88 protein-coding genes, 1 tRNA gene and 2 pseudogenes are annotated in these 98,478 nt (G+C 73.5%); 35 read left to right on the top strand and 56 right to left on the bottom strand.

Features of this window, described 5'->3' with window-relative positions:
* From EAH89_RS22325 to recF, 3 genes and pseudogenes are all read right to left on the bottom strand, one after another.
* A pseudogene (locus EAH89_RS22325) lies at nucleotides 1-462 on the bottom strand (transposase); the annotation flags it as partial.
* A gap of 61 nt (nucleotides 463-523) precedes the next feature.
* On the bottom strand, nucleotides 524-2,980 hold the full coding sequence (gene gyrB / locus EAH89_RS22320) for a DNA topoisomerase (ATP-hydrolyzing) subunit B (RefSeq protein ID WP_140885912.1): 2,457 nt from the start codon (nucleotides 2,978-2,980) through the stop codon (nucleotides 524-526).
* 186 nt (nucleotides 2,981-3,166) lie between these two features.
* Nucleotides 3,167-4,318 carry a DNA replication/repair protein RecF gene (recF, locus tag EAH89_RS22315; RefSeq protein ID WP_140885911.1) on the bottom strand — a complete coding sequence of 384 codons (1,152 nt, stop codon included), beginning with the start codon at nucleotides 4,316-4,318 and terminating at the stop codon, nucleotides 3,167-3,169.
* A 287-nt stretch (nucleotides 4,319-4,605) separates the two neighbouring features.
* Between recF and EAH89_RS22310 the strand changes: the two genes are divergently transcribed.
* Nucleotides 4,606-5,400, top strand: a complete 795-nt coding sequence (locus EAH89_RS22310) for a hypothetical protein (RefSeq protein ID WP_140885910.1) — start codon at nucleotides 4,606-4,608, stop codon at nucleotides 5,398-5,400.
* Here EAH89_RS22310 and dnaN read toward each other — a convergent pair.
* The 8 genes from dnaN to EAH89_RS22270 form a co-directional block, all read right to left on the bottom strand.
* On the bottom strand, nucleotides 5,397-6,524 hold the full coding sequence (gene dnaN, locus EAH89_RS22305) for a DNA polymerase III subunit beta (RefSeq protein WP_140885909.1): 1,128 nt from the start codon (nucleotides 6,522-6,524) through the stop codon (nucleotides 5,397-5,399). The genes EAH89_RS22310 and dnaN overlap by 4 nt on opposite strands.
* A gap of 106 nt (nucleotides 6,525-6,630) precedes the next feature.
* Nucleotides 6,631-8,100 carry a chromosomal replication initiator protein DnaA gene (gene dnaA, locus EAH89_RS22300; RefSeq protein ID WP_140885908.1) on the bottom strand — a complete coding sequence of 490 codons (1,470 nt, stop codon included), beginning with the start codon at nucleotides 8,098-8,100 and terminating at the stop codon, nucleotides 6,631-6,633.
* A 235-nt stretch (nucleotides 8,101-8,335) separates the two neighbouring features.
* The gene (gene rpsT, locus EAH89_RS22295) at nucleotides 8,336-8,608 is read right to left on the bottom strand and encodes a 30S ribosomal protein S20 (RefSeq protein ID WP_140885922.1); all 273 of its coding nucleotides are present in this window, start codon (nucleotides 8,606-8,608) and stop codon (nucleotides 8,336-8,338) included.
* A 130-nt stretch (nucleotides 8,609-8,738) separates the two neighbouring features.
* On the bottom strand, nucleotides 8,739-9,518 hold the full coding sequence (locus EAH89_RS22290) for an enoyl-CoA hydratase (protein WP_140885907.1): 780 nt from the start codon (nucleotides 9,516-9,518) through the stop codon (nucleotides 8,739-8,741).
* A 99-nt stretch (nucleotides 9,519-9,617) separates the two neighbouring features.
* Complete coding sequence (locus tag EAH89_RS22285) at nucleotides 9,618-10,478, bottom strand: DMT family transporter (RefSeq protein WP_140885906.1); 861 nt, start codon at nucleotides 10,476-10,478, stop codon at nucleotides 9,618-9,620.
* A 90-nt stretch (nucleotides 10,479-10,568) separates the two neighbouring features.
* Entirely contained in the window at nucleotides 10,569-11,549 is a 981-nt protein-coding gene (locus EAH89_RS22280; protein WP_140885905.1) for a Bug family tripartite tricarboxylate transporter substrate binding protein, read from the bottom strand.
* A 72-nt stretch (nucleotides 11,550-11,621) separates the two neighbouring features.
* Entirely contained in the window at nucleotides 11,622-12,302 is a 681-nt protein-coding gene (locus EAH89_RS22275; RefSeq protein WP_140885904.1) for an SIMPL domain-containing protein, read from the bottom strand.
* A 48-nt stretch (nucleotides 12,303-12,350) separates the two neighbouring features.
* Nucleotides 12,351-14,141, bottom strand: coding sequence for a thiamine pyrophosphate-requiring protein (locus EAH89_RS22270; RefSeq protein ID WP_140885903.1), 1,791 nt, complete (start codon nucleotides 14,139-14,141; stop codon nucleotides 12,351-12,353).
* A gap of 209 nt (nucleotides 14,142-14,350) precedes the next feature.
* Here EAH89_RS22270 and EAH89_RS22265 point away from each other — a divergent pair, with 209 nt between their 5' ends.
* On the top strand, nucleotides 14,351-15,253 hold the full coding sequence (locus EAH89_RS22265) for an EamA family transporter (RefSeq protein ID WP_140885902.1): 903 nt from the start codon (nucleotides 14,351-14,353) through the stop codon (nucleotides 15,251-15,253).
* Between the two features lie 226 nt (nucleotides 15,254-15,479).
* Entirely contained in the window at nucleotides 15,480-16,208 is a 729-nt protein-coding gene (locus EAH89_RS22260; RefSeq protein ID WP_140885901.1) for an alpha/beta hydrolase, read from the top strand.
* Between the two features lie 6 nt (nucleotides 16,209-16,214).
* Here EAH89_RS22260 and EAH89_RS22255 read toward each other — a convergent pair whose 3' ends face one another.
* Both EAH89_RS22255 and EAH89_RS22250 read right to left on the bottom strand, forming a co-directional pair.
* A complete protein-coding gene (locus EAH89_RS22255; RefSeq protein ID WP_140885900.1) occupies nucleotides 16,215-17,198 on the bottom strand; it encodes a Bug family tripartite tricarboxylate transporter substrate binding protein in 984 nt (327 codons plus the stop codon).
* Nucleotides 17,198-18,166, bottom strand: coding sequence for a Bug family tripartite tricarboxylate transporter substrate binding protein (locus EAH89_RS22250; RefSeq protein WP_161993714.1), 969 nt, complete (start codon nucleotides 18,164-18,166; stop codon nucleotides 17,198-17,200). The genes EAH89_RS22255 and EAH89_RS22250 overlap by 1 nt, the downstream gene beginning before the upstream one ends.
* A gap of 92 nt (nucleotides 18,167-18,258) precedes the next feature.
* Between EAH89_RS22250 and EAH89_RS22245 the strand changes: the two genes are divergently transcribed.
* The 3 genes from EAH89_RS22245 to EAH89_RS22235 all read left to right on the top strand — a co-directional run bounded on the left by EAH89_RS22245 (nucleotide 18,259) and on the right by EAH89_RS22235 (nucleotide 21,017).
* Nucleotides 18,259-19,818, top strand: a complete 1,560-nt coding sequence (locus EAH89_RS22245; RefSeq protein WP_140885898.1) for a sulfatase-like hydrolase/transferase — start codon at nucleotides 18,259-18,261, stop codon at nucleotides 19,816-19,818.
* A gap of 47 nt (nucleotides 19,819-19,865) precedes the next feature.
* The gene (gene moaB / locus EAH89_RS22240; RefSeq protein WP_140885897.1) at nucleotides 19,866-20,405 is read left to right on the top strand and encodes a molybdenum cofactor biosynthesis protein B; all 540 of its coding nucleotides are present in this window, start codon (nucleotides 19,866-19,868) and stop codon (nucleotides 20,403-20,405) included.
* 66 nt (nucleotides 20,406-20,471) lie between these two features.
* Nucleotides 20,472-21,017 carry a cupin domain-containing protein gene (locus EAH89_RS22235; RefSeq protein WP_140885896.1) on the top strand — a complete coding sequence of 182 codons (546 nt, stop codon included), beginning with the start codon at nucleotides 20,472-20,474 and terminating at the stop codon, nucleotides 21,015-21,017.
* Between the two features lie 36 nt (nucleotides 21,018-21,053).
* On the opposite strand, the gene EAH89_RS22230 is transcribed toward EAH89_RS22235, so the two are convergent.
* Together EAH89_RS22230 and EAH89_RS22225 are read right to left on the bottom strand one after the other, a co-directional pair.
* Entirely contained in the window at nucleotides 21,054-22,028 is a 975-nt protein-coding gene (locus tag EAH89_RS22230; protein WP_140885895.1) for a threonine ammonia-lyase, read from the bottom strand.
* Entirely contained in the window at nucleotides 22,025-23,170 is a 1,146-nt protein-coding gene (locus tag EAH89_RS22225; RefSeq protein WP_241667149.1) for an NAD(P)/FAD-dependent oxidoreductase, read from the bottom strand. Before EAH89_RS22225 ends, EAH89_RS22230 begins: the two co-directional genes overlap by 4 nt.
* A 162-nt stretch (nucleotides 23,171-23,332) precedes the next feature.
* Between EAH89_RS22225 and EAH89_RS22220 the strand changes: the two genes are divergently transcribed.
* From EAH89_RS22220 to EAH89_RS22210, 3 genes are read left to right on the top strand one after another with little or no spacing between them, the layout of a single operon-like run.
* Nucleotides 23,333-24,397 carry a methionine ABC transporter ATP-binding protein gene (locus tag EAH89_RS22220; RefSeq protein WP_140885894.1) on the top strand — a complete coding sequence of 355 codons (1,065 nt, stop codon included), beginning with the start codon at nucleotides 23,333-23,335 and terminating at the stop codon, nucleotides 24,395-24,397.
* Nucleotides 24,394-25,059 (top strand): methionine ABC transporter permease, encoded by a 666-nt coding sequence (locus EAH89_RS22215; protein WP_140885893.1) that lies wholly within the window; start codon nucleotides 24,394-24,396, stop codon nucleotides 25,057-25,059. Before EAH89_RS22220 ends, EAH89_RS22215 begins: the two co-directional genes overlap by 4 nt.
* An 18-nt stretch (nucleotides 25,060-25,077) precedes the next feature.
* Nucleotides 25,078-25,896, top strand: coding sequence for a MetQ/NlpA family ABC transporter substrate-binding protein (locus tag EAH89_RS22210; RefSeq protein WP_140885892.1), 819 nt, complete (start codon nucleotides 25,078-25,080; stop codon nucleotides 25,894-25,896).
* A 62-nt stretch (nucleotides 25,897-25,958) separates the two neighbouring features.
* Here the strand turns inward: EAH89_RS22210 and EAH89_RS31475 are convergent, their stop codons facing one another.
* The gene (locus tag EAH89_RS31475) at nucleotides 25,959-27,425 is read right to left on the bottom strand and encodes a transglycosylase SLT domain-containing protein (RefSeq protein WP_161993713.1); all 1,467 of its coding nucleotides are present in this window, start codon (nucleotides 27,423-27,425) and stop codon (nucleotides 25,959-25,961) included.
* A gap of 322 nt (nucleotides 27,426-27,747) precedes the next feature.
* On the opposite strand from EAH89_RS31475, the gene EAH89_RS22200 reads away from it, so the two are divergent.
* From EAH89_RS22200 to EAH89_RS22190, 3 genes are all read left to right on the top strand, one after another.
* Complete coding sequence (locus tag EAH89_RS22200) at nucleotides 27,748-28,437, top strand: glycine zipper 2TM domain-containing protein (RefSeq protein WP_241667148.1); 690 nt, start codon at nucleotides 27,748-27,750, stop codon at nucleotides 28,435-28,437.
* 83 nt (nucleotides 28,438-28,520) lie between these two features.
* Nucleotides 28,521-29,366 (top strand): ABC transporter permease, encoded by an 846-nt coding sequence (locus EAH89_RS22195; RefSeq protein WP_140885891.1) that lies wholly within the window; start codon nucleotides 28,521-28,523, stop codon nucleotides 29,364-29,366.
* Between the two features lie 4 nt (nucleotides 29,367-29,370).
* Nucleotides 29,371-30,114 (top strand): ABC transporter ATP-binding protein, encoded by a 744-nt coding sequence (locus tag EAH89_RS22190; RefSeq protein ID WP_140885890.1) that lies wholly within the window; start codon nucleotides 29,371-29,373, stop codon nucleotides 30,112-30,114.
* A 36-nt stretch (nucleotides 30,115-30,150) separates the two neighbouring features.
* Here EAH89_RS22190 and EAH89_RS22185 read toward each other — a convergent pair whose 3' ends face one another.
* Nucleotides 30,151-30,774, bottom strand: a complete 624-nt coding sequence (locus tag EAH89_RS22185) for an acetyltransferase (RefSeq protein ID WP_206667648.1) — start codon at nucleotides 30,772-30,774, stop codon at nucleotides 30,151-30,153.
* A 246-nt stretch (nucleotides 30,775-31,020) separates the two neighbouring features.
* Between EAH89_RS22185 and EAH89_RS22180 the strand changes: the two genes are divergently transcribed.
* Nucleotides 31,021-32,436 carry a glycosyltransferase family 4 protein gene (locus EAH89_RS22180; protein WP_140885888.1) on the top strand — a complete coding sequence of 472 codons (1,416 nt, stop codon included), beginning with the start codon at nucleotides 31,021-31,023 and terminating at the stop codon, nucleotides 32,434-32,436.
* 16 nt (nucleotides 32,437-32,452) lie between these two features.
* Here EAH89_RS22180 and EAH89_RS22175 read toward each other — a convergent pair whose 3' ends face one another.
* From EAH89_RS22175 to EAH89_RS22155, 5 genes and pseudogenes are all read right to left on the bottom strand, one after another.
* Entirely contained in the window at nucleotides 32,453-33,439 is a 987-nt protein-coding gene (locus tag EAH89_RS22175) for a GDP-mannose 4,6-dehydratase (RefSeq protein ID WP_140885920.1), read from the bottom strand.
* Between the two features lie 8 nt (nucleotides 33,440-33,447).
* Complete coding sequence (locus EAH89_RS22170) at nucleotides 33,448-33,825, bottom strand: GDP-mannose 4,6-dehydratase (RefSeq protein ID WP_456306522.1); 378 nt, start codon at nucleotides 33,823-33,825, stop codon at nucleotides 33,448-33,450.
* A gap of 52 nt (nucleotides 33,826-33,877) precedes the next feature.
* Nucleotides 33,878-34,546 (bottom strand): annotated as a pseudogene (locus EAH89_RS22165) (GDP-mannose 4,6-dehydratase); the annotation flags it as partial.
* 76 nt (nucleotides 34,547-34,622) lie between these two features.
* Nucleotides 34,623-35,810 (bottom strand): glycosyltransferase, encoded by a 1,188-nt coding sequence (locus tag EAH89_RS22160; RefSeq protein WP_140885887.1) that lies wholly within the window; start codon nucleotides 35,808-35,810, stop codon nucleotides 34,623-34,625.
* Nucleotides 35,807-36,904 carry a glycosyltransferase family 4 protein gene (locus EAH89_RS22155; RefSeq protein ID WP_140885886.1) on the bottom strand — a complete coding sequence of 366 codons (1,098 nt, stop codon included), beginning with the start codon at nucleotides 36,902-36,904 and terminating at the stop codon, nucleotides 35,807-35,809. The genes EAH89_RS22160 and EAH89_RS22155 overlap by 4 nt, the downstream gene beginning before the upstream one ends.
* A gap of 161 nt (nucleotides 36,905-37,065) precedes the next feature.
* Here EAH89_RS22155 and EAH89_RS22150 point away from each other — a divergent pair, with 161 nt between their 5' ends.
* Both EAH89_RS22150 and EAH89_RS22145 read left to right on the top strand, forming a co-directional pair.
* Nucleotides 37,066-38,475 carry a leucyl aminopeptidase family protein gene (locus EAH89_RS22150; protein WP_140885919.1) on the top strand — a complete coding sequence of 470 codons (1,410 nt, stop codon included), beginning with the start codon at nucleotides 37,066-37,068 and terminating at the stop codon, nucleotides 38,473-38,475.
* A gap of 51 nt (nucleotides 38,476-38,526) precedes the next feature.
* A complete protein-coding gene (locus EAH89_RS22145) occupies nucleotides 38,527-38,940 on the top strand; it encodes a MarR family transcriptional regulator (RefSeq protein WP_140885885.1) in 414 nt (137 codons plus the stop codon).
* Nucleotides 38,941-38,962: 22 nt separating this feature from the next.
* Here the strand turns inward: EAH89_RS22145 and EAH89_RS22140 are convergent, their stop codons facing one another.
* Genes EAH89_RS22140 through EAH89_RS22110 form a run of 7 tightly spaced genes read right to left on the bottom strand, consistent with a single transcriptional unit; the run spans nucleotide 38,963 to nucleotide 46,341 of the window.
* Nucleotides 38,963-39,379: a hypothetical protein gene (locus EAH89_RS22140; RefSeq protein ID WP_140885884.1), complete on the bottom strand. Its 417-nt coding sequence runs from the start codon at nucleotides 39,377-39,379 to the stop codon at nucleotides 38,963-38,965.
* The gene (locus EAH89_RS22135) at nucleotides 39,376-40,983 is read right to left on the bottom strand and encodes an ABC transporter ATP-binding protein (protein ID WP_206667647.1); all 1,608 of its coding nucleotides are present in this window, start codon (nucleotides 40,981-40,983) and stop codon (nucleotides 39,376-39,378) included. Before EAH89_RS22135 ends, EAH89_RS22140 begins: the two co-directional genes overlap by 4 nt.
* On the bottom strand, nucleotides 40,980-42,017 hold the full coding sequence (locus tag EAH89_RS22130) for an ABC transporter permease (protein WP_140885883.1): 1,038 nt from the start codon (nucleotides 42,015-42,017) through the stop codon (nucleotides 40,980-40,982). The genes EAH89_RS22135 and EAH89_RS22130 overlap by 4 nt, the downstream gene beginning before the upstream one ends.
* Nucleotides 42,014-43,123 (bottom strand): microcin C ABC transporter permease YejB, encoded by a 1,110-nt coding sequence (locus tag EAH89_RS22125; RefSeq protein ID WP_140885882.1) that lies wholly within the window; start codon nucleotides 43,121-43,123, stop codon nucleotides 42,014-42,016. The genes EAH89_RS22130 and EAH89_RS22125 overlap by 4 nt, the downstream gene beginning before the upstream one ends.
* A 3-nt stretch (nucleotides 43,124-43,126) precedes the next feature.
* Nucleotides 43,127-44,968: an extracellular solute-binding protein gene (locus EAH89_RS22120; RefSeq protein WP_140885881.1), complete on the bottom strand. Its 1,842-nt coding sequence runs from the start codon at nucleotides 44,966-44,968 to the stop codon at nucleotides 43,127-43,129.
* Between the two features lie 43 nt (nucleotides 44,969-45,011).
* Nucleotides 45,012-45,797, bottom strand: coding sequence for an inositol monophosphatase family protein (locus EAH89_RS22115; protein WP_140885880.1), 786 nt, complete (start codon nucleotides 45,795-45,797; stop codon nucleotides 45,012-45,014).
* 13 nt (nucleotides 45,798-45,810) lie between these two features.
* Nucleotides 45,811-46,341, bottom strand: a complete 531-nt coding sequence (locus tag EAH89_RS22110; RefSeq protein ID WP_140885879.1) for a c-type cytochrome — start codon at nucleotides 46,339-46,341, stop codon at nucleotides 45,811-45,813.
* A gap of 189 nt (nucleotides 46,342-46,530) precedes the next feature.
* On the opposite strand from EAH89_RS22110, the gene EAH89_RS22105 reads away from it, so the two are divergent.
* The 5 genes from EAH89_RS22105 to EAH89_RS22085 all read left to right on the top strand — a co-directional run bounded on the left by EAH89_RS22105 (nucleotide 46,531) and on the right by EAH89_RS22085 (nucleotide 50,914).
* Nucleotides 46,531-47,295: a 3-deoxy-manno-octulosonate cytidylyltransferase gene (locus EAH89_RS22105; RefSeq protein ID WP_140885878.1), complete on the top strand. Its 765-nt coding sequence runs from the start codon at nucleotides 46,531-46,533 to the stop codon at nucleotides 47,293-47,295.
* A 36-nt stretch (nucleotides 47,296-47,331) separates the two neighbouring features.
* Nucleotides 47,332-48,198, top strand: coding sequence for a prephenate dehydratase (locus EAH89_RS22100; protein ID WP_140885877.1), 867 nt, complete (start codon nucleotides 47,332-47,334; stop codon nucleotides 48,196-48,198).
* Nucleotides 48,199-48,295: 97 nt separating this feature from the next.
* Nucleotides 48,296-49,399 (top strand): TRAP transporter substrate-binding protein, encoded by a 1,104-nt coding sequence (locus EAH89_RS22095; RefSeq protein ID WP_140885876.1) that lies wholly within the window; start codon nucleotides 48,296-48,298, stop codon nucleotides 49,397-49,399.
* Between the two features lie 82 nt (nucleotides 49,400-49,481).
* Nucleotides 49,482-50,303, top strand: a complete 822-nt coding sequence (locus tag EAH89_RS22090; protein WP_140885875.1) for an undecaprenyl-diphosphate phosphatase — start codon at nucleotides 49,482-49,484, stop codon at nucleotides 50,301-50,303.
* Nucleotides 50,304-50,410: 107 nt separating this feature from the next.
* Nucleotides 50,411-50,914 carry a hypothetical protein gene (locus EAH89_RS22085; RefSeq protein ID WP_140885874.1) on the top strand — a complete coding sequence of 168 codons (504 nt, stop codon included), beginning with the start codon at nucleotides 50,411-50,413 and terminating at the stop codon, nucleotides 50,912-50,914.
* Between the two features lie 13 nt (nucleotides 50,915-50,927).
* On the opposite strand, the gene EAH89_RS22080 is transcribed toward EAH89_RS22085, so the two are convergent.
* Together EAH89_RS22080 and EAH89_RS22075 are read right to left on the bottom strand one after the other, a co-directional pair.
* Nucleotides 50,928-51,575 (bottom strand): CoA transferase subunit B, encoded by a 648-nt coding sequence (locus tag EAH89_RS22080; RefSeq protein ID WP_140885873.1) that lies wholly within the window; start codon nucleotides 51,573-51,575, stop codon nucleotides 50,928-50,930.
* 13 nt (nucleotides 51,576-51,588) lie between these two features.
* Nucleotides 51,589-52,344, bottom strand: a complete 756-nt coding sequence (locus tag EAH89_RS22075; protein ID WP_140885872.1) for a CoA transferase subunit A — start codon at nucleotides 52,342-52,344, stop codon at nucleotides 51,589-51,591.
* A 135-nt stretch (nucleotides 52,345-52,479) separates the two neighbouring features.
* On the opposite strand from EAH89_RS22075, the gene EAH89_RS22070 reads away from it, so the two are divergent.
* Nucleotides 52,480-52,555, top strand: a tRNA-Ala gene (locus EAH89_RS22070).
* 306 nt (nucleotides 52,556-52,861) lie between these two features.
* Here the strand turns inward: EAH89_RS22070 and EAH89_RS22065 are convergent.
* From EAH89_RS22065 to EAH89_RS22040, 6 genes are all read right to left on the bottom strand, one after another.
* Entirely contained in the window at nucleotides 52,862-53,227 is a 366-nt protein-coding gene (locus tag EAH89_RS22065) for a hypothetical protein (protein ID WP_140885871.1), read from the bottom strand.
* A gap of 28 nt (nucleotides 53,228-53,255) precedes the next feature.
* Entirely contained in the window at nucleotides 53,256-55,151 is a 1,896-nt protein-coding gene (locus tag EAH89_RS22060) for a potassium transporter Kup (RefSeq protein ID WP_408906314.1), read from the bottom strand.
* A 101-nt stretch (nucleotides 55,152-55,252) separates the two neighbouring features.
* On the bottom strand, nucleotides 55,253-56,044 hold the full coding sequence (locus EAH89_RS22055; protein WP_140885870.1) for an amino acid ABC transporter ATP-binding protein: 792 nt from the start codon (nucleotides 56,042-56,044) through the stop codon (nucleotides 55,253-55,255).
* A gap of 31 nt (nucleotides 56,045-56,075) precedes the next feature.
* Nucleotides 56,076-57,218 (bottom strand): amino acid ABC transporter permease, encoded by a 1,143-nt coding sequence (locus tag EAH89_RS22050; RefSeq protein ID WP_140885869.1) that lies wholly within the window; start codon nucleotides 57,216-57,218, stop codon nucleotides 56,076-56,078.
* Between the two features lie 13 nt (nucleotides 57,219-57,231).
* Complete coding sequence (locus tag EAH89_RS22045; RefSeq protein WP_140885868.1) at nucleotides 57,232-58,434, bottom strand: amino acid ABC transporter permease; 1,203 nt, start codon at nucleotides 58,432-58,434, stop codon at nucleotides 57,232-57,234.
* A gap of 80 nt (nucleotides 58,435-58,514) precedes the next feature.
* Nucleotides 58,515-59,576: an amino acid ABC transporter substrate-binding protein gene (locus EAH89_RS22040; RefSeq protein ID WP_241667146.1), complete on the bottom strand. Its 1,062-nt coding sequence runs from the start codon at nucleotides 59,574-59,576 to the stop codon at nucleotides 58,515-58,517.
* A 244-nt stretch (nucleotides 59,577-59,820) separates the two neighbouring features.
* Between EAH89_RS22040 and lhpI the strand changes: the two genes are divergently transcribed.
* Nucleotides 59,821-60,756 carry a bifunctional Delta(1)-pyrroline-2-carboxylate/Delta(1)-piperideine-2-carboxylate reductase gene (gene lhpI, locus EAH89_RS22035; protein ID WP_140885866.1) on the top strand — a complete coding sequence of 312 codons (936 nt, stop codon included), beginning with the start codon at nucleotides 59,821-59,823 and terminating at the stop codon, nucleotides 60,754-60,756.
* A 4-nt stretch (nucleotides 60,757-60,760) separates the two neighbouring features.
* On the opposite strand, the gene EAH89_RS22030 is transcribed toward lhpI, so the two are convergent.
* Complete coding sequence (locus EAH89_RS22030; protein ID WP_140885865.1) at nucleotides 60,761-61,330, bottom strand: hypothetical protein; 570 nt, start codon at nucleotides 61,328-61,330, stop codon at nucleotides 60,761-60,763.
* 34 nt (nucleotides 61,331-61,364) lie between these two features.
* A complete protein-coding gene (locus EAH89_RS22025) occupies nucleotides 61,365-63,236 on the bottom strand; it encodes a transglycosylase domain-containing protein (RefSeq protein ID WP_162861330.1) in 1,872 nt (623 codons plus the stop codon).
* Nucleotides 63,237-63,317: 81 nt separating this feature from the next.
* Here EAH89_RS22025 and EAH89_RS22020 point away from each other — a divergent pair, with 81 nt between their 5' ends.
* The gene (locus EAH89_RS22020; protein ID WP_140885864.1) at nucleotides 63,318-64,121 is read left to right on the top strand and encodes a DUF4189 domain-containing protein; all 804 of its coding nucleotides are present in this window, start codon (nucleotides 63,318-63,320) and stop codon (nucleotides 64,119-64,121) included.
* Between the two features lie 88 nt (nucleotides 64,122-64,209).
* A complete protein-coding gene (locus EAH89_RS22015; RefSeq protein ID WP_140885863.1) occupies nucleotides 64,210-65,808 on the top strand; it encodes a zinc-binding metallopeptidase family protein in 1,599 nt (532 codons plus the stop codon).
* Nucleotides 65,809-65,826: 18 nt separating this feature from the next.
* Here the strand turns inward: EAH89_RS22015 and EAH89_RS22010 are convergent, their stop codons facing one another.
* The 6 genes from EAH89_RS22010 to EAH89_RS21985 are packed head-to-tail and all read right to left on the bottom strand — an operon-like array spanning nucleotide 65,827 to nucleotide 73,031.
* Complete coding sequence (locus tag EAH89_RS22010) at nucleotides 65,827-67,437, bottom strand: ABC transporter substrate-binding protein (protein WP_140885862.1); 1,611 nt, start codon at nucleotides 67,435-67,437, stop codon at nucleotides 65,827-65,829.
* Nucleotides 67,438-67,493: 56 nt separating this feature from the next.
* Nucleotides 67,494-68,399, bottom strand: coding sequence for an ABC transporter permease (locus EAH89_RS22005; protein ID WP_140885861.1), 906 nt, complete (start codon nucleotides 68,397-68,399; stop codon nucleotides 67,494-67,496).
* Nucleotides 68,396-69,349 (bottom strand): ABC transporter permease, encoded by a 954-nt coding sequence (locus EAH89_RS22000; RefSeq protein ID WP_140885860.1) that lies wholly within the window; start codon nucleotides 69,347-69,349, stop codon nucleotides 68,396-68,398. Before EAH89_RS22000 ends, EAH89_RS22005 begins: the two co-directional genes overlap by 4 nt.
* A gap of 13 nt (nucleotides 69,350-69,362) precedes the next feature.
* On the bottom strand, nucleotides 69,363-70,337 hold the full coding sequence (locus EAH89_RS21995) for an ABC transporter ATP-binding protein (protein WP_140885859.1): 975 nt from the start codon (nucleotides 70,335-70,337) through the stop codon (nucleotides 69,363-69,365).
* Nucleotides 70,334-71,398 (bottom strand): ABC transporter ATP-binding protein, encoded by a 1,065-nt coding sequence (locus tag EAH89_RS21990; protein ID WP_206667646.1) that lies wholly within the window; start codon nucleotides 71,396-71,398, stop codon nucleotides 70,334-70,336. Before EAH89_RS21990 ends, EAH89_RS21995 begins: the two co-directional genes overlap by 4 nt.
* Before the next feature lie 10 nt (nucleotides 71,399-71,408).
* Nucleotides 71,409-73,031: an ABC transporter substrate-binding protein gene (locus tag EAH89_RS21985; RefSeq protein ID WP_140885858.1), complete on the bottom strand. Its 1,623-nt coding sequence runs from the start codon at nucleotides 73,029-73,031 to the stop codon at nucleotides 71,409-71,411.
* Nucleotides 73,032-73,192: 161 nt separating this feature from the next.
* Here EAH89_RS21985 and EAH89_RS21980 point away from each other — a divergent pair, with 161 nt between their 5' ends.
* The 4 genes from EAH89_RS21980 to EAH89_RS21965 all read left to right on the top strand — a co-directional run bounded on the left by EAH89_RS21980 (nucleotide 73,193) and on the right by EAH89_RS21965 (nucleotide 80,314).
* Nucleotides 73,193-74,854 carry an ABC transporter substrate-binding protein gene (locus EAH89_RS21980; RefSeq protein WP_140885857.1) on the top strand — a complete coding sequence of 554 codons (1,662 nt, stop codon included), beginning with the start codon at nucleotides 73,193-73,195 and terminating at the stop codon, nucleotides 74,852-74,854.
* 157 nt (nucleotides 74,855-75,011) lie between these two features.
* A complete protein-coding gene (glgC, locus tag EAH89_RS21975) occupies nucleotides 75,012-76,280 on the top strand; it encodes a glucose-1-phosphate adenylyltransferase (protein ID WP_140885856.1) in 1,269 nt (422 codons plus the stop codon).
* A 5-nt stretch (nucleotides 76,281-76,285) separates the two neighbouring features.
* On the top strand, nucleotides 76,286-77,737 hold the full coding sequence (glgA, locus tag EAH89_RS21970; RefSeq protein WP_206667649.1) for a glycogen synthase GlgA: 1,452 nt from the start codon (nucleotides 76,286-76,288) through the stop codon (nucleotides 77,735-77,737).
* A gap of 96 nt (nucleotides 77,738-77,833) precedes the next feature.
* Nucleotides 77,834-80,314, top strand: a complete 2,481-nt coding sequence (locus EAH89_RS21965; protein WP_140885854.1) for a glycogen/starch/alpha-glucan phosphorylase — start codon at nucleotides 77,834-77,836, stop codon at nucleotides 80,312-80,314.
* Nucleotides 80,315-80,366: 52 nt separating this feature from the next.
* Here EAH89_RS21965 and EAH89_RS21960 read toward each other — a convergent pair whose 3' ends face one another.
* Nucleotides 80,367-80,615: a hypothetical protein gene (locus tag EAH89_RS21960; protein WP_140885853.1), complete on the bottom strand. Its 249-nt coding sequence runs from the start codon at nucleotides 80,613-80,615 to the stop codon at nucleotides 80,367-80,369.
* A gap of 214 nt (nucleotides 80,616-80,829) precedes the next feature.
* Here EAH89_RS21960 and EAH89_RS21955 point away from each other — a divergent pair, with 214 nt between their 5' ends.
* The 3 genes from EAH89_RS21955 to EAH89_RS21945 all read left to right on the top strand — a co-directional run bounded on the left by EAH89_RS21955 (nucleotide 80,830) and on the right by EAH89_RS21945 (nucleotide 83,664).
* Nucleotides 80,830-82,161, top strand: coding sequence for an LLM class flavin-dependent oxidoreductase (locus tag EAH89_RS21955; RefSeq protein WP_206667645.1), 1,332 nt, complete (start codon nucleotides 80,830-80,832; stop codon nucleotides 82,159-82,161).
* A gap of 70 nt (nucleotides 82,162-82,231) precedes the next feature.
* Complete coding sequence (locus tag EAH89_RS21950) at nucleotides 82,232-83,233, top strand: LLM class flavin-dependent oxidoreductase (RefSeq protein ID WP_140885914.1); 1,002 nt, start codon at nucleotides 82,232-82,234, stop codon at nucleotides 83,231-83,233.
* A 95-nt stretch (nucleotides 83,234-83,328) separates the two neighbouring features.
* Nucleotides 83,329-83,664, top strand: a complete 336-nt coding sequence (locus tag EAH89_RS21945; RefSeq protein ID WP_140885851.1) for an FKBP-type peptidyl-prolyl cis-trans isomerase — start codon at nucleotides 83,329-83,331, stop codon at nucleotides 83,662-83,664.
* 61 nt (nucleotides 83,665-83,725) lie between these two features.
* On the opposite strand, the gene EAH89_RS21940 is transcribed toward EAH89_RS21945, so the two are convergent.
* Together EAH89_RS21940 and EAH89_RS21935 are read right to left on the bottom strand one after the other, a co-directional pair.
* A complete protein-coding gene (locus tag EAH89_RS21940) occupies nucleotides 83,726-84,283 on the bottom strand; it encodes a biliverdin-producing heme oxygenase (protein ID WP_140885850.1) in 558 nt (185 codons plus the stop codon).
* Nucleotides 84,283-86,976 carry a response regulator gene (locus EAH89_RS21935; protein ID WP_161993712.1) on the bottom strand — a complete coding sequence of 898 codons (2,694 nt, stop codon included), beginning with the start codon at nucleotides 86,974-86,976 and terminating at the stop codon, nucleotides 84,283-84,285. The genes EAH89_RS21940 and EAH89_RS21935 overlap by 1 nt, the downstream gene beginning before the upstream one ends.
* Nucleotides 86,977-87,299: 323 nt before the next feature.
* On the opposite strand from EAH89_RS21935, the gene mdoH reads away from it, so the two are divergent.
* Together mdoH and EAH89_RS21925 are read left to right on the top strand one after the other, a co-directional pair.
* A complete protein-coding gene (gene mdoH / locus EAH89_RS21930) occupies nucleotides 87,300-89,042 on the top strand; it encodes a glucans biosynthesis glucosyltransferase MdoH (RefSeq protein ID WP_241667145.1) in 1,743 nt (580 codons plus the stop codon).
* A gap of 27 nt (nucleotides 89,043-89,069) precedes the next feature.
* Nucleotides 89,070-90,038, top strand: coding sequence for a LysR family transcriptional regulator (locus EAH89_RS21925; protein WP_140885847.1), 969 nt, complete (start codon nucleotides 89,070-89,072; stop codon nucleotides 90,036-90,038).
* Nucleotides 90,039-90,054: 16 nt separating this feature from the next.
* On the opposite strand, the gene EAH89_RS21920 is transcribed toward EAH89_RS21925, so the two are convergent.
* Nucleotides 90,055-91,287 (bottom strand): YeeE/YedE family protein, encoded by a 1,233-nt coding sequence (locus tag EAH89_RS21920; protein ID WP_140885846.1) that lies wholly within the window; start codon nucleotides 91,285-91,287, stop codon nucleotides 90,055-90,057.
* Between the two features lie 217 nt (nucleotides 91,288-91,504).
* Between EAH89_RS21920 and EAH89_RS21915 the strand changes: the two genes are divergently transcribed.
* Nucleotides 91,505-92,017, top strand: coding sequence for a hypothetical protein (locus EAH89_RS21915; RefSeq protein ID WP_140885845.1), 513 nt, complete (start codon nucleotides 91,505-91,507; stop codon nucleotides 92,015-92,017).
* Here EAH89_RS21915 and EAH89_RS21910 read toward each other — a convergent pair.
* Together EAH89_RS21910 and htpX are read right to left on the bottom strand one after the other, a co-directional pair.
* A complete protein-coding gene (locus EAH89_RS21910) occupies nucleotides 92,014-92,733 on the bottom strand; it encodes a haloacid dehalogenase type II (protein ID WP_140885844.1) in 720 nt (239 codons plus the stop codon). The genes EAH89_RS21915 and EAH89_RS21910 overlap by 4 nt on opposite strands.
* 27 nt (nucleotides 92,734-92,760) lie before the next feature.
* A complete protein-coding gene (htpX, locus tag EAH89_RS21905; protein WP_206667644.1) occupies nucleotides 92,761-93,738 on the bottom strand; it encodes a zinc metalloprotease HtpX in 978 nt (325 codons plus the stop codon).
* 42 nt (nucleotides 93,739-93,780) lie between these two features.
* Here htpX and EAH89_RS21900 point away from each other — a divergent pair, with 42 nt between their 5' ends.
* Nucleotides 93,781-93,936: a DUF1674 domain-containing protein gene (locus tag EAH89_RS21900; RefSeq protein ID WP_140885843.1), complete on the top strand. Its 156-nt coding sequence runs from the start codon at nucleotides 93,781-93,783 to the stop codon at nucleotides 93,934-93,936.
* Nucleotides 93,937-93,964: 28 nt separating this feature from the next.
* Here EAH89_RS21900 and EAH89_RS21895 read toward each other — a convergent pair whose 3' ends face one another.
* From EAH89_RS21895 to EAH89_RS21875, 5 genes are all read right to left on the bottom strand, one after another.
* Nucleotides 93,965-95,074 carry a glycosyltransferase family 4 protein gene (locus EAH89_RS21895; protein ID WP_140885842.1) on the bottom strand — a complete coding sequence of 370 codons (1,110 nt, stop codon included), beginning with the start codon at nucleotides 95,072-95,074 and terminating at the stop codon, nucleotides 93,965-93,967.
* 8 nt (nucleotides 95,075-95,082) lie between these two features.
* The gene (locus EAH89_RS21890; RefSeq protein ID WP_140885841.1) at nucleotides 95,083-96,330 is read right to left on the bottom strand and encodes an RsmB/NOP family class I SAM-dependent RNA methyltransferase; all 1,248 of its coding nucleotides are present in this window, start codon (nucleotides 96,328-96,330) and stop codon (nucleotides 95,083-95,085) included.
* Between the two features lie 85 nt (nucleotides 96,331-96,415).
* On the bottom strand, nucleotides 96,416-97,315 hold the full coding sequence (locus tag EAH89_RS21885; RefSeq protein ID WP_161993711.1) for a DMT family transporter: 900 nt from the start codon (nucleotides 97,313-97,315) through the stop codon (nucleotides 96,416-96,418).
* A gap of 277 nt (nucleotides 97,316-97,592) precedes the next feature.
* Nucleotides 97,593-98,081 carry a hypothetical protein gene (locus EAH89_RS21880; RefSeq protein WP_140885839.1) on the bottom strand — a complete coding sequence of 163 codons (489 nt, stop codon included), beginning with the start codon at nucleotides 98,079-98,081 and terminating at the stop codon, nucleotides 97,593-97,595.
* Nucleotides 98,082-98,200: 119 nt separating this feature from the next.
* Nucleotides 98,201-98,478 (bottom strand): transposase (locus EAH89_RS21875; protein ID WP_194152356.1); only part of this gene is annotated, 278 nt, incomplete at its 5' end.

Below are 98,478 nucleotides of genomic sequence, written 5' to 3'. Positions count from 1 at the left end.
AAGGCGACAGCGCGGCCTGCGCTGTCCGCGATGACGCAGACCTTGGTGCCGAAGCCGCCACGAGAACGGCCAAGCGCCTCACGCTCGTCCCGCTCCGCCGCTGTCGCGGCTTTTTGGCCGCCCCTGCTGCCTTCTGGTGTGCCCGGATCGATGTACCGTCGAGGAAGGTCATACCGAGCCCGACGCCACGTTCCTGCGCCATGCTCAGCAGGCGCTCCCACACGCCCAGGCGCGACCAGCGTATGAAGGTCTGTGCAGCCAGCCCGTGGCGTTCGGAGCAGTGCTCCGAACCCACCAGRGCCCCTCCTCCACCGGCAGGGCCCGCCACTTCGCGCCGTTGTCGTGTCGCCAGAGGATCGCGCCGATGGTCCTGCGCAGGTGCTGCGGCGGCACCTTGGCGTGCGGGCGGCAGGCCTCGACCAAGGGCTCCAGCACTGCCCACTGCTGGTCCGTCAGCGCCATCGCACCCTCCGCAAAGCCGGAGAACGCCCACTCACGCCAGCAGTCCAGGCGCTAACAGGACCTAGACATCCAAGTTCGCCACCTTCAGCGCATTCCCCACGATGAAGTCGCGCCGGGGCTCCACGACATCGCCCATGAGCGTCGAGAAGACACGCCCGGCATCATCCGCGTCCTCCACCGCCACCTGCAGCAGCGTGCGCGCCTCCGGGTCCAGCGTGGTCTTCCAGAGCTGGTCGGGGTTCATCTCGCCGAGCCCCTTGAAGCGCTGCACCGCCAGCCCCTTGCGACCCTGCCCGAGGATGCGGTCCAACGCCGCCATCGGCCCGCGCGCCTCGTGCCGCTGCGCCTCGAAGTGCAGCACCACCGGCGCGTCGAAATCGGCGGCCAGACGGTCGCGCCGCTCCTCCAGCCAGCGCCCCTCGGCCGAGCGCAGGGCGACGAGGTCGAGGTGGTGGCTCTCGGTCACGCCGCGCACCTGGCGGAAGACCCGCAGCCCCTCCTCGTCGAGCGTCGCCTTCCAGCTCCGTTCGCTCGGAACCGCCATCTCGTTCAGCCGCGCGACGAGCCGCTGGCCAGCGTCCGGGTGCGGCTCGGTGCCGAGGGCACCCGCGACCGCCGCCTGCTCCACGATCTCCGCGGGCACGCTGCTCGACAGGCGCCGGATGCGCCGGGAGGCCGCGCGCATGACGTCAACCGCCGCCCGCAGCTCCTCGCCGCCGATATCGCGGCCGTCCGCGTAGGCGAGGCGCGCGCCGTGCAGCGCCTTCTCGAGCAGGTACTCCTCGAGCGCGCGGTCGTCCTTGAGGTAGCGCTCCTCGTTGCCCCGCTTGGCGCGGTAGAGCGGCGGCTGCGCGATGTAGAGGTAGCCGCGCTCGATCAGCTCCGGCATCTGGCGGAAGAAGAAGGTCAGCAGCAGCGTGCGGATATGCGATCCGTCCACGTCCGCGTCCGTCATGATGACGATGCGGTGGTAGCGAAGCTTGTCGGGGTCGAAGAACGGCATGTTCGGCCGGTCCGGGTCGCGCGCGCCGATGCCGGCGCCGAGCGCCGTGATCAGCGTGCCGACCTCGGCCGAGGACAGCATCTTGTCCATTCGCGCCCGCTCGACGTTCAGGATCTTGCCCTTCAGCGGCAGGATCGCCTGGTTCGCGCGGTTGCGGCCCTGCTTGGCGGAGCCGCCGGCGCTGTCACCCTCGACGAGGAACAGCTCCGACTTCGCGGGGTCCTTCTCCTGGCAGTCCGCCAGCTTGCCGGGCAGGGTCGAGATGTCGAGCGGGTTCTTCCGCCCCACCTTCTCCCGCGCCATCTGCGCCGCCCGGCGCGCGACCGCCGAGAGCACGACCTGCTCCAGCACCAGCTTCGCTTCCTTGGGGTGCGTCTCGAACCAGTGGCTCAGCGCATCGGCCACCGCCACCTGCACCACCGGCTGCACCTCGGAGGAGACGAGCTTGTCCTTCGTCTGCGAGGAGAACTTCGGGTCTGGCACCTTCACAGACAGCACGCAGGTCAGGCCTTCGCGCATGTCCTCGCCGGAGAGCTCCACCTTCTCCTTCTTGGCCATCTCGGCCGCGTACTTCGTCACCACGCGCGTCATCGCCTGGCGGAAGCCCGCTTGGTGCGTGCCACCGTCGCGCTGGGGGATGTTGTTGGTGAAGCACAGCGTCCGCTCGCGGGGCGAGCGGTTCCACCACATCGCCATCTCCACGCGGATGCCATCGGTCTCCTTGCTGGCGAAGGAGACGGGCGGCTTGAAGAGCGGGTCCTCCGCCGCGTCCATCCACTCCACGAAGGCGACGAGCCCGCCCTCGAAGAAGAAGTCCACCTCCTGCACGGGCGTGTGGCGCTCGTCGCGCAGGTGGATGCGCAGGCCGGAGTTGAGGAAGGCCAGCTCGCGAAGGCGCTTCTCCAGGATAGCGAACTCGAACTCGGTCTTGGTGAAGGTCTCGGCCGAGGGCTTGAAGGTCACCTGCGTGCCCGTGGGGTGGTCGCTCGGCCCCACCACGACCAGCGGCTGCACGGTCTCGCCGTACTCGAAGCGGATGAAGTGCTCCTGGCCGTTCCGCCAGATGCGGACCTCCATCCACTCGGACAGGGCGTTCACCACCGCCGCGCCCACGCCGTGCAGGCCGCCCGAGACCTTGTAGGAGTTCTGGTTGAACTTGCCGCCCGCGTGCAGCCGCGTCAGCACCACCTCGGCAGCGGAGACCCCCTCCTCGGCGTGGATGTCGGTCGGGATGCCGCGCCCGTCGTCCGTCACCGTCACGCTGCCGTCGCCGTTCAGCACGGCGGTGCAGGTGGTGGCGTAGCCGGCCTGGGCCTCGTCCACGGCGTTGTCGATGATCTCGAAGGCCATGTGGTGCAGGCCCGAGCCGTCGTCGGTGTCGCCGATATACATGCCCGGGCGCTTGCGGACGGCCTCCAGGCCGCGCAGCACGGTGATGGAGGCGCTGTCATAGGCCCCATCGGCGCCGGCGGCGGCGACCTCGGCCTTATGGGCGGCGCGGGTGGACTCGGTCATGCGGGCTGGGAACCTCTCCGACCGCAGCGATCGGTGCGCGGCCATGCGGAATCGTGTTCCGTGTATATAAGGATTACGCGCGCGAGACGCCATGGGGGGCTCCCGGCAAACGGCGCCCTCCCCCCTCCCGGCGCGCCGGCGCCGCGCGCTCGCCCCGGGGCCGCCCCACGGCGGCGCCGGACCGGCTCAGGCCGCCTCCGGCACGACCCCCTCCGGCCCAATGGCGAAGCCCTCCGCCACCCCCTTCAGCGACGCGAAGACGCCGGGCTCCGTCCCCGTCAGGAAGCTCTGCGCCGGCAGGGCCGCGAGCGCCGCGAAAAGCGCCTCCCGCCGCACCGCGTCGAGATGGGCGGCGATCTCGTCCAGCAGCAGCAGCGGCGCGAAGCCGCGGGTGGCCGCGATGAGCGCGGAATGGGCCAGGACCGTCGAGATCAGCAGCGCCTTCTGCTCCCCGGTGGAGCAAAGCTCGGCCGGAACCCCCTTGGGCAGGTGCGACAGCCGCAGGTCGCAGCGGTGCGGCCCGCCCAGCGCCATGCCCGCCGCCGCGTCGCGCCCCCGCCGGGCCGCCAGGGCCGCGCGCAGCCCGTCCTCCACCTCCAGCGCGGATTGGCTCTCAAGCGCCGCCGCCGTGTCGCACTCGAGCGCGCAGAGGGCCGCCGGGAAGGCGCCCGCCAGCCCCTCGGCCAGGGCGCCGTTCAGCCGCGCCACCAGGGACCGCCGGGCCGCCGTCAGGGCCACGCCGTGGCGGGCCATGGCGTCCTCCAGCCCGTCCAGCCAGCGCGCCTCCACGCGGCCGCCGTCGCGTCCCTCGGCCAGGAGGCGGTTGCGCTGGGTCATGGCGTTCTCGTAGGCCGAGACCTCCCGCGCGTGGTTCGGGTCCAGCGCCCAGACGAGGCGGTCGAGGAAGCGGCGCCGGCCGGAGGCGGCCTCCTGGAACAGCCGGTCCATCTGCGGCGTCAGCCACACCGCCGCCACCAGGCGCCCGAGCTCCGCCTGGGACCGCACGGGGGCGCCATCGAGCCGGAAGGCCCGCTTGTCGGGCGCGCCGTCGTGCACCGTGCCGGTGCCGAGGTCGAAGGTGCCCTCCGGCCCCTCGAAGCGCCCCGAGACGGCCCAGGGAAGCGCCTCCTCGCCGACATGGCGGCCCAGGTCGGCGATCCGCGCCCCGCGCAGCCCGCGCCCGGGACCGAGCAGGCTGATCGCCTCCAGCAGGTTCGTCTTGCCCGAGCCGTTCTCCCCGGCGATCACCACGATCCCGGCCGAGAACCGCATCGTGGCCCGCGCGTGGTTGCGGAAGTCCTGCAGCTGCAGGCGGGTGAGGCGAAGCGACGGGTTCACGCGGCGGGACGGTCTTCCATCACCGGGCGCAGGCCACCGCGCCGGGCGCGCCCCTGGCGCGCGACGACGCCTGGCAGGCCGGACGACCCGCGGAGGGGCCGCTTCGCCGGGGATGTCACCGGTGCATGTCCATGGGGCAAACCTCCGAAGGGAGCGGGCGTCACGCCGGCGCCACTCTGGCACTTCCCGGATCGCCCCCCCAAATGCGCCGGGCAGGGGCGGCCGTCACCGTGCCATCCCGATTCACGCGGCCGTGGATCGAACCCTTCCGGCGAGCGTTGACGGTCATGGCTTTCAGCACGAAGGAAACAGAGCTTCTCGGTCACCTCACGCGGCGGCTGGGTTCGGACCACCAGGCCGAGGCGGAAGCGGCGCGGGACCGGCTGGTCCAGTTGCTGGGCAAGCACGGGCTGAACTTCAACGACTACGCCGAGTGGCTGCAGAGCGGCGCCCTGGCCGGCGGCCACGCCGACCCGTCGGACCCGGAGCGCGAGAACGCGGAGCTGCGCAACGAGGTCGCCCGGCTGCGCGAGGAGGCTGCCTTCCTGCGGGCGGAGATGCGGCTGATGCAGGGCACGACCGGGCGCCAACTCGCCCCGATCGGCCTGGGGGGCGGGGCGGGGCGGCCGCATCGCCACGCGGTCGCGGCGCGCCGCTCCGGCACGGCCCGGACGGCCTTCTTCGCGGTCATGGCCGGCATCCCGATCGGCTGGCTCGCGGCGAGCCTCCCGGCCACCCGCCCGCCGGGAGGAGACGGGGGCACGTCCCGCCTCGCGGCCTCCCGCCCGGCCCGGCCCGCGCGCGCCGAGGCCGCCTCCGCAGAGCTGCCCGCCCCGCCGGACGGCGCCGGCTGGAAGCCGCCCAATGGAAGCCGCCCGGCCGTAGTGCTTGAGGACGGGGTGGTCCTGACCTCCCCCTTCCCCTCGCGGGCGACGGAGCAGGGCATCTCCCGCGGCAGCCGCGTGGCCATCCTCCGCCAGCTCGTGGCCAACGGGCGGCAATGGGCGGAGGTCACGAGCCCCGCCGCCAGCGGCTACATCCCGATCGACTTGCTGGAGGTCCTCGACCAGCCCGGCGGCTAGACCCGCATCGGCATCAGGACGTAGAGCGCCTCGGGCTTGGCCGCATCCTGCACGATGGTGGGCGCCGAGCCGTCGGCGAAGCGGAACTCCACCTGACCGTCCACCTGGTCGGTGATGTCCTTGAGGTAGCGCGCCTGGAAGCCAATCTCGAGCGGCGCGGCGTCGTAGGTGACGGTGTCCCCGTCCAGCTCCTCCTGCGCCTGGCCCTGCTCGGGCGACGCGGCGGTGAGGAGGAGGTGGTTCTTCTCGAGCGACAGCTTCACGGGGCGCGAGCGCTCGCTGCTGATGGCGGCCACGCGGTCCACCGCGGCCGCGAAGGCGGCCTTGTCCACGGAGAGCACGCGGTCGTTCCCCTTCGGGATCACCCGCTCGTAGTCCGGGAAGGTGCCGTCGATGAGCTTGCTCGTCAGCGTCACCGTGCCGAGCTTCACCTGGAGCTTCGTGTCGGAGAGCCGGAACTCGATCTCCTCCATCGTCTCCTCGGCCAGCTTGCGCAGCTCGTTGACGGTCTTGCGGGGCACGATCACCCCGGGCATCCCCGCCGCCCCCTCGGGCAGCGGCTCCTCGACGCGGGCCAGGCGGTGCCCGTCGGTGGCCACGGCCCGCAGCACCTTCACGCCCTCCACCTCGGTCGCGTGCAGGTAGATGCCGTTGAGGTAGTAGCGCGTCTCCTCGGTCGAGATCGCGAACTTCGTGCGGTCGATCAGGTCACGGAGCATGCCGGCGGTCACGCTGAAGCGGTGCGGCAGCTTGCCCTCGGTCATGGAGGGGAAGTCCTCCACCGGCAGCACCATCAGCCCCGTGTTGTAGCGCCCGGCGCGGAGCGCGAGCGGCGCGTCGCCGCCGCGGTGGTCCAGCTCGACCTTCTGCCCCTCGGGCAGCTTGCGGACGATCTCCAGCAGGGTCGCGGCCGGGGCGGTGCAGCGGCCCTCGCGCGCCACCTCGACGCCGGCCACCTCCTCGACGATGGCGATCTCCATGTCCGTCGCGGTGAGACGCAGCCCGTCCTTGCCGGCATCGAGAAGCACGTTCGCCAGGATCGGGATGGTGTTGCGCCGCTCCACCACGCCCTGCACATGGGCAAGGGCTTTCAGGAGCACAGCCCGGTCCACCGTGAACTTCATCGCCGCCACCCCCGCAACGCCATTGGGGGCGGAGAGCCCCCGAGTGAGCCCTCTATCATCACGAAAACGCGGCGTGAAGCCTCGCCCCCGCCGAGTCGGGGGCGGCTCAGGTCTCCAGCATGCGCCGGAGCAGCTCCACGTCCTCGGCGAAGCCAGCATCGCCCTGCATCAGCTCCGCGACGCGGGAGACGGCGTGCATGACCGTCGTGTGGTCCCGGTTCCCGAAGCGCCGCCCGATCTCGGGCAGGGAGCGGGAGGTGAGCTGCTTGGACAGGTACATCGCCACCTGCCGGGGCCGCGCCACGTTCCGCGCGCGCCGGGCGGAGGACATGTCGGTCAGGCGGATGTTGTAGTGCTCGGCCACCCGCTTCTGGATCTCCTCGATCGTCACCCGGCGGTCATGGGCGCGGAGGATGTCGTGCAGCACCTCCTGGCAGGATTCCAGCGTCACCGGCCGGCCGAAGAGGTTCGCGTGCGCGATCAGCCGGTTCAGCGCCCCCTCGAGCTCGCGCACGTTGGAGGTGATCTTGTGCGCCAGGAACTCCAGCACGCGGGCGGGCACGTCCACCTGCGCGGTGTTCGCCTTGCTCTCCAGGATCGAGATGCGGAGCTCGTAGGTCGTGGCGTGGATGTCCGCCACCATGCCGCAGCCCAGCCGCGTCCGCAGCCGGTCCTCCAGCCCCGCGAGGTCCGAGGGCGGCTTGTCGGAGGAGACGACGATCTGCTTGCCCTGGTCCACCAGCGCGTTGAAGGTGTGGAAGAACTCCTCCTGCGTGTTGTCCTTGCCGATCAGGAACTGCAGGTCGTCGATCATCAGCACGTCGACGGAGCGGAGGCTCTCCTTGAACTCCATCGTGGACTGGCTGCGCAGCGCCGCGATGAAGCGGTACATGAACTTCTCGGCGCTCATGTAGGCGACGGACCGCCCCGCGATGCCCTCCTGCGGCGCCCGGATCGCCCAGGCAATCGCGTGCATCAGGTGCGTCTTGCCCAGGCCCACGCCGCCGTAGAGGAAGAGCGGGTTGAACCCGGGTGAGTTCGGCTTCTCCGCCACGCGGCGCGCGCAGGCATGGGCGAACTCGTTCGGCTTGCCGACGATGAAGCTGTCGAAGGTGAAGCGCGGGTCGAGCGGCGCGGCCCAGTCCCCGCGGGCCTCCGCCTTCTGCGACTCGGCGCGCGTCGCCTCCCCGGCCGGGCGCGTGGCCGGCAGGGGCTCGGCGAGTTCCGCGCCCTCCGGCGCCGCGGCGGCCTCGCGCGGGGCCGCCGGCGAGGCGACGCGGATGTCCACGCGGCGCACGCCGAGCCCCTCGGCCTGCCACAGCGCGCGCAGGCGGTCGCCGTACTGGCCGCGCAGCCAGTCGCGCAGGAAGCGCGTGGGGACCTGGACGATCGCCTCCTCGCCCTCCACGCCGGCCAGCGTCAGCTGGCGCAGCCAGGTGCGGTACTCGGCCTCGCCGACCTCCTCGCGCAGGCGGCCGCGGATCCGCGCCCAGGCCGCATCCAGGCGCACGTCGTCCACCCGCTCCTGCTCGGCGGAACCGGCGGAGGGCGTGGCGTTGGCGTGCTGATCCGGCATGCGATCCACCCGTAGCCCCCTCTTGCATCCCCGCGGCGACGCGTGGACGGACGCTGCATCTCAGAACGGTAACCTGACGCCCCGAGGGTCGTAAACGCCATACACGTTCACGCCAAAGACGCGCGGGGTTAGCGCAAAGAAAAACGCCACGGCGCACAAGCACCGTGGCGCGTTCGCCCCACGACTTTACTCGGGAATACTGCTCGCAAGAACGCCCAAGGGCGTTCTTACCAGATCAGGCGGCGGCGGCGATCGCCTTGATGCGCGCCGACAGCCGCGACAGCTTGCGCGCCACGGTGTTGTCGTGCGTCACGCCCTTATCGGCGGCACGCTGCAGCTCGGGCTGCGCGAGGCGGAACGCCTCCTGGGCCTTCGCCTTGTCGCCGCCCGTGATCGCCTCCTCGACGGCCCGCAGGAAGGTGCGGACGCGCGAGCGGCGGGCGCGGTTGCGCTCAACGCGCTTCTCGTTCTGCCGGATGCGCTTGCGCGCGGATGCGGTGTTCGCCATGGGCCTTGAGAATACCAGTCGAAATGTTAACGGGGCGCGGCCCGTCATGGACGGCCGCAGGAAGGGGGGCGTTCTATCCACAGCCCCCCGTTGAGTCAAGGAAAGAGGTCCGGCGCCCGGATCACCCCCTTCAGGCGTTGCGGAAGGCGGGCTTTCGCTTCTCGGCGAAGGCCGACATCCCCTCCTTCTGGTCCTCCGTCGCAAACAGGCTGTGGAACAGCCGCCGCTCCAGCCGCACGCCTTCCTTCAGCGAAAGCTCGTGCGCCGCGTTCACCGCCTCCTTCGCCATGGCGACGGACGGCTGCGAGAAGGCGGCGATCGCCTCGCCCATCTTCAGCGCCTCCTCCACGAGGCTCTCGGCCGGCACCACGCGGGTGACCAGGTTGGACCGCTCCGCCTCGGCCGCGTCCATCATCCGGCCGGTGAGGATCATGTCCATCGCCTTGGACTTGCCCACGGCCCGGATCAGCCGCTGCGACCCGCCCGCGCCGGGGATGATGCCCAGGCGGATCTCGGGCTGGCCGAACTTCGCGGTCTCGGCCGCGATGATGATGTCGCACATCATGGCTAGCTCGCAGCCGCCGCCCAGCGCGAAGCCCGCCACCGCCGCGATCACCGGCTTCTTGATGGTGAGCACCGTCTCCCACTTGTTGCCGATGAAGTCCTCGAAATGCACCGCGGGGTAGGTGCGGTCCTTCATCTCCTTGATGTCGGCGCCGGCGGCGAAGGCCTTCTCGCTGCCCGTCAGCACGATCGCGCCCACCGCCGCCTCGGTGTCGAAGGCGCGCAGCGCCTGGCCGAGCTCCGTCATCAGCTGGTCGCAGAGGGCGTTCAGCGCCGCCGGCCGGTCGAGCGTGATCAGCCCCACCTTGCCGCGCGTCTCCACCTTGATCATCCCGTAGCCGGCCATCGTGCCCTCCCTTGAGGCGCGCAGGCTGTGGCGCGGCGGCGAAGCGGTCAACGGGGCGCCCCCAGGGATCGACGGTCCGGCCGGAAGACGGCCGCCCCCTCAGGCCCGCCGCTCCGGCCAGGCCACCACCACGCCCCCCGTCGCGATCACCGCCGCCCCCAGCAGGGTCCAGCCATCCGGCGGGTCCCCGAAGAACAGCGCGGAGGAGAGCGTGGCCCAGAGGAGCTGCGTGTAGGTCATCGGCGCAAGGATGCTCGCCGGCGCCCGGGAATAGGCCTGGATGAGGAGGTAGTGCCCGCTGGCCCCGAAGACCCCCGCCAGCGCCATCAGGAGCCAGCCGGCGGCGTCCGGCGCCTGCCAGGCGAAGGGCTGCGCCAGCGCCGCCAGGCCCCCCGCGGCGATCCCGGTGTGCAGGATGATGGTGTGGGGCGAATCCACCACCGAGAGCTTCCGCGTGAGGATCTGGTAGACCGCGAAGGAGGCGGCGGTGCCCAGCGGCAGGAACAGCGCCCAGTGCGGCGTCTCCCCCGTCAGGAAGGGCGGCCTGAGCGCCACCATCACGCCCAGCAGCCCGACCCCGATGCCGACCCAGCGCCGCCGCCCCACCGTCTCCCCCAGCACGAGGGCGGCCAGGGCGGCGGTGAAGATGGGGGAGGCGAAGGTGACGGCCGAGGCGTCCGCCAGCGGGATGTGGAACAGCGCCACGACGAAGAGCCCGTTGGCCACCAGCAGGCAGAGGCTCCGCACCGCCTCCAGCCCCGGGGCGCGGCTGCGCCAGGGCAGACGCCCGGTCGCCGCCCGCAGCGCCAGGGCCACCACCAGCGTGTGGAAGGCGAAGCGCATGAAGACGATCTGCGGGATCGGGTAATGGGCCGTCAGCACCTTCGTGAGGGTGTCCAGCACCACGAAGAGGGCGATGGCCGCGAACTGGAAGAGGAGCCCGGCGGAGATCGGTGACATCGGGCGCCACCATGGCACGGGCCACGCGCCCCGTCCCCGCGCGGCCGGGAAGGGGTGCCCTGCGCCCAGTGGGGGGCGGGGCGAGGGTTGTCAGTCCGCCGTCACGTTCGCCGCCCGCGCCACCGGCCCCCAGACCGCGTCCTGCGCGCGGATCGTCTCCGCCAGCTCCGCCCGGGTGGAGCCCACGGGCTCGGCCGCGAGGTCGCGCAGACGGGCGGCCACCGCGGGGTCGCGCGCGATCGCGACCATCGCCGCCTCCAGCCGCGCGGCCTGCGCCTCGGACAGGCCGCGCGGGCCGACGAGGGCGAGCCAGGTCTCCGCCACGAAGCCTGGCACGCTCTCGGCCACCACGGGAACCTCCGGCGCCAGCGCCGAGCGCGCGGGGGAGGCGATCGCGACCGCCCGCGCCCGCCCGTCCCGCGCCGGCGGCAGCCCGGTCACGACGGTGTCGGTGTAGAGGGCGATGGTGCCGGTCAGCAGGTCCGGCAGGGCGGGTCCCGTCCCACGGTAGTGCACGAGGGTGCAGTCCCGCCCGATCTCGCGCATCAGCAGCACGACCGCCAAGTGCTGGGTGGTGCCCGCCCCCGGCGTGCCGCAGGGCAGCGGCCCCTTCTCCAGCGCCGCGCGCAGCGAGGCGATGTCCGTGATGCCCGCCCGCGGCGCCGCCAGGAACACGACGGGGATCGCGGCGAAGCGGCTGATGGGGGTGAAGTCCGCCAGCGGGTCGAAAGGCATCGTGCGGTAGATGTGGCGGTTGATCACCAGCGGCCCGGCGGGCACGGCCCCGAGCACGCTGCCGTCCGGCGCCGCCTTGGCCACGGCGTCCGCCGCGATGTTGCCCCCCGCCCCCGCGCGGTTCTCCACCACCACCGTGCGCCCGAGGCGGGCGGAGAGCCCCTCCCCCATGACGCGCGTCAGCAGGTCGATCCCGCCGCCGGGCGGAAAGCCGACGATCAGGCGGATCGGCGGCTGGGACCCGGACGGCCCGCCCGCCAAGGACTGCGCCCGGAGCGGCGCCGCCGCGAGCAGCGCGAGGGCCGTCGCGCCGAGAATCGCAAGGGGACGGGGCATCGCGCGCTCTCCGGGCAGGTCGGGCCGGACGGTCCCGCCCGCCGCCGGCCCCGTCAACCCGGGCCTCCCGCCCTAGTTCGGCGCCAGCACCACCGCGGCCTGGGCCGAGGCGCTCACCACGATGTCCTCCGCCTGCGCGACCGGGGCGGGCGCGGCGCGGGCCATGGTCGCCAGGGCGGGGCGGGGCATGGCGAGGTCGGTGGCCTCGAGGTTGACCTCCGCGATCCGCTCCACCCGCATGCCCAGATCCGCCGCCACGGCGTCGGCGCGCCGGCGCAGCGCGTCCAAGGCCAGGCCGGACGCCTCCTGGCGCGCGGCGCGGAGGGCGTCGCGCGAGAGCCCGTGGGCGATGCCGCCCAACGCCAGGCCGCGCGACTGGAGCGCGCCCACGAGTTCCAGCAGGGCCGCCGGGCTCGCCGCCCGCAGGTTCAGCGCCTGGCTCGCGACCCAGCGCGCCGGGTCCTCCTGCCGCCAGGTCCCGTAGGCCCCGGTGGAAGCGGTCACGCCCGGCGCGGCCCGCGCCGCCTCCAGCGCCGCCGCCATGGCGCGGTTCACCGCCGCCTGGGCCGCCGCCGGCGTGGCCTCCCGCGCCTCGGCGCGGAGCGTCGCGCTCACCTCGTCCGGCGCTCGGGTGACCTGCGCCGATTCCGAGAGCCGGAGCAGCGTGCCCGGCCCCGGAAAGACCGGCGGCGCCTGCGCCCGGGCTGCCGCGGCGGGCAGCGCCAGGAGGAGGAGCAGGAGGCTTCGTCTCATCCCTCCAGCCTGCCCTCCGCCCGTGGCGAAGATGCGGCAGCCCGCGCGTCAGCCCTTCCGGTTCGGCAGCACCGCGCTCATCACCTGCCGCGCGGTGTCGAGGATCACCTGGCCCTTGTCGGGGTCGTGCAGCAGCGCCGAGGCGAAATGGGTGGCCTGCGCCACCTGCGTGTGCGGCGGCAGCGGCGCGACGTTCGGGTCCGTCCGGATCTCCAGCACCACCGGGCGGTCGGCGGCGAGCGCCTCGTCCAGCGCCTCGCCCACCCGCGCCGGGTCGTCGACGAAGATCCCGCGCAGCCCCGCCAGCTCGGCGAAGCGGTGGTAGGGGAAGTCCGGCAGCCGCTGCGTGTCCTCGAACTTCGGCATGCCCTCCATCACCCGCTGCTCCCAGGTCACCTCGTTCAGGTCCTGGTTGTTCAGCACGAGGCAGACCCAGGTCGGGTTGGACCAGTGCCGCCAGTGCTGGGCGACGGTGATCAGCTCCGCCATGTTGTTCATCTGCATGGCGCCGTCGCCGACCATGGCGATCACGGGGCGGTCGGGATGCGCCATCTTCGCCGCGAAGGCGTAGGGCACCGCCGCCCCCATGCTGGCGAAGCTGCCCGAGAGCGAGCCCCGCATCCCCCGCCGCATCATCAGGTTCCGCGCGTACCAGTTCACGGCCGACCCGGAATCGCTCGTCAGGATCACCCGGTCCGGCAGCCGCGAGGACAACTCCTGGAACGGCAGCTGCGGGTTCACCGGGTTCGCCGCGGCCCGCGCCCGGCTCTCGATCAGGTCGCGCCACTTCCGGTTGCCCTCCGCGATCCCCTCCCGCCAGGCGGTGTCCTCCTTCTGGTCGAGCAGCGGCAGCAGGGCGCGCAGCGTCTCGGCCGCGTCCCCCGTGAGCGGCACCTCCATCGGGTAGCGCAGGCTGAGCATGGCGGGCTGGAGGTCGACCTGCACGCCCCTCGCCTGCCCCTCCTTGGGCAGGAACTCCGACCACGGGAAGCTCGATCCCACCATCAGCAGCGTGTCGCAGTCCTGCATCAGGTCCCAGCTCGGCCGGGTGCCGAGCAGCCCGATGGTGCCGGTCACCCAGGGCAGGTCGTCCGGCAGCACGTCCTTGCCGAGCAGCGCCTTCGCCGCCCCCGCGCCCAGCCGGTCCGCCACCGCCTCCAGCTCCGGCGCCGCCTCCCGCGCCCCGGCGCCGACGAGGATCGCGACGCGCTCGCCCTCGTTCAGCACCGCCGCCGCCCGCCGCAGGTCCTCGTCGCGCGGGATGACCCGCGGCGGCGTCCAGCCCACGCCCGAATGGTTCGTGCCATGGGCGTGCGGCGGGTCCTCGTAGGCCTCCTCCGAGAGGTCGTTGGGGATGATCAGCGCCGTCACGCGCCGCTCGCCCATGGCCGTGCGCATGGCGCGGTCCACCAGGTGGCGCATCTGCGCGGGCACCGTGGCCTGCTGCACGTAGGCGCCGGCCACGTCCTTGAAGGCGCTCAGCAGGTCCGCCTCCTGCTGGTAGTGGCCGCCGATCGCCGTGCGCACCGTGTGCCCGGCGATGGCCAACATCGGCATGTGGTCGGCGGCCGCGTCGTACATCCCGGTGATGAGGTGCGTGGCGCCGGGCCCGCTGGTCGCGAGGCAGACGCCCACCTCGCCCGTGAACTTGGAATGCGCGCTGGCCATGAAGGCCGCCATCTCCTCGTGCCGCACCTGCACGAACTGGATCTTGTCGGTGCCGAAGCGCTGCAGCCCGCCGAGCAGCCCGTTCACGCCGTCGCCGGGATAGCCGAAGACCCGGCGCACGCCCCAGGCGTGCAGGCGTTCCCAGAAGAAGTCGCTGACCTTCTTCGCCATGAAGTCCCCGCTGTCGATCGAAGCTGGTGCGTGGCCGTCCGGGAGGGGCGCCGCGTGACGCCCCCCTGGCCGGGGGCTCCCGGGGAACGCCCCCCTTCCGGCGCGGGTTGCGCGATTGACGGGAGGGGGAGGGGGGAGGACCCTGGCACCCCTCCCCGCATTGCGCCGCCCCGGCCGCGGTCCCCCTCCCCGCCCGCCCGGACGCGCCCATGCCCCTCTGGCTCGCCGCCACCCTCTCCGCCGCGCTCTTCCAGTGCTGGCGCACGGCTCTCCAGCAGAAGCTCCGCGGCGCCCTCTCGCTCAACGCCGCGGCGGTCGTGCGCTACCTCTACGGCGTGCCGCCCGGCCTTGTTCTGGTCGGCGCCTGGTGGTGGGCCACGGACGGCACGATCCCTCATTTCGGCCCGCGCGCCCTTCTTCTCTGCGCGCTCGGCGGGCTGCTGCAGATCTTCGGCACGGTCTTCCTCATCGCCTCCTTCGCGCCCCGCGGCTTCGCCGTCGGCACGGCCTACTCCAAGACCGAGGCGCTCCAGGGCGCGGTCTTCGCGATCATCCTTCTCGGCGAGCACCTCTCGGCCCTGAGCTGGGCCGGCATCGCGCTCGGGGTCTGCGCGGTGCTCTGGCTCTCCCTCGCGGGACAGGTCTCCAGCCTCCGCCAGGCGCTGCGGGCCACCGCCCAGCCCGCGGCCCTCTGCGGCGTCGCCGCCGGAAGCTGCTTCGGGCTGACGGGAATCGCCATCCGGGCCGCAAACCAGGACCTCGCCGCGGCCGACACGGTGCTCGGCGCGCTCTGCACCGTCGTCGTCACCAACGTCATGCAGACCGTGATGCAGGGCGGCTGGCTGCTGGCGCGGGAACCCGCCTCGGTCGCGGCCGTGTTCCGCAACTGGCGCAACGCGGCGCCGGTCGGGCTGCTCTCCTCCCTCGGCTCCGTCTGCTGGTTCACCGGCTTCGCCCTCGCCCCCGTGGCGCTGGTGCGCTCGGTCGGGCAGGTGGAGATCGTCTTCACCCTCGCCTTCGGCCGCTGGTACCTGAAGGAGCCGCTGAAGCCGCGCGACGCCGTGGGCGCGCTGCTGATCGTCCTCAGCGTCGTGCTCGTGGTCCTCGGGTGAGAAGCCGGCGGGTCACCGGGCCCGCCGCGCCCATCACGATTCCGCGGTGCGCCGGCCCAACCCCGCGACCCCCATCCCCCGTGCCGGACCGGGCGAAAGAGCAACGGAGTCCGGCCCCGCTGGGCTTGCCGCGCCCGGCGCGAGGGGGCCGGCGGCGCCGCGCGGGCGGGGCTGGGCCGTCCAGGGGGCGTCGCGTCGCGGACGCCGCTGTGGCAGGGCTGCGCGCATGACCCTGCGCTTCGACCCGCCCGCCGGCACGCCCCACCTCCCGCGCCTGATCCTTCTCCACGGCGCCGCCTGCGGTCCCTGGATCTGGGGCGAGGGCTTCGCGCAGCGCCTCGCCGCCGCGGGGCACCCCTGCGTCGCCGTGACCCTGCACGCCGCCACCCTGTCGGAGCGCGTGGCCGCCGTCCGGGCCGTGCTCGAGGAGGGACCCGCGCTCCTGGTCGGCCACTCCCTCGGCGCGCTGATCGCCCAGCGCCTGTTGGACGACGCCCGCGTCCGCGGCGCCGCGCTCCTCGCCCCGGTGCCGCCGGAGGGCCTCTGGTGGTCGAACGCCCATCTCGCCGCCTCCGACCCGGCCCTCTGGGGCGAGGTCGCGCGGCTGACCGGCTCGGGTGAGCCCTCCTTGGCCCTCGCGCGCGGCCTCTTCGGCCCCGGCATGGACCAGGCCACCGCGATGATCCACGCGGGACGCCTGCGCGACGAATCGCCGGCCGCCCTCATGGAGGCGCAGATGCCCCAGCCCGTCACGCCCGGCTGGGTCCACGGCCGCCCCGTGCTCGTCCTCGGCGCCGAGCACGACCGGCTGATCCCGCGCGACGCCATGGAGCGCTGCGCCGGCTGGCACGGCGTCGCGGCCCGCATCCTGCCGGGCACCGGCCACCTGCTGATGCTGGACGCGGGGTGGGAGGCCGCGGCCGACCGGATCTCCGCCTGGGCGCCGACGGGCTGAGGCCGCTCAGCCCGCCCGCATCCCCGTCGCCCGGACCACCTCGCCCCAGCGGGGGCGCGCGCGGGCGATCCAGGCCGCCGCCTCCGCCGGCCCGCCGGTGAGCGACGACAGGTTCCAGCCGGCGAAGCGGGCGCGCACCGCCTCGTCGTCGAGCAGGCCGGTCGCCAGGGCCGCGATCCGGGCCGCCATCCCCGCCGGCAGGCCGCGTGGCGCCAGGAGGAGGTTGGCGAACTCCATGTCGAGCCCCGGAAAGCCGAGCTCCCCCAGCGCGGGCACGCCGGGCAGCGTGTCCAGCCGCCCGGCGCTCGAGACCGCCAGGGCCCGGACCCGCCCGTCCCGCACGAAGTCGGGCGCCCCCGAGATGGCGAGAAAGCCGACGGGCACGTTCCCGGCCACAAGGTCCGTGAGGGCGGGCCCGGAGCCGCGATAGGGCACATGGACCAGCGCCGAGGCCGGCAGGCCGGCCGCGAGGCGGAAGCCCTCCATGGCAAGATGGCCGGGCGTGCCGATCCCGCCGGAGGCATAGGGCAGCCCCCGCGCCCGCGCCGCCTCGACGAAGCCCGCGAGCGAGGAAATGCCGGCCGAGGGATGCGCCAGCAGCACCTGCGCGAAGCTCCCGAGGATCGCCAGCGGCTCCAGCGCCCCGGGGTCGTAGCCGAGGTCGGGGTAGAGGTGCGGGTTCACCGTGAGGGTCGTGTCGATCGTCAGCAGCAGCGTGCGCCCGTCCGGCCGGCCGCGCGCGGCCTGCGCCCCCGCGAGGTTGCCGCCGGCCCCCGCGCGGTTGTCCACCAGCACCGTGCCGCCCGGCCCCGGATCCGCCCCGGCCCGCGCCATCCGCTCCGCCAGCAGCCGCGCGATCCCGTCCGAGGCCGCGCCGGGCGGGAAGGGAACGACGATCCGGTGGGGGTCCGGCGCCTGCGCCAGCGCCCCGCGCGGAAGGAGGGCTCCCGCGGCGAGCGCGAGGGCGCCCCGCCTTCCGGAATGGCCCATCAACCGACCCTCATCCCGGTGTCCCGCGCGATCCGTCCCCAGCGCTCCCCGGCGGCGGCGATCCAGGCCGCCGCCTCCGCCGGCCCGCCCGCCTCCGGGTCCACCCCCCAGCCCTCCAGCCGCTCCCGCGCCGCCGGCTGGGCCATCACGGCCGCGACCAGCCCGGCCCAGTCGCGCCGGACCTCGGCGGGCAGCCCGCGCGGGGCGACGAGCACGAAGGCGAAGCGCACGTCGAAGCCCGGCTGGCCGAGCTCCGCGACCGTGGGCGCCTCCGGCAGCATCGCCATCCGCCGCGTGCCCGAAACGGCGAGGCCCCGCAGCCGCCCGTCCCGCACGAAGTCCGCGCCGCCGCCCACCGCCAGGAAGCCGACCCCGACCTGCCCGGCGATGAGGGCCGTCAGCGCCTCCGCGTTGCCGCGGAAGGGGACGTGCTCGAAGGCGGCGGGCGGCAGGCCGAGCGAGGCCCGGAGCGCCTCCATCGCGAGATGCCCGGGCGAGCCGTTACCGCCGGAGGCGTAGAGCAGCGGCCGCGCCCGCGCCGCGGCGGCCAGCCCCGCGAGGTCCGTGATGCCCGAGGCCGGGTTCACCAGCAGCGCCAGCGGGAAGGTCCCCGCGATCGCCACCGGCCCGAGGTCACGGGCGAAGTCGAAGCCGGGATTCGCGTAGAGGTGCGGGTTGAGGCTGAAGGTGGTGTCGATCGCCAGCAGCAGCGTCCGCCCGTCCGCCGGCGCCCGGGCGACCTGCGCGGCCGCGATGTTGCCGTTCGCGCCCGGCCGGTTGTCCACCACCGCCGTCCCGCGCAGCCGCTCCACCGTGCCGCGGGACGCCCCGTCGGCGAGCAGGCGCGCCACCCCGTCCAGCGCGGCGCCCGGAGGGAAGGCCGCGACGATCCGCATCGCCTCGCCCTGGGCCAGCGCGGGAAGGGCGCCCAGCGCCATCAGCCCCGCCGCGCGCCGCGTGATGATCATCGTCCGCACCGTTTCCCCGCCCGACCGGCCTACCGCCGGTTTCCGCATGGCCCTAGCCTGGGATGGGGAAACAGCCGGAAGCAAGGGCCAGGATGACGGTTCGAAACGTGCTCTTCGTCATGGCGGACCAGTTCCGCTGGGACCACCTGTCCTGCGCCGGCCACCCCCACCTGCCCACGCCCAACCTCGACGCCCTGGCCGCGCGCGGGGTGCGCTTCGCCCAGGCCTACGTGCAGTCCGGCATCTGCGGGCCGTCGCGCATGTCCTACTACACGGGCCGCTACGTCTCCTCGCACGGCGCCACCCACAACCGCGTGCCGCTCTCGGTCGGCGAGGTCACGCTCGGCTGGCACCTGCGCGAGGCCGGGCGGAAGCTCGCCCTCGCCGGCAAGACCCATGTCCTGCCCGACGCGCGCGGCCAGAAGCGGTTGGAGGTGGACGGGGCGAGCGACCTCAAGGCCCTGCTCGACGAGGGCTGGTTCACCCTCGTGGACCGGCACGACGGCCACCACGGCGAGCCCGACTCCGCCTACGCCGACTGGCTGCGGAGCAAGGGCTACGACAGCCCCGACCCCTGGACCGACTACGTCATCGCCGTCGACGGCCCCGACGGCCCGCTCTCCGGCTGGAAGATGCGCAACGCCCGCTACCCCGCCCGCGTGGCCGAGGAGCACAGCGAGACCGCCTACACCACCGACACCGGCATCCGCTTCATGGAGGAGCGGGGCGAGGAGCCCTGGGTGCTCCACCTCTCCTACGTGAAGCCGCACTGGCCCTACATCGCCCCTGCCCCCTACCACGCGATGTTCGGGCCGGGGGACTGCCTCCCCGTCGTCCGCGGCGAGGCCGAGCGCGGGCCCGACGCCCATCCCGTCCTCCGCGAGTTCCAGAACGAGGAGGTCGCCCGGAACTTCGCGCGCGACGAGACGATCGCGACGGTGCGCCCCGCCTACCAGGGCCTCATCGCCCAGCTCGACCACCACCTCGGCCGCGTTTGGGAGGCGATGGAGCGGCTCGGCCGCTGGAAGGACACGCTGGTCGTCTTCTGCGCCGACCACGGTGACTATCTGGGCGACCACTGGCTGGGCGAGAAGGAGCTCTTCCACGACCCGATCCAGCGCGTGCCCTTCCTCCTCTACGACCCCTCGTCCGAGGCGGACGCCACGCGCGGCACGGTGGAGAACCGCTTCGCCGAGGCGATCGACGTCGTCCCCACCATCCTCGACGCCCTGGCCCTCGACTCCGCCGAGCACCTCGTCGAGGGCCGCTCCCTCCTGCCGCTGACCCGCGGGCGGGAGGTGGCCTGGCGCGACGCCGCCTTCTCGGAGCTGGACTGGACCTTCCGCGGGGCCCGCCGCCGCCTCGGCCTGCCCACCGGCCACCACCACGCCTGGATGGTGCGGACGGAGCGCTGGAAATACGTCCACTGGACCGACGGCCTGCGCCCCATGCTCTTCGACCTCGCCGCCGACCCCGAGGAGCTGCACGACCTCGGCGCCGACCCCGCCATGGGCGAGGTGTGCCGCGAGATGCGCGAGCGCCTGCTGGCCTGGTTCGGCGGCCTGAAGCGCCGCACCACCATCACCTGGGCCGAGGCGGAGCTGCGCACCGACAGCCACAAGCGCGCGGGCGTCTTCCTGGGCGAGTGGTGAGGGGCCGCCGCGCCGCCCCATATCCCCCACCCAGAGGAGCCCGAGCCATGCCGATCGACGAGAGCCGAACCTTCCTGCCCGTGAACATCGCGGTGCTGACCGTGAGCGACACCCGCGACCTCGCCTCCGACCGCTCCGGGGACACCCTCGCCGCCCGCATCGAGGCCGCCGGGCACCGCCTGGCCGAGCGCGCCATCGAGCGCGACGAGGCCGGCGCGATCGAGGCCCATCTCCGCCGCTGGATCGCCGACCCCGCGGTGGACTGCGTGATCACCACTGGCGGCACCGGCATCACCGGCCGGGACGTGACGCCCGAGGCCTTCGCCCGCGTGCTGGAGAAGGAGATCACCGGCTTCGGCGAGCTGTTCCGCATGCTCAGCTACGCCAAGATCGGCACCTCCACGATCCAGTCCCGCGCCATCGGCGGCGTCTCGGGCGGCACCTACCTCTTCGCTCTGCCCGGCAGCACGGGGGCGGTGAAGGACGCCTGGGACGACATCCTCGTCCACCAGCTCGACGCCCGCTTCCGCCCCTGCAACCTCGTGGAGCTGATGCCGCGCCTCCTGGAGCACCTCCGCGCGGCCTGAGCGCCCCGCCGGCAACTTCCCGCTTCCCGCCCACGTTCGGAAGCCTGGAACGAACGGAGGCAACACATGGCAGACAGCGGCTTGCGGATGGCCCGGCCCGGCGAGGCGGTCCCCTTCGAGATCCCCGGCGCGACCGGCGCGTTCAAGATCCAGATCCTGAACGAGGACCGGTCGAAGGGCGTCGTCACCTCGATCGTCCACCTGCCGGCGGGCGGCGTGATCCCCGCCCACTACCACGACGCCGGCTCCGAGATGCACTACGTGATCGAGGGCGACCTGACCGAGGCCGGCGAGCCGATGGCCGTCGGCGCCTTCCTCACCCACGCCAAGGGCGTGGTCCACGGCCCGCACGAGAGCAAGGGCGGCGCCAAGGTCCTGACGGTCCAGACCTGGCAGAGCGAGGGCGGCAGCTTCGACTTCCGCCCGGCCGAGGGCGGCCAGTCCGGTGCTTCCCAGTCCGGCGCCCCCCAGGGCGGCTCCGCGTCTGGCACCGGCCCGGCCGGCGGTTCCTCGTCGCCCCCCGGCCCCGGTGGCGCCTCGAGCTCCACCAACGCGGACGCTGAGACGCAGGAAGAGGCCGCCGAGGACCACAAGAACAAGGGCTACTCCTGACCCCCTGATGGCGGCCGCCCCGGCCGGGGCGGCCCCTCAGGCCAGGGCGCGCGCGAAGACCGCGGGGTCCACGTTCCCGCCGCTGATCACCACGCCGACCACGCGGCCCCGCGCGGAAACCTTCCCGGCCAGCACGGCGGCCAGCGCCACCGCGCCGCCCGGCTCCACCACGAGCTTCAGGTGGTCGAAGGCGAAGCGCATCGCGGCGATCACCTCCTCCGGCGTCACCGCGACCCCGCCCGCCAGCCGCGGGCCGTTCACCGCGAAGGTGATTTCCCCCGGCCGGATCGACAGCAGCGCGTCGCAGAAGGTCGAGCCCTTCCCGTCCGCCGAGAGCCGCTCCCCCGCCGCGAGGGACCGGGCGGTGTCGTCCCACCCCTCCGGCTCGGCCGCGACCACCTCCGTCCCCGGGCTCGCTCCCTCCACCGCGAGGGCGCAGCCGGCAACGAGCCCGCCGCCCCCCGTGCAGACGACCAGCGCGTCCATCCTCAGCCCCGCCGCCGCCGCGTCCTCGATCAGCTCGAGCCCGACGGTGCCCTGGCCCGCGATCACGTCCGGATGGTCGAAGGGCGGGATGAGGGCGGCCCCGCGCTCCTCGGCCAGGCGGCGGGCCAGCGCCTCGCGATCCGTGCCCAGCCGGTCGAAGAAGGTGATCTCCGCGCCCCAGCGCCGCGTGCTCTCGACCTTGATGGCCGGCGCGTCCGCGGGCATGGCGATCAGCGCCCGCACGCCCTCCGAGGCCGCCGCGCTCGCCAGGGCCTGGCCGTGGTTGCCCGAGGAATGCGTCACCACCCCGCCGCCCCGCCGGTCAGCCGCCAGGCGCAGCACGGCGTTCGTCGCGCCCCGGAACTTGAAGGAGCCGGTCCGCTGCAGCGGCTCCGGCTTCACCAGCACCACGCCGCCGGCCAGCGCGTCGAGCACGGGGTGGCGCAGCATCGGCGTGCGGACGACCCGCCCCGCCAGGCGCGCAGCGGCCTCCCGCACGTCGTCGTGGGTCGGAAGCGGCATCATGCGAAGGCCCTCGCAAAGCGGCGCGGGTCCACGAGCGGCACGATGTCCCGCAGCCCCTCCGGATCCTCGTCGTTGATCAGCGCCGCGAGGAGGCGCCCGGCGGCGGGGGCGGTCTGGATGCCGTAGCCGCCCTGCCCGCAGTTCCAGAAGAAGCCCGACGTCTCGGAGGGGCCGATCGCCAGCCCCCGGTCCGGCGTGAAGGTCCGGAGCCCCGCCCAGCGGTGCTCCACCCGCCGCACGGGGATGTCGAGCGCCTGCTGGAAGCGATCCGCGGCGATGGCCACGTCCAGCTCGTCCGGCTGGGCGTCGCAGGGGTCGCTGTCCGTCTCGTCGGCGGGCGAGACCATGAGCTTCGTCCGCGCCTCCGGCCGCGCGTACCAGCTATGGGCGACGTCCCCGAGAAGCGGCCAGCCCGAGACGTCGTGCGGCGCGGGATCGACGACCAGCGCCGTCCGCCGCTTCGGCTGCAGTCCCAGCGGCGCGACCCCCGCGAGGCGCGCCACCTCGTCCCCCCAGGCCCCGGCCGCGTTCACCAGCACCGGCGCGGCGAAGACGGCGCCGTCGCTCGTCTCGGCGTGCCAGAGGCCGTTCTCCCGCCAGATCCGGCCCGCCCGCTGCCGCAGCGCCAGCACCCCGCCCCTCGCCCGCAGCGCCCGCAGGAAACCCTGGTGGAGCGCGGCCACGTCCATGTCGAAGGCGTTGCGCTCGATCGCGGCGGCCACCGCGTAGCCGGGGCGCAGCGCCGGGGCCATGGCGCGGACCGCCTCGGGCGTGATCGGCTCCACCCCCTCGCCCCGCGCCATCAACGCCTCCAGCGCCGGCACCTGCCCGGGCGGCGCCAAGTGCACGACGGGCCGCGGCGCCATGAGCGGCGCGTCCGCGAAGCCTGGCGGCGGGTCGCGGAAGAAGCCGCCCGAGGCCGCGGTCAGCACCTGGGCGTCCGGCGTGCCGTAGTTGAGGATCCAGATCGCCGCCGAGCGGCCGGTGGTGTGGTACCCCGCGCTCTCCTCCGCCTCGAGGAGGGCGGTGCGGCGGGTGGGCGCCAGGTGGGCCGCCGCCGTCGCGCCGCCGATGCCGGCCCCGATCACCAGCGCGTCCAGGTGCTGAATGTCCATGCCGGCATGGTGCGGCGCGGTGCGCATGGCGGCAACCCACCCGCCGGCGTTGACCTCGTTCCACGCCCGATCTAGGTGCGACCCGCCATCTCACGATCCCCGCCGGCAGAACCCGCCCCCTCGCCGGGACGCCGCCCCAACCTCGGCCGACTCCGCCCCGCGCCTGACCCCTCCCTCCGGGTTTCCCCCATGTCCGACCCCGCCGCCCCGCCGGCCATCCTCCTCCGCGGCCTGACCCGCGAGTTCCGCGGCCGCGGCGCCCCCTTCCGCGCGCTGGACGGCGTCTCGCTCGAGGTCGCGCCGGGCGGGATCTTCGGCATCGTCGGGCGCTCCGGCGCCGGGAAGTCCACCCTGCTGCGCTGCGTGAACCTGCTGGAGCGGCCCGACGCCGGCACGGTCTCCGTGCTCGGCCGCGAGATGACGGCGCTCGACGAGGCCGCGCTGCGCGAGGCGCGCCGCGGCATCGGCATGGTCTTCCAGCACTTCAACCTTCTCTCCGCCCGCACCGTCGCGGGCAACATCGCCTTCCCGCTCGAGATCGCCGGCATCCCCCGCGCCGAGCGGGAGGCGCGCGTCGCCGAGCTGCTTCCGCTGGTCGGCCTGGAGGCGCGGCGCGACGCCTACCCGGCCCAGCTCTCGGGCGGCCAGAAGCAGCGCGTCGGCATCGCCCGCGCCCTCGCCTCCCGCCCGCGCGTCCTTCTCTGCGACGAGGCCACCAGCGCGCTCGACCCCGAGACGACGGAGGAGATCCTCGCCCTCCTCCGCGACATCCGCGACCGCCTCGACCTCACGGTCCTGCTGATCACCCACGAGATGGCCGTGGTGAAGGCAATCTGCGACCGGGTGGCCGTGATGGAGGCCGGCCGCGTGATCGAGCAGGGCCGCGTCTTCGATGTCTTCACCCGCCCGGCCCACCCGACCACCCGCCGCTTCGTGGCGGAGGTGATCGGCCATGTCGTGCCGCCCGGCACCGTCGCCCGCCTGCCCGCCCCGAACGCGGGGGAGGAGCGCCGCCTCCTCCAGGTCCTCTTCGCCGGCCCCTCCTCCACTCGCGCCGTGGTGAGCGAGGCCTCCCGGCGTTTCGGGCTGGACCTGAACATCGTCTCCGGCCGCATCGACGCCATCGGGGCCGAGCCCTACGGCCTCATGGCCCTGGCCGCCTACGGCCCGCCGCCGGCCATCGCGGAGGCCGTCGACTGGATGCGCGGCCTCGGCCTCGACGTCGCCGAGATCGCGGGAGAGGACGCGGCATGATCCCCTGGCTCCCCCCGGCCCTGACCGACCTCCTGATCGAGGCGACCTGGCAGACCCTGCTGATGACCTTCGGGGGCGCCGTCGTCGCCGTCGCCCTCGGCCTGCCGCTTGCCCTCCTGCTGCACACCACCGGGCCGGACGGGCTCTCGCCCAGCACCTGGCTGAACCGGCCGCTCGGGCTGCTGGTGAACGCCGTGCGGTCCACGCCCTTCATCATCCTGATGGTGGCGATCGTCCCCTTCACCCGCCTCGTCGCCGGCACCTCCATCGGCACCACCGCGGCCCTGGTGCCCCTGTCGCTGGCCGCCACCGCCTTCATCGTCCGGCTCTTCGAGAACGCGCTGCGCGAGGTCGACCTCGGCGTGATTGAGGCCGCCCGCGCCATGGGCGCCACCCGCACCCAGATCATGGCCCGCGTGCTCGTGCCCGAGGCCCTGCCCGGGATCATCGCGGCCATCACCGTCACCCTCGTCGGCCTTGTCGGCTACTCCGCCATGGCCGGCGCCATCGGCGGCGGGGGGCTGGGCGACCTCGGCATCCGCTTCGGCTACCAGCGCTTCATGCCCGAGGTCATGGCGACGGTGGTCGGCATCCTCATCCTCTTCGTCCAGGGGCTGCAGTCCCTGGGCGACTGGCTCGTCCGGCACTTCAGCCGGCGCTGAAGAAAAGGAGACCCCCTCATGCTTCGCCGCTCCCTCCTCCTCGCGACGCCCGCGCTCGTGCTCGCCCGCGGCGCCCTCGCCCAGGGCGCCGCTATCGGCACGGCGGCCCGGCCGCTGCGCGCCGGCGTCACCTCGGGCGTCCACGCCCAGGTGCTCGAGCGCGTGCGCGACCTCGTCGCCCGCGACGGGCTGGTGGTCCGCATCACCGAGTTCTCGGACTTCATCCAGCCGAACGTCGCGCTTCAGGGCGGCGAGATCGACGCCAACACCTACCAGCACCAGCCCTTCCTGGACGCCCAGAAGGCCCAGCGCGGCTACGACTTCGTGCCCGTCGGCAAGACCGTGCTGACGGCCATGGCCGTGTTCAGCCGCAAGGCGAAGGCGCTCTCGGACCTGCCGAACGGCGCGCGCGTCGCCATCCCGAACGACCCGACTAACGGCGGCCGCGCCCTCGTGCTGCTCGCCGGCGCCGGGCTGTTCACGCTGCGTCCGGGCGCCGACTTCCGGGCGACGGTGGCCGACATCACCGAGAACCCGAAGCGCATCCGCATCGTGGAGCTGGAGGCCGCCACCATCGCGCGGGCCATCGACGACGTGGACGCGGCCGCGATCACCGGCAACTACGCCGTGCCAGCCGGGCTGATGCCGGGCCGCGACAGCCTGGTGGCCGAATCGGCCGAGGGCGCCCGCACCAATCCCTACACCTGCCTCGTCGTCGTGCGGCGCGCGGACGCGGCGGCGCCCTGGGCGGCCAGGCTCGCCGCCGGCTACGCCGACCCCTCGGTGAAGGCGTTCGTCGAGCGCGAGTTCGGCGGCGCCGTCGTTACCGGAGCCTGATGCCAGAAGGGGCCGGGGGATCGCTCCCCCGGCCCCTTCCCGGCGTTGCTCAACCCGCCGCCTCAGGCGTCGGGCGAGATGACCATGCAGTTCCCGCGCGAGCGCAGGCGGTCGCAGGCGCTCTGGGCCGCGTCGCGCGACAGGCCGGAGACGCGGGCGCGGTAGAGCGTGCTGCGGCCCTGGGCCACGGGCGTCACCACCGCGCGGCCGTTGCCGGCGCCGTTCCGCGCCTGGCCCGCGGCGTCGCGCGCGAGGTTCTCGCTGGCGAAGGCGCCGACTTGGATGGCCCAGCTGCCCGTGGCGGCCGGTGCCGGCACCGGTGCCGATGCCACGGGAACGCTGGCCCGCAGGACGCCCGGCGGCGTGCCGCCCTGGCGCGGCGTCGGCGGCGGCAGCGTGCTGGCCTGCGCCCGGCCAAACAGGGCGAAGGGCCGCGAGGCCGGGCGCTCGGGCGCCGGGAAGGACGGCCGGGCCTCGGCCGCGGCAACGGCGATGGAGCGCGGCGCGGCGGAGGCCGCGGGCATCGGCGGGTCCGGGATCGGGTCCATCCGGGCCACCACCACCGAAGCCGGCGCCGGCTCGCGCGCGTAGGTCGAGCCGTCGGGGATCGGGTCCATCCGCGACACGACCACCGGCGCGGACTCCCGCGAATAGGTCGAGCCGTCGGGGATGGGCTCCATCCGGATCACGTTCGGGCCGAGCGAGGCGAGCTGCGTCGGTGCCGGGGCGGGCGCCGGCGCGCTGGACCCGTAGGTCGAGCCGTCCGGGATCGGCTCCATGCGAATGACCTGCCCGGCCGGGAGCTGCGCGACCTGGATGCCCGGGTCGACGCCGCGCCGCTGCTCGCGCAGCGCCAGCATCGTCGCGGGGTCGCCCGTGCGGCGCGGCGGCGGGTTGAGCGAGATGTCGGCCGCCGCGTAGACCTCGTCCGGCGCGCGCCGATTCGGGTGGGCGCCCTGGATGCGCGGCCCGATGCGCGCGACGTAGTTCCGCGTCTCGTCCGGCATGCGCCCGCCGGCCCAGAGATAGTTCTCGAGGCGCCGCGGGCCGCCGTTATAGGCCGCGAGGAAGCCGGGCGAGCCGTAGAGCTCGTACATCTCCCGGATATAGGCGGTGCCGGCCATCAGGTTCGACCAGGGGTGATAGGGGTCGTCGCCGAGGCCGTACTTGGCGTTCATCTCCGCGTAGGTGCCGGGCATGAGCTGCAGCAGGCCCATGGCGCCGACGCGGGAGGTGGCGGTCAGCCGCCCGCCGCTTTCCTGGCGCATCACCTCGCGAATCCAGCGCTCCGGCACATCGAAGCGGGCCGAGGCCTCCTTGATGTAGGGGCCCCAGGGGTCCGAGGCGCTGCCGGGGGGATCGTAGCTCGCGAGCCGATTCGACGAGGTCGCCCGGAGATTCGTGCCCGGGCCACTCGAGTCGGGCTGGCTTCCGCAGGCGGCAAGCGCCGCCACGAGAGACATCGCCGCCAGCGCCCGCGCCCCGCGCGCCAGGCCGCGCTGGCGCGCTCCTCGAGCGATCAGGTTCATCCCCTCAACCCCCTGTTCCCTGCCCGGCCGGCAAACCGGCCGGTGCGAGGACCCCTGGCCGCGCGTCCCCACGCGCCGCCACCGGCCCCCGCCGGCTGCGATTGATTGTCGCAGAACAAGGGCTAACGGATGCTTGGCGCCGCGGCAAGGAGACTTTGCGGCGCCGCGGGGGCGGCCCGGCGCGGGGGCCGGGGGAAAGCCTTCAGGCCCTCCCGGGGCATCCGGCACGCCGGCCGCCCGTTTGCCTCCCGGCCGGGGCTGGTCCCGGGCGGCGGGGAACCCAATCTTCCCCGAAAGGCTCGTCTTCCAGGAAGGAATCGCCATGGCCCCTTACCAATTCGACACACGCCGCGGCGGGATGGTTGCGCTGCGGGCCACCCTTGCCGCCGCGCTGCTGGCGGGCGGGCTCGCGGCCTGCGCGCCGCAGGACACGGGCGGCGTCTACAGCACCGCCGCCATCGGCCGGACCGCCGCGGTGTCCTACGGCACGATTGTCGGCACTCGGCCGGTGACGGTGCGCGGCGGCGGCAGCGGGCTCGGCACGGCGGCCGGCGCGGTCGCGGGCGGCGTCGCGGGCTCCTTCATCGGGGGCGACCCGCGCTCGAACGTGCTCGGCGGCCTGGGCGGCGCGCTGCTCGGCGGCCTCGCGGGCAACGCGATCGGCGGCGGCGTCAGCACCGGACAGGCGGTGGAGTTCACGGTCCGCGAGGACACCGGCGGCGACTTCCAGGTGGTCCAGACGAACGAGGAGGGGCTCCAGGCCGGCGACCGCGTGGTCGTCTCCCGCGGGGACCGCACCCGGATCAGCCGCGCGGCCGGCGGCCCGCCCCCCGCGGCCGCCTACCAGCCGCCGGGCTACCCGCCGGCCTACGGGCAGCAGCCCTACGCGCAGCCAAGCTACGGCCAGGGGGAGTACGGCCAGCCGGGCTATGACCGGTCGCCCTACGCCCAGCCCGGCTACGGCGCCCCGGCCGGCTACGCCTCGCCCTACCCGGGCGGCGCCTACCGGTAGGACCATAGCGCGGGCCTGGAATGGCCGGGCCGGGGGGCGTTCGGCTGGCAGAGCGGGCGCCCCCCGGTGTATAGGCCGCCCCCATGCTTGCAGGCCCGCTCTCTCTTCCGGAAACCTTCGCCTTCGACGCGGCCGCGCCGCGCCGGGGCGAAATGGCCCGCGCCGACCTGCGGGACGGCTTCGCCTCCTGGCGGCTCGCCTGGGCCCTGGCGCGGCTCGACCTCCGGAACCGCTACCGCGGCTCGGTGATCGGGCCCTTCTGGATGACGCTGTCCACGCTGCTCATGCTGGTCGGCCTCGGCCTGCTCTACGCGCGGCTGCTCGGCCTCAGCCTCGGCGAGTACCTCCCGCACCTGACGGTCAGCCTCGTCGTCTGGAACGTCATCGCGGGCATGGTGACCGACGCCTGCACGACGATGACGACGGCCGAGGGCGTGATCCGACAGCTCCGCGTGCCCTTCACGGTGCACGCGCTCCGCAGCGTCTTCCGCAACGGGCTGACGGCGGCGCACAGCCTGCCGCTCATCCCCATCGTCTTCCTCGCCTTCGGCCACCTGCCGGGCCCCGAGGCGGTCCTCGCGCTGCCCGGCCTGGCCCTGCTGCTGCTGAACGCCTTCTCCGCCTCCATGCTGCTCGGCATGATCTGCGCCCGCTTCCGCGACATCGGCCCGATCGTCGCCAACGTCATGCAGCTTGCCTTCTTCCTCACGCCCATCCTCTGGAAGCCCGAGCTGCTGAAGGACGCGGCCGTGTGGCTGCCGCTGAACCCCTTCTACGCGGTGCTGGAGACGCTCCGGGGCCCGCTCGTGGAAGGGCATGCCGGCGGCCTCACCGTCTGGGTGGCGGCGATTCTCTACTCGGCGCTGCTCGGCGGCCTCGCCTACGCCTTCTTCGTCCGCTTCCGCGGCCGCCTGGCCTTCTGGGTCTGATCCGATGGTCCAGATCGAGGCCCAGGGCCTGCGGGTCGAGTTCCCGCTCTACCATCTCGGCGCGCGCAGCCTGAAGAAGCGCCTCCTGGCGCGCGCGGCCGCCCGGGTGCGCACCGACGAGTCCAACCGCGTGGTGGTGAGCGCGCTGCGCGACCTCGACTTCCGCATCGCCTCGGGCGAGCGGGTGGCGCTGATCGGCCGCAACGGCGCGGGCAAGACGACGCTGCTGCGCTCGCTGGCCGGCATCTACGAGCCCGTGGGCGGGCGGCTGCTGATCGAGGGCTCGGTCGGCTCCCTCATCGACCCCGCCGCCGGCATGGACCACGACAGCACCGGCCGCGAGAACGTCCGGCTGCGCGCCCTCTACCGGAACCTCGACCCCGACGCGCAGGACGTCCTGGAGAAGGAGGTCGCCGACTTCGCGGGGCTCGGCGAGTTCATGGACGTGCCGATCAAGAGCTACTCCGCCGGCATGTCCATCCGTCTGGCCTTCGCCATCGCGACGGCCATGCAGCCCCAGATCCTGCTCATGGACGAGTGGTTCATGGCCGGCGACGCGGCCTTCATGGAGAAGGCGGAGGCGCGCCTGGCCAACCTCGTCTCCGGCGCGGACATCCTCGTCATCGCCACCCACGACATGACCATCGCCCGCCGCTGGTGCACCCGCGCCATCCACCTCGACGCCGGGCAGATCGTGGCGGACGGGCCGGTGGAGCCGGTGATCGAGGCGATGCTCGCCCAAGGCTGAGGCTTCGGGCCGAGGCGTGGCCGGGGTAGGCCGACCTCAGCGCCCTTCCCCGAGCGGCCTCGCCGGCACCCCGCCGACCCGGGCGCCGGGCGGCACGTCCCGCACGACCGCGGACCCCGCGCCCACCACCGCGTCCGCGCCAATGACCATGCCGGGCCGCACCGAGGAGCCGACGCCCACCAGCGCGCGCTCCCCCACCATCACGCCGCCCGCCAGGGCGCAGCCCGGGGCGACGTGCGCGGCCGGTCCGAGCCGGTTGTCGTGCTCGACCACCGCCGCCGTGTTGACGATCGCGAGCAGGCCGATCTCGGCGTCGGGCCCGAGGCAGGCGCGCGCCATCACCACGGCGCCCTCCAAAACCCGCGCCGTCGGCGAGAGCTGCGCGGCGGGGTGCAGCACCGGGGGAAGCCGGAAGCCGAGTTCGGCGAGGCGCCCGCCCATCGCCTGGCGAAGCCGGTTGTCGCCGAGGGCGACGACGGCGTCGGCGGCTCCCTCCGCCCGCAGGCGCTCGAGCCGCTCGTTGCCCCCCAGCACCGGGACGCCGAGCACCATGGGCGCCGGCGGCCGCGGGTCGAGGATGCCGAGGGGCGGTGGAAACCCGGCGGCCCGCAGGGCCTCGATCACCACCTTGGCGTGGCCGCCGCCGCCGATGATCACCACGCGCGGACGTTCGGGCAGGAGGGGACTCCGGGGCTTTCTGGATCGGAAGCCGGGCCCGCGGGAAGGACCGGCTCGGCACCGCATCGTCGCACGCGCGCCCGCGCTTGTCGCGCCGCCTGCCAGCGCCCCCATCCCCGCCCGCGGCGCGAAACGGCCCCTGCCGCGCATGGCCGGAGCACGCCCGGCGGCGTCTTGTCCCCCCGACCCGGGTGGCCTACCGCTGTGGCCGATGGAAACCCGGTCCCAATGACCCTGTGGCTCGATGTGGAGGACCTCTTCCACTACGCCCTGCGGAACCCGCGCCCGAGCGGCATCCAGCGCCTGTCCTTCGAGCTGTATGTCGGCCTGCGGGAGGTGCTGGGCGAGAACGTGCGCTTCTGCCGCCACGACCCCGTCGGCGACGCCTTCCGCACCGTCCCGTGGGAGGCGGTGGAGGGCCTCGTGACCGCGATGCTCCGGCCCTCCGCCGAGGCGCCGCGCGGCGCCGCGCCCCCGGCCCCTCCGGGCGGGCCACCCCAGGAGGCGAGCCTGGCGCGCAACCTCGCCGGCCGGCTTCCGCTGGAGATGCGGGACCCGCTGATGCAGGCCGTGGCGTCCCAGAAGACGGCGCTCGCCGCCCAGCTGGCGGCGCTGCGGCACGGCGTGCGCTCGCTCCGCGCCGCGCCGTCGCTCCTCCGTGGGCGGGGCCAGGCCGGCGACGAGGGGTCCGCCGCGCACGGCGAGGACATCCGCGGCCTCGCCCGGCACGGCGACGTCCTCGGCGTCATCGGCTCGCCCTGGTTCCACAGCGACTACGGCGGCTTCGTCGCCCGCGCGACGGCCGGCTGCGGCATGCGCACCGCGCTGCTCGTCTACGACCTCATCCCCCTGCTCCGGCCGGAATGGTTCGACACGGGGCTCGTGCGGGTCTTCGGCCGCTGGTTCCGCGGCTTCGCGCCCCGGGCCGACCACCTCTTCGCCATCTCGGAGGCGACCGCGCGGGACGTGGAGCGCTGGTCCGCGCGCGAGGGGGTGCCGCTGCGCCTGCCCGCGCATACCCTGCCGATCGGCACCGGCTTCACGGGCCCGCCGGTCGCGGCCGCGGGCACTCTCCCCATGGGCCTGAAGCCCGGCGGCTACGCCCTCGTCGTCTCCACCATCGAGGCCCGCAAGAACCACGTCCTCGCCTTCCGCGCCTGGCGGCGGCTGGTGGAGGAGATGCCGCCCGAGGCGGTGCCCCAGCTCGTCTTCGCGGGGAAGGTCGGCTGGCTCGTGCAGGACCTGATGCAGCAGATCGAGAACTGCGGGCACCTGGGCGGCAAGATCGTGATCGTGCCCGGCCCGACGGACGCGGAGCTGGTCGCCCTCTACCAGGGCTGCCGCTTCACCCTCTTTCCCTCCCTCTACGAGGGCTGGGGGCTCCCGGTGACGGAGAGCCTCTCCTTCGGGAAGCTCTGCATCGCCTCCGACCGGACCTCCCTGCCCGAGGCGGGCGGGACCTTCTGCCTCTACATCGACCCCGAGAACATCACCGGCGCCACCGAGACGATCCGCCGCACCTGCACGGACGACGCGCTGATCGCCGAGCGCGAGGCGGCCATCCGGGACGGCTTCCGCCCCGTGCCGTGGCGCCGCCCGGCGGAGGTGCTGGCCGGCCATCTCGGCCTCGCGCCCCCCGCCTGACGGGGGCCGGGCCCGCCTACTCGCCCGCGGCCACCCGCGCCCGCCAGTCGGTGAGCACGCTCGAGAGCGTCTCCTCCCAGGGGATCAGGGGCGACCAGCCGAGCACCTGCCGCGCGAGGCCGGAATTGCCGCGCACGCGCTCCACGTCCGTCGGCCGCAGCCGCGCCGCGTCCTGCTCCACCGCCGCCTCGACGCCGGAGAGGCGGAGGAGGGTCTGCAGGATGTCGCCGATGCGGCGGGGCGTGCCCGAGCAGATGTTCAGCGCGACGCCGGGCGCGAGGAGGTCGGCCTTCGAGAGGGCCGCGACATAGGCCGAGCAGACGTCCCGCACGTCCAGGAAGTCGCGCCAGCGGTCGAGCGCGCCGGTGCGCAGGACCGCGGGCTGCCGCCCCGCCTCGATCCGGGCGATCTGGTGCGCGAAGGCCGCCACCGAGAAGCTGTTGGCCTGGCCCGCGCCCGTGTGGGTGAAGGTGCGCAGCCGCACCGCCCGCAGCCCGCGCAGCGCCATCTCGCCCACCGCCAGGTCCGCCGCCGCCTTGCTGGCGGCGTAGGGGTTGGCGGGGGCCAGGAGGGTGTCCTCCGCCACCGATTGGCTGGACTGGAAGGCCAAGCCATAGACCTCGCCCGAGGAGGCCATGAGGAAGGAGGCGCCGGGCGCGGCCTGCAGCACCGCCTCGCCGAGCGCCACGGTGCCGAGCACGTTGGTGCGCCACACCGCCGGCTGGTTGCGGAAGGAGGCGCCGACATCGGCGTAGGCCGCGAGGTGCAGCACGGCGTCCGGCCGCACGGCCGCCACCGCGTCCACCATCGACGCGCCGTCGTCGATGTCGAGCTCCACCGTCTCGTCGGCGCCGGAGAGCGGCCCCTCGGACATGTGGCGCCGCGCGCCGATGAGCGCGGCCTCGGGGAAGGCGGTGCGCAGCGCGACCAGCATGTGGCGCCCGACGAAGCCGCCGGCCCCGGTCACGAGTATACGGGCGGGACGCCCCGGGCGCCCTGACATGGGACGCCCTAGCGCTGCCGCGCGCGGTGACGGGCGAGGTCGGCCTCGACCATCTCCTTGATCATGTCTTCCAGGCTCGTCTCGGCCGTCCAGCCGAGCTTCTCCCGCGCCTTGGAGGCGTCGCCCAGCAGGACGTCCACCTCGGCCGGGCGCATGAAGGCGGGGTCCACCTTCACGAAGTCCTGGTAGTCCATCCCCACATGCGCGAAGGCGATCCGGCACATGTCGCGCACCGTCACGGTGCGGCCGGTGGCCACCACGTAGTCGTCGGCCTGGTCCTGCTGCAGCATCAGCCACATGGCCTTCACGTAGTCGCGCGCGTGGCCCCAGTCGCGCTTGGCGTCGAGGTTGCCCATGAGCAGCTCCGAGGCCAGGCCGAGCTTGATGCGGGCCGCCGCGTCCGTGACCTTGCGAGTGACGAACTNCGTAGTCGCGCGCGTGGCCCCAGTCGCGCTTGGCGTCGAGGTTGCCCATGAGCAGCTCCGAGGCCAGGCCGAGCTTGATGCGGGCCGCCGCGTCCGTGACCTTGCGAGTGACGAACTCGATGCCGCGCAGCGGGCTCTCGTGGTTGAACAGGATGCCCGAGGAGGCGTGCAGCCCGAAGCTCTCGCGGTAGTTTACGGTCAGCCAGTGGCCGTAGAGCTTGGCGACCGCGTAGGGGGAGCGCGGGTAGAACGGCGTCTTCTCGCTCTGCACGGGCTCCTGGATCAGGCCGTACATCTCCGAGGAGGAGGCCTGGTAGAAGCGCGCCTTGGGCGCCATGAGGCGGACCGCCTCGAGCATGTTCCCCGCGCCCAGCGCCGTGACCTGGCCGGTCAGCAGGGGCTGGTTCCAGGAGGTCTTCACGAAGGACTGGGCCCCGAGGTTGTACACCTCGTCCGGCTTCACCTCCTGCAGGATGCGCAGGAGGGAGGACAGGTCGATGAGGTTGCCGTCCATCATCCGCACCTTGCCGGCGATGCCGAGCCAGCGGAGGCGCTCATCGATCACGTCGCCAGAGGAGGAACGGCGGAGAAGCCCGAAGACCTCGTAGCCCTTCTCGAGAAGAAGCTGCGACAGGTAGGCCCCGTCTTGTCCGGTCACACCGGTGATGAGCGCGCGCGGCATGTTGTCCAGTTTCGCTGGTGATCAAGCCGGGTGCCTTTAGCGGCCCCGCCCGGCGGTTGCTAGACCGCGCGTGGCCTCAGGGCCGCCCTTCCCGCGCGGGCGGGCCGTCCAGCCCCAGCGCCGCCCGGTAGTCGGGCGGCTCCAGCCGGACGGGGGGCGGGCGCCGCAGGAGGGGGTCGGCGGCGATGCGGCGGAGCGCGGCGGCGGCCTCGCCGAGGTCCGGCTCGGCCCAGCAGGTCCCGGGCATGTCGTAGATCTCCTGCGGGTCGCGGGCGGGAACGAGGCGCCACCCCACGGGGTGGCAGCCCGGACCCCGCATGAAATCGGTGTTGCCCGACCATCCCGTGGCGACGACCGGGCGGCCGAGCTCCATCATCTCGGCGATCGCGAAGCCGAATCCCTCGGAGCGGTGCAGCGAGAGCAGCGCGTCGCTCGTCGCCATCAGGGCCCAGAGGTCGCCCCGCGGCAGGGCGGCGTCGATCACGCGGACGTTCGGGCGCGCCGCCGCGGCCGCGGCCACCCGCGCCCAGCCCGGCCCGGCCTGGGCCGTGCCATGCGTCTTGATCACCAAAACGTGATCCAAACGGTCGCCGAAGGCCCGGGCATGCGCCTCGATGGCGCCGAGCGGGTTCTTGCGGGCGAGGGAGGAGGTGGCGTCGAAGACCGACAGCGTCACGAAGGCGTCCTCCGGCAGGCCGAAAGCCCGCCGGCCCAGCCCGGAGGGGGCGGGGCGCGGCAAGGGATAGGAAACCACCGCCACCGGCGGCCCGCCCGGGCGCCGGCAGGCGGCCGCCACGAACTCCGTGCCGGCCCAGATCGCGTGGCAGGCCGCGAAGCCCCGGTCCCAGTCCCGCGGCAGCACGGGCAGTTCCCAGTTCCAGACCCCGACCACCCGCTTCCCCGCGACCGCCTTCCGGCCGAGCGAGAGCAGCGCCCAGGGCAGCATCGGCCCGTTCACGTGCACCAGGAGGGTTCCCGGCCCAGGCGCCACCGTGGGCGGGGGCCCCGCGGGGCCCTGCCGCAGCGGCCCCGTCAGGTCCGCCTCCCCCACCGCGAAGCCCTGGTCGCGCAGCCCCGCCACGAGGCGGCGGGCCGCGGCGCCGAGCCCCGTCGTTGCGCTGAAGTAACCGGCGACGGTGAGCGGCAGGGCCGCCGGGGGCGCCGGGCGCGCGATGCGGGGCGCGAGGGCGGCCGTGATGGAGAAGAGCGCCTCCCGCCGCGCGCTCCGCGGCAGGCGGGACCAGACGAAGCGAAGCGGGCTCATGCGGCCTCCCTCGGAAGGCGGCGCAGCCAGGCCACCAGCGTTGCGGCCTGGGCGTCCCAGTCCGTCAGCCGCGCCCCCGCCTCGCGGGCCCCGGCCGAGAGCGCGCGGCGCCGCGCGGGGTCGAGCGTCGCGGCCATGGCCTCGGCCAGGGCGGGGGCGGAGGCCTCGCGCGCGACCAGCCCGCTCACCCCGTGCTCGAACTGCGCGGAAAGCCCGCCCACCGGCGTCGCCACCACCGGCACGCCGAGCGCCAGCGCGAGCGGCAGCACGCCGGACTGGCTGGCCTCGCGATAGGGCAGCACCACCGCGCGGGCGGCGGAGAGAAGGGCGGGCATCTCCCCGTCGGGCACCCAGCGCGGCTCGACCGTGACACCCGGCAGCGCCGCCAGGCCCGGGGCGCAGCCCTCCACGTCGCCCTCCCCCACCACCCGCAGCGTCGCGCCGGGATGGCGCTCGCGCAGCGCGGCGAAGGCGTCCCGGAGAAGGTCCAGGCCCTTGTAGGCCCGCACCCGGCCGAAGAAGAGGAAGTCGGTCGCCGCCGGGGCCGGCTCGTTCCCCTCCGCCGGCAGGTGCGCGCCGAGCGGCAGCCGCAGGATGGGCATTCCCGGCCGGCGCGCGGCCACCGCGCGCGCCACGCTGTCGGAGAAGGCGACGGCACCCGCCGCGGCGTCCAGCTCCTGCCGCAGCCGCCAGTCCCAGCCGAGGGCGGGGTCGCCGGGATGCGGCAGGGCGTCGTGCACGATGCTGACGAAGGGGATGCCGGCCGCCGGCAGGGCGCCCGCCACGAAGGGCGTCCAGACATGGTTCATCGCCGAGACGACCGCCTCCGCCCGCATCGCGACGGCCTGCCGCACCAGCCGCCGCCGGAGAGCCGGCAGGCGCGCCAGGCCGAGGGCCGCCCCGACCGGCCCGCGGAAGGTCGGCACGGCGTCCACCGGCACGCCGAGGCCGTGCGCCTCCGGCAGCAGGGCGTTGCGATCCGCCAGCGACAGGGAGAGCTCCGTGCCCGGGCATCCCGCCAGCCCGCGCGCCAGGCAGAGAGTGAACTGGGCGCCGCCCCCGCGGCGTCCCCAGTACCAGAGCAGGATTCGCATGCGCCCGGCCGTATCACCGGCGGCACGATGGTGAAAGCCGCCACGGGACGGCTTGGCGCGGCGCGAGGCTTGGTGCATAGCATATCAAGGACTTGGCCTCGTTTGTGACGAGGAAAGGTGATGATATACAATCCCAGGTTGCAAATCCCTTCGATCCGGACCTGAACGGGTCCCTCGCGCCCGCCGGCACCGCCGCTCGGTTGGTGCACGCCGTCGCGCCGGGGGGATTGCCGGCGCTGCTGGAGCGCCTCGACCCCGCGGCCGCCGCCTTCCTGCGGGAGACCGGCTTCGCGGCCGAGGCGGGCCGCATCGCCCTCCTGCCGGGCGACCAGGGCGTGGCCGCGGCCGTGCTCGGCCTGGGCCGCGACGGCAACTCGCCCTGGGCCTACGGCGCCCTTCCCTTCGGCCTGCCGGAGGGAACGTCCTGGACCCTCGGCACGGGCTGCGATCCCGCGGCCGCCCTGCTCGGCTGGATGCTCGGCGCCTACCGCTTCACCCGCCACAAGGCGCCGCCGCGCGCCCCCGCCCGCCTCGTCCCGCCGGAGGGTGCCGGGGAGGCGCGCGTCCTGGCCGAGGCGATCCTCCGCGCCCGCGAGCTCATCAACCTCCCCGCCGCCGATCTCGGCCCCGCCGAGCTCTCCGACGCCGCGCGGCGGGTGGCCGAGCGCTGCGGCGCCGATTTCGAGGAGATCGCGGGCGACGACCTCGCCCGGGGCTTCCCCGCCGTCGCGGCCGTCGGCGGCGGCAGCCACCGGGCGCCGCGCGTCGCCGTCCTCCGCTGGGAGGGAGCTCCCGACGCCCCGCTGGTCGCGCTGCTCGGCAAGGGCGTCTGCTTCGACACGGGCGGCCTCGACCTCAAGGGCGCCGACGGCATGAAGCGCATGAAGAAGGACATGGGCGGGGCCGCGATCCTGCTCGGCCTGGCGGAGGCGCTGATGCGCCGGCGCGCCCCGGTCCGGCTTCTGGTCGCCATCGGCGCGGTCGAGAACGCCGTCTCCGCCACGGCCATGCGCCCGCTCGACGTGCTGCGCACCCGCGCGGGGCTGACGGTGGAGGTCGGCAACACCGACGCCGAGGGTCGCCTCGTCCTGGCCGACCTCCTCGCCTTCGCCGGCGAGGCCCGCCCGGCCCTGATGATCGACGCGGCCACCCTGACGGGCGCGGCCCGGGTCGCCCTCGGCCCCGATCTGCCCGCTTTGTTCACGAATAGCGAAGCGGTCGCGACCGCCCTATCCGCGGCGGGCGAGTCATGCAACGACCGATTCTGGCGCTTGCCGCTACACGATGGTTACGCCGCGTGGCTGGAGAGTTCGTCCGCTGATCTTTCGAATGTTGGCAGTCGGCCAATGGCCGGGGCCATCGTTGCCGCACTTTTTCTTCGCCGCTTCGTTCCGTCGGACATACGTTGGGCTCATCTCGACGTTTACGCCTGGAACGATTCTGCGAGGCCCGGACGGCCGGAGGGGGGCGAGGCAATGGGGCTCCGCGCCCTGTACGCCGGCCTGATGACCCTTCTGCCCAGCCTAGCGGAGCCGGATCGGCCCCGCCCGGCGGGTGGGTCGGCCGGCTGATCTGAGACGGTGCGTTCCCTCACCGGAACGTCCTTGAGAAGGAATATCCTGATGCCCGTGCAAGGCACACCGGACCAGTTCGTCGGAATTCTGCGGGACACGATCGTCGCCCTCGTGCGCCGCGACGGCCCCGACCTTTCGGCGCGCCAGCTCGGCGTGTTCCTGACGGTCTACCTCGGCGAGGGGCCGCACACCGTGCGCGGCCTGGCCGCGTCGCTCAACGTCTCCAAGCCCGCGATCACCCGCGCGCTGGACCGCCTGGGCGAACTCGACTTCGCCCGCCGCAAGACCGACCCCCAGGACCGCCGCTCCGTCCTCGTCCAGCGCACCGTCAAGGGCGCCGCCCTCCTGCGCGAGATGCGCACCATCATGGGCGAGGCCGCCGCCGCCTCCGACGAGGCCAAGGAAGCCGGCGCGGCCGCGCAGCCCGCCGGCAACGTCGTCGCGGCCAAGCGCGCCGGCTGACCCGCCGGCGGGCCTTGCCCGCCTAGCCTTCCGGCAGGTCGCGCACGAAGGCGCGCCAGTCCTGCCGCTTGGCCGCCGCCCTCTCCGTGCCGTCCGGCATCCGGGCGTAGAGGCTCAGCACGCCCCTGACCCAGAGCGCGTCGAAGGCAGCCTCGCTCGAGAGGGCGAAGGCGGCGCTGCGGTCGAAGACCCCGTCGCGCACCTTGGGCAGCACCTTCACGATCCACCAGGCCGCGCCGCCCGCGAGCAGCGCGAAGCCGACCCAGGTGTGGATGTAGAGCGTGGCCAGCAGGCTCACCGCGAGCAGGATGGCCGGGATCGTCACGTTCTCCGTGGTGCGATAGACCGGCGAGCCCGGCGCGTTCATCTGCCGGATGTTGATCCCGAGCTTCACCTTCTCCGCCGCCAACAGCCCGCGCAGGCGCTCCAACTCGGTCATGGTCCCACCCCCGGCTCGGCGCGCAACTCGAAGGCGGCCTCCATCAGGGCGCGGGTGTAGGGCGCCCGGGGCGCCGAGACCACCTGCTCCGTCTCTCCCTCCTCCACGAAGCGGCCGTCCTTCATCACGACGATCCGGTGCGCGAGCGCCCGCACCACCCGCAGGTCGTGCGAGATGAAGAGGTAGGCGAGGCCGCGCCGCGCCTGCAGGTCTCGCAGCAGGTCCACCACCTGGGCCTGGACCGAGACGTCGAGCGCGCTGGTCGGCTCGTCCAGCACCACCAGCTCGGGCCCGAGCACCAGGGCGCGGGCGATGGCGATGCGCTGGCGCTGGCCGCCGGAGAACTCGTGCGGGTAGCGGATGGCCGTCGCCGGATCGAGCCCGACCTCGCGCAGCGCCTCCGCCACGCGCGCCTCCCGCGCCGCGCGCGGCAGCGCCGGCTCGTGAACGGCCAGCCCCTCCCCCACGATCTCCCCCACGCTCATCCGGGGCGAGAGGCTGCCATAGGGGTCCTGGAAGACCACCTGCATGCGCCGCCGCAGCGGGCGCAGCGCCGCGCGGGAGAGGCCGTGGATGGGGGAGCCGTCCAGCAGCACCTCCCCGCCCGAGCGCTCCAGTTGCAGGAGGGCGAGCCCGAGCGTGGTCTTGCCGCTGCCGCTCTCCCCGACGATGCCCAGCGTCTCCCCGCGGCGGAGCGAGAGGTCCACCCCGTCCACGGCCTTCACCCGCGCCACCACCCGGCGCAGCAGGCCCCGGCGGACCGGGAAATGGACCGTGACGCCCCGCGCCCGGAGGATCTCGGGCGCCTCCGCCGGCAGGGGCAGGGCGCGGCCGCGCGGCTGGGTCTCGATCAGAAGGCGCGTGTAGGGATGGGCGGGGCGCGCGAAGACCTCGGAAACCGCGCCCTGCTCCACGGCCATCCCGTCCTTCATCACCACCACCCGGTCCGCGTGGCGCCGCACGATGGCGAGGTCGTGGGTGATGAGGAGCATGGCCATGCCGAGCTCCCGCTTCAGCCGCGCCAGCAGCTCGAGCACCTGGGCCTGGATGGTGACGTCGAGCGCCGTGGTCGGCTCGTCCGCAATCAGCAGGCGCGGGTCGTTGGCGAGCGCGACCGCGATCATCACCCGCTGCCGCTGCCCGCCCGAGAGCTGGTGCGGGTAGGCGTCCAGCCGCTCCGCCGCCGCGCCCAGCCCCGCGCGCTGCAGCAGCTCGATCACCCGCGCCCGCAGCGCTGCGCCGCGGAGCGGCCGGTGCAGGGTCACCGCCTCCCCCACCTGGCGCCCGATCGAGTGCAGCGGGTTGAGCGAGGTCATGGGCTCCTGGAACACCATGCCCGCCACGCCCCCGCGCAGCCGCTGGAGCTCGGCCGGCGGCGCGTCCAGCACGTCGACGCCGTCCAGCCGGATGCTTCCCGCGGGATTGCTGCCGCCCGGGCCGAGCAGGCGGAGGCAGGACAGCGCCGTCACGCTCTTCCCGCTGCCGCTCTCCCCCACCAGGGCCAGCGTCTCGCCGGGGTTGAGCGCGAAGGAAACACCCCGGACCACCGCCTGCCCGCGGAAGGCCACGGAGAGGTCCCGCACCTCGAGCAAGGGCCCGCTCACCGCGCGCCCCCCGGCTGCTTGCGCGGGTCGAAGGCGTCGCGCACCGCCTCGCCGATGAAGGCGAGGAGGGTGAGCATGCCCCCCAGCACCACGAAGGCGGTGATGCCGAGCCAGGGCGCCTGGAGGTTGTTCTTCGCCTGGGACACAAGCTCGCCCAGGGACGCCGAGCCCGGCGGCAGGCCGAAGCCGAGGAAGTCGAGGCTGGCCAGCACGGTGACGGACCCCGCGAGGATGAAGGGCAGCATGGTCAGGGTGGCCACCATGGCGTTGGGCAGGATGTGGCGGGCCATCAGCCGCGCGTCGGAGACGCCCAGCGCCCGCGCCGCGCGGACGTAGTCGAGGTTGCGGCCGCGCAGGAACTCCGCCCGCACCACCCCGGTCAGCGTCATCCAGGAGAAAAGAAGGAGGAAGCCCAGCAGCGAGAGGAAGCTCGGCTCGATCACGCTGGCGAGGATGATCAGCAGCAGGAGCTGCGGCATCCCCGACCAGATCTCGATCACCCGCTGGAAGATCAGGTCCACCCAGCCGCCGTAATAGCCCTGCACCGCCCCCGCCGCGACGCCGACGAGGGAGGAGAGGATGGTCAGGGTGAAGCCGAACAGGACGGAGATGCGGAAGCCGTGGATGACGCGGGCCAGCACGTCCCGCGCCTGGTCGTCCGTGCCCAGCAGGTTCCGCGCGGAGGGCGGCGAGGGGGCGGGGCGGCCCAGGTCGCGCACGACGGTGCGGTGGCTGTAGCGAATCGGCGGCCAGACGGCCCAGCCGCGCTTCTCCACCTCCTCCACCAGCACGGGGTCGTGCCAGTCGGCGGCGGTGGGGAAGCCGTCGCTCAGCAGGTCGCTCTCGGCGTACTCGACCACCACGGGGAAGAACCAGTGGCCCTCCACCTTGGCCACGATCGGGCGGTCGTTCGCGATCAGCTCGGCGAAGAGCGTGACGAGGAAGAGCGCGGCGAAGACCCAGAGCGACCACCACCCCCGGCGGTTCGCGCGGAAGTTCGACAGACGGCGGCGGGTGAGCGGCGAGAGGGTCAACGGCGGGCGCTGAAGTCGATGCGGGGATCCACCAGCGTGTAGGTGATATCGCCGACGATCTGCATGACGAGGCCGAGCAGGGTGAAGATGTAGAGCGAGGCGAACATCACGGGGTAGTCGCGCCGGATCGCCGATTCGAAGCCCAGCAGCCCCAGCCCGTCGAGGCTGAACACGATCTCCACCAGCAGCGCCCCGGTGAAGAGGATGCCGATGAAGGCGGAGGGGAAGCCCGCGATGATGATCAGCATCGCGTTGCGGAAGACGTGCCCATAGAGCACCCGCCCCTCCCCCGCCCCCTTGGCGCGGGCGGTCAGCACGTACTGCTTGTTGATCTCGTCCAGGAAGGCGTTCTTCGTCAGCATCGTCAGCCCCGCGAAGCCGCCCACCACGAGGGCGACGGTCGGCAGCACCATGTGCCAGGCGTAGTCCCCCGCGCGCTGCCAGAAGGACCAGGACTCGCTGCCGCTGGTCACCAGCCCCCGCAGCGGGAACCACTGCACGAAGGACCCGCCGGCGAAGAGCACGACGAGCAGGATGGCGAAGAGGAACCCCGGGATGGCGTAGCCCAGCAGCACCACGCCCGAGGTCCAGGCGTCGAAACGCGTGCCGTCGCGCACGGCCTTGCGGATGCCGAGCGGGATGGAGACGAAGTAGATGATGAGCGTGGACCAGAGGCCGAGCGAGATGGAGATCGGCAGCCGCTCCGCGATGAGGTCGATCACCGGGCGGTCCCGGAACAGCGACCGTCCGAAGTCGAAGCGGAGGTAATTCCCGATCATCTCCACGAAGCGCTCGGAGGCCGGCTTGTCGAAGCCGAAGCTCCGCTCGATCTCGGCCACCACGGCCGGATCCAGCCCGCGGGCGCCGCGGTAGCTCGACCGCGGCCCCTCGCCGCTCGTCTGGTCCTGCGGCCGCGGCGCGCGGGTCTCCCCGCCGCCCTCGCCGGTCAGGCGGCCGAGCGCGGTGTCGCCCTGCCCCTTCAGCTCCGCCAGCATCTGGTCCACCGGCCCGCCCGGCGCGAACTGCGTGACGGCGAAATTGATGAGGATGATGCCGAACAGCGTCGGCACCAGCAGCAGCACGCGGCGGAGAAGATAGGCGCCCAAGGCCTAGCCCGCGGCCCGGGCGGCAGCCAGGGCGCGCTCCTTCGCCGCATCCACCCACCAGCTCTCCAGGGCCAGCGCGCGCTTAGGGTTGCGCGGCGGGCGGCCGAACTTGTCCCACCAGGCCAGCCGGAAGGTGCGGGTGTGCCATTGCGGGATGCTGTGGAAGCCCCAGAGCAGCACGCGGTCAAGCGCCCGGCAGGCCGCGGTCAGCTCGGGGAGGGAGGGCGCGTTGACGACCATCTCCACGATCTCGTCCACCACCGGGTCCTTGATGCCGACCGTGTTGCGGCTGCCGTTCTCGTCGGCCTTGGCGCTGGTCCAGTAGTCGCGCTGCTCGTTGCCGGGGGAGGAGGACTGGCCGAAGACCTCCACCGTCATGTCGTAGTCGAAGGCGTCCATCCGCACCTGGTACTGCGGCGGGTCGATGGTGCGCACGCGCGCCTCGATGCCCAGGCGCTGGAGGGACTGGATGTAGGGCAGCGCCACGCGCTCGAAGGCCGGGCCGTTCAGCAGGATCTCGAACTCGAAGCGCTGGCCCTGGGCGTTGGTCAGGCGCCGGTCCCGCACGGTCCAGCCGGCCTCGCGCAGCAGCTCCAGCGCGCGCCGGGCGCCATCCCGGTTGTTGCCGCTGCCGTCCGTGCTCGGCACCTTGAACTCGCGGGCGAGGACCTCCGGCGGCAGGCGGTCCTTGAAGCGCTCCAGGATCTCCCGCTCGCGCCCCTCCGGCAGCCCGCGCGCGGCGAAGTCGGAGTTGGAGAAGTAGGAGGTGGTGCGGGCGTAGGCGTTGTAGAACAGGTTCGCGTTCATCCACTCGAAGTCGAAGACCAGCCCGAGCGCCTCGCGCACCCGGCGGTCCCCGAAGAGCGGCCGCCGCTCGTTCATGATGAAGCCCTGCAGCCCCGTCGGCTGCTCGTGGCGGATCTCGTCCCGCTTCACCCAACCGCGCCGCACGGCCGGGAAGTCGTAGCCCGTGGCCCAGTTGCGCGCCACGTTCTCGGTGCGGAACTCGATGCTCCCGGCCTTGAAGGCCTCGAGCGAGACGGTCGCGTCGCGGTAGTACTCGTAGCGCATGAGGTCGAAGTTGGCCGTGCCCTTCATCGTCGGAAGGTCCCGGCCCCAGTAGTCCTCCACCCGGCGGTAGGCGATGGAGCGCCCGGCCTCGAAGCGCTCGATCCGGTAGGGGCCGGAGCCCAGCGGCGGCTCGAGCAGCGGGCGCGCGAAGTCCCGCCCCTCCCACCAGTGCTTCGGCAGCACCGCGAGCTGGCCGAGGATGAGCGACAGCTCCCGGTTCTGGTCCGTGGAGAAGCGGAAGGTCACGCGACGGGGGGACTCCGCCACCACCTCGGACACGTCCGCCCAGTAGGCGCGGTAGAAGGGGCGGCCGTGCTGGCGCAGCGTGTTGAAGGTCCAGACCACGTCCTCCGCCGTGATCGGCCGTCCGTCGTGCCAGCGCGCGCCCTCCCGCAGCTCGAAGGTGACGCCGCGCTTGTCCGCGGGCAGCTCGACCATGCCGGCCAGGTGCCCGTACTCCGCGCTCGGCTCGTCGAGGCTCTGCTTGAGGAGGGTGTCGTAGAGATTGCCGGTGTTCACCGCGGCCGTGCCGCGCAGGATGTAGGGGTTGAAGCTGTCGAAGCTGCCGAGGGCGTAGAGGGTGATCTCGCCGCCCTTGGGCGCGTCCGGGTTCACCCAGGGAAAATGCGTGAACCCCTCGGGCAGCTCCGGGTCCGCCAGCAGCGACAGCGCGTGCACCCGCCGCGGCCCGGCGCCGGAGGGCGCCTGGGCAAGGGCGGGCAGAGCGGGAAGTCCGGCGGCAAGGCCGGTGGCGAGGAGGGTGCGGCGGCGCATGGGGTGGAGAGTGGGGGCTAAACCCTTTTCCCTCAACAGCCCCTCACCCCGCCGCGGGGACGGAAAGCAGCGCGACGCAGGCCGGCAGCAGCGCCGGGTCGCCCACGGCGAGCACGTCCCCGGCCGAATCGAGGGTCAGCGCGCGCCCGGCGTGGTCGGTCACGCGCCCCCCGGCGCCTTCCACCACCGGCACCAGCGCCCCCCAGTCCCAGGGCTTCATCGTGTCCTCGACCACGATGTCGACCAGCCCGAGCGCCACGAGCCCATAGGCGTAGCAGTCGCCGCCCCAGGTCGTGCGCCGCGCCGCCCGCCGCAGCGCCTGGAAGCCGGCGTCCTGGCCGGCGGGGAAGATGTCCGGGCTGGTGCAGGACAGCTCGGCCGCCCCGACCCCCGGGCAGGGCCGGCACCCCACCTGCCCCCCGAGCGGCCCGCGGAAGGCCGTGCGCCGCCCCTCGACGCCGAGCCAGCGCTCGCCCGTCGCCGGCTGGTCGATAAGGCCGAGCACCGGCCGCCCGCGGTGGAACAGGCCGATCAGGGTGCCGAACATCGGCCGGCCCGTGATGAAGGCGCGGGTGCCGTCGATCGGGTCCAGCACCCAGACCCACTCGGCCTCGGGCCGCTCCGCCCCGTACTCCTCCCCGATCACGCCGTGCTCCGGGTGATGGCGGGCGAGGTGGTCCCGGATGGCGCGCTCGGCCGCGCGGTCGGCCTCGGTCACCGGGCTCGCGTCGCCCTTCGCCTCGACCAGCAGGGGGGAACGAAAAAGGGGGCGGATGACCGCCCCCGCCAGGTCCGCCGCGGCCTCGGCCGCGGCGACCATCGCCTCCATCGCCCGGCCGCCCTCAGGGCAGCGGGACGGGGTTCGCCGAGAGGGAGCGGAGGTAGGTGATCACGTCCGCCCGCTGCTGCGCCTGGTTCAGCCCCGCAAAGGCCATCCGCGTGCCGGGAACGGCGGCGGCGGGCTTGTTGAGGAAGGCGTTCAGCGCCTCGTAGTCCCAGGTCTTGTCGTGCAGGCCCTTCATGCCCGCGGAGTAGTTGAAGTCGTCGCGGTGCGCGTGCGGGCCGCCGACCACGCCGTACAGGTTCGGACCCACCGCGTTCCGCCCGCCCTCGTTGAAGCTGTGGCAGGCCGCGCAGACGCGCGTCGCGATGCCACGGCCGTTCTCGAGGCTCGCGTTCGCCAGCAGCGGCGCGATCGGCTCGAGCGCGGGCGCCGCGGCCGGGGCGGCCGCCTCCACGACCTCGCCGGTGGCGATCGCGGGTTTCTCCAGGCGGTGCGGGCTCACGGCCAGTCCGCCGACGAGACCCGCAACCATGAAGGTGATGCCGGCGGTGAGGACCGCCGCAAAGGCCTTGTTCGTTTCGAGGCTCATACGCGCTGCCAAGTCCCGTGCTGTGCCGTATTCTGACGCTCGCCAGCCCGCGCGTTTGCGCGACCCTGCCGTCGCGGCTAGAAGCCGGCGGACCATAATGTTCCCAGGTCTCCACGACAACCCGTGGCCGTCCAGCGGGATGTCCCGGGATTGAAGCAGAGATAGGGTCGCCGCCGCGAAGGGCCAGCCTTGAACCCGATCATTCTGATCCCGGCCCGCATGGCCTCCACCCGCCTGCCGGGCAAGCCGATGGCCGACATCCACCGCCGGCCCATGATCGTGCACGTCCTGGAGGCCGCCCGCGCCGCCGGGATCGGCCCCGTGGCGGTCGCCTGCGACGCCCCCGAGATCGAATCGGCGATCCGCGCGGCCGGCGGCACGGCCGTCCTGGTGGCCGAGGACCTGCCCTCCGGCACCGACCGGATCGAGCGCGCCCTGGCCCTGATCGACCCCGCCGGCGCCCATGACGTGGTGGTGAACCTCCAGGGCGACCTCCCGGCCCTCCCCCCCGCCCTGCTCCGCGCCGTCCTCACCCCGCTCGCCGACCCCGCGGTGGACATCGCGACCCTCGTCGCCCCCGTCGTCAGCGCCGAGGAGGCGGCGGCGCCGAGCGTGGTGAAATGCGCCTGCGCCTTCCCGCCCGGCGGCAGCGTGGCGCCCGCCCTCTACTTCTCCCGGGGCTGCATCCCCTTCGGCGAGGGGCCGCTCTGGCACCATATCGGCCTCTACGCCTTCCGCCGGGCGGCGCTGGCCCGCTTCGTCGCCCTGCCGGCCAGCCCCCTGGAGAACCGCGAGAAGCTGGAGCAACTCCGGGCGCTCGAGGCGGGGATGCGCATCGCGGTCGCCCGGGTGGACCACGCCCCCTTCGGCGTGGACACGCCGGCCGACCTCGCCCGCGCCCGCGCCGTCCTCCACCCCGGGCTGCCGGCGCAGCGCCCCGGCCTGACCGCGTAGCACAGCGACCAACGATAAGCGCCAGAGGGACGATCCTTGACCCAGAGCCCGACCCGAACCATCGCCTTCCAGGGCCTGCCCGGCGCCTACTCGGACCTGGCCTGCCGCGCCGCCTATCCCGGCTGGACCACCCTGCCCTGCCCCTCCTTCGAGGCGGCCATGGCGGCGGTGCGGGAGGGGCGGGCGGAGCTCGCCATGCTGCCCTGCGAGAACTCCCTCGCGGGCCGCGTGCCGGACATCCACCGCCTGCTCCCCGATTCCGGCCTGCATGTGGTGGGCGAGCACTACGAGCGGGTGGAGCACTGCGTCCTCGCCCCCGCCGGCGCCACGCTCGAGACCATCCGCCGCGCCCATTCCCACCCGGTCGCCCTCGGCCAGGTGCTGAACCTCCTGCGCGACAGGGGCTGGCAGGCGGTGATCGAGGCCGACACCGCCGGCGCCGCCCACCTCGTCGCCGAGCGCGGCGGGGTGGAGGACGCGGCCATCGCCTCCTCCCTCGCCGGCGAGATTTACGGGCTGCAGGTGCTCCGCCGGAACGTGGAGGACGAGGCGCACAACACGACGCGCTTCTACGTGATGTCGCGGGAGCCCACTCAACCCCCGGTCGCGGCGCCCGACAGCGTCACCACCTTCGTCTTCCGCGTCCGCTCCGTCCCCGCCGCCCTCTACAAGGCGCTCGGCGGCTTCGCGACCAACGGCGTGAACATGACCAAGCTCGAATCCTACATGCTGGACGGGCGCTTCACCGCCGTGCAGTTCCTCTGCGACGTGGACGGCCACCCCGACCAGCCGCCGCTGCGCCGCGCGCTGGAGGAGCTGCGCTTCTTCTCGCGCGAGGTGCACGTCCTCGGCTGCTACCCCGCCCATCCCTACCGGCACGAGCAGGCCGAGGCCGCGGAGTAGCCAGGCGGCCCCGGGCGGCGATCCCGGCTTTCGCCCCGCCCGGCCATGCCGTAAGCAGTCCCCCAATCAATTCGTCCTGGGAAAGGAACGTCCCCGCATGACCTCCCGCGTGAACCGCCGCGCCCTGCTGACGGCGGCCCCGGCCGCCGCCCTGCCCGTTGCCCTCGCCGCCCCGGCCCTCGCCCAGTCCAACCCCGAGGTGCGCTGGCGCCTCACCTCCTCCTTCCCGCGCAGCACCGACATCCTCTTCGGCACCGCGGAGGCCGTCGCCAAGCGCGTGGGCGAGCTGACCGAGGGCAAGTTCCGCATCACCGCCTTCCCCGGCGGCGAGATCGCCCCGGCCCTCTCGGCGCTCGACGCCGTGCAGTCCGGCAGCATCGAGTGCGCCCACACCGCGTCCTACTACTACATCGGCAAGGACCCGGCCCTGGCCTTCTTCACGGCCGTGCCCTTCGGCCTGAACGCCCGCCAGAACACGGCCTGGCTCCGCTACGGCGGCGGCCAGGAGCTGATGAACGAGATGATGCGCGACTACAACGCGATCGCCTTCCCCTGCGGCGACACGGGCGCGCAGATGGGCGGCTGGTTCCGGCGCGAGATCCGCACCGTCGACGACATCAAGGGCCTGAAGTTCCGCATCACCGGCCTCGCCGGCCAGGTCTTCCAGCGCCTGGGCGCAACCCCCTCCGTCGTGCCCGCCTCCGACATCTACTCCTCGCTCGAGCGCGGCACGATCGACGCGGCGGAGTTCGTCGGCCCGCACGACGACGAGAAGCTCGGCTTCGCCCGCGTGGCGCCGAACTACTACGCCCCGGGCTTCTGGGAGCCGGGCGCGCGGCTGCACTTCATCGCCAACCAGCGCGCCTACGACGCCCTGCCGGCCAACTACAAGGCCGCGATCGCCGTCGCGACCGCCGAGGCCGACGCCGAGATGGTGGCGAAGTACGACGTCGCGAACCCGCTGGCGCTCCGCCGGCTGGTGGCGAGCGGCGCGCAGCTCCGCTTCTGGTCGCGCCCAATCCTGGAGGCCGCCTGGCGCGCCAACAACGAGGTGCTGGACGAGCTTGCCGGCAAGAACGAGCGCTTCAAGAAGATCCTGGAGAGCCACCGCCGCTTCCGCGACGACGTCTACACCTGGCACCGCGTGAGCGAGAATTCATTCGATAACTTCGCCTTCACCGCCTCCCAGACGGTGCGCTGACCCCGCCCAGCGTCTAAGGGAAGGGGGCGGGGCCGAGGGGTCCCGCCCCCTCCTGTTCCGCCCCCTGCCCTGACGGACCCCCATGGACATCGCTGGTTTTCTGTCCGCCCTCCTGATGGGCGCCGTGGAGGGGCTCACCGAGTTCCTGCCCATCTCCTCCACCGGCCACCTGATCCTCCTGCGGGAGCTGATCGGCTTCCAGGGACCGCCCGGCAACGTCTTCGAGATCGCGATCCAGCTCGGCGCCATCCTCGCGGTCGTCGTCGTCTACTGGGACGACCTCTGGCGCATCGCCGGCGGCATGTGGCGCCCGGGGACGGTCGAGCGTTACGCGGCCACGAACATCCTCCTCGCCTTCCTGCCCGCCCTCTTCATCGGCGCGCTCCTACACGGCCCGATCAACCGGCTGCTGTTCAACCCTTGGGTGGTCGCCGTGGCGCTCATCCTGGGCGGCGTCGCCATCATCCTGATCGAGCGCAAGCGCCACACGCCCACGATCACCTCCATCCCCGAGATCGGGCCGGTGGCGGCGCTGCTGATCGGCTTCGGCCAGGTGCTCGCGATGGTCCCCGGCACCAGCCGCTCCGGCGCGACCATCATCGCGGCGCTGCTGCTCGGCGTGGAGCGCCGCGCGGCCGCCGAGTTCTCCTTCCTGCTGGCCATCCCCACCATGCTGGCCGCGACCGTCTACAGCCTCTGGAAGGCCCGGCACGACCTCGACCTCTCCGGCCTCGGGCAGATCGGCGTGGGTTTCGCGGTCGCCTTCGTCGTCGCCCTCGTCGTGGTGCGGACCGTGCTCGCCTCCATCTCCCGCATCGGCTTCACGCCCTTCGGCTGGTACCGGATCGTCCTCGGCGTCGTGATCATCGCTTGGCTCTCCCTGCGCGGGGCTGTGTCCTCCTAGCAAGGCGCCGCGAAAACAGGGGCCGCGGCCGGTCGGGCGCGGCGCGACACCTTCCGGCGGAGACGCCGATCACGTAACGGTGTGCCCCTTCGGCGAGGGGGTGAGCCATGTTCGATCCACGCGAAAGACGGGACCGGCGCCCCAGCCGCAGGGCGCCTTCCGCTTCGCACCGTCTCGCCCCGGGCCTTCTTGCCCTCCTCCTGCTTGGGCTGTCCCTGCCCGCGGCAGCCCAGGGCTGGCCCGCCGAATCCGGCCCAGGCGGCGACAGCCTTCGTTCCAGCCTCCGGCAGTTCGAGCGCCTGGACCCGCCCCCGATCGAGGCCACCGGCCGCCGGGAGCGCGCCGTGCCGGACCTGCCGCCGATGGCCCTGGTGCCGAGCGGCACGGTCGAGGTGGGAATGCCCGTCGTTTCCGGCGCGGCCCTGCCCAGGGCGGACGCGCCGCCGGCCCGCCGGGCCGCGCGCCGTCACCCTACAGGGCGGCGCCCCCTTGCCATGCCGGTCGCGCAGGCCCCGCGGAGCCGCGAGAGGGCGCTTGTCCGCGAGCTCGCCGCGCATGACCACCGAATCCGCGAGCTGGAGCGGCAGATCCGCTACCGCTCACCCCGCTAGGCGGGCCGCCGCGTCAGGCGGCCTGCAGCGCCACCTCGTACTCGGCCTCGGTCTTGGAGCGGACCTCCTCCTCGGTGACGCCGGGCGCGAGCTCGATCAGGCGCATGCGGCCGGCCTCCTTGTCGATCGCCATGACGCAGAGCTCCGTCACGACCATGTCCACGACGCCCTGGCCGGTCAGCGGCAGGTTGCAGGCGCGCAGCAGCTTCGGCTTGCCGCCGGCCGTGTGCTCCATCAGCACCACCACCCGCTTCACCCCGGCCACGAGGTCCATGGCGCCGCCCATGCCCTTCACCATCTTGCCTGGGATCATCCAGTTCGCGAGGTCGCCGTTCTGGGCCACCTGCAGCGCGCCGAGGATGGACAGGTCGATGTGCCCGCCCCGGATCATCGCGAAGCTGTCCGCCGAGGAGAAGAAGCTCGTGGTCGGCAGCTCGGAGACCGTCTGCTTGCCGGCGTTGATGAGGTCCGCGTCCTCCTCCCCCTCGTAGGGGAAGGGGCCGATGCCCAGCATGCCGTTCTCGCTCTGCAGCTGGACGGAGACGCCGTCCGGGATGTGGTTCGCGACCAGGGTCGGGATGCCGATCCCCAGGTTCACGTAGAAGCCGTCCTCCAGCTCGCGCGCGGCGCGGGCGGCCATCTCGTCGCGGGTCCAGGCCATGGGCGGGCGCTCCTCAGCGGGTCGGAAGGGGATCGGTGCCGGCGCCGGCCGGCACGGCGGGCTCGGCGCGCTTGCGGGTCGTGCGCTGCTCGATCCGCTTGGCCGTGCCGGGGGGCACGACGATCATGCGCTTCACGTAGATGCCGGGCGTGTGGATGTGGTCCGGATCCAGCTCGCCCTGCCCGACCATCTCCTCCACCTCGACCACCGTCATCCGGGCGGCCGTGGCCATCATCGGGTTGAAGTTCCGCGCGGTCTTGCGGAAGACGAGGTTGCCCTCGGGGTCCGCCTTCCAGGCGTGGACGATGGCGAGGTCCGCCATGATGCCCCGCTCCATCACGTAGGTGACCCCGTCGAACTCCTGGGTCGGCTTGCCCTCGGCCACGGCCGTGCCGACGCCGGTGCGGGTGAAGAAGGCGGGGATGCCGGCGCCGCCCGCGCGGATGCGCTCGGCCAGCGTTCCCTGCGGGTTGAACTCGATCTCCAGCTCGCCCGCGAGGTACTGCCGGGCGAACTCGGCGTTCTCGCCGACATAGGAGGCGATCATCTTCCGGATCTGCCGGGTCTTGAGCAGGAGCCCAAGGCCCGCGTCGTCCACGCCCGCGTTGTTCGAGACGCAGGTAAGGTTCTTCACGCCGCTGTCGCGGATGGCCTCGATCAACAGGCCCGGGATGCCGCAAAGGCCGAAGCCGCCGGAATGGATGAGCATGCCGTCGTGCAGAACGCCCTCGAGGGCCGCCCGCGCGTCGGGATAGAGTTTCCGGCTCATCAGGCGTCTTCCTCCAGGCGTCGTTGCGCCCGGAACCTAGCCGCCCGGCCGCAGCGGAGAAAGGGGGGCGAGAAAGGTGACGGAGGGGATTGCCTGCCCCGTGGGAGGCGGCTATATCGCGGCACCCCAGGGTGGGGGGCCATAGCTCAGTTGGGAGAGCGCTTGAATGGCATTCAAGAGGTCGTCGGTTCGATTCCGATTGGCTCCACCAGTTTGATGGGGTGACGCGGGGCGCTCGGAAACGGGCGCCCCGCTCCTCGTTTGGGGATTTGCCCAAGTGGAGCGCGGGAGGCCGAGACAAGGGCCAACGCCGCCGCCGCGAAATCCCGACGGTACCCGCCAAGCCGCGACGCGTCGGCGTCAAGATCGAAGAAGGCTGCACCGCACCCTATCACAGGGTCCAGGCGCGCCGCAGTGCCGCTGGCGGGAAGGTCGCTCCCCACGGGCGGCTTACACGCACAAGAGAAGGGCGAAGGCCTGGGCTTCCAGCCGGCGCCGCGCCCTCTCCGCTCCCCTCCTAGTCGACGCCCACGATCCGCCAGGCATAGTCCCGCCCGTCCGGCTCGGTGATCGTCACGTTCTCCCCGGGGCGGCAGGGCACGCTGCCGCGGATCACGGCCTGGATCGGCGCGTCCACCGGGCTGTCGTCGCGCCGGAAGAAGCGAAGCGCCCAGCCGGAATCCTCGTCGTAGATCACGTCGCCGTCCATCAGCCCCTGGTTGGGCCAGAAGCGGCGCGCAGGCCAGGGCTTGGAATCGGCGTACCAAGCCTTCGGGTCCGGGTAGCCCTGGGCGTCCAGCGAGAGACGCACCTCGTAGCGGTACTGGGGGCTTCCCTCCGGCAGGCCCGTCCCGCCGCTCGGCGAAAGGACGACGAGCGGCATTGTAAACCTCCCTGGCCGTGACGGCCGGCTAGATGGCCACGCGTACTCCCAATTCGACCACGCGGTCGCTCGGGATACGGAAAAACTCGGTCGCGGGAACCGAGTTGCGGGACATGATGCCGAAGAGCCACTGTTGCCAACGTGCCATCTTCGGAATGGCCGAGGCCACCACCGTTTCCCGCCCGAGGAAGTAGGAAGCCTGCATGGGGTCGTAGTTCACGCCGACTTCCCGCAGGCTCTCCAACTCCTTGGGGATGTTGGGACTTTCCTGGAAGCCGTAGCACAGCGAGATGCGGTGGATGCCCGGCGCCAGCTCCTCGACGTGGCGGCGGTTTCTCACCTGCGGCACGTCCTCGACCGAGACGGTCACAAAGAGAACCCGCTCGTGCAGGACCTTGTTGTGCTTCAGGTTGTGCAGCAGCGCGCTCGGCACGTAGTCGGCCTGGCTGGTCATGAACACCGCGATTCCCGGCACCCGCGTGGTGCGGGACTGCGGAAGGCGCGCCAGGAAGGACTTCAGCGGCAGGCTGTCCTGGCGGAAGCGGCTGAAGAGGAGGTCGCGCCCGCGATTCCAGGTGACCATCATCACAAAGATGACCCCGCCGAGCACCAGCGGCACCCATCCCCCATCGGGGATCTTGAGCACGTTGGAGAGGAAGAAGGCGAGGTCGAGCAGGAAGAGCGGGGTGAACACCGCGATGACCAGCGGCAGCGCCCAGCCGAAGGTCCGGCGGAACACCAGCCCCGCCAGAATGGAGGTTGCGACGAAGGTTCCCGTCACCGCGAGGCCGTAGGCCGCCGCCAGGCTGTCCGAGTTGCGGAAGGCGACGACGAGCACGATGACGCCGATCAGGAGCGCGAAGTTCACCTGGGGCATGTAGATCTGCCCCTCCTCCGTCTCGCTCGTGTGCCGCACCACGAGGCGCGGCATGAAGCCGAGCTGCACGCATTGCCGCGCGATGGAGTAGGCGCCCGAGATCATCGCCTGGCTCGCGATGATGGTGGCGGCCGTCGCGATGATCACCAGGGGCAGCCGCAGCCACTCCGGCGCGAGCAGGTAGAACGGGTTCTCGAGCGCCGCGCGGTCCTGCAGCAGCAGCGCGCCCTGGCCGAGGTAGTTCAGGGCAAGGGCCGGCAGCACGAAGGCGAGCCAGGCCACCTGGATCGGCCGCCGCCCGAAATGCCCCATGTCGGCGTAGAGCGCCTCCGCCCCCGTCACGGCGAGCACCACCGAACCGAGCGCGATGAAGGCCGCCAGATGGTAGGCGATGCAGAAGTTGACGGCGTAGTGCGGCGAGAGGGCGAGCAGCACCTCCGGCTCCCGCACCACCTCGATCAGCCCGAGCAGGCCGATCATCCCGAACCAGACGACGGTGATGGGCCCGAAGATGGCGCCCATGCTGCCCGTGCCGCGGTACTGGAAGAGGAACAGGGCCAGCAGGACCGCGAGCGAGAGGGGAACCACCGCGCCCTCGAAGGCCGGCGAGATGACCTTCAGTCCCTCCATCGCCGAGAGCACGGAGATCGCCGGGGTGATCGTCCCGTCGCCGAAGAAGAGCGCGGCGCCCGCGATCCCGACGATGGCGATCCACCACCGCCCGTTCGGCGTCTGCGCGGCGCGCTGGGCGAGCGCCATGAGGGCGAGGATGCCCCCCTCCCCCTTGTTGTCCGCGCGGGTGACGAGCCAGACATACTTCACGGTCACGACGATGATCAGCGACCAGATGATGAGGCTCAGGACGCCGAGGATCTCCCAGCGCTCCAGCCCGTCGGAGGAGAAGTGCAGCAGGGCCGCCCGCATGGCGTAGAGCGGGCTCGTGCCGATGTCGCCGTAGACGATCCCGAGAACGCCCAGCAGGGCGGCCGCGGTGATCGGCTGCCGTTGGCCGCGATTGGCCTCTGATGTCACGTCGGTTGCCTGCAATGGTTTGTCAGCGGCGGCATAGGGCCGCCGCCCAGGAGCCTGCAACCCTGGCCCTGCCCCAGGGTTTCAGCCACCCCCGCGGCGCCCGCGCCCCCTTGCCGTCAGTGGCCCCGCAGGATCTGGGAGAGGAAGAGCTTCAGCCGGTCCGTCGAGGGGCGGTTGAACACCTGCTCCGGCGGCCCCTGCTCGACCACCTCGCCCCGGTCCATGAAGACCACGCGGTCGGCCACCTGCTGGGCAAAGCCCATCTCGTGGGTCACCACCACCATGGTCATGCCGTCCTCGGCGAGGCCGACCATGGTGTCCAGCACCTCCTTGATCATCTCGGGGTCGAGCGCCGAGGTCGGCTCGTCGAAGAGCATGATCTTGGGCTTCATGCAGAGGGCGCGCGCGATGGCCACGCGCTGCTGCTGCCCGCCCGAGAGCTGCCCCGGGTACTTCTTCGCCTGCTCCGGGATCTTCACCCGGCGCAGGTACTCCATGGCCAGCTCCTCGGCGTCCTTCTTGGGCATGCGCCGCACCCAGATCGGGGCCAGGGTGCAGTTCTCGAGGATGGTGAGGTGCGGGAAGAGGTTGAAGGACTGGAACACCATCCCGACCTCGCGCCGGATCGCGTCGAGCGAGCGGACGTCGTCGGTCAGTTCCGTGCCGTCGACGAGGATGCGGCCCTCCTGGTGCTGCTCGAGCCGGTTGATGCAGCGGATCATCGTGGACTTGCCCGAGCCCGAGGGCCCGCAGACCACCACCCGCTCCCCGGTCGCGACCTGGAGCGAGATGTCGCGCAGCACGTGCATCGAGCCGTACCACTTGTTGACCTTGTCGAGCTGGATGGCCGGCGGGCCGTCGGCACGGACGGCGGAGGCGATGTGGCCTTCGGCGAGGGCGGCGCTCATGGCGTGGTCCTTCAATCCTGCGGGGGCGGGGTCAGCGGACGCGGTGGCGGTTCAGCTCCGCCTCCAGGTTCTGGCTGTAGCGGGACATGGCGAAGCAGTAGATGAAGTAGACAAGCGAGATGGCGATGTAGACCTCGACCCCGAAGCCCTGCCAGGCGGGCTCCACGATGGCCGTCTTGCCCGCGGTCAGCAGGTCGAAGATGCCGATGATCAGCACCAGCGACGTGTCCTTGAAGAAGCCGATGAAGGTGTTCACCAGCGGCGGGATCACCAGACGCAGCGCCTGGGGCAGGATGATGAAGCCGGTCTTGTGCCAGTAGGAGAGGCCGAGCGCGTCGGCCGCCTCGTACTGGCCCTTGGGCAGCGCCTGCAGCCCGCCGCGGACCACCTCGGCGAGGTAGGCGCCGGCGAAGAGGATCACGGCCACCTGGGCGCGCAGCAGCTTGTCGATGTTGATCCCCTCGGGAAGGAAGAGGGGGAACATGACGCTGGCCATGAAGAGAAGGCTGATGAGCGGCACGCCGCGGATGATCTCGACATAGGCGATGCAGAGCACCCGGATCGCTGGCATCGAGGAACGGCGCCCGAGCGCGACGAGGATGGCCAGCGGGAAGGCGAAGGCGAGGCCGAAGGTCGCGAGGATGAGCGTGATGGGCAGCCCCCCCCAGCGCTCCTGCGGCACGTACTCGAGCCCGAGCACGCCGCCCCACATCAGCACGCCGATCGCGACGAGCGTGACCGCCCAGACGATCGCGAGCTCCCACCGCCAGAAGCGGCGCAGCGCCGAGACGATGAAGAGCGCGGTGAAGAGCACGCAGACGATGGCCGGGCGCCAGTGCTGCTCGAAGGGATAGGTCCCGAAGAGGATGAAGCGGTGCTTCTCCGTGATCACCGCCCAGCAGGCCCCGGGATGGTCGGAACCCTTGAGCGCCCGGCAGGCCTGGGTCTGGTTGTTCGGCACCGACCAGATCGCGTTGACGAAGGCCCAGTCGATGAAGCCGAGCGCCCAGCGGATGATGAAGTAGGCCATCACCAGCGTGACCGCGGTGTTCAGCCAGGAGGAGAAGAGGTTCGCCCGCATCCAGGCGGCCGGCCCGGTGGTCAGCGCCGGCGGCTGGCGCGGCGCCGCCTCCGGCACGCCGGCCACCGAGCTTCCGAGGGAGATGTCGCTCATGCCCGTGCCCTCCTCAGCGCTCGACCAGCGCGATGCGGGAATTGTACCAGTTCATGAAAAGGCTGATCGACAGCGAGATCGTGAGGTAGACGAGCATGATGATGGCGATGCCCTCGATCGCCTGCCCCGTCTGGTTCAGCGTCGTGTTGGCGATGCTCACGATGTCCTGGTAGCCGATCGCGACCGCGAGCGAGGAGTTCTTCGTCAGGTTCAGGAACTGGCTCGTCATCGGCGGCACGATCACGCGCAGCGCCTGGGGCAGGACGATCTGGCGCAGCACCACGCCGGGCCGGAGGCCGAGCGCCTGCGCCGCCTCCCACTGCCCCTGGGCCACGGCCAAGATGCCGGCGCGCACGATCTCGGCGATGAAGCCGGCGGTGTAGGTGGTCAGGCCGACGAGGAGCGCGAAGTATTCCGGGCTGACGCTCATGCCGCCCTGGAAGTTGAAGCCGCGCAGCGCCGGCCACTCGATGCCCACGGGCGCGCCGCCCAGCCACCAGGCCAGGGCCGGCAGGCCGATCAGGAAGCCGATCGCCGCCGGCCAGATCGGGCGCGGCTGGCCGTCCTGCATCTGGCGGCGCCGCATCGCCTTCGCGAAAAGATAGAGGCCGCAGCAGCCCACGACGAAGGCCATCAGCCCCCAGCTATGCCCGACCTCCCAGTCGAGGAAGGGCAGCTTGAGCCCGCGGTTGGAGAGGAACACGCCCGTCACCGGGTTCAGCGCCTGGCGCGGCCCGGGCAGGCCCTGCAGCAGGGTGTACCAGAACAGGAGCTGCAGCAGCAGCGGGATGTCGCGGATCACCTCGACGTAGACGGCCGCGACCTTCGCCAGCAGCCAGTTCTTCGAGAGCCGCGCGATGCCGACGAGGGTGCCGAGGATGGTGGCCAGGATGATCCCGACCACGGCCACCTTCAGCGTGTTCAGCACGCCCACCGTGAGGGCGCGGAAATAGGTGCTGGCGGGGGTGTACTCGATCAGCGCCTCGCCGATCGGCAGCCCGGCCTCGCGGTTGAGGAAGCCGAAGCCCGTCGCGATCCGCCGCACCTCCAGGTTGTGCTGCGTGTTCCGCACCAGCCACCAGACGACCGCGATCACGATGCCGACGATGAGCACCTGCCAGAAGATGGCGCGCACCCGTTCGTCCGCCCAGGACAGGCGCAGCGGTTTCTTCGGGGGGGCGCGGAACTGCCGCGGGTCGGTGGCGCTCTGCGACATCCAGGGGCCTCGTCTGCTCTAAGGTAGCGCGCAGGGGGTCCGGGAGGCGCCCCCGGCAGGGGCGCCTCCCGGCGTCGGGATCAGCGGAAGGGCATCGCGTATTGCTGGCCGCCCGGCGTGGTCCAGAGGGCGTTCGGGCCGCGCTGGATGCCGATCGGCTGCAGGTGGCGGGCGAAGATCTCGCCGTAGTTCCCCGTCGCCTTGATGACGTTCACCACCCAGTCGTTCGACACGCCGAGCATCTGCCCGAGCCCGCCGTTCTTGCCGAGCATGCGCTGCACCTCCGGCCGGGTGTCGCTGGCCGCCATCTGCGCGACGTTGGCCTGGTTGACGCCCAGCTCCTCCGCCGCGACGAGCGCGTAGTGGGTCCAGCGCACGAGGTCGACGAGGCGCTGGTCGCCGTGGCGGATCAGCGGGCCGAGCGGCTCCTTGGAGATCACGTCGGGCAGGATGAGGTGCTCGGCGGGGTTCGGCTGGCTGGCGCGCGTAGCGGCCAGGCCGGAGACGTCCGTCGTAAAGGCGTCGCAGCGGTTCGAGGCGTAGGCGCTGACGAGCTCCTCGAGGCGCTCGATCACGACGGGGGTGAACTGGACGTTGTTCGCCCGCGCCCAGTCCGTCAGGTTCTGCTCGGTGGTCGTGCCGGGCTGGACGCAGATGGTCGCGCCGCTCAGCTCCTTCGCCGTCTTCACGCCGGCCGAGGCCTTCACCATGAAGCCCTGCCCATCGAAGAAGTTCACCGCGGCGAAGTCGAGCCCCAGGCTCGTATCGCGCGAGAGCGTCCACGTGGTGTTGCGCGCGAGGATGTCCACCTCGCCCGACTGCAGCGCCGTGAAGCGGCTCTGCGCGGTGGTGGGGACGTAGCGGACCTTGTTCGGGTCGTTGAAGATCGCCGCGGCAAGGGCGCGGCAGTACTCGACGTCGAAGCCGCGCCACACGCCCTGGCTGTCCGGCTGGGCGAAGCCCGCCAGGCCGGTGTTGGTGCCGCAGACAAGCGTGCCGCGCGCCTTGATCGCGTCCAGGATCGACGCACCGGCGGGAGCCGGGGCGGGCGCCTGGGCCGCGGCCGGCAGGACGCCGAGGGCCGTCATCGCGACGGCACCGAGAACCCCGATCGTTGCGCGCCGCAAGGGCTGCAAAGTCATCTCTATCTCCCTGAAGCTCATGGGGCCAGCCCTGGCGGCATGCTGCGCCAGGGATGTGCCTCGATCAACGCGGGATTGCGCGGACCGCGGAGCACGCCCTTAGCGTCCCGCCGGGCGCACGGCAAATCCCGCCCCCCGGGGTTCCATCCGGGGGCGGCGGACGCCACCATGGCGGCATCGGGGATCGGATCGGCCATGGAGGGCGCGACGCAAGCCCTGTGCCGCCTGCCGGAAGGAGGCCGTCCTGCTGCATCTCGACCACGCCCGCGTCGAAGCCCTGCTGCCCTGGGCAGCCCTGGTCGATGCCCTCGGCGCCATGTTCCAGACCGGCTGCGAGGCGCCGCTGCGCCACGCGCACGCCTGGGCGGAAGGAGCCGAGCGCAACACGCTCTTGCTGATGCCGGCCTGGCAGGCCGGCCGCTACAGCGGGGTGAAGATCGTGCACGTCGCGCCCGGCCACGCCCCCGCCGTCCACGCGGCCTACCTTCTCTCCGACGCCGCGACCGGGGCGCCGCTCGCCCTGCTCGACGGCGGCGCGCTGACCGACCGGCGCACCGCCGCGGCCAGCGTCCTCGCGGCCCGGCACCTCGCCCGGCCTGACAGCCGCCGCCTGCTGCTGCTCGGCAGCGGCAAGGTGGCCCACGCGCTGGGCTCGGCCTATCCCTCCGCCTTCCCGATCGAGCGCATTGCCATCTGGTCGCGCGACCCGGCCCGGGCCGCGCGCCTGGCCGCTCGCCTTCGCGCCGAAGGGCACCCGGCCGAGGCGACCACCGACCCGGACCCCGCCGGGGCTGACATCGTCTCGGCGGCCACCCTTTCGCGGGAGCCGCTCCTGCGCGGGGAGGCCGTCCGGCCCGGCACGCACGTGGACCTCGTCGGCGCCTTCCGCGCGGACATGCGGGAGTCCGACGCCGCCCTCCTGGCCCGCGCCACCCTCGTCGTCGACACCCGCGCGGGCGCCCTGGCCGAGGCCGGCGACGTCGTCCAGGCCATCGCCGAGGGCGCCTTCGGTCCCGGCCACGTCGCGGCGGAGATGAGCGACCTCCTCCGCGGCGGGCACCCGGGCCGGCGGGACGCGGCCGAGGTGACCGTGTTCAAGTCGGTCGGCTGGGCCGGGGAGGACCTCGCCGCCGCCATCCTCGCCTACGAGGGCGCGCGCGCCGGCGAGGGCCGGGAATAGCCGCTCAGCCCGGCGGCAGGAGGATGGCCACCCCCTCCCCCGCCGCCTCGATCCCGACCCCGAGATCCTCGAGCGACCTCCGCGCGGCCGGCGGCAGCGGCCAGCCCAGGACCAGCCGCAGCCCCTCCAGCCGCAGCGGCGGCAGCGGCCCGGCCGGCAGGTCCCGGGCCCCCGAGGCCGCGAGGATGAGCGCCCCCTCGAGCGTGGGCGTGCGCCGCTGGACCGCCTTCGCGGCGTCCGCCACCTCCAGCTCCAGCGGGCCGCCCGCCGCGAGCGCGAGGAGCGGCATCAGCTCCCGCAGCAGCCGCCCCGCCAGCACGCCCTTCACGCCCTCCTCCCGCCCGAGGGAGAGGAAGCCGCGCACGAGGTTGTCATAGGCCACCGCGGCGTCCCGCGCGCGCGCGACCTGCTTCGTCACCCTCTCCCCCTCCGGCAACTGCGGGACGGCGGTCTCGAGGTTGGCGTTCATCACCATCGAGAGGTTGTTCACCGCGTGGCGCACCGGGCGCAGCAGCAGCGCCATGGCCTGCTCGCCCGCGGGCAGGCTCTCCGGCCCCGTATGGTTCGCCGGCATCAGGGCGCGCACCGGGGGGGCTGGGGGTGATCGGTCATGATCGGGGCAGTCCTTCCAGGATGTCGTGAAACAGGCGTGCGGGAAGCGTGCCGCCGCGGACGTCGTCCATCGGCGTCGCGTCGTCGTTGCCGAGCCAGATGCCGATGACCGTGCCGCCCGAGAAGCCGACGAACCAGGCGTCGCGGAAGTCCTGGGTCGTACCGGTCTTCCCGGCGGCCGGGCGCCCGGCCACCGCCGCCGCCCGGCCCGAGCCGCGGGAGACCACCGCCTCCAGCATGCGGCGGATCGCGGCGGCGTCCTCGGGCTGCACCGCGCGTGCGGGGGCGGCCAGCCCGGCCGGGACGGGCCGCCCGTCGGCGCGGGCGGCGGCGATGCCGTGCGGCACCACGCGCATCCCCCCGTTGGCGAAGGTCGCGAAGGCCGCGGTCAGCTCCAGCAGGCTCGCCTCGCCGGTGCCGAGCGCGATGGTCGCGTCGTTCGGGAAGGGACCCGCCAGCCCCAGCCGCCGCGCCACGGCCGCCGCCTCCCGCGCGCCGCCCGCGCGGGCGAGGACCCGCACCGCCGCGGTGTTGACGCTGTGGGCGAGGGCGTCCTCCAGCGGCAGGTCGCCGCGCGCCCGCCAGGCGCCGTTGCCCGGCGACCAGCGCCCGAGGGTGAGCGGCAGGTCGGAGACGGTCGAGTCGGGCGCCAGCCCGTGCTCGAGCGCGGCGAGGTAGACGAAGGGCTTGAACACCGAGCCCGGCTGGCGCCGCGCCGAGACCGCCCGGTTGAACGGTCCGCGCCGGTAGTCCCGCCCGCCCGCCATGGCGCGCACCGCCCCCGTCGCGGCGTCGAGCACCACCACCGCCCCCTGCCCCACCTCGGCCGCCGCCCCGGGCCCGGCGAGCAGGGCCTCGAGCCGCGCCTCGACGAGGGCCTGCGCGCGCAGGTCGAGCGTCGTGCGCAGCGTCAGGTCGGCGGAGCCGGGGAAGCGGCTGGCCAGGTCCTCGTTCACCCAGTCCGCGAACCAGCCGGAATCGCGGGACGGGCGCGGCGGGAAGGCGATCCGCTCCGCCTCGGCCGCCGCCTGGGCCGCGGTCAGCGTCCCCGTCGCGGCCATGGCGCGCAGGACCTCCGCCCCGCGCTCGGCCGCCCCCCGGGGGTTGGCGCGGGGGTTGAGGCGCGAGGGCGCGCGGGGCAGCCCGGCCAGCACCGCCGACTGCCAGACCGAAAGCCGCCGCGCCGGCACCCCGAAGTAGAGCCGCGCCGCCGCGTCCACGCCGTAGGCGCCGCCGCCGAGATAGACCCGGTTGAGGTAGATCTCGAGAAGCTGGTCCTTGGTGAAGCGCCCCTCGAGCCAGAGCGCCAGCATCGCCTCCTGCACCTTTCGCCGGAGCGACCGCTCGGGCGTGAGGAAGAGGTTCTTGGCCAGCTGCTGCGTCAGGGTGGAGCCGCCCTGCGCGACGCGGCCGGTGGTCAGGTTCACCCAGGCCGCGCGCAGCAGCCCCAGGGGGTCGAGGCCGAAATGGGAGCGGAAGCGCCGGTCCTCGATGGCGAGGAGGGCGGTCGGCAGGTGGACCGGCAGGTCGCGCAGCCGCACCGTCTCCCCGTAGAGGTCGCCGCTGGTGGACAGGAGGCGCCCGTCGGCCGATTCGAGCGTCACGGAGGGGCGGCGCGTCGTCTCCAGCGCCGCCTCGGGCCGCGGCAGGTCCCAGGCGAAGACGAGCAGCACGATCCCGAGCGCCAGCCCGCCCCAGACCGTCAGCATCAGCGCCCAGGCGGCGATCCGGCGCGCCAGGCGGCGCCTCTCCCGCACCGCCGGCGGCGTGGAGGAAGGGTGGGAGCGCGGGCCGGGGCCGCTCGCCGGGGTCCCCGCGCGCTTCGTGGCGCCGGCGCGCGGAATCGTTGCGATCGGGGCCCTCGGCATGCCAGAGGACCTTAGCACGTTGGCCTGGTTCCGTGATCCCCGCGGCCAGCGCGGGCGGAACCTCGGCACGCAGGAACCAGGATGCGCGGCACGGCCATGCAACGCCTCGCCGGGGGGATCGGGTGCAGCCTCGCGCTCGCCCTCCTCCTCGCCACCCGCCCGGCCGGGGCCGCGCCGGATGGAGCCTCACCGGTGGCGGCGATGTGCCGGATGGAGTGCGGGGCGCAGTTCCCGGAGGACGCGCAAAACCCCCTCAGCGTGCAGACCTGCCTCGTCCGCTGCGCCGCGCGCGCGGCGGCGATGGGCAGCGCGAACGTGACCGCCGCCACGGTCATGCCCCAGCCCCGGACCCCCTGGACGGTTCCGCCGGCCGCGGGCCGCACGCCGGCGGCGGTCCCCGCCTCGGCCGCGACGCCGCCGCGCGCCGCCCCGCCCCGGGCGCGGGAGGCCGCGCCGGCCCGGCGCGCGACGGCTCCGGACGCGCCGCCGCGGCCCGGCATCCTGCCCGGCCCGGCAGAGGCCGGCGGCGGCCCCTTCGGCGCCATCCACCTCGCCCCCGCGCCGTCGCCCCGCTACGGGCTGGTGGTGGGCGCGGCCGACCGGGTCTCCGCGCACCGCGCGGCCGAGACGGCCTGCATCGGCGAGGCCGGCGCCACCTGCCGCCCGGCCGGCGACTTCACCGACCGCTGCGCCACGGTCGCCCACGCCCTCCGCCCGAGAGGCGCCCTGGTGACGACGGAGCACGCGAGCATGTTCACCGTCGTCGGCGCCGCGATCGGCACGGGGCCGACGCGCGAGGACGCCGAGCGCCAGGCCGCCGCCACCTGCGCCGGGATCGGGCGCGGCGGCCGCTGCCGCATCACGGAGACGCGCTGCGCGGGCTGAGCGGGCGGGATTCACCCCGCCGCCGCCCCGCCCTAGCCTGCCGCCGGCGCCGCCACGCGGTGCCCGCCGACAGGAGTCCCGCCCCGCGATGACCGACCCGAACGCCGTCCGCCGATCCGCCCTCGACTGGATCGAGGCGAACGAGCCGCGCCTCTCCGCCTTCTGCGCCCGGATCTGGGACTTCGCGGAGCCGGCCTGGCGCGAGTACCGCTCCCTCCAGGCCTATGCCGAGATCCTGCGCGCGGAGGGCTTCGCCGTGGAGGAGGGCTCCGGCGGGATGCCCACCGCCTTCGCCGCGCGCTGGGGCGAGGGCGGGCCGGTGCTGGCCGGCTTCGCCGAGTACGACGCCGTTCCCGGCAACTCCCAGCAGGTGGTGCCCCATCCCGCCCCGCGCGCCGGCCTGCACCCCTACGCCGCCGGCCACACCGACCCGCACTCGATGCTCGGCACCGCGGCCCTGGCCGCCATGCTCGGCACCAAGGCAGCGTTCGAGCAGCACGGCGTCCGCGCCACGCTGACGCTCTTCGGCGAGCCCGCGGAGAAGGTCTGCGGCTCCAAGCCCATCCACGCCGCCAAGGGCTACTACGACGGGCTGGACGCCGCCGTGGTCTGGCATCCCTGGCCCAGCAACACGGTCACCGGCGACATCCACTTCGGCGCCTACTGGAGCGCCGTGATCACCTTCGAGGCGGAGAACCCGGAAGGCTGGGTCGATCCCTCCCTCATGCCCACCCAGGCCGCGCACGCCGTGGCGCGCTCCCCCGGCGCGCTTGACGCGATGTGCCTGATGTACACGACGACGAAGTACACGAAGGAGGCGATGTTCCCGCACAGCGGCTCCTGGACGCTCAACGAGTTCGTCCTCGGCGACGGGGGCGCCACCTCGGACAACCTCGCGCCGCGCTTCAGCCAGATCCAGTACTCCTGGCGCTCCTCCTCGCTGGCCATCCAGGAACAGATCTGGCGCGTGCTGACCAACAACGCGCGCTCGGCGGCCCTGGCGACGGGGTGCCGCGCGCATGTCCGCTGGGTCACCAAGACCCGCGTCGGCCTGCCGAACCACGCGCTGACGGCGCTCACCTGGGCCAACCTCCAGGCCGTCGGCGCGCCCCGCTACGGCGAGGACGCCCTCGGCTTCGCGCGCGAGATCCAGCGCAACCTCGGCCTCGAGCCGATGGAGAACCCCTTCATCCCCGGCGTCACCACCCTCACCACCCCCGCCGACAACGACGCCAGGCTGCGCCGCACCCTCGCGGGCTGGCAGACGCATCTCAGCGCCGACGACTACGTCGAGTATTCCTGGCACTGCCCCACGGTGCGGCTGCTGGCCGCGCGCCCCCGGCTGCGGCCGCCCAGCGCGGGCTACGCCTACCCGAACTGGCCCTATCTCGCGCTCGGCGGCCTGCCGGCGGCGGTGGACCCCGGCCTGTTCGTCGCGGCGAAGACGATGGCGCTCACCATGGTGGACCTCGCCACCCGGCCCGGCACGCTGGAGGCCGCCCAGGCCGAGTTCCGCGAGCGCACGGGCGGCGGCGTCGGCGGCACCGAATGGGTCGGGCCGCTGCTGCCGCCCGACTTCGACCCGCCCGTGGACCTGCGCTGGCCCGAATACGTCACCACGCCGCGCGGCGAGGAGTGGACCTTCCCCACCCCCCGCCACGGCACGGGCGCCGGCGAACCGCTCTGACGGACCGGGCGCGCGGGCTCACGCGAGCGTCGTCAGGTCCTGGAACCAGTGCTGCGCCTGCACATAGTCCCGCACGTTGCGGCCGAGCACGTGCGGGTTCGTGTCGTGCACCACGAAGACGAGCAGCGCCTGGTCCACCACGCGCTCGTGCACCCGCGCCATCAGCCGGTCCTGCTCGGCCGGGTCGAAGGACTGCATGGCCCGGTCGATGAAGCCGTCCGTCTCCGCGTCGCTGTAGTGCGACCAGTTCACCCCGACGGGCGCCACCTGCTTCGAGTGGAAGAAGCGCACCAGCGCGTAGAGCGGATCGGAGGTGACGTAGGCGACGTTGTTCGCGGTGATCCCACGCATGGATTCGTGCGCCGCCCCGTTCCGCCAGGCCGTGTAGAGCACCTCCAGCTCCACCGGCTGGAACTCCACCTCGATGCCGACCTCCTTCCAGGACTGCTGGATGAACTCGTTCATCGGCATGGACAGCATCTGCCCGGAACCGCCGGTCGCGATCAGGAACCTTGTCTTAAGGGGGTTGCGCGGCGAGAAGCCCGCCGCCTGCACCAGCCGCCGCGCCTCGTCAGGGTCGTGGCGCACCTTGAAGGAGGGGTTGCCGTACCAGGGCGAGGCCGGGTCCACCACGCCCGTCGCCGGCTTCGCGAGCCCGCCGAGCAGGGCCACGATGTCGTCCCGGTTGATGGCGAGGTTCGCCGCCTGCCGCAGCCGCAGGTCGCGCCAGGGCGATCCCTCCAGCATCGAGAGATGGTAGTTCCAGACATGCGGGGTGACGTTCTCCACCACGCGGTTCCCGGCGGCCTTGAGCTGCGGCACCATGTCGAGCGCGGGTGTCTCGATCAGGTCCACCTGCCCCGAGAGCAGCGCGTTGCTGCGCGTGACGGCGTCGGGCGCGCAGACGAGCACCAGGCGGTCCACCTTCGGCACCCGCGCCGGGTTCCAGTAGCCGGCGTTCCGCACCAGCTCCGCCCTCTCCCGCGGGACGAGCCGCGCGAGCTTGAAGGGACCGGTGCCCGACGGCTCGGCCGCGAAGCGGTCCCAGGAGCGACCGAGCTTCTCGAACTGCGCCGGCGAGGAGATGAGGAACCAGAGGAGCTGGTAGGGGAAGAGGCTGTCCACGGTCTTGGTGGTCAGCTCCACCGTCATCGCGTCGAGCTTCCGCCAGGCGGCCAGCGAGGGCAGCCGCGGCCGCACCTGCGCCGCTTGGCGCTGGTCGAACTGCGGCGCCTGGGGGTTCATGACCTTCTCGAGGTTCCAGACCACCGCCTCGGCGTCGAAGGCCGATCCGTCGTGGAAGGCCACGCCAGGCCGCAGCTTGAGCGTCCAGCGGCGACGGTCCGCCGGGTCGGCCTCCCAGGAGGTCGCCAGCCCCGGCACCAGCTTCCCCGGCCGGTCGGCGACGTCCATCTCCCAGGCGACGAGCGGGTCGTAGATCGTGTGCCCCGTGAACTGGTAGGCCCCCGCGCCTCGGTCGGGCTGCCCCGCCGTGAGCGGGATGTCGGCCATCGAGATGCCGTAGCGCAGCACCCGTTCCGCCTGCGCGCTCGCTCTGGGAACCATCAGGCCGGAGGGAAGGGTGGCGAGGCCGGTGGCGCCCAGCAGGGCGCGGCGCGACAGGGTCATGCGGGTGGCTCCGTGGGTGGAGCCACCCGCCTAGCAACGCCTGTGCCGGAACGACCCTATCCCCGAACGTCCATGGCTGAGCGCAGCCCGTCGCTCACCATGTTGAAGCACATGCTCGTCAGGAAGATGCAGACGCCGGGCAGCATGGCGATCAGCGGCTGGCTGTAGATCGCGGTGCGCAGCGTGTTCAGCATCAGCCCCCATTCCGGCTCCGGCGGCTTGGTGCCGAGACCGAGGAAGGACAGGCCGGAGGCGAGGATCATCGACACGCTGATCAGGCTCGTCGCGTAGACGAAGATCGGCCCGAGCACGTTGGGCAGCACGTGCGCGCGCACGATGGTGAAGGCCCCCGCCCCGCTCGCCCGGGCGGATTCCACGTAGTCGAGGTTGCGGACCGAGGTCGTCGTGCTCTCGGCCACGCGGATGATCTGCGGGATGAAGACGAGGGTGAGCGACAGCATGGCGTTCGAGATGCCCGGCCCGAGCGCCCCGGAGATGGCGACCGCCAGCAGCACGGAGGGAAAGGCGTAGAACACGTCCGTCGTCCGCATGATCAGCATGTTCACCCAGCCCCCCGCGAAGCCCGCGACGACGCCCAGCGTGCCCCCGATGACGAAGGCGATCAGCACCGGCGTGATGCCGAGGAACCAGGACAGACGGCCGCCGTAGAGCAGCCGCGTCAGCATGTCCCGCCCGAGCTCGTCCGTGCCGAGCGGGTAGCGCCAGTCCTGGAAGCCGATCGGCCGCAGGCGGCGGATCATGCTCGTCTGGTAGGGGTCGTGCGGCGCGATCCAGGGCGCGAACAGGATGGCCAACGCCATCAGCAGCAGCACGAAGCCGAAGAACAGCGTCACCGGATCACGCGAGAGCCGGCGCCCCACCCCTTGCCAGTAGCCCCGTCCCTTGACGGGCGCCGCCTCCGGCAGGGCGAGGACGGCCGGCGTGGCGGTGGTCGTGCTCATGCGCGGCGGATCCGGGGGTCGAGGGCGGTCTGGACGAGGTCGACCACGAGGTTGAGCGCGACGAAGAAGATGGCCAGCACGAGGATGGTTCCCTGCAGCACCGGCAGGTCCCGCTGGAAGATGGCGCTGTTCAGCAGGAAGCCCGTCCCTGGCCAGGAGAACACCGTCTCCACGAGGATAGACCCGCCCATGAGGTAGCCGAGCTGCAGGCCCATCACCGCCAGCACCGACGGCGCCGCGTTCTTCACCACGTGCAGGGCAATCCCGCCCCGCCGCAGCCCCTTGCCGCGCAGCGTCGTCACGAAGTCCTGGTTCAGCAGCTCCATCACCACCCCGCGCACCGTGCGCGTGACGATGCCCATGGGAATGACCGAGAGCGTGACCGCCGGCAGCACGAGGAACTTCGCGTGCTCCCAGTCCCAGGCCCAGGCGCCGGAGCCGCCCGGCCCCGCCCCCATGGCCGGCAGCCAGTTCAGCGTCACGCTGAACAGCACCACCATGACCATGCCCAGCCAGTAGTGCGGCACCGAGACGCCCGCCGCGGCCAGGCCCACCGCCGCCTTGTCCAGCAGGCTGCCCCGGAACACCGCGGCGACGGTGCCCAGCAGCGTGCCCATCACGAAGCCGATCCCCGCCGCCACGAGGGCGAGGGTGAGCGTGTTCCCCACGGCCGAGGCAAGGTCCGCCGTCACCGGCCGCCCCGTGGCCAGGGACCGACCGAGGTCGCCCTGCACCACCCGCATCAGCCAGAGCCCGAACTGCACGGGCAGGGGCTTGTCCAGCCCGTAGTCGCGGCGCACCTGCTCGACCACCTCCTGCGGCGCGTCGGCGGGCACGATGGCGTTGATGGGATCCCCCGGCGCGATCTGCACCAGCATGAAGCAGACCAGCCCGACCGAGAGCGCGATGGGAATGGCGTAGAGGACGCGGCGGACAAGGTAGAGAAGCACGGTTCCCTCCGGCTCAGGCGGCGTGCCGCACGCGCACGCAGCGCGCGGCATGGCCGGGGACAGGGCTGCGGAACTCGGGCACCGCCGGCAGGCAGGCCTCCTCCACCTGGGCGCAGCGCGGCGCGAAGGCGCAGCCCTTCGGCACGCGCTCGAGGTTCGGCGGCGCGCCCGGGATCGTCGTCAGCCGCTCCCCCCGCATGCCTGAGTGCACGGTCGCGCCGAGCAGCCCCTGCGCGTAGGGGTGCAGCGGCCCGCGCATCAACCCGCGCACCGGCCCCTCCTCGATGAACCGGCCGGCGTACATCACGGCCACCCGGTCCGCGATCTCCCCGGCCACGCCGAGGTCGTGCGTCACGAAGATCACGCCCATGCCCATCTCCTGCTGCAGGCGGCGCAACAGGAGCAGGATCTGGATCTGCACGGTCGCGTCCAGCGCCGTCGTCGGCTCGTCCGCCAGCAGCAGCTTCGGCCGGCAGGAGAGGGCGATCGCGATCATCGCGCGCTGCCGCAGCCCGCCCGACAGCTCGTGCGGGTAGGCGTCCAGCCGCCGCTTGGCGGAGGGGATCTGCACCAGCTCCAGCAGCTCCAGCGCCCGCGCGTCGGCGCTCGCCCGGCTCAGTCCCTCGTGCCGGATGACCGTCTCGGCGATCTGGCGCCCGATGGTGAAGACCGGGTCCAGCGCCGTCATCGGCTCCTGGAAGATCATCGAGACGGTGCTGCCGCGGATATCCGCCATCCGCCGCTCGGAGGCCGCGACGATGTCGTGCCCGCCCACCACCACCGTGCCCGAGAGCTTCGTGCGCCGCGGCGGGTTCAGCCCCATCAGCGCCCGTAGCGTGACCGACTTGCCCGAGCCGCTCTCGCCGAGGATGCAGAGGGACTCCCGCTCCGCCAGGTCGAAGGAAACCCCGTTCACCGCGTGCACCGTGGCGTCGCGCGTGACGAAGCGCACCTCCAGGTCGCGCACCCGGACCAGCGGCGCGCTCATGCGGCGATCCCCCGCGCCACGCTGCCCGGCGCCCGACTGTGCCCGCTCCCCGGCACCACCATCAGGCACGCCGCCTGCTGCCCCGCCGGCGCCGGGTGCAGCACCGGCACCGTGGTGGAACAGACCGGCTCGGCAAAGCCGCAGCGCGTGTGGAAGCGGCAGCCCGGCGGCGGGTTGATCGGGTTCGGCGGGTCCCCTACGAGCGGCGGCTCCGTGCGCCGAAGGTCCGGGTCCATGGAGGGCCGGCTGGCCAGCAGCGCCGCCGTGTAGGGATGCGCGGCCGAGGCGTAGATCGCCTCCACCGGCCCTACCTCCGCCACGCGCCCGAGATACATGACCAGCACGCGGTCCGACATGTACTGCACCACGTTCAGGTCGTGCGAGATGAAGACGTAGGTGAGCCCGAACTGCCCCTTCAGGTCCTGCAGCAGGTTCAGCACCTGCGCCTCCACGGACTTGTCGAGGGCCGAGACCGGCTCGTCCAGCAGCACCAGCCGCGGCCGGAGCGCGAGGGCGCGGGCGATGTTGATGCGCTGCCGCTGCCCGCCCGACAGCTCGTGCGGGTAGCGCCGCGCGAACTGGTCGGGGTTCAGCCCCACCGCCGCCAGCAGGTCCCGCGCCCGCGCCCGGGAATCCCCGCGCGACAACCCGTGCACCTGCGGCGCGAAGGCGATGGACTCCTCGATCGTCAGCCGCGGGTTCAACGAGGCGTAGCTGTCCTGGAACACCATCTGCACCTGGCGGCGGTACTCCTTCAGCGGCATCTCCCGGCTGCCCACCTGCCGCCCGTCGAAGACCACCTCGCCCGAGGTCGGCGCCATCAGCGCCATGATCAGGCGGGACGTCGTGGACTTGCCGCAGCCGGACTCCCCGACGATGCCGAGCGTCTCGCCCTTCATCACCTCGAAGTCGAGCTCGTCCACCGCCCGCACCACGCCCGCCCCGCGCCCGAGGAAGCCGGTCTTGAGGGGAAAGTGCTTCGTCAGCCCGCGCACCGTCAGCAGCGGCTGCGCGGGCCCGCCCACATCCGGCAGGGACAGCAGGGAGGTCTGATCCGTCATGCCCCGCCCCTCATGCCATCGACACCGTGCCGAGGTCCTGGAACCAGTTCCGCGCCTGGACGAAGCCCCGCACCTTCGGCGACATCGCCCGCGCGTTCAGGTCGTGGGCCACGAAGAGGAACATCGCCTCGTCCACGATCCGCTGGTGCCCGCGCGCCATCAGCGCGTCCTGCGCGGCCGGGTCGAAGGTCTCGCGCAGGCCCTTGCAGACCGCGTCCAGCTCGGCGTCCCGGGTGTGGCCCCAGTTGGTGCCGCGCGGCGCGACGAGCGCGGAATCGACGTGCCGGATGAGGGCCGTGAAGGGGTCCTGGCTGAAGTAGGAGTAGTTCAGCGCGTGCACCCCGCGGGAGAGCGGGTCGCGCGAGCCCGCCCGCCAGGCGTTCAGCAGGGCGTTCCATTCCATCACCTCGAACTCGACGGCGATCCCCACCTCGCGCAGGTTCTCCTGGATGGCCTCGTTCATCGGCAGCGGCTGCATCATGCCGGAGCCGGAGCCGGGAATCATCACCTTCGTGCGGGCGGGATTGCGCGGCCCGAAGCCCGCCTCGGCCAGCAGCTTCCGCGCCTCCGCCGGGTCGTGCCGGATGCGGAAGGAGGGGTTGCCGAACCAGGGCGAGCTCGGCGTCAGCAGCCCCACGCCCGGCAGCATCTGGCCGTCCATCATCCCCGCGATGCCGTCCCGGTCCACCGCCAGGTTCGCCGCCCGCCGCACCCGGACATCCCGCCAGATCGAGCCCGGCGCGGTGAGGTCCAGGTGCCAGACCCAGTTGTGCGGGTACTCGTTCGTCACGATGCGGAACCCCGCGCCCCGCAGGCTGGCGGTCACGTCCGGCGCCGGCGCCTCGATCCAGTCCACCTGGCCGGAGCGCAGCGCGGCGGCCCGCGTGTTCGCCTCCGGCAGGGGCAGCAGCACCAGCCGCTCCAGCCTCGGCTTCCGCGCCGGGTTCCAGTAGTCGGGGTTCGCCACCATCACGCCCCGCTCGCGCTGGCTGTACTCCACCATGCGGAACGGCCCGGTGCCCGAGGGCGCGGCGAGGAAGGCATCCCAGGATCGCCCGACCTTCTCCCACTGCGCCGGAGAGGACATGACGATCCAGGCCAGGCCGTAGGGCAGCAGCGCGTCCACCTCGGTGGTGCGGATCTCGAGCGTGCGCGCGTCGAGCGCCGTCGCCTTCGCCACGCTCGGGATGCGGGACCGCCCCTGGGCCGCCTGGCGCGGGTCGAAATGCGGCGCGGCGGAGTCGAGCAGCTTCTCGAAGTTCCACTGGGCCGCGTGCGCGTCGAAGGCGCTGCCGTCGTGGAAGCGCACGCCCTCGCGCAGCGTGAACAGCCAGCGCCGGCTGTCCGCGGGGTCAATCGTCCACTCCGTCGCCAGGTTCGGCACGAGGCGCGACGGCGCGTCCGACCGCGAGAGGTCCCAGAAGACGAGGCTGTCGAAGACGGTGTAGGCCATGAAGCGCTGGCCCTCGCCGCCCTGGTCGGTCTGCCCGTTCGGCAGGGGCACGGCCGCGGCCGTCATGCCGATGCGCAGCGTGCCGCCCCGCCCGGCCGGCGCCTCCGCCCGCGCCATGTCCCAGGGCAGGGCCGCGCCGGCGAGGCCGGCGCCCAGCAGCGCCCGTCGGCTGGTCCTCATGGATCTCTCCCCGGCCCTTCATCCCGCGCGGCGCGGGAAATCCCCTCCGGGACAGCAATCCCCATGCCATGCCCCCGGTCCGGACCGCCGCGCCAATGTTTGCCCTTGGCACCGAATTTGCCAAAGTCCCCCGGCCTATCGACAACCAAGGGGGAGCACGCATGAGGAAGACCACCCGACGCGCCTGGCTGATGGCCGGCGCCCTGATCGCCGCCCTGTCCCCCCTGGGTCCCCGCCCGGCGAGCGCGCAGGAGAAGGTCCTGCGCATCGGCATGACGGCCGCCGACATCCCCCGCACCCTCGGCCAGCCCGACCAGGGCTTCGAGGGCAACCGCTTCACCGGCATCCCCATGTTCGACGCCCTGGTGAACTGGGACCTCTCCAGCGCCGACCGCCCCTCCGTCATCATCCCCGGCTTGGCCACGGAATGGGCGGTGGACGAGGCCGACAAGACAAGGTGGCGCTTCAAGCTGCGCCCGAACGTGCGCTTCCACGACGGCAGCCCCTTCAACGCCGCCGCCGTGGTCTGGAACGTCCAGAAGGTCCTCGACCAGGGCGCGCCCCACTACGACGCCTCCCAGGTCGGCGTGACCGCCAGCCGCATGCCCACCCTCCGCTCCGCCCGCGCGATCTCGGAGAACGAGTTGGAGCTGGTCACGAGCGAGCCCGACAGCTTCCTGCCGATCAACCTCACCAACCTCTTCATCGTCTCGCCCACGCACTGGGCGGCCAAGCTCGCCGCCGTGCCGGCGGCCGTGACGGACCCGCGCCAGCGCGCGGCCCAGGCCTGGGGCGCCTTCGCCGGCGATCCCTCCGGCACCGGCCCCTTCCGCGGCACCCGCCTCGTCCCGCGCGAGCGCTTCGAGATGGTCGCCAACCGCGACTACTGGGACCCGGCGCGTCGCCCGAAGATCGACCGCGTGGTGCTGCTGCCCATTCCGGAGGCGAACACCCGCACCGCGGCCCTTCTCGGCAACCAAGTGGACTGGATCGAGGCGCCCGCCCCTGACGCCGTGCAGCAGATCACCTCGCGCGGCTTCCGCCTGTACCAGAACGCCCAGCCGCATGTCTGGCCCTGGCAGTTCTCCTTCGCCGAGGGCTCGCCCTGGCTCGACCGCCGCGTCCGCCAGGCCGCCAACCTCTGCGTCGACCGCTCGGAGCTGAAGACGCTTCTCTCGGGGCTGATGGAAATCCCCCAGGGCACCGTCGCCCCGGGCCATCCCTGGTGGGGCAATCCCTCCTTCCGCATCCGCTACGACCTGGCCGAGGCGCAGCGCCTGATGCGCGAGGCCGGCTTCGGGCCGCAGCGCCGCCTGTCGGTCAAGGTCCTCACCTCCGCCTCCGGCTCCGGCCAGATGCAGCCGCTGACCATGAACGAGTTCCTGCAGGAGGCGCTGCGCGCCTGCTACTTCGACGTGCAGCTCGAGGTCGGCGAGTGGAACGCGGTGTTCAACAACTGGCGCGAGGGCGCGCGCAGCCCGAACGCCCGCGGCGCCAACGCGACGAACGTCAGCTTCGCCGCCATGGACCCCTTCTTCGCCATGGTCCGCTTCGTCTCCACCGCGGCCCAGCCGCCGGTCTCGAACAACTGGGGCTACTTCTCCAACCCCGAGTTCGACGCGATCATCACCGCGGCCCGCACCACCTTCGACGGCCCCGGCCGCGACGCGGCGCTGGCCAAGCTGCACGCCCGCATCGTGGAGGAGGCGCCCTTCCTCTGGGTCGCCCACGACGTCGGCCCGCGCGCGCTGTCGGCCCGCGTGAAGGGCGTGGTGCAGCCGCGGAGCTGGTTCATCGACATCGCGACCATGTCGATGGACTGAGCGCGTCCTGCCGTGGCGGACCGCCCCGGCTCGGGGTGGTCCGCATCAGCGGTTACCGTCCTGGCCGGCCCCTCGCGCGGCCGTGTCCGCCCGCCCCCCGTTCCCGCGCGCCCGTAAGCTGCCATAGTCGCGCCCGACGCAAGGGAGCAGGGAACGGATGTCGACAAGGCCGGTGCACTCGGCGCCCCTGGCGCGCTCGGCCATGGCCTATGTCCTGGCGGGCGGCCGCGGATCGCGCCTGATGGAGCTGACGGACCGGCGCGCCAAGCCCGCGGTCTTCTTCGGCGCCAAGTCCCGCATCATCGACTTCGCGCTCTCCAACGCCATCAACTCGGGCATCCGCCGCATCGGCGTCGCCACCCAGTACAAGGCGCACAGCCTCATCCGCCACATGCAGCGCGGCTGGAACTTCCTGCGGCCCGAGCGGAACGAGAGCTTCGACATCCTCCCCGCCAGCCAGCGCGTGTCGGAGACGGAGTGGTACGCGGGCACCGCCGACGCGGTCTTCCAGAACCTCGACATCATCGAGAGCTACGGCCCGCGCTACATGGTCGTGCTCGCCGGCGACCACGTCTACAAGATGGACTACGAGGTGATGCTCCAGCGGCACGTCTCGTCGGGCGCGGAGGTCACCGTCGCCTGCATCGAGGTGCCGCGGATGGAGGCGAGCGCCTTCGGCGTGATGCACGTGGACGCCTCGGACCGCATCATCTCCTTCCTCGAGAAGCCGGCCGACCCGCCCTCCATCCCCGGCCGCCCCGACGTCGCCCTCGCCTCCATGGGCATCTACGTGTTCGAGACGCGCCTCCTCGCGGCCGAGCTTCGCCGCGACGCGCTCGAGCCCGGATCGAGCCGCGACTTCGGCAAGGACATCATCCCCGCCCTCGTCGCCCGCGGCACCGCCGTCGCCCACCGCTTCGAGGAATCCTGCGTCCGCTCCGGCGAGGAAGCGGAGGCCTACTGGCGCGACGTCGGCACGGTGGATGCTTTCTGGCAGGCCAACATCGACCTCACCGACGTCGTGCCGTCGCTCGACATCTACGACCGCGACTGGCCGATCTGGACCAACGGCGAGGTCACGCCCCCCGCCAAGTTCGTCCTCGACGACGACGGCCGCCGCGGCATGGCCGTCGACTCCCTCGTGTCGGGCGGCTGCATCGTCTCGGGCACGCATGTCCGCCGCTCGCTGCTCTTCTCCCATGTCCGCGTCCGTTCCTACGGCATGGTGGAGGGCGCGGTGCTGCTGCCCGGCGTGATCGTCGGCCGCCACGTCCGGCTGAACAAGGTGGTGGTCGACAGCGACGTCGTCCTGCCGGACGGCCTCGTCGTCGGCGAGGACCCGGAGGAGGACGCCCGCCGCTTCCGCCGCTCGCCCAACGGCGTCTGCCTCATCACCCAGCCGATGATCGACGCCCTCGGGGGATGATGCCGCTGCGCGTCCTCTCCGTCGCCTCCGAGTGCTTCCCCCTTGTCAAGACAGGCGGCCTGGCCGACGTGGCGGGCGCCCTGCCGGCGGCCCTCGCGGCGGAGGGCGTCCATCTTCGCACCCTCCTGCCCGCCTATCCCGGGGTCCTCGCCCAGGCGGCCTCCGCCACCCCGGTCCACGGCTTCGACGACCTCTTCGGCGGCCCGGCCCGGCTTCTTGCGGCCCGCGAGGGCGACCTGGACCTCCTGCTCCTCGACGCCCCGCACCTCTACGCGCGCCCGGGCGGCCCCTACGCCGACCAGTGGGGCCGCGACTGGCCGGACAACCCCCAGCGCTTCGCCGCGCTGTGCTGGGCCGCCGCCGCGATCGGCCGCGGCGCCCTGCCGGACTGGCAGCCGGCCGTCGTGCACGCCCATGACTGGCAGGCGGGATTGCTCCCCGCCTATCTCCACTACGCCGAGGGGCCGCGGCCCGGCACGGTCTTCACCGTCCACAACCTCGCCTTCCAGGGATGGGCCCCGGCCTCGCTCCTGGCCGAGCTTCGCCTGCCGCCCCGCGCCTTCGACATCGACGGCGTGGAGTTCTTCGGCGGCATCGGCGCCCTCAAGGCCGGGCTGCGCCTTGCGGACCGCATCACCACCGTCTCCCCCACCTACGCCCGCGAGATCACCACGCCCGAGGAGGGGCAGGCCCTGGACGGCCTTCTCCGCAGCCGGGCGGGCGACCTCGCGGGCATCCTGAACGGCATCGACGAGGCCGCCTGGAACCCCGCCGCCGACCCCCACCTCGCCGCCGCCTTCGACGCGGAGCACCCCGCCGGGCGCGAGGCGAACCGGGCCGCCCTCCGCGCCCGCGCCGGCCTGCCGCCGCGGCCGGAAGGCCTCCTGCTCGGCGTGGTCAGCCGGCTGACAGGGCAGAAGGGCATGGACCTGCTGCTGCAGGCGCTCCCCGCCCTGCTCGGCCACGGCATGGACCTCGTGGTGCTCGGCGCCGGCGAGCCCGCGCTGGAGGCCGGCTTCCGGGCGGCGGCGGCGGCCCATCCGGACCGGATCGCCGCCCGCATCGGCTACGACGAGGGCCTCGCCCACCTCATCCAGGCCGGCTGCGACGCCCTCCTCGTCCCCTCCCGCTTCGAGCCCTGCGGCCTCACCCAACTCTGCGCCCTGCGCTACGGCGCCCTTCCGGTGGTGGCGCGGGTGGGCGGCCTGGCGGACACGGTGATCGACGCGAACGAGGCGGCGCTGGCGGCCGGCGCCGCGACCGGCCTCCAGTTCGCCCCGCCCAGCGCCCCGGCCCTGGAGGCCGCGCTCGCCCGCCTCGCGGCCCTCTGGGCCGACCGCGCGGCCTGGGCCCGCACCCAGGCGAACGCCTTCCGCGCCCCCGTCGGCTGGTCGCGATCGGCCGCCCGCTACGCCGCCCTCTACCGGGAGGTCGCCCGTCCCGGCGTGGGAAGCTGACACGCCGCCGCGGAAATCGGCATTTCGCTATCGACCGATCAGCATTTTTCGTGATTGTCTCCCCCCGAGCCCGCAACATCGCGTAGATGTGAACATATGACCGACAGCCTCCCCCCCGCGGCCCTTTCCCACCCCCTTCCCGGCGAGACGCCGGACGAGGAAGCGGTGCGGGCCTTCCGGCAGGCCATCCTCGACAAGCTCGCCTACAACGTCGGCGGCCGGGTCGAGCGCGCGAGCGCCCGGGACTGGTTCGTCTCCACCGCCCTCGCCGCCCGCGACCACGTCGTGGACGCCTGGCGCCGCTCGAACGACGAGACGCGGGCCGAGGGGCGCAAGGGCGTCTGCTACCTCTCGATGGAGTTCCTCATCGGGCGCCTCCTGTCGGACACGCTTGGCAATCTCGGCCTCACCGAGACGGCCCGCCGCGCGCTCGACGGCCTGGGCGTGGACCTCGACGCGGTCGGCGGGCAGGAGGCGGACGCCGCCCTCGGCAACGGCGGCCTGGGGCGCTTGGCCGCCTGCTTCATGGAGAGCATGGCGAGCGTCGACGTGCCCGCCTACGGCTACGGCATCCGCTACGAGAACGGCCTCTTCCGCCAGATCATCGCCGGCGGCCTCCAGCACGAGGTGCCCGAGGACTGGCTCGCCCTCGGAAACCCCTGGGAGTTCGAGCGCTCCGGCCTCGTCTACGAGGTGCGCTTCGGCGGCCATGTCCGCCCCGAGGTCGCGCCCGACGGCACGTCCCGCTTCGTCTGGCACGCGGGCGAGATCGTCAACGCGCTGGCCTACGACACCCCGGTGGTCGGCTGGCGCGGGGTGCGCATCAACACCCTCCGCCTCTGGTCGGCGCGCGCGACCGACCCGCTGCACCTCAGCGAATTCAACCGCGGTGACCATGTCGGCGCCCAGTCCGCGCGCATGCGGGCCGAGGCGATCTCGCGCGTCCTCTACCCCGGCGACGAGACCGAGGCCGGGCAGGAGCTTCGCCTGCGCCAGGAGTACTTCTTCGCCTCCGCCTCGCTGCAGGACATCATCCGCCGCCACCTGTCCCGCTTCCCGGACCTGACGAACCTCGCCGACCAGGTCGCGGTCCAGCTCAACGACACCCACCCCGCGATCGGCGTGCCCGAGCTGATGCGGCTGCTGATCGACGTGCACGGCTTCGGCTGGGACGCCGCCTGGAAGATCACGCAGGCGGTCTTCTCCTACACCAACCACACCCTCCTGCCCGAAGCGCTGGAGACCTGGGCGGTGCCGATGATGGAGCGCGTGCTGCCGCGGCACATGCAGCTCATCTACCTCATCAACGCCCGCCACCTCGACCACGCGCGGGCCGAGGGCGCGCGCGACGGGCTGCTCTCCTCCGTCTCCCTCATCGACGAGAGCCACGGCCGGCGCGTGCGCATGGGCCACCTCGCCTTCGTCGGCTCGCACCGCGTGAACGGCGTCTCGGCGCTGCACACGCAGCTCATGCGCGATACCGTCTTCACCGACCTCAACCACGTCTGCGGCGACCGCATCACGAACAAGACCAACGGCATCACCTTCCGCCGCTGGCTGCACCGCGCCAACCCCGGCCTCACCGCGCTCCTGGTGGAGGCGCTCGGCCCCGCCGTGCTGGACGACCCGGACCGGCTGGCGGGCCTCGTCCCCTTCGCCGAGGACGCCTCCTTCCGGCAGCGCTTCGTCGCCCAGCGCCGCGCGGCGAAGGAGCGCCTCACCGCGCTCGTGGCCGCGCGCCTGGGCCTGAAGCTCGACCCCGACGCGATCTTCGACGTGCAGATCAAGCGCATCCACGAGTACAAGCGCCAGTTGCTGAACATCGTGGAGACCGTCTCGCTCTACAACACGATGCGCGCCCACCCGACCGACAACTGGGCGCCGCGGGTGAAGATCCTCGCGGGCAAGGCGGCGCCGAGCTACCACCAGGCGAAGCTGATCATCCGCCTCGCGAACGACGTCGCCTCCGTCATCAACGACGACCCCGCGGTCGGCGACCGGCTGAAGGTCGCCTTCATCCCGAACTACAACGTCAGCCTCGCCGAGGCGATCATCCCCGCCGCCGACCTGTCCGAGCAGATCTCGACCGCGGGACTCGAGGCCTCCGGCACCGGCAACATGAAGCTTGCCCTCAACGGCGCGCTCACCATCGGCACGCTCGACGGCGCCAACGTCGAGATCGACGAGCGGGTCGGCCGCGACGAGATCTTCATCTTCGGCCTCACCGCCGCCGAGGTCGCGGCCCGCAAGCGCAACGGCCACGACGCGCGCGCGGCGGTGGCGGCCTCCCCGGACCTCCGCGGTGCGCTCGACGCCATCGCGTCCGGCGTCTTCTCCCCCGACGAGCCCGACCGCTACCGCGGGCTGGTCGAGGGCCTGCTGAACGACGACCGCTACCTCGTCACCGCCGACTTCGAGTCCTACAGCGCCCGGCAGCGCGACGTCGCCGCCCGCTGGGCGCGCCCGGAGTCCTGGTGGCGCGCGGCGGTGCTGAACACCGCCCATGTCGGCTGGTTCTCCTCGGACCGCACGATCCGGGACTACGCGGCGGACATCTGGGGCGTGAAGGCGTCCTGACGGGGACGCAACGGTGGGGACGGGCGCCGCGCGCCCGCTCCCATCGCGTGTGTCAGTGGTGCAGCCGGCGGATCAGTTCCTCGGCGGCGATCTCAACCTCCTCGGCCAGCATCGCGCGGATCGTCGCGCCGTAGGAGGAGCCGCCGTGGTCGACCTCCACCTCGAAGAGGGTGACCAGCTGCCGCACCTCTCCCGCCGCCGTGCGGAGATACGCCACCGGATCCTCCGCCTGCCGCAGCCCTTCCTCGAGCACGGTGCGGATGGCGGCCGCCATGGTTCTCCGCAACGTCTCGTCGGCCATTCCCGCCCTCTATCCCGCGACCCTGCTTGAGAACCAATAGCATATCGGTTCCGAAATAGAAGCGGAACGTTCCGGTCTGCGCAAGCGAAGAAGTAACACGCGGTTCGTGGCGACGGCACGAGGGCGCGTCCGCCGCCGCTCGCGGGCGCCTTGCGGCGGGCTGGCGGGGCGATCATATAAATACACGAACTCACTTCGTGGAATGATCCGCCGCATGCCCTCCCCACGCCGCCTGCGGCTCGGCGCCTTCATGCGCCCGGTCAGCATCCACACCGCCGCCTGGCGCTATCCCGGCGCCTTTCCCGACGCCAACTTCAACCTCGACCACCTCGTCCGCTTCGCGCGCACGCTCGAGGCCGCGCGGTTCGACGCCTTCTTTATGGCCGACCACCAGGCGGTCCTGAACATGCCGCTCCAGGCCCTCAAGCGCAGCGCCACCACCACCAGCTTCGACCCGCTCACCCTGCTGCCGGCGCTCGCCATGGTGACGGAACGCCTCGGCCTCATCGCCACGGCGTCGACCACCTACAACGAGCCCTGGCACGTCGCCCGCCGATTCGCCTCGCTCGACCACATCAGCCGCGGCCGCGCGGGCTGGAACGTCGTCACCTCCGGGAATCCGAACGAGGCGATGAACTTCGGCCGCGCGGAGCACTGGGAGCACGCCGCCCGCTACCGCCGCGCGCACGAGTTCATCGACGTCGTGAAGGGCCTCTGGGACTCCTGGGCCGACGACGCCTTCGTCCGCGACGTCGAGAGCGGCACCTACTTCGATCCCAGCAAGATGCACGTGCTCGACCACAAGGGGGAGCACTTCTCCGTCCGCGGCCCGCTGAACATCGCGCGCCCGATCCAGGGCCACCCCGTCATCGTGCAGGCCGGCGCCTCCGACGACGGCCGCCAGCTCGCCGCCGAGACCGCCGAGGTCATCTTCGCCGCCGGCGGCACGATCCGCATCGTCCAGGACTTCTACGCCGACGTGAAGGCCCGCACGGCCGCCGCCAACCGTGACCCCGACCACCTCCTCGTCCTGCCCGGCGCCTTCGTCATCGTCGGCGAGAGCGACGAGGAGGCCCGCGAGAAGCGCGCGATCCTGGATGCCGGCGTCCATTACGACAGCGCCATCGCCTCCCTCTCCGTCGCGCTCGGCACCGACGCCTCCGCCTTCGACCCCGACGGCCCGCTGCCGGAGAGCATCCCCGAGACCAACGCGAGCAAGACCGGCCGGGAGCGCGCCATCGAGCTCGCCCGGCGCGAAAACCTCACCGTCCGCCAGCTTGCGCAGCGCCTTGGCGGCTACGCCGGCGCCGCCATGGTCGGCACCCCCGCCCGCATCGCGGACGAGATGCAGGAATGGCTGGAGAACGGCGCCTGCGACGGCTTCAACCTCATGTTCCCCTACCTGCCCGGCGGACTCGACGACTTCGCGGGGAAGGTCGTCCCGGAGCTCCAGCGCCGCGGGCTGCACCGCACGGAGTACGAGGGGCGGACGCTGCGCGAGAACCTCGGCCTGCCCCGCCCGGCGAACCGCTTCTTCCCGGCCTGACCGGGACCGGCGCCGCTTTTCCCCGCGGCCACCCTGTCAAACCCGGCAACGGACCCCCCATATGCCCCGCATGATCCCGCTCTCCGTTCTCGACCTCTCCCCCATCCCCGAGGGCAGCGACGCCGGCCAGGCGCTCCGCAACTCCGCCGACCTCGCGCGGCACACGGAGAGCCTCGGCTACAACCGCTACTGGATGGCCGAGCACCACAACATGCCGGGCATCGCGAGCGCGGCCACCGCCGTCGCCCTCGCCCATGTCGCCCACGGCACCTCCCGCATCCGCATCGGCGCGGGCGGCATCATGCTACCCAACCACGCGCCGCTCGCGGTGGCCGAGCAGTTCGGCACCTTGGCCGCCCTCCACCCCGGGCGGATCGACCTCGGCCTCGGCCGCGCGCCCGGCTCCGACCAGGTCACCGCTCACGCGCTCCGCCGCAGCCTCGGGGCCGACGTCGACTCCTTCCCGCAGGACGTCATGGAGCTGATGGCCTATTTCCGCCCGGCCCAGCCCGGCCAGCGCGTGCAGGCCGTCCCCGGCGCGGGGCTCGAGGTGCCCGTCTGGATCCTCGGCTCCTCCACCTACGGCGCCCAGCTCGCGGCGGCGCTCGGCCTGCCCTACGCCTTCGCCTCGCACTTCGCCCCCGATTCCCTGGAGGCGGCGGTGGCGATCTACCGGGAGCGCTTCCGCCCCTCCGCCCAGCTCGACCGCCCCCACGTGATGATCGGCGTGAACGTGCACGCGGCGGAGACGGACGCGGCGGCCCGGCTGCTCTTCTCCTCGCACCAGCAGTCCTTCGTGAACCTCCGCAGCGGCCGCCCCGGCAAGCTGCCCGCCCCGCGCGAGGGCTTCTTCGAGAGCCTCGACCCCTACGCCCAGGCGATGATCCGCAACTCGCTCGCCGTCTCCATCGTCGGCGGGCCGGAGACGGTGCGCCAGGGCCTGCGCGACCTCGTCGCCCGCACGGGCGCGGACGAGCTGATGGTGACCGGCCAGATCCACGACCACGCCGCCCGCAAGCGCTCCTTCGCCATCCTCGCCGAGGTCGCGGCCGAGCGCGCCCAGGCCGCCTGAGCCCCACGGCCTGGGCCCCGCCCCGCGCCCTCGTCATTTGGTCCCCCCGCCGGGCCCGGATAGAACCCGGGCATCCCAGGAAAGGAACAGGACCGATGATCGAGGAACGCAAGGAGGGGACGGGCGCCGAGGCCGTCGCCGGCAAGAAGGTCACCGTGCACTACACGGGCTGGCTCTTCGACGCCGCCGCCGCGGACAAGAAGGGCCGCAAGTTCGACAGCTCGCGCGACCGGGGCGACCCCTTCTCCTTCCTGCTCGGCGCCGGCCAGGTGATCCGCGGCTGGGATGAGGGCGTGGCGGGCATGAAGGTCGGCGGCCAGCGCACCCTGACCATCCCGCCCGACAAGGGCTACGGCGCCCGCGGCGCCGGCGGCGTCATCCCGCCGAACGCCACGCTCGTCTTCGACGTGGAGCTGCTCGGCGTCGGCTGAGCCGCCCCGGCCCTTCCCGCCCCGCGCGGGGAGGGCCAAGGACCGCCGCCTCGGGCCCCGATCAGGCCGCGCCCAGCACCCAGTCGCCGAGCGTCGCGAAGGTCGCCCGCGCGCCCCGCAGCACCGCGTCCGTGTCCGGCTCCGCCTCCGCCTCCAGGCGCTCCAGGAAGGCCGTCCACATCGCGCCCGTCCGCGCCCCGTGCCCGGCAAAGTAGCCGCGACTCCCCTCCGGCAGGCCGAGCCCGTCCAGCCGCTTCAGGATCACGCGCCCGCCGAGCGTCGATCCCTCCATGACGTAGAGCGACCCCATGGCCTCCGCCCGCCCCCGGATCGGCGGCGGGGGGCAGACCGGTAGGTCCTCGGTCCGGGCGCCGAGGGCCCGGAGGTCGTCGCGCACGAGGTGCAGCCGGCGGCGCGGGCCGAACAGGGCCTCGTCCCCCAGCTCCGCCGCCACGCGCGGCTCCCACCCCGCCCAGAAGCCGTGGAAGCGCTCCAGCACGCGGCGGTAGCGCCCGGCGGTCAGGGTGGCTGAGGTCAGGTCCAGCCCCGCGTCCAGCCGCTCGTGCTCCTCGCGGGTCCCCGCGCGGAGGAGGTCCCGGAGCGATCCCTCGGCCAGCATCAGAGCATCGACCGGATCTTGGCGGCGAGGACGTCCATGGCGAAGGGCTTCGTCATCACCTGCATCCCCGGCGCCAGCAGCCCGTTCCCGACCGCCGCGTTCTCGGCGTAGCCCGTGATGAACAGCACCTTCATCCCCGGCCGGCGCTCGCGCATCGCGTCGGCGAGCTGGCGGCCGTTCATGCCGCCGGGAAGGCCGACATCGGTCACCATGAGGTCGATGCGCGGCATGGCCTCCAGCGCGCGGATCGCCTGCGCCCCGTCCTTCGCCTCCACCACCCCGTAGCCGAGGTCGCGCAGCACCTCGCCGACGAGCATCCGCACCACCGCCTCGTCGTCCACCACCAGAACCGTGCCGCCCTCGGGCGCCGTCGCGGCCGGCCCGCCGCCGAGCGCCTCGGGATCGGCCGCCGCCTCGGTGCTGCGCGGCAGGTAGAGGCGCACCGTCGTGCCCTCCCCCGCCTCGCTGTAGATGCGGACGTAGCCGTTCGACTGCTGCGCAAAGCCGTAGACCATCGACAGGCCGAGCCCCGTCCCCTGGCCGAGCGGCTTGGTTGTGAAAAAGGGGTCGAAGGCCCGCGCCACCACCTCGGGCGGCATGCCCGTGCCGGTGTCGGTCACGGAAACCGCCACGTACTGCCCCGGCGCCACCTCGTGGTGCTTGCGCGCGTAGGCGTCGTCCAGCCGCGCGTTCACCGCCTCGATCGTCAGCCGCCCGCCATGGGGCATGGCGTCGCGCGCGTTGATCGCGAGGTTCAGCAGCGCGTTCTCGAGCTGGTTCGCGTCGCAGAGCGTGGTCCAGAGCCCGCCCGCCATCACCGTCTCGACGTGGATCTCCGGCCCCACCGTGCGCCGGATGAGCTCCTCCATGGAGGCGACCAGCCGGTTCACGTCGGTCGGCCGCGGGTCCAGCGTCTGGCGGCGCGAGAAGGCGAGCAGCCGGTGCGTCAGCGCCGCCGCGCGGTTGGCCGAGCCCAGCGCCGCGCCGAGGTAGCGCTCCAGCTCCCCCACCCGCCCCTGGGCGACCCGCGTGCGCAGCATCTCGAGGCTGCCGACGATGCCCGCGAGAAGGTTGTTGAAGTCGTGCGCGATCCCGCCCGTGAGCTGCCCCACCGCCTCCATCTTCTGGCTCTGCCGCAGGCGCTCGTTCAGCTCGGCGATGCGCGTCAGGCTGCGGATCACCACCTCGGTGATCGCGTGGCGCAGCGTCGCCGCGATCTCGAGCTCCCAGCGCGCCCAGGGGCGGGCGTAGCCGTGCCGCTCCTCCACCCAGCGCTCGAAGGATTGGCGCGGCAGGACCGATTCGCCGTCCCCCCCGATCGCCTTGTGCGGGTTGCCGCCCCAGCTCACGAGGGAGGGCTCCTCCGGGCGGAACCAGAGGATCATGTCTGCCCGATCGGCCCCCAGGAACACGGCCAGCACGCCGCTCGCGATCGCGGCGTGGGGCGCCCAATCGGGAAAGACGGTGCCGAGATGGTCCGAGTGGAAGATCTCCTCGCCCCCGTGGCGCCGCAGCCAGGCCGCCAGGCCCCGCACCTCCGCGACCGGCGGGGAGGTGCCCAGCAGCTCGACCCCCGCGCCCCGCACCACCGCCGCGCCCGTGCAGCCGAAGAGGGAGGCGATGGTCACCGATCCCGCGGTGAGGGCGGAGCTCACGTCCTCCGCCTCCGCCATGTGCGCGATCAGCTCGGCCAGGCGGCCCGCGTCGGCGCGCCGCGCCTCCTCGGCCCCGAGCTGCTCCGCGCCGCCCACGCGCAGCGCGAAGGCCTCCGTCAGGGCCGCCGCCGCCGCCCGCTGCCCGGGCGAGGGCCGGTGCGGCCGCCGGTGGTGGCAGACCATCAGCCCCCAGAGCTGCCCCTCGTGCAGGATCGACAGCGACATGGAGCCGTCGACGCCCATGTTGCGGTGGTACTGCAGGTGGACCGGCGAGAGGCTCCGCAGGCGCGAGAAGGAGAGGTCGATCGGCCGCACCGGCGCCTCGCCGACCTCCCAGGAAGGGTGCCGGTGCAGCGGCACGGGCACGGCGTCGCGGGAGGGCACCCAGCGGATGAGGCTCCGCCGGTACAGCTCCCGCGCCTGGGCCGGGATGTCGGAGGCGGGGAAGTGCAGCCCGTCGAGCGACTGCTCCCAGTCCGCCACCTTGTCCTCCGCCAGGGCTAGGCCATGCCAGTCCTGGTCGAAGCGGTAGATGAGCACGCGCTCGTAGCCGGTGAGCTGGCGGATCCCCTCGGCCGCCGCCCGGGCGAGGTCCGGCATCCCCGTGCCCGCGGCGCGGAGCCGGGCGATGGCGCGCTGCAGGCCGCGGGCGGCGGCCAGCGCCTCCTCCTCGTCGCGCGGCGCCACGGGCTCCAGCTCGATCAGCACCAGGCCGTCCTGGGCGTGACAGGCCGCCTCGAAGGCACCGCCGGGCAGCGTCAGGCCGCTCTCCCAAGGCGCCTCGCCCGGCATCTCGCCGGCCGCGCCCAGCCGCGCCAGGGTCGCCGCGAACTCCTCCCCCAGCACCGCCGCGACGGGCAGGCCGAGAAGCGTGTTCGAGGCGGTCGGTCCCGCGAGCAGGCCGGCGTTCTCGCTGGCCGCGACGATGGACATCCCCGCCGCCGGGTCGGCCACCAGCAGCACGCCGTGCGGCTGGATGGACCCCGGAATGTGGATGGGTTCCTGCGCGCAGATGGAGTCGGCGCGGTCAGGCGGCAACGCGGGCGTCCGCGCGGTCAGGTCGCGCGTCCGGGGCTGGCGGGACAGAACACTCATTCCTAGGGAACGCGCCAACCCCGTCCGGCAACAGGGCAGAGAGGCGAATATCCGCCGCGACACGCTTGAAAGGCACGCCGCCCCGCCGTTTCACCTCGGAGCATCGCCCACTCCAGCCCTCGCGCCGTCATCCTCCTATGTTAGGCATCCCGGCCGGTCGCCCCAACCCGGCGGCACCGACGGCCGTCACACAACCGCGTGGTCTGCCTCGTCCAGCCCTCCCGGGCTGCCACCTTCCGGCCACGCCGGTCACGGAGACTTCACCGGTGACGCGAATCGAACGACCCGGCCTCCGGCGCACCGGCTTCCTCCTCCTCGGCCTCGCGGTCGCCGCCCCGCTGGCGGGCCTTCTCTGGCGCGTGCTGGCGCCGGGGGGATGGACCCCCTGGGAGGTCGCGATCGCCGCCCTCTACCTCGGCACCCTGCCCTGGACGGCCATCTGCGTCGGCAACGCCGTCATCGGCCTGCTGATCCGGCTGACGAAGGCCGACGCGCCCGCCTACATCGTGCCGCAGGTCGCCGCCCCCGCCGGCCCGCCGCTCCGCACCGCCATCGCCGTCTGCATCCGCAACGAGGCGATGGAGACCGTGCTGCCCCCCCTCGCCCGCCTGCTGGACGGGCTGGAGGCGGCGGGCGAGGCGGGCCGCTTCACCCTCTGGTTCCTCTCCGACACGCGCGACCCCGCCCTGGCCGCGGCCGAGGACGCCGCCATCGCCCGCTTCGCCGCCGGGCGCCCGCCGGGCGGCATCCCGGTCCGCCATCGCCGCCGCGAAAGCAACGCCGGCTTCAAGGCCGGCAACGTCATGGACTTCCTCGACCACCACGCGGGCGACCACGCGCTCGCCCTCATGCTGGACGCCGATTCGGAGATGTCGGCGGCGGCCGTGCTGCGGCTCGTCCACGCGCTCCGGGCCGACCCGCGCCTGGCCCTCGTCCAGCAGCTCATCGCCGGCCGCCCGGCCACCCGCGCCTTCCCGCGCCTCTTCCAGTTCGGCATGCGCGCGGGGATGCGCACCTGGGCGACGGGCCAGGGCTGGTGGCAGCTCGACGACGGCCCCTACTGGGGACACAACGCCGCCTTCCGCATCGCCCCCTTCCGCGAGCACGCGCGCCTCGCCCCCCTGCCGGACGGCGGCGCCATCCTCTCGCACGACCAGGTGGAGGCGGTGCGGCTGCACGCCGCCGGCTGGCGCGTCCGCTGCCTGCCGGACGAGAGCGGCAGCCTCGAGGGCAATCCCCCGGCCCTGCCCGAGTTCCTCGCGCGCGACGTGCGCTGGGGCGCCGGCAACATGCAGTACCGCCACCTCATCCTCCGCCCGGGGCTGCGGCCGATGGGGCGCTGGCAGCTAGCCCAGGCGATGCTCCTCTTCCTCTGCGCGCCGCTCTGGCTGGGGCTGCTGGCGGCCGCCATCGGCAACGCGCTCACCGGCGGCGGCGCGGCGACGCCCATGGGCGCCCTCGCCGCGCTGGTGCTCGCGACCTGGCTCGCCAACGCGGCCCCGAAGCTCCTCGGCTACGTGGAACTTCTCCTCCGCCCCGAGCGCGCCGCCCCCTATGGCGGGCGCCTCGCGGTGCTGCGCGGGGCCGCGGCGGAGATCGCCTTCTCGATCCTCATCGAGCCGGTCAGCCTCATCAACAAGTCCATCGCCCTCCTCCGCCTCGCCCTCGGCGCCCGCGACGGCTGGGCGCCGCAGAACCGCGCCGACCGCGGCGTGGCCTGGGGGGACGCGGCCCGGCTGCTGCTGCCCCACACCCTGCTCGGGCTGGCGGGGGCGGCCGCGCTGGCCGGCGTCTCGGCCCCCGCGCTGCTCCTCGCGCTGCCCTTCCTCGCCGGGCCGGCGCTGGCCATCCCGCTCTGCGTCTGGACGGCCTCGCCCGGCCTCTCCGCCCTGCTGGCGCGCCACCGGATCGCGGCCACGCCGGAGGAGCTCGCCTCGGCCCGCCCCGCGCGCGGCGGGGGCATGGCGCCGGCCGCGCAGCCCGTCCAGGATGCGCCCCGCCATGGCTGACCCCCACCCCCGCGCCGGTTCCGTCCCGTGAAGGACCTCTCGGGCTTCGACCTGAACCTTCTCCGCGTCTTCGACGCCGTCGCGCGGGAGCGCCACGTCACGCGGGCGGCCGCCCGGCTGAACCTGTCCCAGCCCGCCGTCTCCAACGCCCTCAACCGCCTGCGCGCGGCGCTCGGGGACGAGCTGTTCCTCCGCGCGCCGCAGGGCGTGGTGCCCACCAGCCTCTCCCTCTCCCTGATGACCCCGGTGGAGGAGATGCTCGACCGGCTGCAGGAGACCCTCGCCGCCACCGCCCCCTTCGACCCCGCGACGAGCGACCGCGTCTTCACCATCGCCCTCTCGGAATACGCGGAGGCCGTCCTCGCCCCGCCCCTCTTCGCGCGGCTGGCGCGGGAGGCCCCGGGCATCCTCGTCGCCATCCGCCACGCGGACCGCACCAACGCCCACACCTTGCTGGAGGAGGGCGAGGCGCAGCTCGCCGTCGCCATGCTGGGGGAGCCCACCGCCCTCTACACGCGGCTCCGCCTCCTGCCCGAGGCCTTCATGGTCCTCGCCCGCCCCGGCCACCCGCTGCTGGACGGGCCAATGACGCTGGAGCGCTACACCGCCTTCCCGCACCTTCTCCACTCGCCCAACGGCTCGCGCGACGGGGCCATGGACCGCGTGCTGCAGGAGGCCGGCCACGCTCGCCGCCTGGGCGCGGTGGTCGCGCATCTCTCGGCCGTCCCGGAGATCCTGCTCGGCACGGACATGGTCATGACCCTGTCCTCCCGCCTCGCCCGGCAGATGGCGGCGGTGCACGGGCTCGCGCTGCGCCCCGTGCCGATCGAGACGCAGCACATGCGGCTGTCGATGATCTTCCACCGCCGCTTCGAGGCGGACCAGGGCCACGCCTGGCTACGCCGCCTCCTCCTCGCCCTCGCGCGCGAGGTGGTGGCGGACTGCCCGGCCGAGGGGCGCCGGAGCGAGCGCGCGGCCGAGGGAAGCCTGGCCTGACGGCGCGGGGGGTGCCTCAGCAGCCCGTCTGCCGCGGCACCCGCTCCACCTCCATCCCGAAGAGCGGCCGCAGCCCGGTCCCCAGCACGTTGCCGACGAAGGCCGCCGCCATCCAGGCCCAGCCGTGCAGGCTGCCGGAGGCGATGCCGGAGAAGTAGGCCCCGATGTTGCAGCCATAGGCGAGGCGCGAGCCGTAGCCGAGCATGATGCCCCCCACCACCGCCGCCAGCGCCGAGCGGAGCGGGATCCGGAAGGTCGGCGCGTAGCGGCCGGCCAGCGCCGCGGCCAGCAGGGCGCCGACGATGATGCCGATGTCCATCACCGAGGTGACGTCCGCCAGCACGCTGTCCCGCAGCGCCGCCGCCTGGGCGGGGCTCGACCAGAAGGGCCAGCTCGCCGCGTCGATGCCCATCGCCATCGCCGCCTTGGAGCCCCAGAGGGCGAAGGCGGAGGTGATCCCCCAGGGGCGGCCCGCCAGCGCCAGCGTCGCGAAGTTCAGCACCGCCAGCGCCACCGCGCCCGCGATCACCGGCCAGGGCCCGCGCAGCAGCCGCGGCAGCCCCCGCCGCGCCGGCGCCGCGGCCGGCACCAGCCGCCCGTGCCGCCGCCGCTCCAGCACCACGGTCACCCCCACGATGGCGGCGAAGAGCGCGAGGTTCACCGCCAGCGCCGGCCCCACGCCCCAGGCGCCGATCACGGAGATCGGCGGCAGGTGCGGCAGCGCCGACCACCAGGGCAGGTGCGCCGCGCCGAAGGTGGACCCGATAACGAAGGCGAGCAGGGTCAGCACCATCCGCACCGATCCCCCGCCCGCCGTGTAGAGCGTGCCCGAGGCGCAGCCGCCGCCGAGCTGCATGCCGATGCCGAACAGGAAGGCCCCGAACACCACGGAGACGCCCACCGGCGCCACCAGCCCCTGCACCGGCTGCCCGAAGAGCGAGCCGGAGGCGAGCACCGGGAAGAACAGCACCACCGCGATCGCCAGCATCAGCATCTGCGCCCGCAGCCCCTCCCCGCGCCGATCGGCGATGAAGACGCGCCAGGCCGAGGTGAAGCCGAAGGAGGCGTGGTAGAGCACCAGCCCCAGCACGGCGCCCAGCAGGTAGAGCGCCGCCTGCCGCGGGCTGATCGACTGCGCGAGCAGCGCGGCCCCGAGCAGCAGCGCCGCCCCCGCGCCGAGGGCGGCGGTGGCCTGCACCCCCGGCGGGCGCGGCAGCGGCGGGGCTTCGACGGCGATCGAGGCGGACATGGGGGGGATCTCCTGGGACGTCGGGAGCGGTAACGCGATGCGTCCCGGTGAATTGGGCCGCGAGGGGCCTCAATTCACGATGCAGGAGGATGCATCCCGCGCATCCCACCCCCGCTGCGGCCGGCTAACCCTCCCGATGAACCCCACACGTTCCGCAAAACGAAACTGCGCCCCGGGACCGGGCGTTCGCCCATCCCCGACCACGGAGTCCCTCCCGATGCGCGCGAACCCCCGTCTTGTCGCGGCCCTGCTGGCGCTCGGCCTCGCTCCCCTCGCGACCAGCGACGCCCGGGCCCAGGCGGGCACCGCCGGCACGCCCCCGGCCGCCGTCACCCCCTCCGCCCGCGACGCCAACCCGGTGACGCCGACGCCCCAGGCGCCCGACCTGCCGACCTATCTCGGCATGCTCGACCGCGGCATCGGGGACCTCCGCCAGGAGATCTCGCGCGCCGAGAGCGGCGGCGGGCGCACGACGCAGCCCGGCGCCACCTCGCCCGGGATGATCCACCTGATGCAGAAGGTGCGGGAGAGCTGGCAGATCGCCGAGCGCGCGCCCCGCGGCTTCAACGGCAACGCCGAGTACGACCAGACCATGCGCGACATGCGCGCCCGCTTCTCCGAGCTCGGGCCGCAGCACGTCGAGGCGCCGCAGGCCGTGGAGTCTGCCCGCGGCGCGCTGCAGTCGCTCGAGAAGCTGCGCCAGGCCGCGGCGGCCTCCGCGCCCTCCTAGAGCCCCAGCCGCGTCGCCAGGGCGCCGAAGTCCTCCGCCACCAGGTCCCAGTCCTGCGCGGGCGCGAGGTCCTTCGCCTGCCCCGGCCCGTGCTCCGTCAGGCGCGGCACGAAGGCCGTCCGCAGCCCGCAGCGCCGCGCCGCCGCCAGGTCGTCGTTGTGGGCCGCGACGAGGCAGACCTCCTCCGGCCGCATCGCCAGCACCTCGGCGGTGCGGAGATAGGCCTCGGGCATCGGCTTGTAGGCCCGCACCACCTCCGCCCCGAGGATCGCGTCCCAGGGCAGGCCGGCTCGCTTGGCCATGTCGATCATGAGCACGATGTTGCCGTTCGACAGCGGCGCGATGACGTAGCGCGCGCGCAGCCGCCCGAGCCCCGCCACGGCGTCCGGCCAGGGGTCGAGCCGGTGCCAGGCGAGGTTCAGCGCGTCCAGCTCCGCCGGCTCCATCCGCGCGGGGTCGATGCCGAACTCCGGCAGCAGCGCCTCCAGGTTCTCCCGGTGCAGCACGTCGAGCCGGGTGAAGGGCCGGTCGCCGCGGCGCACCGCCTCCATCGCCGGCTGGTAGCGGCGGCGCCAGGCATCGGCGAAGGCGGCGGGATCGGCCGCGGCGCCGTGCCGGGCGAGGAAGGGCGCGGCGTCGCGCGCCACCCCGCTCCGCCAGTCCACCACGGTGCCGAAGACGTCGAAGACAAGGGCGCGCACGCCGTCGAGGGGCATCGGCTTCTCCAGAAAGGGCACCGCCGGTCAGGCCCAGGGGCCGCGTCGGCCGCCGCGCTCCCAGGGGCGCCGCGGCGGGGGGCCACCCCAGGGGCCGGTCCCGGAACCCGTGCCGGGACCGCTCCAGCCACCCTGCCCCGGGGGCGCGGGCCGGCGCAACGGCAGGCCGCCCGCCATCTCCATCAGCGCCCGCACTCGGTTCTCCGTGCTCGGGTGCGTCGAGAAGAGGTTGTCCATCCCGGCGCCCGAGAGCGGGTTCACGATGAAGAGGTGCGCGGTCGCCGGGTTGGCCTCGGCGGCCTCGTTGGGAATGGCGTGCCGGCCCGCCTCCAGCCGCTGCAGCGCGTTGGCCAGCCCCCGCGGGTGCCCTGCGATCTCCGCCCCCAGCCGGTCCGCCTCGTACTCGCGCGACCGGCTGACGGCCATCTGCACGAGCATGGCCACGAGCGGCGCCACGATGATCGCCAGCAGCACGCCGATGCCGCCGAGCGGGTTGTTCCGGTCGCGTCGCCCGAACAGCCCACCGAACTGCGCGACCATGCCGATCGCGCCCGCCAGGCTCGCGGTGACCGTCATGATCAGCGTGTCCCGGTTGCGGATATGGGCCAGCTCGTGCGCGATCACGCCGGCGACCTCCTCCTCCGGCATGGTCGCGAGCAGCCCGGCCGTCACGGCCACCGCCGCGCGCTCGGGCGAGCGGCCGGTCGCAAAGGCGTTCGGCTGCTCCTCGTGGAGGAGGTAGAGCGCCGGCATCGGCAGCCCCGCCCGCGCCGCCAGCCCCGCGACGAGCTGGTAGAGGCGAGGGTCGTCCCCCGGCCCGATCGGCTGCGCGTGGTGCATCCGCAGCACCATTCGGTCGGAGTTCCACCAGGAGAAAGCGTTCATCCCGGCCGCCACGAGGAAGGCGACCACCATCCCCTGCTGCCCGCCCAGCAGGTAGCCGACCCCCGCGAAGAGGGCGGTGAGGGCCGCCATCAGCATGGCGGTGCGCGCGTAACCGGACACGGGCCTGTTCCTCCTTCGCCGTTCCCTCCCTATCTGGGAAGCATGGCCGACTCAGACGATACCAAGACCCCGCCCGCCACGCCGGCGACCCCCAAGCCCGCCGCCCCCCCGCTGCCGCCCGAGATCGGCGGCCCCAAGGGACCCGAGCCCACGCGCTTCGGCGATTGGGAGCAGAAGGGCCGCGCGACCGACTTCTAGCGCCGCCCGCCCCGCGCGGGGGCGGGGCTCAGAGCCCCAGGAGGTCGAGCGTCCGCGCGACGACCACCCGCTCGTCGTAGAGCGCCAGCGCCCGCCCCCGCGCGGCCTCGCCCATCCGCGCCCGCAGCGCCGGGTCGGCCGAGAGCCGCGCCAGCGCCTCCGCCAGCGGCGCCACCGTGCCCGGCGGCACGAGGAGCCCGGTCTCGCCGGGCACCACCTGCTCGCGCGGGCCGCTGATGTCGGTCGCGACCACCGGCAGGCCGGTCAGCATGGCCTCGATCACAGACATCGGCAGGCCCTCGAAATGGCTCGGCAGGCAGAAGAGGTCGGAGGCCGCGAGCACGCGCTCCGTGTCGTGCCGGTAGCCCAGCCGCCGCAGCCGCGGCCCCAGCAACGCCGCGGCGCGGGCGAAGTCCGGCTCCACGTCGCCGCCGTGGTCGGTCGAGAGCCGCTCCCCGACCACGCAGAGGGTCGCGCCCGGCACCGACTCCATCGCCCGCAGCAGCTCCGGGTATCCCTTGTGCCGCACGAGGCGGGAAACGGCGGTGACCACCACCTCGTCCTCCCCCAGGCCCAGCTCCGCCCGCACGGCGGCGCGCGCCGCGGGGTCGGGGTGGAAGCGCCGGGGGTCGCGGCCGTTCAGCGCCGCCTTCGGGTCGCGGTGGATGCGCAGCCGCCGCGCGTCGCCGGCCTCCTCCTCGCTCACCGTCAGGAAGGTGTCCGTCAGCCGCCCGCCGAGCCATTCCACGGCGAGCGAGAGGCCGCGCCGCCAGAGCGGGCCGGGCTGGTTGAAGAGGAAGCCGTGCACCGTGTAGGCGGTCCGCGGCACCCGCTCGAGCCGCGCCGCCACCCGCGCCAGCAGCCCGGCGATCGGGAAATGGGCGTGCACCAGCCCCGGCCGCTCCGCCCGGATCACCCGCCGCAGCGCCCGCAGCGCCCGCCAGTTCGCGCCCGGCGAGAGGCTGCGCGAGAAGGGCACGGGGATGACCGCGAAGCCCTCCGCCCGCACGATCTCCAGCAAGGGCCCCTCCGCGCAGGCGGCCAGCACCTCGTGCCCCCGCGCTCGCGCGCCGCGCATCAGCGGCAGGATGAAGTGCAGGAGCGAGAAATCGACATTCGCGATGAAGAGGACGCGCACGCCGCGAACTAGCCCCGGGTGAAGCGGGCGACGAAGAAGCCGTCCATCCCCCCGCGCTCCCCCCACAGATCTGGGCGCGTGCGGAGCGCACCCTCGGCGGTCACCGCCGCCTCCAGCCCCGGCACCTCCTCCGGCCGCACGGGATCGAGCCGCAGCCCGAGGGCGGCGGCGCGGGCGAGATGCGCCTCCCCCTCCTCCGGCTGGAGGGAGCAGGTCGCGACCACCAGCCGCCCGCCCGGCGCCACCAGCCCGGCCGCGGCCTCGATCAGCGCGGCCTGGGTGGCCGCCAGCTTCGGCACGTCGCGCGGGCGGCGCAGGTGCTGCACCTCCGGGTGGCGGCGGATCGTGCCGGTCGCGGTGCAGGGGGCGTCGAGCAGCACCGCCCCGAAGGCGCCGCGCCGCGCCGCCGCCCAGGGAATGACGTCCGCCACGGCCACCTCGGCCTCCAGGCGCAGCCGGGCCAGGTTCTCGCGCAGCCGCCCGGCGCGGCGCTCGTCCTTCTCCACCGCGGTGACCGCCGCCCCGGCAGCCACGAGCTGCGCGGTCTTGCCGCCGGGCGCCGCGCAGAGGTCCGCCACCTTCTCCCCCGGCCGCACGGCGAGCAGCCGCGCGGGCAGGCTGGCCGCCGCGTCCTGCGCCCAGAAGCCACCCTCGGCGAAGCCGGGGATCTCCGTGATCCGCGTGCCCGGCGGCAGGCGCGCCGTGCCGTTGGGCAGCAACTCCGCCCCCTCCGGCGCCGCCGTGCCCGGCGCGAGGGAGAGGTCCAGCGGCGCCGGCCGGACATGCGCCTCCGCGATCGCCCGCACCTTCGGCCCGTAGGCCGCGTGCCAGGCCGACCAGAGCCAGGGCGGCGTGTCCAGCCGCGCGGCGTCCAGCCCCTCCAGCACCGCCGGCCCCTCGGTCGCGACCTTGCGGAGGACGGCGTTCACCAGCCCCGCGAAGGGGCGCGGCGCGAGCGCCACCGCGGTCGCCACCGCCGCGTGGGCGGGCGTGCCGAGCAGCAGCAGCTCCGCCGTGCCGATCCGCAGCGCCTGCAGGGCGGGCGGCGAGGGCTCCCGGCGCAGGTAGGGCTCCAGCACCGCGTCGAGGCTGCCGAGCCGCCGCAGCACCGCCGCGGCGATTCGGTGCGCCGCCGCCTTGTCGCGCGGCTGGAGGGTGCCGGGCAGGGAATCCAGCGCCTCCTCGAGCCCCCGCCGGCGCTCGAGCACGGCGGAGAGAAGGGAGAAGGCGGCGGATCGGGTGGGGTTGGGGGGCATCGGGGAGGCGATTGGCGCATTTCGCGCCTGCTGTGCAGCCCCTTTCGCGCCAACCCCGCCATGCCCGGGCAAGCGCCCGCGCCCCTCAACCCTCCCGCGCGCGGGCCCGGAACAGCAGCGCCAGCCCGGTCAGCGTCAGCGCCCCGCCGCCGACATCCGCCCAGCCCAGCACCTCGCCGAGCGCGGCCCAGCCGATCACCGTCGCGACCGGCGGCGCCAGCAGCTGCAGCGCCGCCGCGGTCGAGGGCTGGAAGCGCCGCAGCAGCACGAAGAGAAGCGCGTAGCCGCCGACGCCGACGATCGTGACGCTGTAGGCCAGCCCCAGCCAGACGCGCGGGCTGGCGGAGGAGGGCGGCGCGCCCTCCATCACCAGGGCCAGGGCGAGCAGCAGCACGGCGCTGACGAGGCTCTGCCCCGCGGTGGCCGACCACAGGTCCACCCGCCCGCGGGCCGGGGCGAAGGCCAGCAGCCCCGCCGCCTGGCTGACCGCGCCGAGCAGCGCGAGCCCGACGCCCAGCACCTCTCCCGGGCTGTCCCCGATATGCCCGGCCAGCCGGGCGCCGCCGAGCAGCGCCACCCCGCCCCAGCCGAGCGCCAGGCCCGCCCAGGCCATGCCGGAGGGCCGGCGCCCGAACAGCACCGCCTCCCCCAGCGCGACGACGAGCGGCGTTGCCGCGGTGACCAGGGCCACGAGGCCGGAGGGAATGAGGGCCATCGCCCACCAGGAGAAGGCGAGGTAGCCACCCGTCCCGAACAGCCCCATCAGCGCCACCCGCCCGAGATCCGCCCGCGCCGGCCAGCGCGCCCCCGTGACCAGGGCCAGGCCGACCAGCAGGGGCGCGGTGAGGACGAAGCGGATCGCGAGCGCCCAGAAGGGCGGCCATTCCAGCACCACCACCCGCGCGGCGTTGAAGGCCGATCCCCAGATCAGCACGAAGGCCACCGCCAGCAGGGCGGAGCGCCACGCCTCGCCACGCCCGGTCACGTCGTCATCCTGGTCAGCTCTCCAGCAGCGGCGGCCCGGATGGACGGCGGCAGGGCGCGCATTTGGACGAGAACCGGGAGAGCCGGGAACCCGCATTTTCTCCACGCGGCCATGCGGGACGACCATGCGGGCCGGCCATGCGGGGCGCCCGGACGGGTCCCCGGGGCACCGGGACGCGCAAAGCCCGCCCCCTTGCCGAAAGGGGCGGGCCAGCGGTCGCGTGGCGGCCGGAACAGGCTTTCCGGAGACAGTGCCGGCCGCGCCGACGCCGAGGTGGTTACCCCGGGCGGCGATGGGCGGGCTGGCGCCCGCGGCGGTCCGAGCGGCGAAGGGCGAAGCGCCCCAGGTCCCGCTGCACGGGCAGGCGGCGCCCGGCGCGCCGGCCGAGGCTGTCCGCGAGGGTCGCGCCCGCTTCCGCAGCCGCTGGCGCCGCGCCCTCGTGGGCGGGCGGCTCGCCGAAGCTGCCGTTCAGGAAGAAGCCGTCCGCCGCGCCGGCCGAGAGGTCGAAGCGGAGGCTCACGGCCGGCGGCGAGGCCGCGCCGCCGAGGTCGAGCGAGAGGTGGAAGGCGGCATCGCCGTGCGAGGCGCCGTGGCCGCACCAGTCGAGGTTCTCGAACCCTTCCGCCGCCATCACGCCGGCGAGGTCGTCGGGCGTCGCGAAGCCGGGGGTGCCGATCAGGCCCGCCGGGGGCAGGCCGCTGCCGGACGGATGGCTGCCTCCCGACCCGAAGTCACCGTCCACGGCGCATCGAAAGGTGCCAGCCATCGGTATTTTCTCCGGACGCCGGGTGTTTTGGGTGGGGCCGAGGCCCCGCACCACCGGCGCTGCTAGGGAGAAGCTTCGGGCCGAAACGTGAATTAACCGCTAATACCAAGTCTCTGAGATCATGACCTATATGCCCAGTCGCGCAGTCCGATGGACATGATGCGCCAGGGCTGTTCGGTGAGCTTGTTCCAGGCGTCGCAGCAGTGGTCGACGATGTTGTCGTAGGACCGGAAGACCCGGTTGGAGAGCCAGTTGTCGCGCATGAACTGCCAGACATTCTCCATGGCGTTCAGTTCGGGGCACTTGGGTGGCAGCGGTGCGAGCGTGATGTTGGGTGGAACCGCGACCTTGTCGGAGAGGTGCCATCCGGCCTGGTCGAGCAGCAGAACGGCGTGCG

It is taken from the genome of Muricoccus nepalensis, from assembly GCF_006438825.1.
Lineage (GTDB): Bacteria > Pseudomonadota > Alphaproteobacteria > Acetobacterales > Acetobacteraceae > Roseomonas > Roseomonas nepalensis.
This window is presented reverse-complemented; position numbering and strand designations above follow the sequence as displayed.

Coding starts and splice junctions, on each gene's coding strand:
- gyrB (WP_140885912.1), bottom strand. CDS start 2,980: ATGACCGAGTCCACCCGCGCCGCCCATAAGGCCGAGGTCGCCGCCGCC.
- EAH89_RS22310 (WP_140885910.1), top strand. CDS start 4,606: ATGGCTTTCAGCACGAAGGAAACAGAGCTTCTCGGTCACCTCACGCGG.
- dnaN (WP_140885909.1), bottom strand. CDS start 6,524: ATGAAGTTCACGGTGGACCGGGCTGTGCTCCTGAAAGCCCTTGCCCAT.
- dnaA (WP_140885908.1), bottom strand. CDS start 8,100: ATGCCGGATCAGCACGCCAACGCCACGCCCTCCGCCGGTTCCGCCGAG.
- rpsT (WP_140885922.1), bottom strand. CDS start 8,608: ATGGCGAACACCGCATCCGCGCGCAAGCGCATCCGGCAGAACGAGAAG.
- EAH89_RS22290 (WP_140885907.1), bottom strand. CDS start 9,518: ATGGCCGGCTACGGGATGATCAAGGTGGAGACGCGCGGCAAGGTGGGG.
- EAH89_RS22285 (WP_140885906.1), bottom strand. CDS start 10,478: ATGTCACCGATCTCCGCCGGGCTCCTCTTCCAGTTCGCGGCCATCGCC.
- EAH89_RS22280 (WP_140885905.1), bottom strand. CDS start 11,549: ATGCCCCGTCCCCTTGCGATTCTCGGCGCGACGGCCCTCGCGCTGCTC.
- EAH89_RS22275 (WP_140885904.1), bottom strand. CDS start 12,302: ATGAGACGAAGCCTCCTGCTCCTCCTCCTGGCGCTGCCCGCCGCGGCA.
- EAH89_RS22270 (WP_140885903.1), bottom strand. CDS start 14,141: ATGGCGAAGAAGGTCAGCGACTTCTTCTGGGAACGCCTGCACGCCTGG.
- EAH89_RS22265 (WP_140885902.1), top strand. CDS start 14,351: ATGCCCCTCTGGCTCGCCGCCACCCTCTCCGCCGCGCTCTTCCAGTGC.
- EAH89_RS22260 (WP_140885901.1), top strand. CDS start 15,480: ATGACCCTGCGCTTCGACCCGCCCGCCGGCACGCCCCACCTCCCGCGC.
- EAH89_RS22255 (WP_140885900.1), bottom strand. CDS start 17,198: ATGGGCCATTCCGGAAGGCGGGGCGCCCTCGCGCTCGCCGCGGGAGCC.
- EAH89_RS22250 (WP_161993714.1), bottom strand. CDS start 18,166: ATGATCATCACGCGGCGCGCGGCGGGGCTGATGGCGCTGGGCGCCCTT.
- EAH89_RS22245 (WP_140885898.1), top strand. CDS start 18,259: ATGACGGTTCGAAACGTGCTCTTCGTCATGGCGGACCAGTTCCGCTGG.
- moaB (WP_140885897.1), top strand. CDS start 19,866: ATGCCGATCGACGAGAGCCGAACCTTCCTGCCCGTGAACATCGCGGTG.
- EAH89_RS22235 (WP_140885896.1), top strand. CDS start 20,472: ATGGCAGACAGCGGCTTGCGGATGGCCCGGCCCGGCGAGGCGGTCCCC.
- EAH89_RS22230 (WP_140885895.1), bottom strand. CDS start 22,028: ATGATGCCGCTTCCGACCCACGACGACGTGCGGGAGGCCGCTGCGCGC.
- EAH89_RS22225 (WP_241667149.1), bottom strand. CDS start 23,170: ATGCGCACCGCGCCGCACCATGCCGGCATGGACATTCAGCACCTGGAC.
- EAH89_RS22220 (WP_140885894.1), top strand. CDS start 23,333: ATGTCCGACCCCGCCGCCCCGCCGGCCATCCTCCTCCGCGGCCTGACC.
- EAH89_RS22215 (WP_140885893.1), top strand. CDS start 24,394: ATGATCCCCTGGCTCCCCCCGGCCCTGACCGACCTCCTGATCGAGGCG.
- EAH89_RS22210 (WP_140885892.1), top strand. CDS start 25,078: ATGCTTCGCCGCTCCCTCCTCCTCGCGACGCCCGCGCTCGTGCTCGCC.
- EAH89_RS31475 (WP_161993713.1), bottom strand. CDS start 27,425: ATGAACCTGATCGCTCGAGGAGCGCGCCAGCGCGGCCTGGCGCGCGGG.
- EAH89_RS22200 (WP_241667148.1), top strand. CDS start 27,748: ATGGCCCCTTACCAATTCGACACACGCCGCGGCGGGATGGTTGCGCTG.
- EAH89_RS22195 (WP_140885891.1), top strand. CDS start 28,521: ATGCTTGCAGGCCCGCTCTCTCTTCCGGAAACCTTCGCCTTCGACGCG.
- EAH89_RS22190 (WP_140885890.1), top strand. CDS start 29,371: ATGGTCCAGATCGAGGCCCAGGGCCTGCGGGTCGAGTTCCCGCTCTAC.
- EAH89_RS22180 (WP_140885888.1), top strand. CDS start 31,021: ATGACCCTGTGGCTCGATGTGGAGGACCTCTTCCACTACGCCCTGCGG.
- EAH89_RS22175 (WP_140885920.1), bottom strand. CDS start 33,439: ATGTCAGGGCGCCCGGGGCGTCCCGCCCGTATACTCGTGACCGGGGCC.
- EAH89_RS22160 (WP_140885887.1), bottom strand. CDS start 35,810: ATGAGCCCGCTTCGCTTCGTCTGGTCCCGCCTGCCGCGGAGCGCGCGG.
- EAH89_RS22155 (WP_140885886.1), bottom strand. CDS start 36,904: ATGCGAATCCTGCTCTGGTACTGGGGACGCCGCGGGGGCGGCGCCCAG.
- EAH89_RS22145 (WP_140885885.1), top strand. CDS start 38,527: ATGCCCGTGCAAGGCACACCGGACCAGTTCGTCGGAATTCTGCGGGAC.
- EAH89_RS22140 (WP_140885884.1), bottom strand. CDS start 39,379: ATGACCGAGTTGGAGCGCCTGCGCGGGCTGTTGGCGGCGGAGAAGGTG.
- EAH89_RS22120 (WP_140885881.1), bottom strand. CDS start 44,968: ATGCGCCGCCGCACCCTCCTCGCCACCGGCCTTGCCGCCGGACTTCCC.
- EAH89_RS22115 (WP_140885880.1), bottom strand. CDS start 45,797: ATGGAGGCGATGGTCGCCGCGGCCGAGGCCGCGGCGGACCTGGCGGGG.
- EAH89_RS22110 (WP_140885879.1), bottom strand. CDS start 46,341: ATGAGCCTCGAAACGAACAAGGCCTTTGCGGCGGTCCTCACCGCCGGC.
- EAH89_RS22095 (WP_140885876.1), top strand. CDS start 48,296: ATGACCTCCCGCGTGAACCGCCGCGCCCTGCTGACGGCGGCCCCGGCC.
- EAH89_RS22090 (WP_140885875.1), top strand. CDS start 49,482: ATGGACATCGCTGGTTTTCTGTCCGCCCTCCTGATGGGCGCCGTGGAG.
- EAH89_RS22085 (WP_140885874.1), top strand. CDS start 50,411: ATGTTCGATCCACGCGAAAGACGGGACCGGCGCCCCAGCCGCAGGGCG.
- EAH89_RS22080 (WP_140885873.1), bottom strand. CDS start 51,575: ATGGCCTGGACCCGCGACGAGATGGCCGCCCGCGCCGCGCGCGAGCTG.
- EAH89_RS22075 (WP_140885872.1), bottom strand. CDS start 52,344: ATGAGCCGGAAACTCTATCCCGACGCGCGGGCGGCCCTCGAGGGCGTT.
- EAH89_RS22065 (WP_140885871.1), bottom strand. CDS start 53,227: ATGCCGCTCGTCGTCCTTTCGCCGAGCGGCGGGACGGGCCTGCCGGAG.
- EAH89_RS22055 (WP_140885870.1), bottom strand. CDS start 56,044: ATGAGCGCCGCCCTCGCCGAAGGCCACATCGCCTCCGCCGTCCGTGCC.
- EAH89_RS22050 (WP_140885869.1), bottom strand. CDS start 57,218: ATGAGCGACATCTCCCTCGGAAGCTCGGTGGCCGGCGTGCCGGAGGCG.
- EAH89_RS22045 (WP_140885868.1), bottom strand. CDS start 58,434: ATGTCGCAGAGCGCCACCGACCCGCGGCAGTTCCGCGCCCCCCCGAAG.
- EAH89_RS22040 (WP_241667146.1), bottom strand. CDS start 59,576: ATGACTTTGCAGCCCTTGCGGCGCGCAACGATCGGGGTTCTCGGTGCC.
- EAH89_RS22030 (WP_140885865.1), bottom strand. CDS start 61,330: ATGCCGGCGAACCATACGGGGCCGGAGAGCCTGCCCGCGGGCGAGCAG.
- EAH89_RS22025 (WP_162861330.1), bottom strand. CDS start 63,236: ATGCCGAGGGCCCCGATCGCAACGATTCCGCGCGCCGGCGCCACGAAG.
- EAH89_RS22020 (WP_140885864.1), top strand. CDS start 63,318: ATGCGCGGCACGGCCATGCAACGCCTCGCCGGGGGGATCGGGTGCAGC.
- EAH89_RS22015 (WP_140885863.1), top strand. CDS start 64,210: ATGACCGACCCGAACGCCGTCCGCCGATCCGCCCTCGACTGGATCGAG.
- EAH89_RS22010 (WP_140885862.1), bottom strand. CDS start 67,437: ATGACCCTGTCGCGCCGCGCCCTGCTGGGCGCCACCGGCCTCGCCACC.
- EAH89_RS22005 (WP_140885861.1), bottom strand. CDS start 68,399: ATGAGCACGACCACCGCCACGCCGGCCGTCCTCGCCCTGCCGGAGGCG.
- EAH89_RS21995 (WP_140885859.1), bottom strand. CDS start 70,337: ATGAGCGCGCCGCTGGTCCGGGTGCGCGACCTGGAGGTGCGCTTCGTC.
- EAH89_RS21990 (WP_206667646.1), bottom strand. CDS start 71,398: ATGACGGATCAGACCTCCCTGCTGTCCCTGCCGGATGTGGGCGGGCCC.
- EAH89_RS21985 (WP_140885858.1), bottom strand. CDS start 73,031: ATGAGGACCAGCCGACGGGCGCTGCTGGGCGCCGGCCTCGCCGGCGCG.
- EAH89_RS21980 (WP_140885857.1), top strand. CDS start 73,193: ATGAGGAAGACCACCCGACGCGCCTGGCTGATGGCCGGCGCCCTGATC.
- glgC (WP_140885856.1), top strand. CDS start 75,012: ATGTCGACAAGGCCGGTGCACTCGGCGCCCCTGGCGCGCTCGGCCATG.
- EAH89_RS21965 (WP_140885854.1), top strand. CDS start 77,834: ATGACCGACAGCCTCCCCCCCGCGGCCCTTTCCCACCCCCTTCCCGGC.
- EAH89_RS21960 (WP_140885853.1), bottom strand. CDS start 80,615: ATGGCCGACGAGACGTTGCGGAGAACCATGGCGGCCGCCATCCGCACC.
- EAH89_RS21955 (WP_206667645.1), top strand. CDS start 80,830: ATGCCCTCCCCACGCCGCCTGCGGCTCGGCGCCTTCATGCGCCCGGTC.
- EAH89_RS21950 (WP_140885914.1), top strand. CDS start 82,232: ATGATCCCGCTCTCCGTTCTCGACCTCTCCCCCATCCCCGAGGGCAGC.
- EAH89_RS21945 (WP_140885851.1), top strand. CDS start 83,329: ATGATCGAGGAACGCAAGGAGGGGACGGGCGCCGAGGCCGTCGCCGGC.
- EAH89_RS21940 (WP_140885850.1), bottom strand. CDS start 84,283: ATGCTGGCCGAGGGATCGCTCCGGGACCTCCTCCGCGCGGGGACCCGC.
- EAH89_RS21920 (WP_140885846.1), bottom strand. CDS start 91,287: ATGTCCGCCTCGATCGCCGTCGAAGCCCCGCCGCTGCCGCGCCCGCCG.
- EAH89_RS21915 (WP_140885845.1), top strand. CDS start 91,505: ATGCGCGCGAACCCCCGTCTTGTCGCGGCCCTGCTGGCGCTCGGCCTC.
- EAH89_RS21910 (WP_140885844.1), bottom strand. CDS start 92,733: ATGCCCCTCGACGGCGTGCGCGCCCTTGTCTTCGACGTCTTCGGCACC.
- EAH89_RS21900 (WP_140885843.1), top strand. CDS start 93,781: ATGGCCGACTCAGACGATACCAAGACCCCGCCCGCCACGCCGGCGACC.
- EAH89_RS21890 (WP_140885841.1), bottom strand. CDS start 96,330: ATGCCCCCCAACCCCACCCGATCCGCCGCCTTCTCCCTTCTCTCCGCC.
- EAH89_RS21880 (WP_140885839.1), bottom strand. CDS start 98,081: ATGGCTGGCACCTTTCGATGCGCCGTGGACGGTGACTTCGGGTCGGGA.